This window comes from Occallatibacter sp. (assembly GCF_035317045.1).
GTDB lineage: Bacteria > Acidobacteriota > Terriglobia > Terriglobales > Acidobacteriaceae > Telmatobacter.
Window position 1 is genome coordinate 57,672 of the sequence record NZ_DATHHT010000012.1, and the last position, 115,343, is coordinate 173,014.

Consider the following 115,343-nt stretch of genomic DNA (forward strand, 5'->3'; position numbering starts at 1 on the left):
TGCCAGGTCGACGTCGTGGCGATCATAGCTTCGATGTCGAATTCGTTCGAGTACAGCAGGAATCGCACAAACGACATCTGGTCATCCGGCTCATTGCCGATGTCGCTGATAACCACGACGCGAGGCTCGCCTCTGAAGTCGTCGACATGCGTTGGCGGCAGACTCTGTGCGGATACTATGCTTGGCACTGTAAGAAGCGCTCCCGTCCAAAGCGCCATGATCGTGCGATTCACCATCGGGAATACCTCTTTCCGTACCCGGACCGAGCTTCGCAAAGCCCATACTCATCCCGCACAATAATATCCGTGAAGCTTTCGGCAACCTTTCCGGAATTCCCGTGTCTCTGCATGCAGTGGGTCGGCAACAAACGAACCTCAACAAAAACCCTGACAATATCCGGAGGTGATGCGCGCAATGATCTGCCTTCGAACTCGGCTGATCCCAGCCATTTTGCTCTCCTCATGCATCTGCACAGCTCAAACCAAGACTTCCGCAACCCAGCACCTGCCGTCTGCCGAGTCGGTGATGAATCGCGTCGCGATTAACCAGGACACCGCCGAGGCTGAACGCGCACACTACGTCTACGTGCAACACGCAAAGATGACCTCGCGCCGCGGCAGCACCGTGATGTGCGAAGAGATCACCGACTACCGCTTCACCCCGTCAACCGAGGGAACGGACGAGCAGTTGCTCAGCGTCGATGGCCGATTCCTGAAGAACCACAAGTTGGTCTCGTACGACAAACTGTTGCCCCGCGATGAAGACAAACCCAAAGACGCCGGCAAGGACACTGACAAGGATCAATCCGAGAAAAAGAAAGACAAGAAGAAGGACAAGGATAAAGATAAAGATCCCGTCTTCGATCCCAACAGCAACGAAACCCTCGATCGCGATCTCGTCGAAAACATGCGCTGGAATCTCATCCACGACAAATCAAAGGACGGCGTCGACGCGCACCTCTTCCCCCTCACCTCAAAGGATCAGCTCAACTACACGTTTCGCATGGTCGGCCGCGAACGCCTGAATGGCCGCGACGTTTATCACATCGCGTTTCGCCCGAAAGAAAAGAACGACTTTGGATGGAGCGGCGATGCCTTCATCGATACCACCGCCCATCAGCCCGTTCTGGTCACGACAGCAATGGCACGAAAGATTCCATTTGCCGTTCGCACGCTTCTCGGAACCGACGTGCCCGGGCTTGGCTTCACCATCCGCTACGCCCCGCAGACCAACGGCGTCTGGTTTCCCGTCAACTTCTCCACCGAATTCAAGATCCACGTGCTCTACTTCTTCCATCGCCAAGTCATCCTCGACGCTCAGAATCGCGACTTCGAAGAGACGCATGTGACCTCGCGCATCGTCGGCGACGCGACTCCGGTCGATCCGAACCAGCCCTGATCGGATTCACGTTCCTGCAGGATACCGCAGACGCACGAAGGCCCTGCTCCCTGGAGCAGGGCCTTCGTCATTTACCGCTTCGCGGGTCGGAATCCTTAATGCTTCTCCTGCGCCGTAGCCAGCTTAGCCTCGGCCTCGGCAATCACGTGGAGCGCTTCGGCATATTTCTCTTCACTGTCGCCAGCCTCGTTCCATTCCTTATGGCCACGCTCCAGTTGCTCCTCGGCACGCGGCACATCGATCTCCTCGGGCTTCAATGCGTCGTTCGCCAGGATCGTCACGCGATCGGGCAGCACTTCGACGAACCCCCACGACACGTTGTAAATCTGCTCGCCGCCCTCTGCGCCGCCATGCAGCCGCACGTCTCCTGCGCCCAGTTCGGCCAGTAGTGGAGCGTGCCCGTACAGCACTTCCATGTAGCCGTTCTTTGCCGGCAGTTCCACCGCGTCCGCCGTCGTATCAAACAGAATGCGCTCCGGCGATACCAGCCGGACCCGCAGCGAATTGGATTGGTCAGCCATTGGGCTCCCTTTGGTCGCAGTGAACAGTGATCAGTAGTCAGTGATCAGTTGAAGAACCCGCCAGTGTTCAGGACTTGCTGACCACTGTTCACTGAACACTGACCACTGCTCTTTACGCCGTTGCCTTCAGCTTCTCTGCCGTCTCCAGCACTTCTTCAATCGCGCCCTTCATGTAGAAGGCCTGCTCCGGGATATCGTCGTACTTGCCTTCGATGATTTCCTTGAAGCTGCGCACCGTGTCCGCGATCTTCACATACGCGCCCGGAATGCCGGTAAACTGCTCGGCCACGTGGAACGGCTGCGACAGGAACTTCTGCACCTTGCGCGCGCGCGCCACCGTGAGCTTGTCCTCTTCCGAGAGCTCGTCGATCCCCAGAATCGCAATGATGTCCTGCAGATCCTTGTAGCGCTGCAGAATCTTCTTCACGCCCTGCGCCACGTTGTAATGCTCGTCGCCCACAATGCGCGCCGACAAAATACGCGAGGTCGAAGCCAACGGATCGACCGCAGGGTAAATACCAAGCTCAGATAACGGACGGCTCAATACCGTGGTCGCGTCGAGGTGAGCAAACGTCGTTGCCGGCGCCGGATCGGTCAAGTCATCCGCGGGCACGTACACCGCCTGCACCGACGTCACCGAGCCCTTGCTCGTCGACGTAATACGCTCCTGCAATTCGCCCATTTCGGTCGCGAGATTCGGCTGGTATCCCACCGCTGAAGGCATACGTCCGAGCAGTGTGGAAACCTCGGAACCTGCCTGCGTAAACCGGAAAATATTGTCGATAAACAGCAGCGTGTCGGACCCTTCCACGTCGCGGAAGTATTCGGCAACCGTCAGTGCACTCAAGGCCACGCGCAGGCGCGCTCCGGGCGGCTCGGTCATCTGGCCGTACACCAGAGCGCACTTCGACTCCTGCCAGTTGCCCGGCTTGATAACGCCCGACTCCGTCATTTCCGTCCACAGATCGTTGCCCTCGCGCGTACGCTCGCCCACCCCGGCAAACACCGAGAAACCGCCGTGGTTCTTGGCCACGTTGTTGATCAGTTCCATGATGACGACGGTTTTGCCTACGCCCGCGCCGCCAAACAGGCCGATCTTGCCGCCCTTCAAGAATGGCTGGATCAAATCGATAACCTTGATGCCGGTCTCGAACATCTCCTCGTGCGTCGACTGCTCGTCAAACAGCGGCGCCGGCCGGTGAATCGGCATGCGCGTTTTTGCGCCGATCGGGCCCAGTTCGTCCACCGGCTCGCCGATCACGTTGAGAACGCGTCCCAGCGTCTCCTTGCCCACCGGCATGCTGATGGGACCGCCAAGATCGATGGCTTTCATGCCGCGGACCATGCCTTCGGTGCCTTCCATTGCCACCGTTCGCACGCGTCCCTCGCCCAGGTGTTGCTGGACTTCAAGGATGACCGAAATCGGTGTGGGCACGTTGAAGCCGTCGCTGGTCACGCGCAGCGCCTGGTATATCGGCGGCATCGTCGCTTCTTCAAACTGCACGTCCACCGCAGGACCGGAAATCTGAATTACCTTGCCAATGTTCTCTGCCATTCTCTTTGCCTTCTCAATTCCAAACTTGGATGGGACTCGAAGTTGGGTGCGCCAGGTCTCGCTTTTCAGACCTGGGATACGAACAACTCGGAAAACTTACACAGCTGCCGCTCCCGAAACGATCTCGATGATTTCCTTTGTGATCGCCGCCTGCCGCGCGCGGTTCATCTGCAGCGTGTACGCGTCGATCATGTCCGATGCATTGTTGGTCGCCGAATCCATTGCCGTCATGCGCGCCGCATGCTCCGCCGCAACCGACTCGGCCATCGCGTGAAACAGCATCGCTGAAATGTATTGCCGCAGCAGCCCGTCAAACAGTTCGTTGGGCGGCTGCTCATAGATGTAGTCGACGTTGGCTGTTCCGAACTTCTTTGCCTCTTCGTCGGCCTCTTCGGTATCCGCCTCTTCGAGCGCGATGCCCGCGCTCAACGCAGCATGTGCCGCGCGCTCCCGCTCCTCGGCGGTCGGCTCCACGGCTCCTTCAATCTGCCGAACGCCAATCTTAAGAATGGGCAGCAGCCGCTCCACCACAAGGCGTTGCGCAATCACCGACTTGAATTCGTTGTAGACGATGTAGGCGGCATCAATCTCCTCGTGCACGTAGCGCGAAATGATGTTCTGGGCCAGTTCAAACACGCGGTCCGCTTCAAGCTTCAGCAACATCCCCGGATGGTCGCCCGTAATTTCGACCTTGCCCCGGCGATCGTTGCGCACCTCGCGCTTCACGCCGTTTTCATCGGTCTCTTCGCGATACTCGGCAATGGGAAATCTCCGCCGCATCAGATCGCGGCCCTTGCGGCCGATCGCCTCGACGTCGATTTCGCGGTCCGGATTGCCGCCGATGAACTGGAGCGCCGTCTTGGTGATATTCGCGTTGAATGCGCCGGCAAATCCCTTGTCGCCGCTGATCACCACGATCAGCACGCGCTTCTCCGGCCGAACGGCAAACAGCGGGTGCCGCAGGTTGCCGGTCTGTTCGTCAAAAATATCCACGCGCCGCGACAGCGATTCCAACACGCTCGTGATCATCTTCGCGTAAGGCCGCGCCGCCAGCGCCCGCTCCTGCGCACGGCGCAGTTTTGCCGCCGAAACCATCTTCATGGCCTTGGTGATCTGCCGCGTGTTTTTCACGCTGCGTATGCGCCGCCGTAGATCCAGTACGTTTGCCATTGGTCTTCTCAGTGAACAGCGGTCAGTGAACAGTGATCAGTGGATGATGTGATCGGTCTTACTGACCACTGTGCACTGTTCACTGTCCACTCGTTTTCACGCTTTTGCCGTCTGCATCTCTGCCACAAAATTCGCCTTGTACTCTTTGAGGGCCGCATGCAGCCTGTTGCGAACATCATCGTCCAGTTGCTTCTTATTGGTCAGCTCTTCCATCAGCGCCGTCTGCGCGCTATCGAAGTATTTATAGATGCCGTCTTCAAATGCACGAATGTCGGTAACGGCGATGTCGTCCAGGTATCCTTGCGTTCCCGAGAACAGAATCACCACCATTTGCTGCCAGGTCAGCGGCTGGAACTGCGGCTGCTTCAACAACTCCGTCAGCCGCTGGCCGCGATTCAGCTGCTTCAGCGTCAGCGGATCGAGGTCCGACCCGAACTGCGCGAACGCCGCCAGTTCACGATACTGCGCCAGATCCAGTTTCAGTGTCGACCCAACCTGCTTGACCGCTTTGATCGCCGCCGAGAATCCTACGCGTGAAACCGAAAGTCCCACGTTCACGGCTGGACGCACGCCGGAGTTGAACAGATCGGTTTCCAAAAATATCTGCCCATCCGTAATCGAAATCACGTTGGTTGGAATATAGGCCGAAACGTCGCCGGCCTGTGTCTCAATCACGGGCAGTGCCGTCAGCGAACCGCCGCCCTTCTCTTTGCTCAGCTTCGACGAGCGCTCCAGCAAACGCGAGTGGAGATAGAACACGTCGCCTGGATATGCCTCGCGGCCCGGCGGACGGCGCAGCAGCAGCGAAATTTCGCGATACGCCATCGCATGCTTCGAAAGATCGTCGTACATCACCAGCGCATGCTTGCCGTTGTCGCGGAAGTATTCGCCGAGAGCGGTAGCTGCGTATGGTGCGAGATAGAGCATCGGCGCAGGCTCTGAAGCGGACGCGGCCACGATGATTGTGTGCCCCATTGCGCCGGCCTCGGTCAGTGTCTGCACAACCTGTGCGATCGAAGAGCGCTTCTGGCCGATGGCGCAGTAAATGCAGATCAGGTCGTTCTTGGCGTTGTTGATGATGGTGTCGAGCAGGACGGCAGTTTTGCCGGTCTGGCGGTCGCCGATGATCAGTTCGCGCTGGCCGCGGCCGATAGGAATCATGGCGTCGATAGCCTTGAGTCCGGTGGCCATAGGCTCGCGCACTCCCTGACGGTCGATGATGCCCGGCGCCAGGCGTTCCACCGGATTGGTCTGCGTGGAAGCGATCGGCCCCTTGTCGTCAATCGGGGCACCGAGCGCGTTGACCACGCGCCCGATCATCGCATCGCCTACAGGCACGCTCAGAATCTTCCCCGTACGCTTGACCTCATCGCCTTCGCGCAACTCGGTGTAATCGCCGAGGACCACAGAGCCCACTTGATCCTCTTCCAGCGAGAGAGCCAGGCCGGCAATGCCGTGCGGGAAGGCAAGCAGTTCGCCCGCCATCACCTTGTCAAGTCCATGGATGCGTGCAATGCCGTCACCCAGCGAGGTGATAGTGCCGACCTCGTCGACCTGCACCTTCGAATCGTAGTTCGCGATCTGCTCGCGAAGTATCTGCGTAATCTCGTCTGCCTTGATTTGAGCCATTTGGAAGTTCCTTGCAGTTCTCAGTTTTCAGCTCACAGATCTCAGTTACCGATCGCCGGATGCGGTATCGAAAGCTGAAGACCTTTCTTACTGACCACTAAAAACTGATTCCTGAGTTCCGTTCGTTTATCTACTTGTGACAACCAAAACCAATCACCAAAAACTGACAACTGAAAACTGATCACTGACAACTGCGGGCTTAGCCCGCAATCAACGCTTCCTTCAATCTCTCCAGCCGCCCGCGTACCGATCCGTCGTACACCGTCGATCCGATACGCACCACGGTCCCGCCGATGATCGACTCATCCAGCTTGAACGTCGGTTCAATAAGCGCCCCGGCAAGTTTGCCAACCCCCACCAGCAGCTCCGAGCGCTCCTGCGGATTCAACTCACGCGCTGTCACAATCTCCGCCTGGCGAATGCCGAGCCGCGCCTGCATCTCCGCACGCCATGCTGTGGCCACTTCGTGCACATCGCCGATACGATCGTTTTGGATCAGCACCGCCAGCAGGTTGCGCATCTCCTTCTGCAGGCCCATCCGGGCATTCAGCTTGTCGAGGATCGCAATCTTCTGCACCGCTGGAATCGCCGGATTCAGGAAAACCTCGCGCAGATCCGCACTGCCATCCCAGCTGCCAAGAAAATCGTTGAACTGCAGGTCCAGCGCGGTCGCGTCCAGCTTGGCCGACGACACCACGTCGGCAAACGCGCGTGCATACCGTGAAGCAAATGCGGCGGCCATCAGTTTTTCCCTCCGCCGTGCATTATGTCGCGGCCGGTCTCGTTGACAAACTCGGCGATCAGCGCCCGGTCCGTCTCCGGCGTCAGCACCAGCTTCTTGACTGCCTGATCAATAGCAAGGTCCGCCGCAAAGTGGCGCAATGAGCGCTTGGCCTGCGCTGCCGCCATGCCGATCTCCTGCGCGGCCGAGTCAACAATCCGTGCGCTCTCTTCTTCGAGGGCCGTCTTGCCGCGCTGTTCGTCCAACGCGATCTGCTGCTCCACTTCTGCGCGGAATTTCGCAATCTCCTGGTCCAGGCTCGCGAGCTTGGCCTCGACAGCGCTCAAACGTGTATTGGCATCCTCGGTTGTCTTGCGCGCGGTTTCCAGGTCTCCACGGATCTTTTCTGACCGCTTGCGCAAAAGCTTCGGCAAAAACCGGCCGAGCGGAATGCCGATTCCCAGCACCACGACCAGTACATTGAAGAGCTCAAACAGCCGCGCTGTTGTCTCCACTCCCAAATGCAACATGCGCGCAAGATACTGAATCACGGCGGAATGCCGATAAAGATCGTTTTCCTTTTCCTCGGTTTTCGCCGCTTGTGTCTGGGGCGGATTCTGCGCCTCTTGCTGGGTAGATTGAACCTTGGGCTGTTCCGGGACCTCTGAAACCTGCGCCGCATAGGCACGAACAGGCGTGAGCGTCGGCGCGAATGCCATCAACCCCAGCAGCAGCACAAGCCCATAAATCCGAATGGATGAATGCGAATTTCTCAAAACTTGTCTCAACGGGAACTCCCGGCGGCCAGCGGCAGCACTGCTCGAACCACCTGATTTGCCAGTTCCCCCGCCGATCCCTGGATTGCCTGCCTGGCGTTCTCCGCCTCGACATCCATCTCAGCCTGTGCCTGACTCACCGTGGATCCGGCGGCCTTCCGCGCTGCATCAAGCGCGGCTTCACGCTCGGCGCTCCGCTGCTTGTCCCTCGCCTCGCGCATCTTGAAGATCTCCGCACGTGCCTGGCGAAGCTTCTCGGCATACTCGGCTGCCCTGGCTTCAGCCTGGCTGATTGCCTTGTGCGCGTTTTCAATGGCGCCCTCGGTGCGGGCGCGACGCTCTGCAAGTGCCCGGCTCAATGGGCCTTGCACCAGAAACTGGTAAGCCAGAACCAAAGCCACAAAGAGCAGTATTGTGGGTGTGGCGCCAAGTAGCAGCGCACCGATTTGTTGAAAGATCTCTTCCATGCTTGTATTCGGTTAACTCAGGCAGACAGGGTTTTCCGTCGCGGGTTTCGCCTTTTCTGATGGAGTCTCACAACCGGTTATCGCGGAGTTGACGCGACCACGAGGGAGCGACAACCTTCCAGATTTTTAGTTACGCAACACCATCGGCAAAAAGCTTTGGAACACCTTTTTGTATCAGGGGCAAACCCCCAAGTCAACGCTGCGGAGCGCTATGCGGGAGGGTTGTGTGACTGCTGTCACGAATTGGGAATTTAGACCAAAAAAGAACTTGCTTTCCGGTACAACAGGCCTAAACTAAACATACCACCTAGACCCGGTTCAGGGTCCAGCGGGCAGCCGGTTTCGGGAATCCTTCCACTCCCGAGATCGGTTGGCCCGCCTCTTAGTTTCAGGGCGGTTTTTGGCCTTCCTCCCCTCAATTTTCCGACGATTTCTGCCCAAGGCCTCATCCGATTGCCGAGGTTCCCCGTCTACCCTCCTGTACGGCATCCTGGGCGCAACCTTTGGCCTGGGAACGATCGAGGAACCCCGTCCGTGGCACAGCCATTTGCGGCTGGTTTCCCGGGCAAAGAATCGGAGGATTCACCCAATATGCAACGTAGTCTCCTCTCCCTCACAATCATCGGCATACTCGCCTTTGGCTTAACCGGCGCAGCGCTCGCTCAAGATACCCCTCCCCCACCCCCCGACCAGAATCAGGCCGGCCCCCCTCCCGATGGCCGCGGCCGTGGCATGCGGATGGACCCAAGCCGTCAGCTTGAGCGCATGACCCGCGAACTCAACCTGACATCCGATCAGCAGGAAAAGATCAAGCCCCTGCTTCTCGATCGCCAGCAGAAGATGCAGGCTCTCATGCAGAATGAGTCGCTTTCGCAGGAAGACCGCCGCGCCCAGATGCGCACCATCATGGAAGGCTCCAACAACAGCATCAAGGCAACCCTGAACGACGATCAGAAGCAGAAATTCGACGCCATGCAGCAGCAACGGATGCGGCGAGGCGGCCCCGGCGGCCCACCTCCTGAAGGTGGAACACCGCAACCGCAACCCTAAGTTCGCCGACCGGGCCGAAAGTGAGTCGGTTTCTCTCCCCCAGACGCACGGGGACCGCAGATTTTCATTCTGCGGTCCCCGTTCTTTTTTCCAGCTACTTTGACGCCTTATCGATAAACGCCGCGAGATCTTCCTTCAACTTGTGCAGCGCTTCCGTGTTCAGGTAGATCATGTGTCCGGACGGGTAATACCCGAACTGCACGTTCCCGCGCAGTTCCGGCTCCAGGTTCATATGTTCCAGGTCAAATTCCGTTCCGAAAAACGGTGTCGCCAGATCGAAGTACCCATTCGCAGAAAAAACCCTCAAGTGCGGATTCTTCCGCATCGCAGAGGCCAGATCGCCCGCCACATACGGCTGCACCTGCTGATTCCCGGGGCCGCCCGGCCCACCGCCGCCCGGTGGCCGGTGATGGAAGTCCCACTGACCACCCGTCATGTTGTATGCGGTGGGTCTATACATATCCGTACTCTCAAACTTCAACTCGCGTGACATGTAATCGTGAATCGCGGCCACAAACGCGCCCGAAATCCCGCTGTCCGAAGCGTCGTAGCTCGGATTCTCGCCGGCCGCATCAACGTCCTCGCCTTCAAACCGCATGTCATACCGGCCAAGGGTCTTCCGGTCGCTGCGCAACACTTCTTTCCGGAAACGCGTGGGCGAAACGCGCAGATTCGCTTCCTTGATGTAGTCCACGCTGAGCCCGGTCAGCCGATTCATCTCTTTCGCGACGGAATCCAGTTGCTCGCCGGACAGTTTGTCGCCTTGGAACAATGCCTGCGCATAGGCACCTGAAGCAAACTCCCGCGCCTGCTGTACCCATGCGGCGATATCCGGCGTCTTGTTCTGCACCTTGTTGAAATACCACGCCGCCGCGGCATAGCTCGGCAGGTTGATGATGTACTGGGTGTCGTATCCCGGCGAACGAACTCCATAATTCAGAATCGACGAGATCAGCACGATTCCGTTCAGCTGAATTCCATCCTCCGCCAGCAGGTCCGACAAACCCGCCGACCGCGTCGTTCCATACGACTCGCCAATCAAGAACTTCGGCGAATTCCACCGCTGGTTCACCGAGATATATCGGGAGATGAACCGGTCGAACGCTTTCAGATCCTGGTCTACGCCAAAAAAGTCTTTCGCAGTTCCCTTACCCACCGCGCGCGAATAGCCCGTCAGGGGCGCATCGATAAACACAAGATCCGACTTGTCGAGCAACGAGTCTTGGTTCGGAACCAGCTTGAAAGGGGGTCCCGCCGTAGCCTTGGGGCTATCCGTTTCAATCCGCACCGGCGAGAACGAACCCATATGCAACCAGAGGGTTGCCGAGCCGGGACCCCCGTTATAGAGGAAACTCACCGGCCTTGTCCCGGGATCCGCGCCGTCGAGCGTGTAGGCCACGTAGAACATACTGCCGTATGGCTTGTCTTCTTCATCGCGGATCAGCAGTGTACCCGCGGTCGCCGTGTACTTCAGCGACTTGCCGCCCAGACTCAGTTCATGATGCGTCACCGAGCTCTTCTCCGGCGGAATCGGCGTTTCCTTGGGAGCGTCTTTGGAGGGAGCATCTTTTTGATCGTCCCCCCCGGGCGGTCGATTTTGTTGCCGCGCCTGCTGCTGGTCGGTAGGCCGCTCCTGCGCGTAGAGGCTGGATTGAAATGGTGTAAGACATGAGAGACACAGCGAGGCTGCAGCCGCAACCCCGCTCCATGCGAAGCGACGCACTGATGTCATGAGCGGAAATTCCTCCAGAAAGAATTGAACAACCAGCCAGCAGCCATCGGGGAAAACGGATGCGGCATTGATTCGCGGATTTTGGATACGCGGATTTTAAAGCGACGTTCAACCAAGCCGAGAAGTCGCAATCATTTTTCGCGACCTCCTCTCAACATGACGATATCTTCAGGTTGCGCCATGCAACCACCTTTCCTTCCCGCCATTCTCAATCAGGGAGAGAGAGCCCTCCACCCCTATGCGTTACCGCGGTACGAAGAAAAGAGCGACAGTGATTCGCCTCCTGATCACTTCCTGTGCGCTGGTATCGCTTGCATTTTCCGCTTGCGGCGGCAGTTCTAAGACCGCGAGCACGACGGCACCGGCACCGACCCCGACGCCCCCTCCTCCCCCAATGCCGCAGATGCCTACCAGCCACCACGTTGTGATGGTGATGGAGGAAAACCAGAGCTATTCCACGGTTGCCGCCAATACCACGGCATGGCCCCACTTCAATATGCTGCTCAAACAGGGCGGTCAGGCCACGAACTACTACGCCGACGCGCACCCGTCCATTCCCAACTACTTCATGCTGACCACGGGTCAGACGCTTACCAGCGACGATAGTTCAGTCACCATCTGGACCGTCGACAACATCGCGCGCCGCATGCTCTCTTCGAAGGTCACATTCAAGGTGTACGCCGAAGGCATCACGCAGGGCTATCTCGGAGGCAACACGGGCCTTTACGTCATTCGCCACAATCCCTTCGCCATGCTGTCCGATGTGGCCGGAAGCGCGCAGGTCGCGAATCAGGTGATCCAGCCCTTCTCTCAATTCCTCACAGACGCCGCGAACAAGACCCTGCCTGACTTTTCCTTTATCGTTCCGGATTTGAACGATGACGCGCACAATGGCACACCCCTGGCCGCGGATGCCTGGCTGCAGTCGAACGTCCTCAGCCCACTGGCCGCGAATCCCGCCTTTCAAACCGGCGGCGATGGCCTGCTCATTGTCGACTTCGACGAAGCTGCGACCACCGACACCACTCACGGAGGCGGTCACGTCGTGCCCGCGTTCTGGGGTCCAATCGTGAAATCCGGCTACGTCCAAACCTCCGCCACCGTCTACCAGCACGAAAGCATGCTGCGCACGGTGATGGAAGTCCTCGGCCTCACCAACCCGCCCGGCGCAGCGACAGCCGCTCCCGATATGTCTGAATTCTTCATCCTGAAATAACGCCGTTCACTTCGCCTGGACCGGCTTCGGCTCCGCACTCAGCCCGTCCCGCGTCAGCAACCCCTGCGCCCTTATCCACGTTTCAAGCAGGCCGGGCCACTGATCCATCGACCCATCGCCTTTGCCCAGTCCCGACCCATGCGGGCCATGCGCGAAGACGTGCGCTTCTGCCGGAACACCTGCCTTGATCAGGGCTTGATAGAACCGGAGCCCCTGCTCAATCGGAACCGTCTGATCGTCGGCCGTGTGGTACCAGAACGTCGGCGGGGTTTTCGCAGTAACGAACAGGTCGGGGGAGTAGGAGGTGCGGAGTGTCTCGCACTGATCCATGACGTTGAACAGCTTGCAATAGCTCAAGTGCGAGGTGTCGCTGGAGATCGCTCCAATCCACGGATATCCGAGGACCAGGAAATCCGGCCGGCTCGACTCCCGCTCAATCGGATCGGTCGCATCCGGTTTTCCATCTACCGGCTGTGTCGCCGCCAATGCCGCGAGGTGTCCGCCCGCTGAGAACCCGATCATCACAATCCGGTTGGGGATGATGTGATAGTCGCTGGCCCGAGCCCGCACTGTCTGCACGGCGCGCCGGGCATCGAGCAGCGGCACCGGCAGCAAGTATCCGTTTGAGCTCAACCGATAACTCAAAATGAAGGCTCGAAATCCCCGCGCGGTAAACCAGTCAGCCACCTGGCGGCCTTCCAGATTACCCGCAAGGTGCTGATAGGACCCGCCCGGCAGAATCACCACTGCCGATCCGTTTTCATGCCCAGGCTGCGGATCGAAAATGGTCAGGGTCGGCGTATCTTCGCACCTGGTCCCCTTGGCTTGCGGCACCTCGCCCGGCCAGAGACGAAAGGTCCGGATTCCCAGAAACGAGCTGTTTTCTCCCGGAAGGGCACAGGGCTCTTTCTGCGCGAACCCCACCGTGCATCCCAGCAAGATACCGACACTTACCGCCAGCAGGTGCTTCATATTCCAACCCCACGAGTTTCGCGAGGATTATACAAACTTGCTATCCCACTCGCAGGCCTGCCTCCCGTTCCCCGACATCCGGCTAGCCCATCAGCAGTCTCCGCCGAGTTTCAGCCGGAGCATTGCCGGGATTGTCTTCAAATCACGGTACCGTGTCTTTAGGCCAGCATTACCGATGCACCATCGGCATGGCTCCGGACCATCGGGGAAGGTGGCACACTCAAACAATGGCGGCATGCACCCAGTGCGACGGGCTCATGGAGAGCCTCAGCTTCGACAAGCCTCGCGAATATCTCGAACTCGCCCGCCGGCTCATGGGACTCGTGAACGACGGCATCCTCATTCTGACCGACGGCACCTGTCCACTGAACGACCTTTTCAAGCCGAACTGGCCCGCCAACACAGCCGAACACAATTTCGAGTGCAAGGCCTGCGGCAGGACGTTTCAGTTGTTCGCGGACACCTATCTCGGCCATGCCGGCTGGGGCTTGACTGGCCCGCCGCGCCCCGATCCCACGCCTGTGCCCGAAAATCCTCCGTCGGCAACGATTGAGCTCGCGTTTTGGGATACGAGTCCAACCCACGCCAAATAATCCACCCGGAATCGATCTTGCGCGATAGTGAATCTCGACGGCACTCCTGGCGTCTGATCGCTCGCTGGCGTCTAGAGCCACACAGCCTTGTGCCCGGGACAAGGATCTCCAGCCAGCTCGGTAAGCGTCTCCGCCAGCTCAAATCCGTAGCGCGCAAAATAAAACGCCGCTCCATGCACGCGCTCCTGCAACACGCCGCCCGGATTCAGTGCCCGCTCGATCGCCTCCGCATGCCGCCGCAGTGAGCCCTCGCGCTGCATCTCGAAGTTCGCCGCCAGCCTCCGCAGCCGATTCATCTGGTAGCGCATCTTGCTTGCCGACGTATCCGCCGACCGGCCCAGCCCCGCGTCCATCGCTTTCATGTACTCGAGCAACGGACTGAGTTCCGCATCCAGCGCTGTTCCCGCCGCAGCCAGCTTGCGCTTGCCTTCCAGCGGCATGGCCCGCGCCGCCAGCAGTTGCGCCAGCGAGTCTGCCGACTCCTTGAAAACCCGCTCCAGACCCAGCTCGTGCTTGCGCAGCAGTTCCCCGATCCCTGGCTCAATCAATGTCGCCGAAAGCCTTGGCTCGGCGGCCGTGACGCGCCCCAAAATGCGCTCATACAACACCGCCGATTGCGCAAAGTAGGCAATCTCCGCCGGTCCGCCCACCACCAGCGATGTCCCCAGCAGAAAATCCTGTAACACGGGCCGCAGCAGCGCTCCGGGTGAGATTCGTTCCGGCTCAGCGGCCAGAACGCCCACCAGATCCGCCGTCGTGAACGTCTCGCGCCCCGCCTGCCAAACTCCATTTGGCTCAGCCGCACTCGGCTGCATACGCTTCAGCGCCATGCGCGAGCCGTTTCGCTCATCGATCAAAAACAGCAAGCTCGATTGTGGCGCCACCGCGACCTGCGCGTGATATCCCGCCGCCTCCAGCGCCTTGTTTCGCTCCAAAAGCGCAGCATGCATTTCATCGGCGCGTTCGATCGCCGCCCGCAGCACGGGCTCACCCAGCCGGTGCACCTCGCGCCCAGCCGCATCCAGCACCAGCAGTCCCTGCGCTGCAAACGCCTTTCGATAAAACACTCCAAATGCCTCTCCGAATGTTCGCCCCGGCCTGTAAGCAGCCGCCAACGCATCCGTCGCGTCGGAAGCGCCCAGCAGTTCCCAGGCCTGCTCCATCAGCGGCTCGATCGTCTCATCCAGAACGACGCCGCCCACCCGCACAGGGTTCGCCGGAGTCTTCGGGTACAGCAGTTTCTTCGATTCTTTGCGGGAGGGAAAGGTGACGTGATTGATCTCGGCGAAATCATGGTCTTCCGTCGCCAACCAGAAAATAGCCACATGCGGCTCGCAGGCCGCTGTAGCCTGTCGCGCCCGCGCAACGGCGGTGGCAGCTTTGAGGGGAGTGTAAAGGGGACCACCCAGCAGGCCAACCTGTTGCCCCGTCAGAATGGTTCCTGCCCCGGCTCTGAGTGCTTCGAGTGCTGGAGCCGCTTCGGCCGAAGCATTTTGTCCGGCCAGCACCGCAACCATTTCATTCCAATGACCTGGCCGCGGACATCGCTTCTGCCATCCCGTATCGCGCGGCAATGACGGATAGAAACGCCGCACTCCCGGATCACCGGCACAGAAGCCCAGCACCAGCCGGCTCAGTCCAGGAACCACGTCGATGGGATAACAGTCTGAGCTCGGCAACGCGTACCTTCCGGGGATTCCACTTGGCTGATCCCGGCTTTTCGGGCTCGGGCAGAAATTCGGTTGACTTAAGGATGCCACGCCACCCTCATACGATGCACTACTGCATGACACCCCATTGCATATACTTCTTTAGACTGTAAGAAGGAGATTTCATCCCCGCATGCCCAAAAAGACAAAGCCGGCCAAGCCGGTCAAGCTCAAAAAAAACAAGACACCCAAGCCAGACAAGAAAGCCGCAAAGGCCGTCGCTGCGGAGACAGAAACCCTCATCAGTTCCAAAGTCGTCTACCAGGGCCCGCTCTTTCGTGTCCTGCACGACAAGCTCCTCGAGCCGGGCGGCAAACCCAGTGAGCGCGACGTGATCCGCCACAACGGCAGCGTCGTCATCCTGGCCGTCGATAAGTCGAAAAGCAAGAAGGATCCGTGGATTGTCATGGAGCACCAGTATCGTCACGCCGCAAAGCAGTACCTGTGGGAACTGCCCGCCGGCAAGCTGGAACCCAACGAAGACCCCCTGATCGGCGCCCAGCGTGAACTCGAAGAGGAAACCGGCTACCGCGCCAAAAAGTGGAAACCCCTCCTCGAGTACTACGGAAGTCCCGGATTTCTCGGTGAATCCATGAAGGTGTTTCTTGCCGAAGGCCTGATGGCCGGCGACGCCCATCCGGAAGACGACGAGGATATCGAATTCCGCCTCGTCAAGCTTTCTGAGATTGTCGAGATGATCGAAAAGGGCGCCATCAAGGACGGCAAAACCTTATGCAGCGTTCTGCTCTACGCTCGTCGCGTCGCAAAGAAACGAAAGTAGTAAAGATTCCATAAGCACATTCGTTCAATCGATTCAATGTCTTCCATGCAGGCCGGCGCGATTTCGTCCGGCCTGTCCCATTTTGTGGGTCTCTTTGGCCAAATTCAATAAACCTTTGTCAGCGAATATGCGTCATAAGCCACAGGTGGGCGATTCCCCAAACCTTTCGCTCATCAACCCCATCAAGTGGCAAGAAAGGCAAATCCCTGTGGCTCAGTACAAAGGCAAGGTGAAGTGGTTCAATAACGCCAAGGGCTACGGATTCATCGGACGTGATGACGGGCCGGATGTTTTCGTTCACTACTCGGCAATCCAGTTGGATGGTTACAAGACTCTGAAAGAGGGCGATGACGTCGAGTTCGACATCGTTCAAGGGCAGAAAGGCCCTCAGGCGGATGCAGTTATCCGGTTGAGAGATACAGCAGCCACCCACAACGCAGCCTAGTAGACCGGATACTCTGTAGCGTTCCCTTGCCGTCTTTTGGGCGGCACAGGAAAACATTGCTCCGATCCAGGCTCCTGATCGATCAACTTTACTAACCGGACGTTCTCGTCTGCGCATTCGCTTTAGCTTCATCACTTCTCACTATCGTTGGATCTCCGTTTGACTCAGTTTGCGCCAGGGCCTCATGACCGAGGCCCGCGGCCTTGGGATTTGTGTGCCGCGCGTATCCCAGGCACTGTCATCGCCTCGCGTGACCACTCAACGGCCGATTCAATCGCCATCGAACGCCTGCCTGCACAATCTCCCTTACATCCGTGTCCATTCCCCACGAAACAACAACTTTGCTGGACACTTCCGCGGCGGTCGATGGAAACTTGAACAAGGCCAGTGAAGTCGGACAGCCAGACCCCTGGCCTGCCGGCCAAATCCAGCTCGCTCTTCCCGGAGATCGCTTCCATGGACAACGTCACCATGGCCGGCCTGCTCAACGAGACGGCCGATCTGATGGAGATCAGCGGCGCCGACAGCTTCCGTGTGCGCAGCTATCGCAACGCTGCCGACGCCATTGCGCAGACGACTGTCGACTTGGTGGCCGCTTCGTCCGATACGGCACAGTTGCTCGCCATTGCGGGCATCGGCAAGAGCATGGCCGCAAATATCCAGGCCATCGTCTCAACCGGCTCCCTGCCCCTGCGCGATGAACTCCTGGCCAAATACGGCGCCGGCCTGCTCGAGTTACTCAAACTTCCCAGCATGGGTCCGAAGACCGTCGCCCTGCTCTGGGATGCAGGCCGCATCGGCAGCATTGATCAACTCGCCGAAGCCATCGACGCCGGACGCCTCAAGGGCCTCCCCCGCATGGGCGAAAAGCAAATCGAAAAGATTCGCAAGGGAATCGAAGACTATCGCCGCTCCGCTGGCCGCTTCCGCATCGACGAAGCTGAAGATGCCGCCGATCGTCTCACCGCTTACCTGCTGGCCTTCAACGGCATCGAACGCGTTACTCCCGCTGGCTCACTGCGCCGCGGCCGCGAAACCGCCGGCGACCTCGATCTGCTCGTCACCGGCGCCGCCTGCGCTCCGCAACACACTGAAGCTGCCGTCGAATATGTCGCCGCTTATCCCGGTATCAAGGACATCATCGCCAAGGGCGAAAACAAGGTCAGCTTCCACATCTCCACCGGCCTCCAGGTTGATGTTCGCCTGCTTCCCTCCCAGAGCTACGGCGCGGCGCTGCAGTACTTTACCGGCTCCAAGGCCCACAACGTCTCCCTCCGCCAGCGCGCACTGAAAATGGGCTACACCCTGAGCGAATGGGCACTCGCCCGCCTCGACGATGAATCCACAGTCGCCGCAGCAACCGAGGAAGAGATTTACGCCGCGCTGCAGATGGACTGGATGCCTCCCGAGATGCGCGAAAACCTGGGCGAGATCGAAGCTGCTGCAAAACACGCCTTGCCGCGCCTCATCGAGGCCTCCGACATCAAGGGCGACGTGCACATGCACACCACCGCCAGCGACGGCCGCAACTCCATCGCCGAGATGGCCCAAGCCGCGATCGAGCGAGGGCTCGAGTACATCGCCATCACCGACCACTCCAAAAACCTCGCCATGATCCAAGGCCTCGACGAGAAAGGCGCCATCGAACACATCGCGAACATCCGCGAAGTCGACAAGCAGATGGAGGGCCGCATCCGGATCTTCACAGGAATCGAGGTCGACATCCTCGCAGACGGCGCCCTCGACCTCGACGACGAAGTTCTCGCCCAGATGGACGTCGTGATCGCCAGCGTTCACACGCGCCTCGAGCAGTCGCGCGACGAAATGACTGCACGAATCCTGCGCGCCGTCGAGAACCCCAACACGCGCATCCTCGGCCATCCCACCGGCCGTCAAATCTTGCGGCGGGAGCCTTACCAACTGGACACCGGCGCCGTCCTTCGCCGCTGCGCCGAACTTGGCGTCGCGGTCGAACACAACGCCAATCCAGAACGCCTCGACCTCAGCGATCGCGACCTGCGCCTCGCCAAGGAGACCGGCTGCAAGATCGTCATCAACACCGATGCCCACGTAACCCGCGTCGTCGGCGAATGGAAGTACGGCATTCGCCAGCTCCGCCGCGCCTGGCTCACCCCATCGGACATCCTCAACACCCTGCCGCCCGCGGAGTTTTTGGCCTCGTTGCGCGCGCGTTCCTGATCTCTGCAATCCGCACCATCAAATTGGCTGTGTCATTCTGAGGGAACGGGGGCCCCGAACGTCATTCAGTTCGGGGGTGGTGAGTGAAGAATCTGCTTTTAAGCTCTCTCCATGCCTGCTTGAGATTTCAGATTCACCGCACTGGATTGTTGTGATCGGGAGGGGCTAAGATGAGGTCGCTATGAGTTTGCTGCAGCAAGATTCGAAGGATCAGGCACCCGGCGAGGCCTACACGCGAGGCACCAGCCACGTCGTCGTCGCCACGGTCGTCGCCACCGTGCTGGTCTCAATTGCCATAGCCCTCTACATCTACATGGGCCAGAAGCCGCCTGCTTCGGTGGGTGAGATCATCGATGTCTGGGCGCACCCGATGCACACTGAAAGCTCGGGCTTCGACGCCAATGGCGCAGAGATTCCCAAGGAGGAGATCGACCAGGTGCTGCTGTTTACGCACGTGCGGCTGCACAACCAGAGCAAGCAGCCAATCTTTCTACATCGGATCATGGCTAACGCCACGCTAGCCGACGGCGTCCACTCCAGCTACGCCGCCAGTCCTACCGACTATGAGCGCATCTTCAAGGCTTATCCGCAGCTCGCGCAGTGGCATGCGACTCCCATCTCGCCCGATCTTACAATTGAACCGGGCGAGACCAAAGAAGGCACATTTGCCTGCTCATTCCGCATGCCCAAGACCGACTGGGAGGCTCGTAAGAACCTGGACTATTCCTTCAACTTCCAGTACATGCCATCCCTGACCCTGGCTCCCAAAGGCTCCATTACTGAACACTAGGCGGAGCGGGCGCGCCCTTCGGCGTCGACAGGTATCCGGATACGGTGTTCTTTGAACCGATAGTGTTGACCACGATCTCGTACAGCCCCGGGTCTTTCCCGCTGTAAAACTGCAGCGGCTCGTCCACGTTCCGGTCCTTCTTTTCATAGCTCCGGTCGTCGGCAAGTACAACCAGCGTAAAGCGGCTCTTCTTCTGGTCGGCTTTCTTCAACTCCAGGCTCACCGTCCCCACAGGCTTTTTCTGCCCCTTGGTCAGTGTGAACTCGTAGTAGTTCCGGTCGCCCTTGTGCTTTAGCACTTCCAACTCGCTCCCGTTGCGCGCAATCAGGCTCGAATGGTTATCGAGGTCACCCTTCATCGACGTCAGCTGGCTCACCGCTGTCGCCAGATCTCCTTGCGTCTTCGTCAGATCGGTCTTCACGCCGCCTACATCGGTCTTTACGCTCGAAACGTCGCTTTGTACCGCGGTCACCTGCTGCGCTGTTTGTTTCTGCGCGGTCTCCAGACGCTTGCTGTCGGCCTGCTCGCGGCGAAGGATGTCCTGCGCGCGTTCATCCATCTGCTTCTGGGTCATTCCCACGCTCTTGCCCAGTTCGTCGGTCGCCACCCGCAGCCGCGCATTGGTTTCGCGTAACTGCGCGTCGAGCTTGGCGCTCTGCTGGTTCGCCTCAGACAATGCCGTCTCCTGCCGGGCGATGCGACTGCTCAGCGTATAGGTCCATATCAGCCCGCCCAGTGCGGCCAGTACGGCCACCGCAATTGCGCCCAACAATGCACCGCTGTAGGCAGGCGCGGTCTCCGTGTTTCTCTCGTCGCTCATGCTTCCCTTCTCCTCTGGAGCGGTTCTCCTGGAATCCGCTCACGATCCATTGGCTCCAGCCCCATGTATGCAGGACTGGGTTCGCCGAACAGGTGCAACCCTGATGGAAACGCTCGAATCTCCCCACACCCGCATCCAAAAGCACGGTCAGCAGGTTTAACGGGGGACTAAACAGACTATAGAAGAATCCAGCCGGGAATGGGGAAATAGCTGCAACACGCAGGCTTCCGCCTCCCGTGAGTCCACAGTGCAGAACGCCGCCTCAGTCCGCGGAACACTCAATCGGAGACACTGTTGTGACAGGGCACGACTCGGGGAACCCTCTGGGTCGCGTGCCGATAGACGGAGATACCCTTGTGAAAGGGCACGACTTCAGTCGTGCCGATAGAGCCAATCAAGTCTGCTCGGCTTTAGCCGCTGAGGGATGCTTCCAGGAAAGCGTACCCTAATCCGGCTTTTCTCCGAAGGCTGTCTATCCGCTCGTCTCACAATTCCCCATACAGCAGGTGGGCGCACGGCACAAATCCCGCCTTCTGCAGCGTCCGGCGGGACGCAACGTTGTCAGTATTGCATCGCGCGCATGGCACATTCCCGCCCTCGCGGCAGATCCGCTTTAACTCCTGCACCAGGTAGGTCCCGAACCCGCGCCCCCGGAACGCTTCGGCCACCTCCATCCAGATATCCCCATAGGGCCGGTTGTAGTGGTGCAAAACGCCGCCCGTTGCCGCCACCTCGCCACCCACCTCCAGCAGCATCCAGTCGCCATCGGGCTCCCGCTTGCGCAAGACAGCACCGGGCGCCCGGTAGGCCGTGGTCAGCCTGTCTTCAAAAATGATCTTCTCGCTCGCCACGTCATGCGCCCACGTGTGCAGCATCGCCGTCAGCATCACATCATTGGTCTGCGTTTCGATCGCGTCCGCAAGGCTTGCGGCTCTCAGCGCATCAAATGCTTCAAAGAACCGCGATCGCTGTTTCGCTACCACGTAGAACTCAAAGAGGGTGCGCGAGCCCGCCCAGGGGCCACCGACCGCAATCGAGCCATATCCGGCGGCGTCACCGTCCGATTCAATCAGGTAAGGCTGCGTCCAGCCTTCACGCCCATGCAGTGAATCGTGAATGATCTGGCAATTCATCTCCTGCCGGTAAAGCTCGCGCCAGGGCAGAATCTCCCTCACCTCGACCGGCCTCACTGCAAATTCCATCGTATTCAAACCAGCGCCATCATAACGCGATGCGGCACGAAGCTGGGGCTCATCCGTGACAACCCTCGAATCCCTCATTTATAAAGGGCAGTACCGCACTTTTTGCCGGGCCCGGTTTAGAGCCCGCACGAACACCAGAAGCGCATCGAAAGCACAACCGCCCAGAGAGGGGAGTCTTAAAGGCTATGTCCACTGCTGTCGCTGGTAAGGGTCTTGAAGGAATTGTTGCCGCCAACTCCGGCATTTGTTTTATCGACGGCGAAGCGGGCGTGCTGGCCTACCGCGGCATCGACATCCACGAACTCGCCGAGCGCTCCTGCTTTGAAGAGACCACCTACCTGCTGTGGAACGGCCGCCTGCCTAGCGAACTTGAACTGCGCGAATTTTCATCGCAACTCGCCCTCGCCCGCTCCCTCGACCAGCGCATCGTCGACCTGCTCCGCACATTTCCCGTCTCCGCCACCCCCATGGAAGCGCTGCGAACTACCGTGTCGGCACTCAGCTTCTACGACGCCGACGAAAAAGACAATTCGCACGACGCCAATGTCCGCAAGGCCTACAACCTCACCGCCCAGATCGCTATGATCGTCGCGATCTACGACAGGATTCGCAAGGGCCTCGAAGTCGTTCCTCCCGACCGCTCCCTCTCGCACGCCGGCAACTTCCTCTGGATGCTTAATGGCGTCAAGCCATCCGACACAGCGATCCACACCCTCGACATCGCCCTCATCCTTCATGCCGACCACGAACTGAACGCCTCCACCTTTGCAGCCCGCGTCATCGCCGCCACGCTTTCTGACATTCACTCTGCCGTGACAGGAGCGATCGGCGCCCTGAAAGGCCCACTGCATGGCGGCGCCAACGAAGCCGTGATGCGGCTGCTCTACACCATCGACAAGGCCGGCGCCGATCCGGTCGACTACGTGAAAAACATGCTTGCCGCCCGCCAGAAGATCTCCGGTTTCGGCCACCGCGTTTACAAAACCGAGGACCCGCGCGCCACCCACCTGCGCCGCATGTCAGAGCAACTCGGCAATGACTCCGGCCACCCCAAGTGGTTCGAAATGTCCCGCGCCATCGAGCTTTACATCAACAAGGACAAGAAGCTCAACGCCAACGTTGACTTCTACTCGGCCTCAACCTACGCGACGCTGGGTATCGACATCGATCTCTATACGCCAATCTTTGCCATCAGCCGCATGGCCGGCTGGGCCGCGCACGTCATCGAACAGCTCGACGACAACCGCCTCATCCGTCCCCGCGCCGACTACATCGGTCCCGTGTATCCGTCGCCGTACATCGCCGTCGCTGACCGGCCGTAGAATCGGGATCTCATGCCGGGTGCCCCAGGTCTGGATTTTCAGACCTGGGAAAGCATCGGCCCATTCAAAACTTCCTGCGCCTCTTCGAATCGGCTCGACATCGAACGCATATGTCGAACCTGAGCGTCACAGTCGAGCGCCGTGTCGTCGTTACTTCTCGCAGATTTGAAGACGTCATCGCAGCCATCGATGCCGCCATCGGCCATCCCGATATGCGTGCATTCTGGAAAGAGATCGCTGCTACTTCCACGTATCCCGAAATGGAAGCGGTCGTCCAGCACGCCATTGGTCCCTCAGGCCTGATGGAGTTCTTGCGCTTCGATCACGGTCAGTTCCTGCGCAAGGCGCAAAGCCCCGCCGCCCCCGTCGCCACACCGAGGATCGTCCGCCTCGTCATGGGCAATCCGCTCATCATGATGGCCATGGCAAAGCATGTCCACGACGCCGGCTCCTACGCTCCCGTCACGCTCCTCATCGACGAACGTGAAGATGGAGTGCATCTCTCCTACGACACAATGGCAAGCTATCTCGGCAGCTACGACCAGCCGGATGCATTGAAGGTTGCCCGTGAACTCGACACCAGGGTCGAAGCGCTCATGAACGCCGTCGCAGGATAAGCTTTCGCCTAACCAGCAAGCACGGCCCAGTTATTCGTTTCCCTTCTGTGCCGATTCCCCGGCGGGCGGCGGGTTTGAGCCGGCACCGTACTGGTCCGGCTTCCAGTTGCGCATGCCCGAGTGCACGTAGTGGGTCCAATGCCGCAGCATGTCGTACTCATTCACCGGGCGATCATCCTGCAACGGAGGTGTGTCGGGAGAACGGTTGATCAGCTTCTGCGTGGTGAGGTCGGTCCGCATCATGCGATCGAATTGTTCCGTGGGGGTCGCCGCCGGTCCCCATGCCATCATGTCGCTGACGGCTTCGGCCGGCATGCGCCTCACAAGGTCGTCCGCGCTGCGTTCGGTAATGGGCTGCATGCTGGCCAGAAAGTGCCAGCCGTTTTCCTCTACCGGCCTGAAGACTCGAACGTAGGTGAACGACTGTTCGAGAGCCCGGGCCACCGATGACTGCACCGCCTCATCGCCAAATGGCAACCATTGAGCCAGAATCCCACCCGGCTGCAGCCGTTCCTTCGCCACCGCGTAAAACTCCTTCGAGTACAGCAGGCTCGATCCCGCAGCCCGCACAGGCGGCGGCGGATCGATGATGATCGCGTCATATTTCTCAGGCATCCGCTCCATGTAACGGCGACCATCGTCAATCACAAGGTGCGAAAGCGGCGATGCCAGCAACGTTGCACCATCCGGATGATAGAAGGTGAACAGCCGCGGCACGCTCGGAATCAGTTCGACCACGGTCGCGGGAATTCCCCACGACATCACCGATTTGTACGTCGTCCCCATGCCAAAGCAGATTACGAGAGCGTTGCGCGGAGGTTGCGGCAGCGACGCCAGCGTCAGGTGCGCCATCATCTTCGTAATTGGCGTCAATTGCGTGATCCCGATGCCGTTGGTGAGCAATCGCTTGTGCATCCCATTTCCAGTCGCGATCACTGTCGCTGTGCTGTCACGCAGAACTTCGCGATCCGGAAAGAGCGTCTCGAAATTCTTCGTTGTGAAAAACAGCGCCAGCGCCGCAACCACACTGGCATAGGCGGCAATGCGCGTGCCCATCCGCGTGCCCGGGAGCGCCTCCTGTCTGCGCGAAGGAAGAAACGCCATTCCCATCCACGGCACCACAAACAGCAGCATCGCCGCGCGCTCGCCCACCAGGGGCAGCAGGACAAACCCCGAAAGCAGCGGACCGAGGATGCAGCCCAGCACGTTGACTGCATAAGCGCGGCCCGCACGATCAGGATCCCCAGCCGCCCAGCGGTCCACCAGCATCGGCGTGAGATAGCCGATCCAACCCGCAAACGGCCCCACCCCCAGCAGAACGCGCAGCGGCGTGTTCAGCGGGAAGCGAGGATCGGAGGTAAGCAGCGACAACAACCCCAAAAACGCCAGCAACACCCACGAGAGATAAGGATCGACTTCGCCGCCCGTGTTAAATCGCCGGTATACGAACGATCCGACAAACGTGGCCGCCAAATACGAAATCAGAATGAACGCAAACGAGTACACCACCGGGCCCGCATACGGGGTGAACAGCCTGATCCAGATAACCTCCATGCCCATCGTTACAAGTCCCGTCATGAAGAGCAGGACCAGCAAGACTTTGGGCTGCGCAGTCACGGCGCGTCGCTCCCCCGGGGTCAACACAGGAGCCGATGACCGTGCAGACGCGCGCCCGCCAAGCGTCAAGGCGAACGCAGACACGGCGATGATGACATTGCAGACGGTGCCAACGCGCATCGTGCCGCTAAACCCGTACAGCTCGATAAGAAATAGAGGCGCAATCGCTCCAGCCACGGCTCCAATCACGTTTGCCAGGTACAGGAAACTGAACGACCGCTTCGATTCCAGCCGCTGACGGCTGCGAATCGCCGCCATGGCCAGCGGAAACGTCGCCCCCATGCACGTACACCATGGCAGCAGGATGATCGCCACCAGTAGTCCGGAGGCAAGATAGTAAGAACCCGACGAGTATGCATTCTGCGCTGTCATGGACTGCAGCAGCCGGTGACCCCAGGCCAACTCAGCCGGCACAGCCAGCGAAGAGCATCCGATCAGAAACTCTGCAAGTGCATAAAGGCGAAGCGAAGGGAATCCAACCCGCTGGCCGTAACGTCGCGTCAGGACTCCTGCTCCCCACGAACCCAGGCCAAGTCCCGTCATGAACATCGAAAGCACGATGGAAGTGAGGGCGGTCGTCACCCCAAACTGCGCCATCGTCAGCCGCAGCCAAACCAGTTCATAGAGGATGCTGCAAAAGCCGGACAGGAAGAAGAAGGCGAAAAACCATCCCATCGCACGCTCCTTTTTTGACGATCTTCTTCGGAAAGACTGAGTCTGTCGGGCCAGGGGAAACGCATGTCAGACCCAGAAGGATAGAGCCGGACTAGGATGCTATAAGTTGGCTGAGAGGCAAACAAATCCACCGCGGCTTAGTCTGCGTGGGGCTAACCAGGGCACTTACCCGTTGCGTGCCTTCCAAGTTAGGTAGAGACCCCAGGCAGCGAGGGTTGAGGCGTCTCGGATGGCTCCGTCGACGATCATCTGCTCGAATACTTCAAGCGAGCGCGTGTGGATGACGAGATCGTGCTCCTCGTCGTCGGGGTCGCGCTCCTGCATGGTAAGGCCGGTTGCCAGAAACACGTGCTGTTTCTGGTTAGAGAATCCGTAGGCGACCCAGAGGAAGCCGAGGTAGTTCATCTCCGCAGCATGGAGGCCGGTCTCTTCCTTCAACTCACCGCGCGCCAGGGCTTCAGGGTCATCGATCTCCATCTCCCAGCCGCCCTGCGGCAGCTCAAGCGCGCGCTGCTGTATGGTGTAACGAAACTGCTCGACGAGCCATATGTGGCCATCCTGGATGGGTAGGATGATAGCGCAGTCGTCCTTGTCGACCACGCTGTAGATGCCTTCTTTGCCGTTGGAGCGCAGGATTTTGTCTTCGCGCAAGCGCAGCCACTGGTTGCGATAGACCTCGCGGCTCGCCAGCGTGACGATCGATTTGTTCTGCTCACTTTCGGGCGCTTGCAAGGTGCCTCCCCGCGTCCGGCTTGTCTCCGGGAGGGTCTTCGGCGCGCGTACGATACTTCCGCAACCGTCCCACAAGCGATGCCGGCCCGCTGACCGTAAGGCGCACCACGTTATCCTCGTAGGCTCGCGTATGTATCACCATTCCGCCCTCGATCGCAGCCAGCGCGGCGCCGTCGCTCTGCGGCACGCGCAGCTCCGTTTCGATCACCGGATCGGAGAAGAGGGCCTTGTCTATCGCTGCCAGCAGCGCGTCGACGCCTTCTCCTGTTTGCGCGGAGACCAGTACCTCCTGGTGCAGCTGATGCCGCGGCTGTTTACGCGCTGCGAGGCCTTCGCTCTCGTGTGCATCGAGGAGATCGATCTTGTTGAGGACTTCGATGCGCGGCTTCGAGAGCGCCTCGAGTTCGCCGAGCACCTTTTCGACCTGCGCCTTCTGCTCTTCACCATAGGTTGACGCGGCGTCGCGGACATGGAGCAGAATCTCGGCTTGTTCCACTTCTTCGAGCGTGGCACGAAAGCTGGTAACCAGCGTGTGCGGAAGATTGCGGATGAAGCCGACTGTGTCAGACAGCAGCACGCGACGGCGGCTGGGCAATTCGATCCCGCGCAACTTGGGATCGAGCGTGGCAAACATGCGTGCCGACTGCAGCACATGTGCACCTGTGAGGCGATTGAAGAGAGTGCTTTTGCCGGCGTTGGTGTAGCCCACCAGCGCGACCGTCGGCACCGGCACAGCCTCGCGGCGCTGGCGCTGCTGGCGGCGCACGCGCTTGACGGCATCGAGATCGAGCTTGACCTGGTCGATGCGCCGCTGAATCTTGCGGCGATCGGTTTCGAGCTGCGTTTCACCGGGTCCGCGTGTGCCGATGCCGCCGCCGAGTTGCGACATGGCTTTGCCGCGGCCGGCGAGGCGGGGCAGCATGTACTGGAGCTGCGCGAGCTCGACTTGCAGTTGCCCCTCGCGGGTTCGCGCGTGACGGGCGAAGATGTCGAGGATAAGCTGGGTGCGATCGAGGACACGACACGGAAGCGCAGCCTCAAGGTTGCGCAATTGTGTCGGGCTCAGGTCGTGATCGAAAAGGACGAGGTCGGCATTGGTGGATGCGGCGACGCCGGCAATCTCCTCGACTTTGCCCGCACCAATCAGCGTGGCTGGATCGGGCCGGGCGCGGCGCTGCATGAGTTCGGCAGCGACCTCGCCGCCGGCACTGCGCACCAGTTCGCGAAACTCTGCGAGGGATTCATCGGCATCGAGGCCGGGGCCGTCCACGACCGGTGCGGGAGAGTTCTCCGCTTCGGTTGAGTCGTCGCCGGCAGGGCGCGACGCCGCGCGGCGTGCTCCGTCAAGACCAGCGCGCGTAACGCGCAGGCGAGTCGAGAATTCCACGCCAACCAGAACCGCACGCTCCGGCGTGTCGCTCCAACGGCCCGTATAGGTCGTCGAAGCAACTCGGCCCTGATGCCGGCCTCTGGCACCGCCGTCAACTGCCAATTGAGGGCGCTCCCTGTCTTATCTCTGTTCCGCGGTGGTCGCTGGAGGCGCAGGCGCAGGCACGGCGGCCGGTCCCATCCCTGCCAAAGCAGGGCGATGCTCCGCGTGCATCACGCTCCGGTTGCTCACCACGGTGGAAATGGCGTGTTTAAAGATGAGCTGCTCCTGACTGTTGTTCTCCAGCAGAACAGAGTACTTGTCGAAGGAGCGGATCTTTCCCGTCAGCTTGACGCCGCTGACCAGATAAATCGTTATGGGGGTCTTGTCTTTGCGAACTGTATTCAGGAAAGTGTCCTGAATGTTCTGTGCCGGCTTGTTCTCCATATGCCGATCTCCTGCTTCTATTCTTAGAATGGTTGGATGCCAACGTGCTGCGTCCGTGTGATAAGACAAATCAGCGAGGACGGCGCCGGAAGCCCCGGAGCCGCCAAATCCCGCAATGTGACAACAATATAGCGGTTTACAAACCTTTTCAACTCTCCTGGCCCGAATTTACACTGCCGCAACTCCGGCGGAACGCCCTCGTATAACCGTGGATTCGGGCTGGCTGCTACCATGTTTTCGTGCCAAAAGCCCCTGATTCCGCCGCAATCCAAGTGCCGATGCTGGACCTTAAGCGCCAGTACGAGCCGCTGCAGCAGGAATTGCTCGAGGCGCTCCGGCATGTCCTAGAGACGCAGCAATTCATTCTAGGCGAGCAGGTTGCACTTTTCGAAAATGCCGCAGCTGAGCATTTGGGCGTAAAGCACGCTATCGGCTGCTCTTCCGGGACAGACGCCCTCTGGCTGGCGATGGCTGCGGCGGGCATCGGTGAGGGCGATGCGGTTATAACAACCCCCTTCAGTTTCTTCGCTTCGGTAAGCGCAATTCTGCGGACGGGCGCGAAGCCGTTGCTGGCCGACATCGATCCCGTGACCTTCAACCTGGAGCCGACGGCGGTGGAGGCGGTTCTGAAGGATCCGCAGGCGGTGCCGGTGCGCGCAGTGCTGCCGGTGCACCTCTACGGCCAGTGCGCGGACTGGGACGGATTCTCGCGCCTGAATCAGAAATATGGGCTGAAGCTAATCGAGGACGCCGCCCAGGCGTGGGGAGCCGAGTGGAAAGGCACGAAGGCGGGCGGGTTGGGGGATGCCGCCGCATTCAGCTTTTATCCCACCAAGAACTTGAGTGCAGCCGGCGACGCTGGGATGGTGACGACCAACTCCGACGACGTGGCTGAACTGGCCCGCACGCTGCGCCAGCACGGCATGCGCCGCCGCTATTACCACGACGAACTGGGCTGGAATACGCGGCTGGATGGCTTCCAGGGCGCGGTGCTGCGGGTGAAGCTGAAGTACATTGCGGGATGGAACGAAGCGCGGCGGACCATTGCAGAGCGCTATCGTGCTCTGTTTCACGCGGCAGGCGTCACCGAGGCAGGAACCCGACCGGCACAGGGCATTATCCTGCCGCAGGAAGTTCCCGGCGCACACCACGTGTGGCATCAGTTCGTGATTCGGACGGCGCGCCGCGATGCATTGCGCGAGTTTCTGGCGGCACGCAGGATCGGTTCGGAGATTTACTATCCGGTGCCGCTGCACATGCAGGCGGCGCTCAAGGGCCTCGGTTACCGCCAAGGAGACTTTCCCGAATCGGAGCGCGCCGCGCGCGAGGTTCTCGCGCTGCCGATCTTCCCCGAGTTGCGCGAAGACGAACAGCAAACCGTGGTCGATGCGATCGCTGCATTTCTGAGCTGACGAATTCGCTGCTTCGGAAACTTGTTCTCGCATACCGTAGAATCGACTCAGAATGAAGTGCCCCTACTGCGGATTTCTGCAAGATCGAGTCGTCGATTCGCGAGAGAGCAAAGAGGCCGACTCGATTCGGCGCCGGCGCGAGTGCGAGAAGTGCGTTCGACGTTTTACCACGTACGAGCGCATCGACGAGATTCCCTACATGGTGGTGAAGAAAGACGGCCGTCGCGAACGCTTCGACCGGCAGAAGATTCTGAGCGGCCTGCTGCGCGCGTGCGAGAAACGGCCCGTCTCCTCGACTCAGCTGGAAAAGGTAGTCGACGCGACGGAGAGCTATCTGATGGATGCGCCGGAGCGGGAGCGCACTACCAGCGAGATCGGCGAGTTGATCATGCAGCACCTCAAGGGCCTCGACACCGTCGCTTACATCCGCTTTGCTTCGGTGTATCGGGATTTCAAGGACGTGCGCGAGTTCAAGGAAGAGCTGGAAGACCTGCTGGAGAGTCATCGGACTGGGAAGAGCAAGAAGTAGGAATCCAGTTCGTAGTCTCAGAGCTGATTTCACAAATGTCGCAGGCGTCCTGGTTGAAATTCCTCAGGGGTTAAAACCCCTAATCGTTTCGATTCTTTTCGGCACGACCGATGTCGGGCCTGACACAAGGCCACGTATTCTTTCGGGCACGACTGAGGTCGGGCCGACACGAAGTCGATTTATGAAACACGCTTTAGCTCCGATCTTTAGTCTTCAACTGCCTGATACAGATCGATTCGATTGAGATGCGGAGTGCAGGATAAGCTAGAAGCTATGATCCAGAGGACTGGAAGCTAATCATGTCTGAAACGAAAACACACAAAGTTACGTTGATTCCCGGAGACGGCATTGGGCCTGAGGTCACGCAGGCCGTCGTGCGCATCCTCGAGGCAACCGGAATCAAGTGGGAGTGGGAGCGCTTTGCCGCTGGAGCCGAGGCCTTTGAGATCTTTGGCGAGTACATTCCTGCCGATCTTAGCGACTCGATTACGCGCAACAGGGTGGCCTTGAAGGGGCCAGTGACGACGCCGATCGGCGGCGGGTTCAAGAGCATCAACGTGACGCTGCGCAAGCAGTTTGACCTGTTCGTCAACTTCCGGCCAATCAAGAACCTGCCTGGGCTTGAGTCGAAGTGGCCGGGCGTGGACCTCATCATTGTGCGTGAAAATACCGAGGGCGAATATGTCGGGCTCGAGCACGAGGTCGTTCCCGGCGTGGTCGAGAGCATCAAGGTGATCACGGAAAAAGGCTCGACGCGCATCGCGAAGTTTGCGTTTGAATACGCGCGCAAACATGGGCGCAAGAAGATTCACTCCATCCACAAGGCCAACATCATGAAGATGTCGGATGGGCTGTTTCTGCGCTGCGCGCGCAAGGTCTCCGAGGGATTTCCTGAGATTTTTTACGGCGAGCACATCATCGACAACACCTGCATGCAGCTGGTGATGAATCCTTACCAGTACGACACGCTGCTACTCGAGAATCTCTACGGCGATATCGTCAGCGACCTCTGCGCGGCGTTCGTCGGCGGCCTGGGGCTTGTGCCCGGGGCTAACCTCGGCCATGAATGCGCGATCTTTGAAGCTGTGCATGGGTCAGCGCCCGACATAGCCGGCAAGGACCTCGCCAATCCGACGGCACTGATGCAATCGGCGGTGCTGATGCTCCACCACCTGGATGAGGAGACGGCCGCCAACAAGGTGCAGAAGGCTCTCGAAGCTGTTTATACGGAGCGCAAGAGCTTGACCCGCGATGTCGGTGGCTCTTGCGGCACGACACAGTTTGCCGACGCGGTCCTTGCGGCGATGGAAGCCAACTGACGGATCGTCGTGGAACGATGCAACGATCTGAAGCGCGTCTCAAAGGAGTTTTGATTCCCATGCAAAGAAGGCTCCTTCCTAGTCTCCTAATCAGTGTGGTCTCGTTTTTCGCCCTCGGATCAGTAGCACAGACAGGTGCTCCCGTCACCGGCGTGATTCACTCTCCCGACGTCGATCTGGGCTATGAAGTTTACGGCCAACCCACGGGCGAAACTCCCGTAATCGCTGTGAACGGAGGTCCCGGGCTCTCGCACAAATACATGATCCAGAACAATGTCTGGGAGAAGCTCGCCGAAAGGCGTCAAGTCGTCTTCTACGATCAGCGCGGAACGGGGGCCTCGAAGCACCTGCAGCCGGGCGCCTCGCAGACCATGGATGCACAGGTCGGCGACCTGGAGGCAGTGCGGACGCATTTTGGCTTCGAGAAGGTTGACCTTGTCGGCGACTCGTATGGCGGATTTCTCGCCATGGCCTATGCGTCGACGCATCCTGAGCGCGTGCACAAATTGATTCTGAGCGATTCTCCTCCGCCAGCTTTCAAGGATATGGTGCACTTACTTCCGCAGGTTTTTCCTGACATCGAAGAAGAAGACGCCGCAATCCAGAAGCAGTCAGGGGACACCGACGAAGCCGCTCAGAAACAGTTGCTAAATCACTTCCGCATGATTTTTTATAGCGAAGACTTACTGCACGCCTACCTCGCGCACATCGGAGACCTCGGCTATGTTCCCAGCGTGGGTGCGGCAGTAAGTCAGTCCGCCGCGAAGATCGACATGACAGCGCAGTTGCCGAAATTCAATCTCCCCGTGCTGGTGATTACTGGCCGCCATGACATGAATGTCGCTCCGCTCAATGCCTGGAGAATGTACAAAGCCATACCCGGTGCGAAGCTGGAGGTCTTCGCCAAAAGCGGGCACCTGCCCTCGTATGAAGAGCCGGATAAGTACGTGAAGGTGGTGGAAGATTTTTTGAGTGCTAAATAGGGTTGCGAGGGCTGGAAGGACCGGAGCCAGCGCTTAGAAGGGGGCGAATCTCCGGCGAAGAAGGATCGCCCTTTTCACACCGGGTGTTGACTTCAGTGGCATCCCGCCGGCCTCTGATGTCATGTTAGTTACCCTGGCGTCTCCAAGCTATCAGCTTGATTGGCAATAGTTTGTATTCCGGCCGGTGCGAATGTTGCCGTGAATTGCGCGCAGTGTTGCAGAATTGCCACACTGCGTTTTTCTATTTAGCGTCTAATCTTACGGTTGCGACCCCCGTACGTGGAATTCTTATTGCTTCGGAGTCATAAATTTGGGACAGACTGCGCACCTGGAACAGACAATTGCAGGGCCCTTGGAATTCACAGGAGTGGGGTTGCACTCTGGCGCCCCTGTGACCATGCGCCTGCTGTCTGCGCCGGCCGGTTCGGGCATCGTCTTCCGGCGAACCGACCTCGACAATTTTGAAATTCCCGCAACAGGCCGCAACGTGGCGAAGGTGAGCTACGCGACGAGCTTGATGCGGCAGGGCGTGCTGATTTCGACAACCGAGCACCTTCTGAGCGCGTTGATCGGCATGGGCGTCGACAACGTGATTGTGGAGATCGACAACCTGGAGCTGCCAATTCTGGACGGAAGTGCGATGCCATATGTCGAAGCGTTCCGCGAGGCGGGCATCAAGACGCAGCGCAGAAAGCGCGAGTCGATCAAGGTGCTGCGGCCGCTCGAAGTACGCGAGGGAGACAAGTTTATCGGCGTGTATCCGGGTTCGGGGTATCGCATCCAGTATCGAATCGACTTCCCCTCCCCAATAGGACGGCAGGAGACGAGCATCGATCTGGCCGCGGAGACCTATGGCACATTCATCGCACCGGCACGGACATTCGGCTACAAGGCAGATGAGAAGAAACTGCGCGATATGGGATTGATTCGCGGTGCCAGTTCGGAGAATGCCATTGTGCTCGGCCCGAATGGGCCGGAGAATGGACCGCTCCGCTTCAGCGATGAATATGTGCGGCACAAGGTGCTGGACCTGATCGGCGATCTGGCCCTCGCGGGACGGCGGATCGAAGGTCTAGTCGTGGCCGAGCGCGCAGGACACGCGATGCATACCGCGCTGGTAGCCCGGTTGATGAAGGATCGCTCTGCATGGGAGCTGGCGCATGTGCCGGCTGAGGCGGCAGAGGCCGAGGATGAATCACTGACGGTTGCGGCGATGCGGCGGCCGGCTTTGATCGGCGCTTAGTTTCAGCACCTCGCTCCAATCGCATCGTGCTTCGAACCCTAAATACAAAGGCGGAATTTTCTAGTCAGTCGTCGGTGCCTCGGTGCGGCCGCCGGGAAACATGATTGCAGCACGATCACAGTGATGGCAGTGCGGCAGAAAAAGCAACTGCAGGTTCCTCCACTCCCGTTGGTCGGTCGGAATGACAGAGCTAGGAGGAAAGTGCGGCGGAATGACAGAGCGGGTGACATCAGTGATTCGGTGCCGGGCGCGCGAATCTTCAGGTAAACAGGATGCACATGGGGGTGGGGCAGGCTACGGTTTTGCCCTCATTGGCAAGCTTGCCGGTGGCCGGGTCGCGCGCGAAGACGGCAAGATTGCTTGAGTTCTGATCGGCGACAAGCATCCAGCGCTCACTGGGATCGAGCGTGAAGTTGCGCGGGGTTTTTCCACCTGTTCCCGTGCGCTCCATCGGCGAGAGCGCACCCGTCGCCCGATCGGCCTTGAAGCTATAGAGAAAATCAGTTCCCCTATTCGCGAAGTAGGCAAAACGTCCGTCTTTCGCGATGACAGTGTCGCATCCCGTGTTTCCCTGGGGCGCATCCTTCGGATCCGGTAGCGGCGCATTCGGCGGAAGAAGGTGCACGGTGTCGACGCGCGTGAGGCTGCCATCTGCCTGGTTCCACTTCAAAACATCGACCGACGAGGTCATCTCGTTCATCGAGTAGGCCGTTGTGCCGTTGGGATGGAAGTGAAGCGTGCGCGGGCCTGCACCGGGTTCCGACTTGTATGCACCCGCATTCTTGAGTGTGGCGGTCTCGGGACTAAACGTATAGATGTGGATCATGTCGCCGCCGAGATCGTTGACGTAGGCGAAGCGATTGTCCGGCGAGAACGACGCGAAATGCGCGTGCGCGGCCTCCTGTCGATCGGGATTGGGACCGTGCACGGTGTAGTGCTCGCTCCACACCAGTGGACTGAGCTTGCCGTCGGTGACTTTGAAGCTGGCGACGCTGCCACCGCCGTAGTCGGCCGCAATGAGAACGCTGCCGGTGTGGTCGATGGCGCAGTGGCATGTGCCCTTGCTGGCTGAATTCTGCCCCGAAATCTGCTCGAGTTTGCCGCCCACAACGCGAAAGCTGGCGAGTTCGCCGGTGGGCTTGCCGTTGAAGCTGTCGACTTCGCAGGCGGCGAAAAGAAATTTGCGATCGGGAGAGAAGCAGATCCAGTCGACGGTGGAGACGTTAGCGGCAACGCCGGCGGCGGCGAGTTCGCCCCTGAAGGGATTCCAATCGAAAGAGAGGATTCCGGTGGGCGTCCCGGAGGCAACGAAGACGCGTCGCATGTGCGGTGCAGAGAAGCTTTTTGTTGCAGCGGCGGCAAGAGCGGCGGCGGAGGCAGACATCACGAAATCACGACGGGAAACGATTCGCATGGCAAGACTGATTTTCGCCGATGAGCCTGCAGTTGCGCCAATGCAGTGTGACCGGGCGGTGCATGCGCATCTGGTATTGGATGCGCATGCATGACGGAGGGGCGGCGGACGAACGCATCGATTCAGCGCTCGAGTTTGAAGATCACGCTCACCGTCGTTTCCACTTCGATGGGCTGATCGTTGAGCAGGTAGGGGCGATAGCGCCAGGTCTTAACGGCATCGAGTGCGGCCTGCTGCAGCGTCGGCGGTCCACTGACGACCTGAAGATGCTCGATGGTGCCGGACTTCGAGATCACAGCCTGCAAGACTACGATCCCCTCTTGACGCGCCGCTTTGGCGATGGCCGGATATTGCGGAATGGTTTTGTAGATGATTGTGCTTTCAACCAGCCTCGAGGGCAGGCGCAGGCTCGCCGGGGCAGGGGGATGGACAACTGTGACGGGCTGCCGCGGGCCGAACGGACTCTCTCCGTTGCCACCGGGGCCGTTGCTCCCTATCTCCGCCGCGATGTTGTGGTCGAAGCCGGGCTCGGGTCCGTCGGTGTACTTGATGTGTGGCGGGATGGTCGGCGGCGCCGTGATGCGGCCGTTGTCGAGTTCTGAAAAGTCGTGCGACGAAGCGGGGCGAACGTGCACAGGCGGCGGTGTTTCAGGTTGCGGCGCGGCCGGCGCTACGAGCAGCGGAGCGATGAAGTGGCTCGGCAGCGCGTCAGGGTAGATGAGAGGAATGAGGACCAGCGCAACAAGGATGGAACCATTAAGGACGAGCGCAGCGAACATCCAGCGGCGGCTGCGGGTTTTGATTCTTCCGGTGGATTCGAATGTCGAGTCTTCAAACATGGCCTGCCTCCCAAGGGTGATTTCAGCCGCGCCGTGGGAGGCGGAGAGCCTTTTGAGCGCAGGCGGCCTCAGCCGCCTCGAACGCGCGGGTTGGCGCGGCGTGCGGTTTTAAGGCCCTCCGTTCATCCCCATCGGAGCCACTGTGCTGATGTAGACACCGCGGGTTTGAGGAATGTTCCTGAATGTTGTTGTGAGTGGGGTTCGTGGGCGGGAAGCGCATCGTGAGGAACAAAAGCAGATCCTTCGCGACGCTACCCCATCGCGCATGACTGCGCGACGGGGCCCCAGGCGTGCGTCGCTCTGGGTGACACAGATTTTTGAGGTGGTGGCTGATTCTCTCTCTGTACGCGGGTGGGGTAAACTCCAAGGCATTCACGAATAGAGAATCGGAGCTCGTATGAAACTGCTTCGCTTGTTGTTGCTTGCATTCGCCGCAATCGGGATTTCATGCGCATGGGCGCAGGAGACGCCGCAGGACTCAGGGGCTGTCGCGGCCAACAAGGCCCCGGACGCGGCAGCGACGCTTGCCTACATTCACGATGCATGGACCACATTGACGCGGTCGATGACAGACTGCCACTCGCTGGTGGACATCAAGGTGACGGCGAATCCGATTCTCTACATGCCGGCAGAGGTGCCGGCGCCGCCCGAGGTTTCGGCGCTGAGCGAAAAGTGCAACGTGAAGGTGGTGTCGCTGCCGAGGCGCATCGAGAAGCTGGGCGATGTTCGGCCGGAGGAGTTGCCTGCGGCGGGGCTGCTTTATCTACCCAATCCCTACGTGGTGCCGGGCGGGCGCTTCAACGAGATGTATGGATGGGACAGCTACTTCATCCTGCTGGGACTCGAGGCCGATCATCACGAAGCCCTGGCGAAGGGGATGGTGGACAACTTCCTCTTCGAGATCGAGCATTACGGCGTGGTGCTGAATGCAAATCGCACCTACTATCTGACGCGGTCGCAGCCGCCGTTTCTCACCTCGATGATTCGTGCGGTGTATGAGAATCCCGCAAGCTTTGCCGCAACACCGGCAGGCCGCACCGAGGCGCGTGCATGGCTGGAGCACGCGTACACGCTGGCGGAAAAGGACTACTCGACGTGGACGCGGCCGGAACACAAGGCGGGCGTTACGGGGCTGGCGCGCTATTTCGATTACGGCACGGGGCCGGTGCCGGAGATGGCGGACGACAGCACTTACTACTCGGATGTGATTCGCTGGCTTGAGGCACATCCCAAGGCGGTGAGCGCTGAAGAAGCAGGCGCGCCTTACCTGGTGAAGGGTGCAGAGAGCCCCAATGAGACAGAGGCTGCGCGGCTGAAACTGACGAGTTGCGATGTGAAGGCGAGCGTGGTGTGCATGCGCGCGTATGCCGATGGATACAGGCTGAGCAAGGATTTCTACCTGGGCGATCGTGCCATGCGCGAGTCGGGATTCGATCCGAGCTTTCGCTTCGGGCCGTTCGATGGATCGACGCATCACTATGCGCCGGTGTGCCTGAACAGCCTGCTCTACCGCTATGAGCGCGACTTGGAACATATCGCACTGCTACTGGGAAATGGGACGGAGGCGTCGCGCTGGGGCAAACGGGCGCAAATGCGCAACGCGGCGATTCATCGCTATCTGTGGAAGCCGCAACAGGGCGTGTTTGCGGATTACGATTTCGAAAAGCACAAATCGTCGGACTACGCATACATCTCTTCGCTCTATCCTCTGTGGGCGGGTGTGGCTTCGCGCGAGGAAGCAGTGAAGGTGGTGGCGAAACTGAGTCTATTTGAACGGCCGGGCGGATTGTCGATGAGCCATACCGACTCGGGGATGCAGTGGGATGAGCCCTTCGGATGGGCGCCGACAAACTGGGTAGGCGTCGCAGGGCTTGATGCAGCGGGTTTCCGAGATGATTCACGCCGGCTGGCTGCGAAGTGGGATGCGACGGTCGACCAGGGGTTTGCGAATGACGGCACGATTCGCGAGAAATACAACGTAGTGTCAGGCAATGCGAATGTGCAGGTGAGCGCTGGATACAAAACCAACGTGATCGGGTTCGGGTGGACGAACGCGGTGTATCTGAAGATGAAGCAGATCGCGGAGACGCAGAGAGCCAAGGCGGCTGATTGAGGCAGCAGGATGTCCCACATGGACCCGGCTCCTATATCGCCCCCCCTATTATCCACCCTCTTAGGGTAAGTCTCCTGAATTCATTGGAATGCAGAAGCGGGGTGGCACTAGAGATCTGTGTGAATTGGGGTTAGCTGTAGAGGTTCGAAAAGACAGGGGTTAGCGAACAAAATCTGAAATCAGGAACAGAGATCAGAGGCCTCTTCATCATTCGTGGACTCGTAGAGTGAAGGATCTGCATTTCAAGTACATTGTGCGCCACGCGAAGGAAATTACCTGCAAAACGGCAGAAAGTTTTTGGCGAGTGGAATGAAGCAGTTAGCGGGAATAATGGGAATGGGGGTCTTGACAAGTTTTCGGAGCTGGGCGGAGTTAGTGTTTCGGTCTCAGAAGAGAGATGGACACTTGGCATCGCAACTCAGGTCATTTCTCGACAAACTTCCGGAATGCCCACGATCCGACCCAAATCTCGAAGATCGCCAAAGAACCTTATCCGCTGCACTCAAACTCATGGGGCCTCGGAAGAAGGATCGGCAGTCGAGCATTCAGTGGCAGACCCAGATTCCCGGCGTTCGTAGCGCCATTCTTCCGTCCAAAACGAATCGACCGAACCTGCAAATCACCACCCGTACCGTCTTTGCAACGATCTTCGCTCCGGGATTGATCTGTGCGCTGATTCGGAATAGTGGCACAATTCTCTGGATTCGAAAATTGGATTCATGTGCTTCGTCAGGATTGATCCTGCACAGGAACGTTTTGTTGGCCGCCAGTTGACACTGACTGCCTCAGATCACGTAAGCGTGTGATGAAGCTGCGCAGTTAGTCTAGAACTGTGATAACGATCCGAAGTGCTATGGGGCGACGAGCGGATTTGTCCAGACTGCGTTGACACAGTCGGTGATCGATGTGGTTCAGCCGGTTCATTCTTCGAAATCGATTTCTCGATGCGGTTCGCCAGGCTGCGCGCGAAGGGCGCAGTAATGTGATTCGTGTCTATATAGGCTGGAATGCCACCGATCACCGAGTGGCAGAGCGCACCATCGCAGAATACATCTTTGAAGTTCAAATAATCGACCTCTCCTGCGGGCATCAGCGCCACTGCGCGTCCAAGCGGCGTGCTAGCCGAAAGCTCGCTTTCATCGAAAGTGCACGGATCGTTGTCCGTTCTTGCCCGAGCAAGGCAATCGGGAAGCGCGAACGGTAGATTCGGAACGTCGTCGATCACAACCACTCGCTTTCCCGCGGTGCGAAAACGCTCCAGGACTTCAGCTACCCCGCGACCGTCGTCTTCGCTCCAGTTGCCCGTTTCGTTGAGAATCTTCTGCTTGTAGGCATTATCCGATATGACAACCGTGCCAATCTGCTTGTCGGCAATGATCGCTGCTGTAGCCGCGCGCCGCCAGGCCCGGCAAGCGTCGCGATACTCCGGAAGCAGATAGGAATCAAGTGAGCGGTCATCGGTTGTGATGGCACAGGATGAGGCGAGATAGGATCGAACACGTATACCTCGCGGCGCCACAAAAGTAGCTAGAGCCTGTTCCCACATGCCTGCGTGAGAATCGCCAAAAATAGCGATGCGTTCTTTAGTCGCTTTTTCCGCCGCGCCGAACTCGCAAGGAGCGAGAGCGGAATCGCCCAGTACATTCTGGCAATCGACGAAATCGCGGAACCTCACTACTGAAGGTCCATTAGGGAACTCGTTGATCTGTGTCTTCCGGCTTTGCATGGCGAAAACCCTGTCGGCCAAGAGATGAGAATTCGGACAATTCGCGCCGGGTTCGGTCGCGCGGGCGCCAAAGCATGGATCTGGATCCATCGAAAGGCGGTAGAGTCTTTCCCCGGCTTTGATTGACTCGCCCTCAAGGAATCGGGCGCCTAGAAAAGCAAACGTTGCCAAACAAGCCGATAATGACAGATAAGTGACAAGAGCGTGCGAGTTGCGCAACGATCGGGTCGCGTCTTTTTGGATAGGCGAGACAAAACGGAAGCGATCTTCAACATGCCGCTTGGTGATGTCAGACAGGGCGAACGAAAATCCGAGCAGGACTATCCGACCAGCGACTCCCAGTTTGATGACTCCCAGAGCGAGAGGCGCGAGTATCAAGAGCGGCCAATGCCAGAGGTAGAGCGAATAGGAGATATCGCCGATCCACTGAACCGGTGGAAAACCTATGATTCGGCTCGCGAGAGGTGAACCGTGATCGTCTCCGATGACGAGGACGATCGACGCAGCGAGAACCGCCGGTGCCGCGAAAAGACCCGGAACGCCTGACTCCGGCCTGAGAAACCAACCCGAAGCGATCAGGGCCAGCCATGCGACAGCGAAAAGCGGCTTAATCCAACCCGCCTGCAGCCGATTCTTCAGGTTGGTAAGCATCAGGCCGGCCAAACCGCCGGCAGCGAATTCCCACGCGCGTGCATAGGTCAGGAAGTAGGCGCTTGTCGGATTACGGTGCACCGCCAGGATCGCCGATACCAGCGAAAACAGCGCGATAGTAACAATCAGAACCCCGATGACAACAGGGATCAGGCTCTCGGCGGTTCGCCGGGTTCTGGCGATAGCGAGACGAAGAGAGAAAAACATGAGCGCCGGCCAGACCAGATAGAATTGCTCCTCCACCGACAACGACCAGTAATGATTGACTGGAGAAGAAACATTGCTTTCGGCGAAGTAGTCGACAGCATTTGCCGCAAACCGCCAGTTCACGCCATAGATAGCGGCGGCGGCGGCGTCTTTCAAATTGGTCACTTGCCAAGCCGAGGGCATCGACAGAGAGATTGCTAAACAAGTTAAACCCAGCACGAGCAGAGAAGCGGGCAATAAACGACGGGCTCTGCGCAGATAGAAGCGGCTGAAGTTCAAGCTTCCGCCCTTTAGTTCCCTGAGAAGATGAGAACTGATCAGGAAGCCCGAAACCACGAAGAATACATCTACGCCGATATAGCCACCCGGAAGGTGGGCGGGAAAAAAGTGGTTTAGGACCACGAAAACAACAGCGATGGCGCGTAGCGCCTGTATGGAGGAGACAATTTCCCGGTCTCTGTGCAGCATTCAAACCTTCCAAAAGCGACCTATATGCTGCAACTGCATTCAGAAAGATCGGAAACGACCTCTGACATGGGTAAAGCCGATCTTGTTTGAAGACGGCTTTTGGGAAGACACCTGGAAAGTACTACGCAACATTTCGCATTGATATGACCCATCAGTTGTATCGCTGCAGGGGTTGTTTTATGCCTTTCACGCCAGCGGCCGCACATTCACAGAAACAGACGATGCCGCAAAAACCCCGACGCGCAGTCATATCTGAAGATACTACGAAGAGGATTGTCCGGACGGACCCGAGGAACATAACTCGGACGAGGAAACATTTCAAGTGGTCATGGCGCGTGGGCGCCAGACGATCTCTCTGGGGCCCGCCAGGCTTCGGTTGTCCGAGGCGATTTCTGGCGCCGAAGAGGTGATAAGCACCAAGATCAATTGGACAATCACGTTCAGCAGAAATTGTTTGGCGGAAGGTCGTACTCGTTCGATCCGGTTGAGTGAGCGACTACCCGTGAAGTAACCCACTTCCGGTCATTGAGGACATTGGTGGCTCCGGGAGGTTGACCGCCGATGCGGAAGTTTCGGTAAGAACACGTCCTCCCAAGGGCTGAAGCCCGCGATGCTTTGGCGGCTTTTCGCACGCGATCCAGCTGGTATCCCCGAGTCGCGCCCTTTCACCAAAGCGGCTCGAAGCGCGCGGGTCACTACGCCTTATTCGGGTAGCGTTTTTGTTCCGTTGATGTGGAACTTCGCGGTCAGCGCTTGCGCCGACGTGTCTGGCTGGCCGCCGCCGATGGAGAGTGCATAGTCCCCTTCGGCGATCACGGGTTCACCGGCTTCCGTCACCATGCTGAGATCGCGGTTCTTCAGTTCGAAGTGGACCTTCTGCGATGCGCCTGCTGCAAGGTGAACGCGCTCGAATCCGCGGAGTGCGCGAAGTGGCGCGCCGGGGACGTTGGGGAACTTGATGTAGAGCTGCACGACCTCGTCGCCGTCACGGCTGCCGCTGTTGGTCACCGTGACGTCGACGGAGACGGGGTCGCCGGCGGTGACTGTTTGTGTGGGAATACTGGGATCGCTGTAGGAGAACTTCGTGTAGCTGAGTCCGTAGCCGAAGGGATAGAGCGGCGTGCCGGTGAAGTAGCGATAGGTGCGGCCCTTCATCGCGTAGTCTTCAAACGGTGGGATCTGATCGACGCTCTTGTAGAAGGTGACGGGCAAGCGTCCGGCGGGGTCGTTTCTGCCCGACAACGTCTCGGCCACTGCAGTGCCGCCCTCTTCGCCGGGATAGAAGGCGTCGACAATAGCATTGGCGTGTTCATTGGCCCAGTTAACGGCGAGCGCACTGCCGTTGGTGAGAACAAGGATGACAGGCTTGCCGGTGGCGGCCACGGCTTCAAGCAGATCCTCTTCAGGCTTTGGGAGATCGATGCTCGTGCGGTCGCCGCCTTTGAAGCCGGAGATGCTTACCTGCATCTCTTCACCTTCAAGCTCGCTGGTGATACCGAGAACCGCGATGACGACATCGGCATTTTTGGCTGCTTCCGCGGCCTCTGGCTTCGCGCTGAGATCAATCTTCGACCAGACAAGCTCTGCAACGGGTTTGCCGTTTTCATTGGGCGAGTAATCAACTTTGAGCAGAGCAGGTTTGCCTGCCTCGAGGTGAACGCTGCCAAGCCGGGGATCATAGGGATCGCCGCCGTAGGACGAAGTCACGCTTTTGCCGTCGAGATGCACGCGGAAGAATCCGCTGGCCTTCATTCCAAGGCTGTAGTCGCCGGTTTCTGGCGCAGTGATGGTGCCCTCATAGCGAATCACGAGCGGGTGCACACTGGCGGCCTCGGGCGGAATTGGCTGCGCCCCGGCGTCCACAGTTGATTCAATGCGTGTGGCCACGGGCTTCATCGCTTCGGGGTTGTTGATGTTGCTCATGTCGAGCTTCGCAAAACTTACCTTGATACCTGGCTTGCCATCCACAGTGAGAGCCGACGCGGGTACCGGCGTTGCATCATGGCCAAGGAACTGCGTTCCTGAAACGTAGGTGATGGTGTCGCCGGAGAACTCCTTCAGCAGCCCATCGAGGATGGAAACGGTGTACGACGGGGAGCCGTTGTAGTTGCCGAGAAGAACCTTGGTCTGGTTGGCAAGCGGACCGATGACAGCGATTTTCACACCGCTGGTTTTGAGGGGAAGGATGCCGTCGTTCTTCAACAGGACCATCGATTCGTTGGCAATCTCGTGGGCCAGTTGGCGATTCGCCGGACTGTTCAGCTCATTCTCACTGATCTTTGAGTAGGGAACGAGTTCCGGCGGATCAAACATGCCGAGACGCATGCGCGCGGTGTAGAGACGCACCAGCGTTGTGTCGATTTCGCTCTCTTTGAGGAAGCCCTGCTTCACGGCATCGACGTAGGCTTTGTAGTCGCTGTCGTCCTTGACCAGAAAACCGCCGTCGGCGCATTCATTGTCCATGCCGCGCTGGAGGCTGATGGCGGAAGCTGCTGGTTGCGAAGGCTTGAAATGATGGTTGCGGTAGATGTCGACAACGGCGCCGCAGTCGGAGACGACGTAGCCCTGAAAGTTCCATTTGCCACGAAGCTGATCCTGCAACAGGAACTGGCTGGCGCAGGCGGGCTCGCCGTTGATGTCGTTGTAAGCGCACATGACGGAGCCGGCTTTGCCTTCTGTGACCGCAGCGCGGAATGCGGGCAGGTAGGTATCGAGTTCATCGTGCTTGCTGACGGCCACATCGGCAGTGTGCCGCGTAGACTCAGGACCGCTGTGCACGGCATAGTGCTTCGGCGTGGAGATCGTTTTGTAGTATTTGGGATCGGTGCCCTGCATTCCGGTGACAAAGGCTACGCCCATGCGCGCGGTGAGAAACGGATCTTCACCGTAGGTTTCCTGGCCGCGGCCCCAGCGCGGATCGCGGAAGATGTTGATGTTGGGGGACCAGAAATCGAGGCCCTGGAAGAACATGTTGGCGCGATGTTCGCGCACGGCCTGCGCATTCTTGATGCGGCCCTCAGTGCTGATGACTTCAGCCATTTTGTGGATGGCGGGGACATCGAATGTGGCCGCCAGCCCTATCGGCTCGGGAAACTCCGTGGTGCCGCTGTTGATGACGCCGTGCAGTGCTTCGCTCCACCAGTCGTAGGCAGGAACATTGAGGCGTGGAATGGCGCGAGACTGGTTGACGAGCTGCGAGGCCTTTTCCTCGAGCGTCATGCGGCGAACAATATCGGCGGCGCGCTGCTCTGGCGCCAAGCTCGGATCGAGATAGGCAGGCTTTGTGTTGTCCTGCGCGAAGGCGGTGAAAGCGATGGCGCAGAGCGCGAGACCTGGAGCGACTGATCGGATGCGGAAGGTGTTCATGGAAATCCTCGTGATGGAACGGTACACAGCAGGGTGTTTGAGAGCCGGAAAATCGTGATCCGCCCACCGGAAGCCAACGGTAATGCGCCGGACGGGGCTCGGTCAAGCGCCGGGGACGCAGAAAATCTGCGAAGAAAATCGGTTTTCTATGACTGTCTCTCGCGGTTGTAACCTTTCACCTGCGTACTGCGTAATAGAAAGCGAGAAAGGGAAAATGCAGATGCGGGACGAGGCAGGCAGCGTCCTCGACAAGTTTCGTCAAGGCGACGTGGACGCCTTCGAGACGCTCTTCCGCACGCATCAGCGGGCTGTGTTCGGTTGGGTGCTGCGTATTGTGCGGGAACCGGGCGCGGCAGAAGACGTCACGATCGAGGCCTTCTGGCGGATACATCGCGCGCATGCTCGCTTCGATCCGGAGCGCGGCTTTGAACCCTGGGCGCGGCGGATCGCCACACATGCGGCGCTCGACTGGCTGCGGCGGAAGAAGCCGGAGAGCAGCGTGCCCGCGCAGATGTGGGAGAACTTGCCGGCGCCTCATGCAAGCGATGCAGCCGTGGCAGCGGAAATCCGGCAAAAGACCGTCTCGGCGTTTGGACGTTTGCCTGCCAAGCTGCGCGTTGCCGCGCTGCTGGCAGTGGTGGAAGAACGGCCGCACAAGGAAGTGGCCGAGGCGCTGGGAATCACGGTGGCGGCGGTGAAACTGCGAGTGTTTCGCGCCCTGCGGCTGCTACGAAAAGATTTGAACAGAATGGGGATCACGCCATGACGAAAAGCAGGGATCAGGGAACAGGGATCAGGGATCAGGAGGCCGACCGGATGACGCTATTGTTGAAAAGCGCGATCCCGCGCATGGATGACGACGCTGATTTGCCGCGCGATTTGTGGCCGGCAATGCTGCGGCGGATGGATGAGGAAACCTCGCGTGGCGCCGCTTCGGTTCCATGGTTTGACTGGGCGCTGGCGGGCGGTCTGGTGGCTTTTGCGGCCATTGTTCCGCGCACCATTCCGGTGATCCTCTACTACCTGTGAAACATGCGGGCGCGGGCCCACGGAAAGTGAGAATTCCAATGAACACGCATCCCTATTTGAGAGCATTCATGGCGGGGATCCTGGTGCCGACGCTGGTGCTTCCGCTGCTGCTGATCGCGTTTATCGTGCTGCGGTTCGGAATGCAGATTACGTTTCCCATTGAAAGGGGCCTGGTGTTTCCGATGGCGCTCGTGCCGGGCCTGTGGGGGCTTTGGAACATCCTGTGGCAGTGGTCGCGCGAGCGGACTCATCTGCCCCTGGGATTACACGGCGCACTTTTGCCGCTTCTGTTGGCGCCCGCAGGCGCGTTGATCGGCACGCAAGCGGGCGTGGTGGTGCTGTCCGCTTCGTCGGTCACCTGGTTCAACGCCATCACGGTTCCCTATTTGTTGATCGCTTGCTTTCTGGCGGCCGCAATCGCTGCATATTACCTAGCCTGGAAGTACATTGTGGGATTTGCGAACCGGGTGCTGGGGATTGCGTGAGGAAGTTGTCAGTCTTCAGTTGTCAGTTGTCACCTGTGGCTGGCGCGAAGAAATCCTGCAGGCCGGCGCGGTGGGCGTGGGCGACCATGGCGGACTGAATTTCGAGCGCGAGAGCGAGGGCGTTGCGGCCTTGGCGCGCAGTGACGGCCGGCTCGCGGCGGGTGCGCACGGATTCGAGAAACGACTCGATCTCGAGGCGCAGAGGTTCACCGGGAGCGACAGGCGGCTTGAGAAACGACAGGCCGGGATTAGGGCTGGACTCAAGTCCTGATGCCCCGGCAGCGGCTGCCAACTGCGCCATCAGGGCGGGATCGACGCGACCGCCGGCGATGGCTGCGGCGATCTCCGGGGTGATGCTGGCGTCGAGGCGAATGGCCAGCAGGTCCTGGCGCGCGTAGTCAATCGAAACGTAACTGCGCGGCTGAAAGAAACGCAGCTTGCGAACGCGCTCCGTGGAGACACGCGAGGCGGTGAAGTTGGCCACGCAGCCGGATTCGAATTCGACGCGCACATTGGCGATATCGACCCTGGGCGAAAGGATGGGCAGACCGACGGCGCGGACTTCGCGGACCGGCGAGTTGGCCATGGTCAATACGATGTCGAGATCGTGAATCATCAGATCGAGTACGACGTCGACGTCGAGAGCGCGGGGCGTGAAGACCGAGAGGCGATGCGCCTCAAAGAACATGGGACGACGCAATTGCGGCTGCACGGCCAGCACGGCGGGGTTGAAGCGCTCGAGATGGCCAGGCTGCAGGATTTGGCTGTTCTTTTCGGCAAGGGCTACAAGTTCGTCGGCCTGCGCCAGCGTTGCAGCGAGTGGTTTTTCGACCAGCAGATCGAGCCCGGCATCCAGGAGCACAGAGGCTACCGCGTGGTGGTGGACAGTCGGAACGGCGACTGTGGCCGCGTCAAGATGAAGGTCCGCCGCTAGCAGTTCTTCGATTGAGGAGAAGACAGGCACGGCGAATTTTGATTTAGCTTCCGCTGCGCGCGAGGCGTCAGGTTCGACGGCCGCGACCAGCGCGACTGCCTGTCCGGCGGTTTCAAGTTCGCGGTAGACACGGAGATGATTGCGGCCGAATGCGCCGGCGCCCACCACTGCAGCGCGAACCTTGCCGTTGCTTGTGAAAACCGGTCTCATAAACGATCTTTCTCAACCCGCCGGACTCTTGGGACCCGCCGTAGTGTTGGGTCCCATACTTGCTCCAAACGCGTTCGAGACATTTTATGAGACCGGTTGGATTGCTATGCCCCTTTGCCTTCAACCGCTTTCAGGCAGCGGCCGTAGAGCTGCAGCAATTGGGCAACGTGCTCTTCAGGCTTGAGCGCCGAGGCGCCGCTGAAGCCCGTGGCCCCCGCTGCGGGACGGCCTACACCCGCGGTTCCGGCAACAAACTTGAGCAGATCGAGAGCGATATCTTCATTGCGGCGGGCGCCGAGGCCTGCATTATTGAGGGCTTCCATGCTGATAAGTCTCCGAAAAAAGATGCTACCAGATGAGGGCGCTCTCGCTCCCAAGGCTGGGCACGTGCAACGAACGCGATACCCTAAGAAGATGCGCGGGTTGCACGCAAGCATCCTAATTTCATGAGCCTTCGAGTTCGCCTCTGGTTTCAGAATCCGGTGTTTCTGCTGGCTCTGGCAGCGGCGCTGATTGCCCTCATAGTCCAGTCGGGAGAATTGGGCAGCGCCGACACCATGCACAGGCTGCAATCGACGCACTCTTTCTGGACCGCGCAGCCGCCGGTCTTCCCCAGCGAGTATCCCGAATTTGGCGTGCATGGGCGCAACGGCTCGCTACAGAGCTGGTATGGGATCGGGCAGTCGCTGCTGATGCTGCCACCGGACATTCTCGGCACCTATATCGAAGAGCTGCATATCTTCGATCGCTACGGCGATACCGATCCTACCGTGCGCGACATTGTGGTGACGTACCTGACGCAGATCTTTGTAACGGTGCTGACAGCGCTGGTGTGCTTCAAGCTGCTGCGGCAGTTTGCATTCAGCGTAAATCAGTCGGTGGCAGGGGTATTGACGTTTCTGCTGGCGACAACACACCTGCACTACACGCAGAACATGATGGAGAACAACTACATCTGCCTGCTCACCATGGCTGGATTTTCGTTCGAGTACGAGTGGCTGCGAACGGGGAGCAAGCGCGCGCTGCTGATCGGAACGGCCGCGTTCGGGTTGAATCTGCTGACGCGGCTTACGACTGGCATCGATCTGCTGGCCGGCGTGCTCTTTGTGTTTCTTGTTTTGCGGTTCGACGGAAAACGTGGGCGCGCGCTGCTCGATCAATGCCGCGCATATGCAATCGTTGCGATTCCGGTCTTCTGCCTGTTTGGCTTGCTTGACCGGTTGTACCAGTTCTATCGTTTCGGATCGTTCACTAACACCTATGCAGGTCTGATCGCGAGAGAGACCATCACGAGGGACCCGAGCCTTCCGAGGAACTGGCCCTGGACGACGCCCTGGCATCAAGGTTTTTTGGGCGCGCTATTCCTGCCTGAAAAATCCATCTTCCTTTTCGATCCGTTGATCCTTCTCGCGCTGGTTCTGCTGGTCATGCATTGGCGCAGGCTCACGCCCGCGGTTCGCGCATACAGCATTGCCGCATGCGTCATGCTGCCGGCCTATCTCAGCTTCTACGCGCGGTATTTCGCGTGGGCTGGGGACTTCTCATGGGGAGACCGCTACGTCTCAACCACGGTCGAACTGATTGCGCTCCTGGCGATTCCACTACTGATGAAGTATCGCCACGAGGCGAGCCGAGGAGTCTGGGTGACGGGCGTGGTGCTGCTGGTGGCGAGCCTGCTGATCCAGATTGAATCGTTGATGTTCTGGTTGCCGCTTGAGATCTACCAGGAGGAGACGCTCGGGCATCCGACCTTTGTCATTCTGCTGCGCGCAAAGAATGTTGTCGCCTTCGCACTGGGAAAGATGGACGCGTGGGGGCTGAACAACGTTTCAATGACGCAGGACCCGTGGGATTACGTGCACATCACGTGCTGGAATTTTCTGCCGTTCGTGCTGCGGCACGTTGGCGAAGCTCCGGCCTGGGTCGTGTATACGACATTGGCATTGTGGTGCGTGGGGCTGGCCGCGCTGGCGGCAACGCTGATTCGGATTCGGCAGGTGGCGCGGCAATGGCGCGAGAGCTAGCCCGCGCAACGGGGAATTAACCGCGGCACCGCGCGTTAGTCTTAACCCATGAGCACCGCTTACATCGCGCTTGGATCGAACCTGGCCAGCGTGGCGGGGCCTCCGGATGCCACATTGGCTGCGGCGGCGAGGCGGTTGGGCAAGCTCGGCACCTTGATCAGCCGATCTTCGCTTTATTCCACTAAGCCGGTTGGATATGCCGCGCAACCCAGGTTTGTGAATGCGGTGGTGGCACTGGATACGCCGCTCGAGCCGCGCTCGCTGCTCGATCAATTGCTGGCGATCGAAAAGGAATTCGGCCGGGACCGTTCGAAATCGATTCCCAATGGCCCTCGGACGCTGGATTTGGATATCCTGCTCATAGACGATATCGAGACCAGAGAGGCTGGGCTCGAGCTTCCTCATCCCAGGCTGGATCAACGGGCTTTTGTACTGGTTCCTCTCCATGAGATTGCTCCGCAGTTGAGAATTGCCGGTCGCGGAAAGACCGTAGAGCATTTGCTCGAAAAATTGCATCAAACTCAAGCAGGTGATACGGATGCCGTGGTGCGAATGGAAAGCAATCATTGGCGTGCTGCGGCGGAAGTCTAGGATCGCGGCGGCGTTCGCTGCATTTTTCGCGGTCTCGACTGCCTGGGCACAAAGGCCTGTTTCCATTACGATTTCGGTCGTGGATAAATCCGGCGCTGTCATCGCCGGAGCAAGTGTTCAGGAGGCCGGTGGACGCCTGCTGGGCCGTACCGACACCAATGGACAGCTCACCATCTTCTGCCGCATTCCCTGCCGGCTTCGCATCGAAGCGCAGGGATTTGCCGGGAAGTTTGTCGAAGTTAGCGCCAACACAACCGTCGAACTGGATCCGGCAAGCGCCAGCCAGCAGGTGACGGTGACCGCTTATCGCGCGCCGCTGGGTGCGCTGGAGAGCCCCGCAACAACAAGACTGCTGCCGGAGTTTGCTCTCAGCACAACCGCGACCCCGACCATGGATGGACAGGTCCGGCAATTGCCAGGCGTGGAGTTGTTCCGGAGATCGAGTTCGCTGGTGGCCAATCCCACATCGCAGGGTATTAGCCTGCGCGGATTGGGCTCGACCTCGGCCAGTCGCACCTTGATTACCGAGGACGATGTTCCGCTGAACGATGCGATAGGAGGCTGGATCCACTGGGAAGAGCAGCCGGAACTCGCGATCAATCGCATCGAAGTGGTGCGTGGCGGCGCCAGCGATCTGTACGGCTCAAGCGCGATCGGCGGCGTAGTCAACGTGGTACCGGCGCGGCCCACCACGATGCTCGGCGAGTTTCGTTCGAGCTACGGAGGGCTGGGGACGTATGACACGAGCGCGCTGTTCGAGACCACGATCAAGGATTGGGGCGTGCTTGCATCGGGCGGCGCAATCGGCACCGACGGCTTTATCCAGGAAGCTCCATTCCAGCGCGGTCCGGTGGATGCACCCTCGAACACGCATGGGCAAAACGGAATCTTCGACGCGGAGCGCAATCGCGGCCCATTGCGCTTGTTTATGCGAGGCAGCGGCTTCAATGAGGCGCGCGCGAACGGGACGCCGTTTCAGCAGAACGGCACGCGGCTTTGGCGGTATGCGACAGGTGCGGACTGGCAGGGTGCTCGCAATGCTTCGGCGACGCTGCGGCTCTACGGTTCAACGGAGCATTACCGGCAGACCTTCTCCAGCATCTCCAATGCGCCGACATCCGCCGATCCAACGTGCACCTTCCGCTGCGGTGAGACTCCGACGCGCTTCACCCTCGTGCCAGACGATGAACTCGGCGCGGCCGCGCACTGGAACCAGCCGGTCGGCGCAGAGTTGCTGGTGATTGCCGGAGCCGACGTGCACGATGTGCGCGTATGGGATCGCGAACAGACATTCGGCGCAACCGCAGCGCTGACCAACCTGCACGATCATCAGCGTGATTCGGCAGGCTACGCCGAGGCCATGTGGACGCACCGCGCATGGACGTTGACCGCATCGGGCCGCGTGGACTGGTTTCAGAATTTCGATGCGCACCAGGTGGTTTGGAACGGATCGACGTGGGTGCCCGCGGCAACGCAGCCGCCCTCGCGCAACGAGACCATCTTCGATCCAAGGATGGGTGTGTCGCGCAAACTGGGAGGTCACTGGGCGCTGTCGGCATCGGGGTTTCGCGCATTTCGCGCGCCGACGCCGAGCGAACTCTATCGCTCAACGCAGGTCGGCAGCAAGCTCACGTTGCCCAATTCGTCACTGCTGAGCGAGCGCGCTACGGGATGGGAGACGGGCGTCGCAAGCGAATGGCACTGGGGCACGATCCGCACCAGCTACTTCGACACTCAGGTCAATAGGCCCATCGTTGCGGTGACCACAAATCCGAATTCATCGCCGATCTTGCTGCTGCGCGAGAACCTTGGGCAGATTGAAAGCCGCGGTGTGGGAATCGATTTTGAAGCAGCTCCGCGACGATGGCTCGCCGTAGATGGTGGCTATCAGTATGCGCATGCGGTTGTGTCGCGCGGCACGCAGGACCTTGGCAACTGGATTCCCGAGGTGGCGCGGAATATGGCGTCGCTCAATCTGCGCGCGTTTCGTCCGCGCGTAGGCACGCTCAGTCTGCAGAGCCGATTGAGCGGACACCAGTATGACGACGATGCCAACCTGTTTTTGTTGCACAGCTACTTTCGAGTCGATGCGTTTGCATCGCACGACTTCGGATCGCACCTTGAATTCTTCGCTGCCGGCGAGAACCTCTTCGACCGCAGCATCGAGGTTTCCAAGACGCCGACAACCACGCTGGCTACTCCGCGCATAGCGCGCGCCGGAGTGCAGGTGAAGCTGGGCGGAGGAAAATAGCAGCAGCAATCACGTTCAGCAAATCTTAAGGAATCAACCACTTCTCAACAAATCTTTACACAACGATTTTGCGGACTCCGTGTTTCTTGAAGTGTGAGTGGCCAGGAACGATTCAAAGTCACCGCCGTCACAGAAGGAGAAACACCATGAGACTCGTGAAACTTGCACTTGTGGCGGCTCTGTTTGTAGCGCCCGCCATCACATTCGCCCAAACCAGCGCGCCCGAGCAACCGAAGAATCCGATTGTGAAGCGCGAGTTCAACCAGCAACGACGCATTGGAAACGGAATCCGGAATGGGCGCTTCGCTCCACGGCAGGGAGCCCGCCTCGAACGGCAGCAGGTGCGCATTCATCGCCAGGTACGTGGGATGCGCGCACGCCACAATGGACGCTTGACCATGAAGCAGCGCAACATGATCCATCGCCGGCAGAACGTCGCCTCGCGCAGGATCTTCCGTGCAAAACACATGCATCGCCACATTGGGTGATGTGCAACCAGGCGGGGAGTCGGAAGGGACTCCCCGCGCGGTTTTGCGCGATGCTCACACGCTAGAATGACGAGGTGAGCCTCGCATTCAACCTGCTGAACACAACCGAGAGCGGCGGACGACGCGCGCAGATGCATCTGCCGCATCAGACCGTGGAGACGCCCGTGTTCATGCCGGTGGGAACGGCCGGGAGCGTGAAGGCCGTACCCCAGGACATCCTCGAGACACTCGGCGCACAAATCATCCTCGGCAATACGTATCATCTTTATCTTCGGCCCGGCCACGATGCGATTCGCCGCATGGGCGGATTGCATCGCTTCATCAGTTGGCCACGCGCCATGCTGACCGACTCCGGCGGATTCCAGGTTTACAGCCTCGCGCACCTGCGCAAGGTCACAGATGAGGGCGTGCGCTTCCGATCCCATCTCGACGGGAGTTCACACTTTTTCACTCCGGAACATTCCATGGATGTACAGATCGCGCTCGGCGCGGACATCTGCATGGCCTTCGACGAGTGCACCGAATATCCCGCGGATCGGACACGTGCCGAAGAGAGCCTGCGACTGACGATGGCGTGGGCGCGTCGGTCGCTCGATCATTTTCGCGCACATCAGAACGAAGTCGCCTGGTTCAAAGATCCCTGGTCTCAGGATCGAGACCAGGGGCACCCAATCGAAGGGCAGACACAGAAGCTTTTTGGCATCGTGCAGGGCGGGATGTATCACGACTTGCGGCGCGGGAGCGCGGAGCGGCTGGTGGAGATGGACTTCGATGGCTATGCGATCGGGGGACTCAGCGTGGGCGAGCCGCGCGAACTTACGCTCGAGGTTATCCGTGAGGTCCTTCCGTTTCTTCCGAAAGACAAGCCGCGCTACGTAATGGGCGTCGGCTTCCCCGACGAAATCGAACTCTACGCGCGCATGGGCGTGGACATGATGGATTGCGTCATCCCAACCCGAGCGGCGCGCCACGGATTACTGTTCACCAGCCAGGGACGCGTGAACATCAAGAACAAGCAATACGCCGAAGATCAGGGCCCGGCCGATCCGGCGTGCAGTTGCATGGTGTGCCGCCGATACTCGCGCGCCTATCTCCGCCACTTGATGAAATGCAGCGAGCCGCTCGGCGGCACGCTGAATACGATTCACAACCTTGCCTACTATCTTGGAACCATGCAGCGCGTCCGCGAAGATCTCGCCGCGACGTCGGCCGCCGCTGCAACTACGCCGTCTCCGGCCTGACGTGCTCCGATATCCGCGAAGGCCGGCGCACGACGAACAGCGACATTGCGAGAGTAATCGATACGCTGCCCCAGAGAATCACGCCGGCGCCCATCGCCGCATCTCCCTGCATCTTTTCCAGTGGAGCCCAGAGCGCAGTTCCGGCAGCCCATAACACCATGGCCGAACCCGTCACATAGTGCATGCGGTTCCTGAAGAGCTTTGCCAGCGGGAAGAAGTGCAACCCCACAATGCCGGCGATTGCAGAAACGGTATATGCATCGAGATGGAGCCTGGTGAGGATCTGTACGACGATGAAGATCGCGATCCACTGGAGAGCGTTGATCCAGCCAAATGCGCGATTATGCGAAGGATTTCTCGGCTCGCGCGACCAGCGACCGGAGGCCCTCATCAGCTTTGCTGAGCCGGCCAGCAGCGTCAGCAGCCCCGCCACGATGTACAGAATCATCGCGGCGTTGAGCATTTCCTTCGCGTAAAAGGCAAGCCCCAACCAGATTCCACCAAAGCCTGCGAGGATCATCGATCCCATTGCGCGGCCGCGAAGCTGGTTGGCATTCTCGATACTCATCATGACCTTTACCTCCAACAAAACGCTGAGCGCACAATTCAGTTCTCGATAGCCGAACCCAGCAGTTGTTTTAGCGCTTGGACATATTCAGCAAGCGCCTGGCGGCCTTTCTCGGTGATGCGATAGAGCGTCTGGGGCTTGCGCAGCACGAATTTCTTCTCGACAGCGACGTAGCCGGCTTCTTCGAGCTTGAGCAACTGCGCTCCAAGGTTGCCGTCGGTGGACCCGGTCTTCGTGCGCAGCCATGTGAACTCCGCTTCTTCCACGCCGACCAGCAGCGACAGCAGAGCCAGTCGCAGTTTGCCGTGAATCACAGGATTGAGTTCGGGCAGCTCAGGCATGGGAAGGACCGCGCATCTTGCGGACGCGCGCCTCCGCGATCATGCCGTAGATGCCGAAGACGATCTGGCAAAAAAAGATTGCTGCGAAACCAACGATTCCAACCTGTTTGTCGCTGCCGAAGCAGGACGCCACCGATGCGGCCCACCACACCACGGCGCACGCAAACTGCATCTTCCAGCGCAGAATCAGCGCGGAGGTTCCATTGGCCATGCCAAGCATGCCGCATGCTATTGCGATGAAGACATGCCAATCGGTCAGCCTTCCGCTGACGCCGAGCGAAAAGAACAACAGAAACATTGAAATGCCGAGCGCCATCCATACTGATCCGACGGCCCGGCCCATGGTCGTCTCCGGCCGCTTGCCTGCCTTCATTGAAACCAGTACCACGGTGACGACCGAAGCCGCGATCATGGTGACCGGCCAGGCGAGGTTGCTGCGTCCCAGCATGGCCCAGGCGATGGCAACGTAATAGGCGATGCCCCAGAGCAGAAAGGTCCAGCCCCAGCTTTCGGTAGTGCGGCGCCCTTCCCTCATCATGCTCTCGATGAGCGCGAGCCTGTCTTTCAGGTCTTTGGTGCTCGTTTCTTCCTGCATGGCAATCTCCTTTTTGTGCGTTGAGGTGGGCGATTTACTTCTCCGAGCGATCTCGATCAAAGTCGTCACGGCTGATGCTGAAGCAGCATGTCCACACTGCGGTGCGGAGGATTGTTGCCGAAGGTGACGTCGGTGGTTTCCTGCCATTCGCCTTTGGCGGTGAGGTGCATGGTGTTTTCGATCTTCGCCGGACCCGCGGTGAATCCCCATACAAATCCGTCGGGCTGCACGCTAAGTTCGGTGTCGAGGTAATGCCCTTCGTTGTAGGCGCGGAAGCGATATGTGTGCGTGGAGTCGTCGTAGGCAATGCTAGCGAGTGCCTGGAACTGCGCCTTGCCATCAGGCCCGGTACTCTGGCCTTCGACGAGCATCACAAGTCCGTCGAGTTTGAATTGCACTATTTCAGCCTGTGCGAGGTGGAGCGGCTCCCCAGGTCCGCGTGAGATCGATACCGGTCCAGACCACTTGCCGGCAAGGAAGGCGAGCTTCTTCATGGCTTCGCGTTGGGCGTCCGCGTTCGGCATTGGCGGTTGCTGGGCGGCGAACGTAAGGCCGCATCCGATCAGCGCTGAAGCAACTAACAATGTCCTGGATGAGGAGAATTCGGGGAATTTGCGGTTCATGATGTGCCTCCGTTGCAGCGACTCAATCCGATCAGCTACTGTTCAACAAGGAGTACTCTATACAATAGAGTTCTCTATGTCAATCAGTTTCTTCAGGGGGTTGAATGCTTTGCAGAAGCAATTTGGTATCAACTATTTGCCGAGATGTTTCACAAAGAAGTCGGCCATGATGTGGTTGGCTTCGATGGCTTCAGGCAGGCGCGGGTCGTACCAGAAGGCGTGCGGCAGAGCGTCGTAGACCACGAGGTGCGCGTCATCCCCGGCCAGCACATAGGCTCGTTCCAGGTTGACCGTACCGCTGAGCAGCAGGTCGCGGCCGCTGGTGATAAAAAGCGCGGGCGGCAGGCCGTGCAGATCGCCGTAGATGGGCGACAGGATCGGATCCTTGGGGTCGGTTTCGGCGACATAAAACGGGTCGTGTGCTCCCGGTTCGGGTGGATCGAGATGGCCGGCGAGTCCGCGCAGCGCATACATGGCAAGCGAATCTCCAGAGCGGGCAAAGTCGCCCATGCCGCTGAAGATGCCAAGGGCGGCCGGCATGGGCAGGTCGAGCTGCTTGATTTTCGCGGCCACTTCGGCCGTGAGGATGGCTCCTGCGGATGTGCCGTAGATGACGATGTGGCTCGGTTTGTAGGTCTTCAGCAACTCCTTGTAAACAGCGATGGAGTCATCCACGGCGGCTGGAAATTTGACTTCAGGCGAGAGGCGGTAAAGGACGGCGACCACCTTGATCCCGGTATAGCTTGCGATGGGGATCGACTCGGTGTAAGAACCGGAATCGGAGTTGAACCCGCCTCCGTGGAGATTCAACAGCACCTTGTCCTTGTTCTTGTCGAGCATGCCTTCAGGCGTCACGATGCGGACCGGAACGCCGGCGATTTTGTCTTCGATGATCGTGTTGGGGCAGAGCTTCGTCCATTCAACACGCGCGCGGGCGGTGTAGGCGTCGGTTCCTTTGCGGCGGGCTTCGAGGGGTTGTGGCGGACCCTGGTCAGGCTCAGGGCGGCTGATCGATTTCTGCGCCTCGGGGCTGATGGTCTGCGGCACGGGAACAACGCGGGTGACGTGAGCGGCTCCGTTGGCGTCGATGTAGCTGGTGTCGCGGTTGGGAGCCTCCGCAGCCGTGGTGGGAGCCGGGGTGGACTGCTGGGCCAGCAGCAGCGGCGGGACAAACATAAATGCGCAGGCAACGGAGCGCGCGATCGAGAGCATGGTGGCGTAGCCTCCAGGAATTTTCGGGTGAACCGCCGCGGAAGAGCGGCCGAACCGTTCACGATAGCAGACGGACAGGCGTATCCTTGAACGTCAAAGCATTCTGTACTGGACAAGCTGGCAACGGGTCACACTCAAAATGAGGAGGAAACTCCGATGATTGCGAGAATCTGGCACGGATATACGAAGCCCGAACAGGCCGACGCATACGAGGCGAAGATCAAGCCGGAACTGTTGCCCGGAATGAGCAAGATTCCCGGATACCGAGGCGGCATTGTGTTGCGCCGGCCCTTGGATGACGAGATCGAATTCATCACCATCATGGTGTGGGAGTCGCTTGAAGCACTGCGGGCGGTGGCTGGAGCGCACTACGAGGCCGCCATCATCCCCGAGGACCGGCTCCAATATCTCTCCCGGTACGACAAGGAATCCGCGCACTACGAGATCCGTTCGCTGCAGGGACTGGCCGGATTGACGGGATGAAATCGGGCCGGGAACTGATCCGGGAAAGACGCTCTTCGAAATCGACCAGAATTTGTGCAGCACCCATTGCGAATGACTTTGAATGCACCGCGTTGCGCGGGTCTCGAAAGATGAGAGATGAACATGAAAGATGTCGCATGGACGATCGAACATTCCGTCGAGACGACGGCTACTCTCGAGTTCTCATGGATGTATATGACGGATGTGAAGAACTGGGACGATCCTCCGGCGGAGTTTAAATTGCACGGGCCGTTCGCAAGCGGATCGCCCGGCACCACGGAAATGCCTGGGCAACCGCCGCGGCAATGGCGGCTGAAAGATGTCAAGGCAGGTGAGTCGTACACGATAGAAATCGCCCTGGCGGGGGCAGTCATTTCATGCAAGTGGGTCTTCAGCGGGCTTCCCGATAGCCGAACTCAATTCACGCAGCAAATTACCCTGGAGGGCGAAAACGCCGCTTCCTACACGGAGGACGTGCGACGAGCATTCGCTCCCGGTCTGGCGCCGGGAATGAGCAGAATTGCGGCCGGCATCAGCGAAGCTTACGCGCGCGTTCAGACGAATCGCGGACAACGCTGAGCTCTTCAGCGAGACGGGATGCCTTTTGCCAAGTTTGGGTGTATGGCCGCTTTTTTGATTCGGCAAAAATTCCTGCTGCCCTCTTTACGCTGGGTGCGATACATTGAATTCCCATGAGTGCTATTGCATCCCCCGCAATCCACAACCTTGTCGGCGGCAAGTGGGTCACCTCCACGAGCCCGGCCGGAATTGAACTTCTGAACCCTGCTACCGGCGAGCCGCTGGGCAGTTCCCCTTCCGGATCACCTGCCGAGGTAGACGCGGCGGTGCAGGCGGCGCATACCGCATTCGCGTCGTGGCGCACAGTGCCCGCGGGCGATCGCGTGCAATACCTGTTCAAGCTGAAGGCGCTGCTCGAGGAGCATCTGGATGAACTCGCGAGCTTGATCACTATCGAGAATGGCAAAACCCTGGCCGAATCGAAAGGCGAACTGCGGCGCGGTATTGAAAACGTTGAGGTCGCGTGCGGCATTCCCGTGCTGATGCAGGGCTATTCGCTCGAAGATGTTGCGCCCGGCATTGACGAGATCATGGTGCGGCAGCCGCTCGGCGTTTGCGCGGTGATTACGCCGTTCAATTTTCCTCTGATGATTCCGTTGTGGTTTCTGCCCTACGCGATTGCCACAGGCAACACGGTGGTGCTGAAACCGAGCGATCGGGTTCCCTTCTCGGCGGCGCGTCTTGTCGAACTTATCCAGGAGACAGGGCTTCCCGATGGCGTCGTGAACCTGGTCAACGGCGGAAAGCCTGCAGTGGATGCGCTGCTCGATCATCCGCTGGTGCGGGCGGTGAGCTTTGTGGGCTCGACGCCGGTGGCCAAACATGTGTATGCACGAGGCTCGGCGAGCGGCAAGCGCGTGCAGTGCCAGGGTGGCGCGAAAAATCACGTGGTGGTTCTGCCAGACGCCGACCGGGAGACCACCACAAAGATCATTGCCGATTCAGCCTTTGGCTGCGCGGGTCAGCGCTGTCTCGCTGTCAGCGTGACGGTCACGGTGGGCGATGCGAAAGACTGGTTCCGCGACTCGATTGCGGCGGCGGCCGGTTCGTTGAAAGTGGGCGACGGGCTCGATCCGGCGACGCAGATGGGCCCGGTGATCACGCAGGCCAGCCGCGAGCGCGTCGTGGGCCTCATCGGGCAGGGGGCGGAGCAGGGCGCGAAGACGATCGTAGATGGCAGACGGGCTAGTGGAAACGGCGCCGGCTCGTTCGTCGGCCCCACGGTCCTCGACGGGCTGCCGGCCGCGAGCCCGCTCATGGAGACTGAGATCTTCGGGCCGGTGCTTTCGGTGGTCCATGCAGACACAGTGGACGAGGCCGTGGCGATGATCGAGCGCTCGGCATATGGCAATGCCAGTTCCATCTTCACCTCGTCGGGTGCGGCAGCGCGCAAGTTTCGCACCTCCGTTTCGACAGGGAATGTGGGCATCAACATCGGCGTTCCGGCGCCCATGGCCTACTTCCCCTTCTCGGGATGGAAGGGCAGCTTCTTTGGCGTAATGCACGCGCAGGGTCGCGATGCCATTGAGTTCTTCACCGACAAAAAAGTGATCGTAGAACGCTGGCCGAAAGAGTGGTCGCGCAAGTTCTGATCACATCGCTATGTGCACGCAAAAAGGGGAGCGCGAACTGCGCTCCCCTTCTTTGCTGTTGCGAGGTCCCTTAAGTTATGAAGGCGGAAGAATGAGCAGCCCCGCTTGCAACAGCATTTCTGTGAGGCTGTCGAGCGCTTTTTTGTATTTGTAGGAGATGGCGCGAACGCTGACGCCGAGCATCGCGGCTGTTTCTTCCTGCGTGTATTCCTGGAGCGCCACCCGGCTGAGAATTGCCTGATCAAGATGCCCCAGTTTCTTCAGACAGTTCTCGATATCGAGCACGAAGATGACGGCATCTTCAAAGGTTTTGACTTTGCGGCTCGATACCCATCCGCGCCCGATTGGTTCGCCCAGAATGGCCGGCGCTCGGCCCACCAGCATGGACGCGTACAGATACCGCCGAAGCATTTTTTCAGTGTGCTTGCGATAAAAGGCCAGGCTGATGACCGGCGCGGATGCAGTGTCCTGGCCCGCGGAGTCAGTTTCCTCAATCGAGCCGGAATAGGGATCGACGCTATGCCCCGTCCGCCAGCGCTGAGTGATGGTTCCTGTGGCCCAGAGAGACGGCAGTTGGAGGGCTGCGCTCATAGCGCACCTCCGGCTTCTGCGGAGACTGCCGAGAGGTTCAAGAATCGCTTTGTGGTCGGGCGCCCGCGCCGCTTACGCGACCCAGGGTTTGGAAATTTCTCCAGTTCTGTTCTACAGCGAGAGCAATATACAGTTCCCAAGGCATGGGCGCGGTACCAAAGACACCCGCACCCCTCGCAAATCTTCAATTGCACGCACAATTCCATCATCGATTCCCCCAAAAATCGCTTTCTCCCGCTTATTCAGTTTCTTGTCTTCTGTCAGGCGAGGTGAAAGGAGCCAGGCAGTCGCGCCGGCGGTTCTGTTGCCGCCGTTTACGGTTGCCATCAGTGCTCGAGCTGTGGATGTCATCACGATGTTCGCGCAGAGTCTGGAATCAGCTCGGCAGGCGGTGCCAGGGCGCATAGATTAAGCGCCTGCGAAGGAGTTCGGCGGGAAGAGTGCGTAAGCACGCCCGAGTCCGACGAGGGCAACTACAACCCTCGTACGATTGCGCGGACCAATCCCATACCTGAAAATTTCCCACAACCTGTGCGAGCTGGAGTAAACCCAATCTAGAGAGATGTATCCTGTGCGTCAACGCTGCCAGGCATCATTCTTCATTCGTTCTGTTGGATGTGCAAGCGAGCCCAGAGAATGAAGCCGAATCGACGCAAATCAGTTTGCTTAAAGAAAACGGCAACTGATCGTCTGCATGACCGGTGGCGGACTATCCACAGATGAATTTCACCCAGATGCACGAACGACTTCGTGTGGAGTTGCTGCGCAGGATTGAGCGCGGAACTCTGAGCGTGTACCTTCTATCGCGGCAGACCGGATTCGGCAAGTCACATTTGTCAAACTTCCTGCATTCCCGTGGGCAGCTCTCGCTCGCGGGACTCGACCGGATGCTGGCTACCCAGCACATGGAATGCGACGACCTGATGGAACTCGGTGCCCATGCCGATCCCGCTAACAGCGCCGAAGCAGAGCCTCTTATCGTGCCTGTTGTCTCGCACAATTCCGCGCTCTTCGAGCCGTACATCCGGCCGAGCGCTGTGCAGATGATGCTGCATCTGCCCGCGGGTGCGTTGCGATCGCTCAAAGCCAAAGCCGTGGCGTCGCGCCGCTCGTGGCAGCGATTTGTCGCCATCCGCATCGCGCATTCCGATGCACTGCCCATGGATCCGCTGCTGTTTCCGGATGCCCTGGCGGTGATTGACCGGCACTACAACAAGCTGACCCCATACCGCGCCGGCAGGCCTAATTTGTATGCGGTTCGCGCCGGCGCGCACCTCATGCTGCGCTATGCCGACTTTGCGGAGGAGCGGCTGGTGCTGCGGCCTTTAAATATGAGCTTTCCGGTCGATCTGATCGAGATCGGTCCCGATGCTTCGCTGGGCGATTACATCGCGGGACGCGTGGCGTTGACGATCAACGAACTCTGATCACTCAACGGCCCTGAATAGTGATAACTTGAATTTGCCTCCGGATAGGATTCCGCGACGGTGAATCCAAGTCGCCGGGGATCCAGGCATGTATGAATCACGTCTATCGCCGACGTTTTTGAATGGGAGTGGATGGGATGGCTACGGGGATCCGCAAATCATCGGAGCGATCGGACCTTGCAGACTCCTGGGGTGAGTTTCACACGGAGGCGGGCCGATCCCTGCTCGACCTGGTGGATGAATCGCCGGTATTGCTCATCTTTCTTCGCCACTTTGCATGCGCTTTTTGTGCACAGGCTCTGGACCGCGTTTCGCAGGTGCGGCAGCAGATTGAGGCGAAGGGGGTGCGGCCTGTCTTTGTGCATCTCGGCTCTCCGCAACGGGCGAAACCGTACTTCGACTACTACAACCTCTCGGATGTGGAGAGGATCAGCAACCCGGAGGCTACGCTTTATCAGCTTCCCGCTTTTGCCTTGACGCGCACCAATCCCTTTTTGCATTTTTTGAATCTGACAGTCTGGAAGGGCTGGCTGAAGGGTGCGATGTTCAAGTACGGAATTGGCATGATTAAGGAAGATGCCGATCAGATGCCGGGCGTGTTCTTTCTGAAGGAGCGGAAGATTGTGCGCGCCTTTCGACATCGTACGATTGCCGATGAGCCGGATTATCTGAAACTGGCTGGCGCGGGGTAAGGTCCATCTGTCGTGGGTCGTGCCTTCGATCGGAAAACTGCCTGATTCCTCAGATCACACGTCGTGAGAACCATCGGCGTTGTCGAAGCGCGTAAACTTCGAGACGAAGTTCAGATGCACGACGCCTGTGGGCCCATTGCGCTGCTTGGCAATGATGATTTCCGATTTGGCCCTGTCGGATTCAGACATCTCCTCATCGCGGTTGTAATAGGATTCGCGATGGATGAAAGCAACGACGTCAGCGTCCTGCTCAATCGAGCCTGACTCGCGAAGATCGCTCAGCATGGGGCGCTTGTCATCACCGCGGCGTTCGCTGGCACGCGAAAGCTGCGACAGCGCGACAACCGGGACCTCGAGTTCCTTGGCCAACGCCTTCAGACCACGCGAAATCGCGGACACTTCCTGCGTGCGGTTCTCATAACGCTTGCCGCCTGCTGAGGGCAGCGTGGCCGACATCAGCTGCAGGTAGTCAACCACTATCAGATCAAGCTTGCCGGTCGTCTGTTTCAAACGCCGCGCCTTGGCGCGCATCTCCGCCAGCGAAATGCCGGCGCTGTCGTCGATAAACAGGTGCGACTCAATGAGCTGCTCCAGCGCCTTCTCAAGCTTGATCTGATCTTCTTTCCTGATGAATCCTGCCTGCATGCTGCGCTGGTCTACCCATGCCTGCGAGGCCAGCATGCGGCGCAGCAGTGAAGCCTTGCTCATTTCCAGGCTGAAGACTGCCACGGTGGCTTTGCTGTAGATGGCGGCATTCTCCGCAATATTGATGGCAAGCGCGGTCTTTCCCATGGAGGGGCGTGCGGCGATGATAATGAGCTCGTTCTGCTGCAGGCCCTTGGTCATCTCGTCGAAAACTCTGAATCCAGTCGCCAGCCCGGTGACGTCGCGGCTTTCCTTGTAAAGGTTATCGATAGAACCAAAGGAGTCCGCGACAATCTTGTCGAGCGGTTCGAGTCCGCGGGTAATTCCCTTCTCGCTGACTTCGAGCAGTTGCGATTCGGCTGCGTCGAGAACCTCAAGAGCGGTCTCGCTCTGGTCGGCTGCCCGCGCGATGGCCGCCGAGCAGATGAGCATGAGCTTCCGCAGCAGGCTCTTGTCCTTGACGATGCGGATGTAGTCCTCGATGACAGGGCGGATCGGCAGGCCCTCAGTCAACGACGCAAGATAGGCCACCCCTCCAACGGACTCGATTTCCTTGGAGCGTGCCAGTTCGTTCGCCAGGGTAACAATGTCGACGGCGCGCTGCTCGTTCATCAGCTCGCTCATGCGGATAAAGATCCGCTTGTGCGAGTCGAGCGAGAAGTCGTCTGGCTCCAGCCGCTCGGCGGCCTCGGAGTGTGCGGCGTTGTCGAGCAGGATGGCGCCGAGGATGGTCTTCTCGGCGTCGATATTCGCGGGCAGGCCGGCGTCGAGCGAAGTGATGTCAGGCAGGGTGGCCATACCCTAGAGTCTAGGGCGCGCGCGAGTTTCGGAAAAGGAAGGATAACTCGGAAATTTCGGAAAACAGGACAATGAGGACAACGTCAGTTATCGGGCACGGAAAAGCCCGCGCGATATTGATCGCGCGGGCTTTGTGCTGAAACTCGCCTCGGATGGAGTGGGGCTACTGCTGAACCACCATCTGCGCGACGCTGTTGACGTTGATGGTTTTCTTCGGAACAAATGGAATGGCCATCCCGAACGCGTAAGTTACCGCCACGTTCACCATATTTCCGGGCACATTGCATGTTCCCGAGGAACACGATGCCCAAGTGGTGGTAGTGGTGGTGGACGTCGTAACCGTCGTGCCGGTCAGATAGGTGACAGTGACGGTGAGATTTGCGGGATTGATGGCGGGGTAGTTTAAGCCCCTGACGTAGGAGGCAATCGTAGTTGTGTTTGCACCGCAGTTGGTCAAGTTTGGCGTGTTGCCGCATGAGGTGGAACCGCGAACAATGGCGTACCGGGCTCCTTCACGCGCCATATCGGAAACATAGTGAGACGAATAGGAAGCCAGGGCAATCTCAAAGACGCCAAAAAACATGGCGAAAAGGATCGTGGAGGAAATTGCCACCTCAACGAGGGCTCCTCCAGCATCGTTCACAATACAGCGACGAATCCTGCTCATAGTTACACCCATCTCCGTGCCTGCCAAAGGCAACATTCTGCTTAATTTCCGCTTACATCCTTGCATCGTCTTGCTCTCCTGCAATCTTTCGGCTACTTCTGGTACTCACTGGAGACATTTTTGAACTGCCATGCCATGAAGCGTGTAGGTTGTCGGCAGTCCCGGCAGATGAATGATGGGGGCGATGGACGCCTGGGTTTGGACAGTTACGGTCTCCTCGATGTTCGAGTTGGTGCAGTCAGTATTTAAGCCGGTTGAGGCTGTGCCATCTGAACAGATGTAACCGAGCGAGACGCTGGAAACAGTGAGCGCAACATTTGCCCCGTCGTGAGTCGCCGCCCAGGTAATGCCCGTGGTATCGGTAGCTGTTCCGCCGTTTTGCGCGCCATACGAGACCCCGGCGCGCGCGGCGCTGGACACCTCGATTGCCGTGTAGGCAACACGGGAGAATTCGACTGAACCCAAAACGAGCGTAAGAAGCAGCGGAGCCGTCAACGCGGTTTCCACGAGGGACCCGCCGACTTCGCTTTCTCGCCAGACCCTGCATAAATCCCGAAGCATCGTTCTTCCCATTCTCATTTCGATTTCCTCTTACTCAACCAACGCAAGGATTCTGTTCTTTGTTGTGGTGGGATGTGCCACGTCATAGCTGTGAATCGTAATCGTGGAAGCCTTGTCATACATGCTCTTCGCCACAATTCCGGTGGCCGTAATTCCACCACCGTGATCCTGCAGATACACCTCGGCCCCTGGCGCGTAGATATATCCGTCCAGCGTTTCATTGCCGCTGCCGAACTGCACCTGCAGATCATTTGTATTCGTTGCGGGCTGCATCAGGGCGATCCCGTTATAGGTTCCCGCGGTGGGCGCGAAGATGCTAAGCACCGAATTGGCCTGGTTGAATGTGCCGCTGTATACATCCAGTGTCGCCCCGTTTGCGGCACTCCCAATGGTCATGGTGCCGCCGATGGTCACGCTGTTTTCAGCGACATAGATTGCCCCACCGGGGAGAGTGATGCCGGCCGACAACGTCGGATTGTTCGCACTGAAGCAAACCACCCCACTGATCGGCGATGGCAGGTTGGCTGCAGTGATGGTGGACGCCGCCACCGTATTACCCCCAGTGCATGCGGTAGCCGGGTTCGGCCCGCTGAGATTACCCCAGGGACTCTTTCTAACTCCCGCATTCATTGTTGGCGCAGTCGGATTGGTGGTGTGCTGAAGGGAAGAATTGCCTACGACGTCGAGAAACGCGGCATTCACGGTGCCTGAGTTTCCCGTGACGCTCATTGCATCCGAAGTGTTGGAATTCACGTAAATTCCGCAATTCGGGGCCTCAATGTCATATTTTCCCTGAAGGTCAAAGGCGGGACCCGACGGTGCCATCAGCCAGATGCAGGCCGTGCCATTCATCGGTGCCGCTCCCACCGCACGGGCCGACACCATGACTGAATGGAAGCCGAGCGTTCCCATGAATACCCCCGAAACAGGTTGCGCGACGACCGCTTCCACAAATCCCGTGGAGCCTGTGTTTGGACCGCTGGTAGGGGGAACATTCATGGTGACCGTGACGTTGTTTGTGGCATCAGTAAAGCCATTCGCGGATGAGGCGCTTTTGCCTGCAGCCTGCGCCGTGGTCGTCGATCCGTTCCACATGTAATCTTGTGCCCCGGCGATGGCAGCCGAATCGGCTGCGGTCTGCAGATTTCGCTTTTCCCTGTATAAGACGCCCACATCGATGGCCATCGCCATGAAGCCGAACATCGCTGTCATACAAAGCGCAGTTAAAACAAGGGTTTGACCTTTTTCGCTCCGCAGTCTCTTCATATTCCTCTTTCTCAGGCGCACAGGGATGAAAAGCAAAAGAGCCATCGCTCCACGCCAGGCTCAATCTGAAAACAGGGCCCGGGAGCGACAGCTCGCCTGATGAAAACTGAAACGATTCTATGGAGGGGTTGTGTGCTCAGCAAGTCACAAAAGAGTACCTTATAGTTACTTAAGTCCCTCTAATTTGGCCTTAGTTATCGTCAATCGTAATATCAAGTACCCTCTATTCTCTAGTTTCGGAGATCGCGAGCTCAGAATCCCAGAGATGGCCACCGTTTTCGGCGCTTCTGCCGCCGCGCGTGCGGACACTGTGACTGAAGCGAAGCCGGGCGTCCCCACGAATAGGTCGAAGTTGAGCGACGACCGCTTCCACGAATCCAGTGAATCCTGTATTCGGACCTCTTCAAGGAGGAGTATTAATCGCGCGACTGTTACGTGACTGGTGCCGTCAGCAAAGCCATTCGCGAATGAAGCGATTTTGCCTCGCCGACGACGTCGGCTCGCGGCTTCTCCGCCGCAGCTACTGCGAAATCGCCATTTGCGACGTGCTGCCCATGTGAATTGTGCTTCCCGACTTGGGCCAAAATGGGATGGCCAATGGCAAGTTGTAGGTCACTGTCACTACCACGATCTGCCCCGGCGCCTTACCCCCCGCCCAACTCGCGGAAGCTGACAGGTTCGCTGAGTTGATGCCTGGATAGTGCAGGTTCTGCACGTAGGTATTCAACTGCGCGGAGGTGATTGAGCAATCAGCAAAGCCGGTGCAGGCGGAGCCCCTCACAATGGCGTACCGGCTTGCTTCGCGAGCCGCCTCCGCTACAAAAACGGAAGAGTAGAGAGCAGTGCAGACCGCCATTAGTCCGAACAGGGTCATGAAGAGCACCACTGAAGTGAGTGCAAACTCGACAAGGGCGGCTCCATCTTCACGCCAGATTCGATTCATTGAAGCACCTTCTGAATGGCATTTCCCCTCAAGGTGAAGGGGCCGGCGAGCCCAGGTATGTGAATCAATGGATTAAAACTTACCTGCGTCTGCACGGTGATGGTGACTTCCATTACGGAACCGGGGCAGGCTGGGGCTGTGACGCTGTTGGTTGAGCAAGTGACGGACGCACCCGAATCCGCACAGTTGCACGCATATCCGCTGGTCGCGGTTGGGGATGCCAGGGATAAAGCGGATGGGTTGAAGTATTCATTCTGGGCTGCGGTTAACATTCCGGGCCTGTCGCCGGCCGTAGTGCGGCTCTGGGCGCCGTACTGAGCCGCCGCCTTGGCAGCACTGTTTACCTGAATGGCGCCATAGCCCAATCGCCCGAACTCGACAGATCCCAGCAGCATGAGCACAAGAAAAGACATCGAGAGTGCGGTCTCTACCAGGGCGCCGCCTTCTTCGCTCATTCGATTCATCAGCATCGAGGTCTCCTGACTATTCCACAAGTGCCACGACCTTGAGCGCGGTCGTCGATGGCGTGTATCCGGTTACGTTGATCGGAGAAGGTCCACTGTCAATGCTGTCCACGATGAGACCGCCCACTGAAGTGCTGCCGCCATTGTCCTGGACTGTTACCTGAGCGCCTGGCGCATAGATGAAGCCGGTCAGGGTCATGTCAGTAGAACCTGCCTGGAGACTAAGAGTGTTTGTGTTGGCCGGCGGCATGTAAATGACAACTCCGTCGATCCCGGTCCCATTGGTGCCGTCTCCAGAGGTCGGAGCCGTGAGACTCAGGGTGCCATTGCCTGGTTGCATGGTGAGAGTTCCGGTGGTGATGTCCAGCGTTACCCCATTCCCGGTCACGGAGCTGTTTTTGAAGCTGACGTTTCCGGTAAAGACATACAGGCCTGGATTCAAAGTCGCGTTGCCGATACTTACGTTTCCGTTATAGCAGCCCGGATTCACTGTTCCAGACAGCGTTCCTCCCGCGGGAGTTACGCATCCGGTTGGCGTGGGGGTCGTGATCCAGCTGAACGGGAGTGTCGCCGGAGTGACGCCGCCCGTCACCTGGGTGCCAGCCGCAAAATTTACCGAATACCCGCTCGTCGGGCCCACAGCAGCAACTTCGGCAACATCCACCGTGCCGGCGTTCCCCTTGCCCGACATCGCCGTAGAACTGGTTGAGTTCACGTACAGTCCACACCCAGGAGCATTAATACGATACTTGCCATGAGCCGAATACGCTGACCCGGTGGCTTCGGTCAGATATATGCAAAAATCGCTGGCTCCAGGCGTGCCTGCCACAGCTCTCGCCTTCACTGTGAACGGACTGGCGCCCCGCCCTTGAAACATGCTGAAAAACGTACTGTAGAAGATGGTCGAGTTTTGTTGCGAAACGATCGCTTCGAAATAGCAGTTTGTCCCCACGCAACCAGTGTGCGCGGCCGGAGACGCCGGATTCGTATTCACAGCCACTGTGACAGTACTGCCAGACACATTCGATTGGCCGGCAGCACTCCCCGCCGTGTTTGCTGCCGCGATCTCCGCTGTCTGATTGTTGTTGTTTGCGTCGTACAGGCTCAGATAACGCAGAGCTGCAGCGGTCGCAGCCGCGTCTGCGGCGGTTTGCAGCTTTCGCCGCGTATTGAACAGAATCCCGACGTCCACGGCAAGCGCCATGAATCCCATAAAGCAAGTCATGCACAAGGCTGTGAGAACGAACGTTTGACCATTTTCTTGGCGGAGAATCTTCACCGGCACACCCTCCCGAACGCGCATTCCTTCGAATGCATGCAAACACGCCATGGGAATTTGAGCGGCCAGAGGGTGCCACTGGAATTCCCCAGCGTATCAGTCATCTTGAGAGGGAAGCAACTTAAAAGTATTACCGGGTCATTGGACCTGCGTCCCCGCCCAGACACCTGATGGAGTCACTTTCTGCTCATTTTGAGAAGGGGACAATGCCACTAATAGGTTAATTACTGAATAGGTTACGAGAATCACTCGAATTGCCTAGAATCAATAAGATACAAGTTACGGAGGACACGTTACCGCGCTCCATACTATTGCCCTGTCAGAAAGAGGGGATCGGGTAGTGCGAAGAAGTCCACCAGGTACTAAGCCCAAAGCAGACTTGAATACCAGGGCCCACAATCCTGCAATCTGGCCACTCTGCCAGACACCACAACTGCTTACTCTACTGGCATATGGCCATCTGCGATGTACTCGAGAGAGTAAACGTGTGGGAGGGTACCCCAGGGACACTGAGGGTGAATGGGTAATTGATTGTGACTTGGACGATGTCTCCGGGAACGTTGTTAGTGTTTGTAGTGGAAGCAGTGCATGTCGTGGTCGCGCTTCCCGGCGTAGAGACAAGATATTTCACGCAAACTTGTGCAGCGGTGAGGTGAAGTCCGGGAAAGTTCCGGCTGGCTACATAGTTCGCAACGTCGGTCGCATTAGCAACGCAACCCGAGGAGCCGAATCCGGAGCCGGTCGAGCCGCTACCATCACAGGAGCTACCCCAGCCCCCTCCGCGGACGATTGCATAACGAGTAGCCTCATGGGCGGCGTTAGCCAAAAAATGGTAAGAATACACCGCCAAAGCACCCTCAAACACACCGAATATGAGGGAGCTCAATAGCAGAAAGGAAAGTGCGGTCTCGACAAGAGACCCGCCCCGTTCGTCGCGCCACATAGGCTTCAAACCGCTCAATAGAAGCGCGTTTTTATGCAGTCGAATTGTGTCTGGAATCCTCAATTTGGGAGAACCCTCATTTCAGAATATCCGTGGAGAGTGTATGAACCCGGCAGAGCCTTCACAGTGAAAACGGGATTGATAGTTGCCTGGGTCGAGACGGTAACGTAGCTCACCACGCGATTCGTGACTGTACTGCTTGACCCAGTGCAGGCCACGATCGTTGGGTCGGTGCAGGCGATGGTCCCGCTGCTTGGGGAGTACGTCGGGGTGTTGCCGGTCGTGAGCGTTTCGCAAATGCAGGCGGTGCCTGGTGTCACCGTCAGACTGCCCAGGTCGGGTGCGTCGTTTGCCGCCGCCTGAGTTATCCCAGTCGACGTAGCGTTGCCCGGCTCACTTCCAAAGGACGCCCCGGCCCGCGCCGCGTTCTGCACTTCAATGGCGAAATGTGCGACTCTTCCCAGTTCAAATGCGCCGGTTACCATGAGCAGGAAAATCGGCGCCGCCAAAGCCACCTCTACCAGGGCCGACCCGCTATTGTCACTGAATCTGCGCTTCATCGCACTTCCTCCTCCAACGAACAATCTCACGAGCAGTTCGATCAATACACGAGCCCGATTCTTGCAAGGGGCGAAAGGGATGGGCTCAACCCATTTATGGTGACGGTCGCAGCCTGCGCGCAGAAATTGCCGATGATGACGTCATTGTTCATGGTCGTATTTGCACCCTGGTCCTGAACATACAGTTGCATGTAGGGGGCGTAGACGACCCCGGTCAAGGTCGTGTTGCTGCTTCCGAAATCGAAATACAATTCGCCCGGGTTGCCGTCGTTGTTGCCCTTTCCATGCGAACAGGAATAAGTGCCCCCGACGCTGCCGTCGCTTGGCGCGTCGATCAGGACTCCGCAAAACGGGTTCGCCGTATCCAGTTCGCATGGCGTGGATGAATTGGACGGCCTGGGCGCAGTGACTGTAAAGCTGCCGTTATGGTCGAACTCGAGCGGAAGGTTGTTCTTGAGAAAGATCGTGTCACCGGTCCCCGTTATCGTGCCGCTGAGTTCGACACAGGGTATCGCCGGTTTCCCGCAAGTATTGGTGATGTTATTGTCGAAAACATAAACAGTATTTGACTGCAGGGTGACGTTGCTGAGGTTCCCATTGTTGTAGTTGTAGATACAGCTCATACCATCGGCGACGGCCCCGGCAGGCAATGTGGAGCCACAGGATGAACCTGCCGTGGTCCCCACGCCGGGTTGATTCGCAGTTTGCTGAAGCTGCGGTAAAGGGTCGTTTGTGGGAGGAGCACCCTGAGTCTCCGTGCCGGTAACGCTGGAGCTGCCACCGTTCACAATGGTGCCCGAGGCGGCAACGTATTTCGCGTCTATGTTTGCATTTCCACCCATGTCCACGTTGCCATTGATTGTGACGCCGCAAGTCAACCCGAAAACTTCGGAACTTCCACCCATCGTTGCCGCAGGATCGGCCTGGTTGCCGCCATTCTGAATATCGAAGCATCCAGAGGCTTGAAGCTGATCCGAAGCGATCGCCACGGCGCTGACATTCATGGAGTGAAAATTGAACAGGGTCATGAAGAACGTGGGCGAGTTGAACGTCACATTCGCCTGAACGTAACCAGCACTGTTAAAACCTGAAACACCAACATTCGGGCTAACTGAAAGGGACAGAGTGACCCCGTTCGACGAATTGATTGAGCCGTTCGACGTCCCTGGAGCATAGCCATTCAAAGTGGCGTCTTTCGAGGCCGCATTCCATATCCCCGTGGTTACGGTCGAAGGAGTGCCTTCATACAATGCTTCAAACGCGCCAGCAATTGCTGCGCTGTCGGCGACTGACTGCGCGATTCTTTTCTGGCGCAGCATGACTCCGGCGTCCGTTGCGAGAGCCACAAAGCCGAGTAGCACGGTCAAGCTTAGGGCCGTTAAGACCATGGCTTGCCCTTCTTCGTTTCGTGCGGATCGCAGGCCTTTCTTGAAGGCGTCCATTACTGGGATCTTTTCTCTCTGATCACGGAACCATTTCATTGAAGACCTCCGCTACACAATTGTTACGCTGATTGCTGTCCTGGAGAATGGGGGCCCGAATGCATCAACTCTGGATATCACCCGGACCTCTTTGCGGCGCTCCGGCGGTATTCAACTTCGCCGATCGTGCACAACCATGTGGGAAAGATACGGGAGTATGACTCCGGCCCTTGGAAACCCATTTACACCTGGGCGGTACAGCGCTCTCGCTTCAGCGGACTCATGCGTTCTTTTTCCGCTCGCTGAACGTCCCCTGCGCTCACCTTGAGAGAATCGATTATCTGATTTTTGCGATCCGAAAAGCAATCGGAATGTGGCAGATAAGCCGGATTCTGCAGCCGCTTGCGGTAACCATAAATCACGAGAAAGTCACTTGCGCGAAAGTTACCTGTAAAGCCAAAAACTCCCCCAAATCCCCTATTAGCAGCCAGGCGGAGCACTTAGAGCAGTTTCGAAGTACGCGTGGACTTCATGGCGTCGTGAAGGATGCTCCGATTCCTTTCCTGATGAAAAGCCACGGAAGTGCGTACCTGCGGTTTTCACCAGGTCCGAACTACTAGATGAGGATTCCTTCTCGCCGACGCGGCGCGACCCCGAACCTGGGAGCTGGCACTCCTGAAAACTCCCCTCAATCACGGTCTCTCAGCTGCTTGTTACCTGGACGAGCTCACCGGCAATATTGCCGGCAATCCACCTTTGCAACTTCAGTAATTTCGAGAATTACTTTCGCTTGATCTGAACCGAAAAGCAGCATTCCATCCCCGGTTCGAACAGTGGGAGACTGCACAAACGACAGAGACTTCTCCTCACACCTTTTCTGTTCGATCGCAGTTAGATTTCTCCGTAAGACACAAGGCAGTTTCCGTTCTGATTTCGCTCGTCAACGCTGAAGCAGGTGTTCATGGTGAGTTCAACTGGAAGTCCATCGAAACGTCAACATATGCCGGCACTCGATGGAATCAGGGGCTATGGATTTCTGGCCATCTTTCTCGCGCACTACCTTTCGCCGGCAATCGACCGCTATCGATCAATTCCCTGGGTCAATGTCCTCTTCTATGTTGAACAGATCGCTTACATGGCCGTTCCGGCCTTTTTCGTCCTTTCGGGGTACCTCATCGGCGGCATCCTTTTCGATACGCGCGAACACGAAGGTTTCTTCAGGGTGTTTTATGGCCGCAGAATTCTGCGTATTTTGCCCGTGTATTACGTCACGCTCCTGGTCCTGGCTTGCCTGGGCATTGCGCATGGCGTCCCTCTCAAGACCTTGTTCTGGTCGCACTTCATCTATATCCAAAATCTTCTGCCAGGGTATACCGACTCGGGTTTTGTGCCGCATTTCACGATCATCCATCTCTGGTCGCTTGCGATCGAAGAGCAATTCTATCTGGCGTGGCCTGTCGTGGTGTGGCTCGCAAGGGACCGCGCAAAACTGCTGAAGATTATTGCGGTCCTCAGCGGTTTATGCTTCACCCTTCGATTCATCTCGCCATGGCTTCATCTGTCCGCCAGACGTTGCTACTATGGGACGCCTACGCGCGTCGACGCCATCTTGCTCGGGGTGGGACTCGCACTTGTAGCAGATTACAAAATCTTCAAACGGCTACAGCCTCTGGCGAAGTATGCAGTCTTGGTGGGAACCGCACTGTGGATCATCTCGTTTTCGACTCACCGCGATGATCCATACAACTACTATTGCGTGGTAGTCGAGACTCCGCTCGCCAATTTCACCGTCCTCGCCCTTGTAGCCGCGGTTATTGAGGAGGGAAGCGGATTCGCGCGGGCGTGCAGCGTTCGATCCGCGTGCTGGCTAGGAACCATGAGCTACGGGCTCTATGTTTTCCACTACACGTATCACGTGTGGTTTCTTCAATCCTTGCGGCCGAGGCTCTCGCACCACATGCCCGATCCATGGTCCTATCTGGCAACCGCAGCCATCGCCCTTGCACTCACGATCGGACTAGGGATACTCAGCTACCGATTCATCGAACGGCCCGCATTGAGCCTGACCCGATATCTGAAGTACGGACCCGGTCTCGCCGCAAAGCCGGTTCAGAAGAGTGCGCCGTTTCTCGGCCTTGCGGCAAAACGGGGTTGAGCTTATTGGGATGGCCGCCAGCGCAGAATTGGCTTGCGTGCAGCCTGGACTTCGTCGAGCCGCGAGACGCGCGTAGAGTGCGGTGCAGTCTTGACGAGGTCAGGAGACTCATCGACTTCCTTCGCAATCGAACGCATCGCATCGATGAATAGATCGAGTTCTTCGAGGGATTCGCTCTCCGTCGGCTCAATCATCAGCGCGCCATGCACGATGAGCGGGAAGCTGACCGTATAGGGATGGAAGCCGTAGTCGATCAGCCGCTTGGCGATGTCGCCGGTCTTCACACCCTTGGCCGCCTGCCGCTTGTCGCTGAAGACAACCTCGTGCATCGACGGCGTCTTGTACGGCAGTTCGTAGAGATCTTCGAGGTTTTTGCGGATGTAATTGGCGTTGAGCACAGCATCTTCGGTGGTCTGCCTCAAGCCATCTGGCCCATTGGCAAGAATGTAAGCCAGTGCGCGAATGAACATGCCGGTGTTGCCGTAGAAGGCGCGCACGCGACCCACGGATTGCGGACGGTTGTACTCCCAGTGCAACTTTCCGTCCTTCTCTTTGGTGAGCACTGGCGTGGGAAGAAACGGCTCAAGAAACTTCTTGCACGCCACCGGGCCGGAGCCTGGACCGCCACCACCGTGCGGCGTCGAAAAGGTTTTGTGCAGGTTCAGGTGCATTACGTCGACGCCGAAATCGCCGGGACGCACCTTGCCCACCAGCGCATTCATGTTGGCCCCATCCATATAGAGCAGCGCGCCCTTGGCGTGAAGGATATCGGCGATCTTGTGGATCTCGTTTTCAAAAACGCCGAGCGTGGAAGGATTGGTGAGCATGAGCGCGGCCGTATCTTCGTCCACCTGGCGCGTAAGAGCCTCGAGGTCGATGCCGCCCTCGGCATTCGACTTGAGGTTTTCCACCTGGTAGCCGCAGATGGCAGCGGTCGCAGGATTGGTGCCGTGCGCCGAGTCGGGAATGATGATCTTGCGGCGTGCGTTGCCCTTTGACTCATGCCATGCGCGCACCAGCAGGATTCCAGTGAACTCGCCGTGAGCGCCGGCAGCCGGCTGCAGCGTAATGGTATCCATGCCGGTGATATCGATGAGGCAGCGCTGCAGCAGATCGATAATTTCAAGCACGCCCTGCGCAAGCGACTCGGGGCGGTACGGGTGCGCTTCGGCCAGACCTTCGATGCGGGAGACGAATTCGTTGACGCGCGGGTTGTACTTCATCGTGCACGAGCCGAGCGGATACATGCCAAGATCGATGGCATAGTTCCAGGTGGAGAGGCGCGTGAAGTGGCGGATGATCTCGATTTCGCTCAGCTCGGGCAGCAGGCCGGACGCCTTGCGGTGCGCATCGCCGAGGAGGGCTGCGGCGTCGACTTCGGGGACGTCGAGCGGCGCCAGCTTGTAAGCCTTCTTGCCCGGCGACGATTTCTCAAAGACGAGACCTTCGTTCTGCGTCTGGTGGGGACGAACCTTACCGATGGTTTTAGAGATTGGGATTTCAGATGTCGCCATTGTTACGCCTCCACCGGTGCCGCGGCCAGCACTTTTGCCGCGCGATCAATCGTTTCGCGCGCTACAACTTCCGTCGCGCACCACAGCGTTGCGTTCTTCAACTCCGGATACCAGCGGCTCAGGTCAATGCCGCCAACAATCTTGTCATCCAGCAGACGCTGGCTCCACTGCGCCGGAGATTCCTGCGTTTGCAACACAAATTCGTGGAAGCGGGGAGCGCCTTTGAACAGCAGCTTTGCGCCGGGCTGTGCGCTCAGCGTTTTTGCCGCGTAGTCCGCCTTTGCCAAATTGTGCTCGGCAAGTTCGCGGATGCCCTCTTTGCCGTAGACAGTCAGAAAGATCGTCGCCATCAGCGCCACTAAAGCCTGATTTGTACAGATGTTCGAGGTGGCTTTCTCGCGGCGGATGTGCTGCTCACGCGTGGAGAGTGTCAGGACGAACCCCCGGTTTCCGTTTCCGTCGACGGTCTGTCCGGCAAGGCGGCCGGGCATCTGGCGCAGGTACTGCTCCTTCGCCGCAATGACACCGCAGAACGGACCGCCATAGCTGAGCGCGACGCCGAACGACTGCGCTTCCATGCTGACGATGTCGGCTTCTACGGGCGGACGGACAACGCCAAGCGATACCGCCTCGGCGATCGAAACGATCAGCAGCGCACCTTTTGTATGAGCGATCTCGGCGATGGCCGGAATGTCTTCAACAACGCCGAAGAAGTTCGGGCTCTGCACCAGCACGGCCGCTGTCTCTTCGGTCACTGCAGCAGCGAGCGCATCGAGATCCAGGCGGCCCGTCTCCGGGACATACCGGATCTCCGTCGTAGGCAGGTCGCGGAATTGCAGGTAGGTGTGCAGGACTTCGCGATACTCGGGATGCACGGTCGAAGCGACGACGGCCTTGTGCCTGCCGGTGACGCGCATCGCCATCAGCACGGCTTCTGCCGCCCCCGTTGAGCCGTCGTACATGCTGGCGTTAGCCACGTCCATGCCGGTCAGTTCGGCGATCATGGTCTGGAATTCAAAGATGGCCTGCAGCGTTCCCTGCGTGATCTCCGGCTGATAAGGCGTGTAGCTCGTCAGGAATTCGCCTCGCTGCACCAAAGCATCGATGATCACCGGGCGATAATGGCGATAGCAGCCGGCGCCCAGAAAGCTCGCGTAATCGGTAGCGTTCTTCTGCGCGGCAGCCTTGAAGTAGTCGATGATTTCGCTCTCGGCCTGCTGGCGCGGGACGTCGAGGTCGCGGGTAAGCCGGTACTCCGCCGGGATGATGGCGAAGAGATCGTCGATTGACTTGGCGCCGATCGCCTTAAGCATCTGCTCCCGCTCGGCAGGAGATTTCGGTAAATAGCGCATTTGATGCGTTCCTTTTCTAGAGGGACTAGGGACTAGGGACTAGGGACTTTGCTCGAAGTGTCTTCATCATCGCGCCCAGCATCCGGCCGACTTCGCTGCATAATTCTTCAGTCATTCGAAGTTGATCCGTCGATCCAAAGCCAAGCTCTTTCGCAATGACAATCTGGGTTTCAACTTCTGAACATGAGCCGCGTGCGTGTCCGAGAAACTGAAGGTACTCACCTCTCGTGGTCCGGCCATATCCCTCACAACGTTGCTGGCTATGGAAACGGCCGCTCGGCGCATCTGATTTGTAAGTCCGAACTTCTCGGTGTCTGGAAAAACAGATGTCAGTTTGTAAACGGCTACCGTGAGTGCAATGCTCCGTTGCCAAACAACCAAATTCCTGAACGATTGGCCCACTATCCCACCTCGTCTAGTCCCTAGTCCCTACGTCCCTCGTCTTTTAACTTCCCGTCTCTTCCGAGACAAACTTCTCGTACGATGCGGCGTCGAGGAGCTTTTCGTATTCCGAGGGATCAGACAATTCGATCTTGATAATCCAGGTTTCGTGCGGGGCTTCATTGATCTTGTCGGGTGAGGTCTTCAGTTCCTCGTTCACCGCAGTCACCGTCCCGCTCACAGGCGAGTACAGGTCGCTGACAGCCTTCACGCTCTCGACCGATCCGAAGGACGCGTTTGCGGTAATGGGATCGCCCACCTTCGGCACATCCACGTAGACGATGTCGCCCAGCGAGTTCTGGGCGTAGTCGGTAATGCCCACCGTCCCGATTTTGCCGTCGAGCGAGATCCATTCATGTTCGCGGGTATAGCGATAATTCGCGGGGTAAGCCATAGAAGAACATGCTCCTTTTCGGAAAGCAAATGAAGCTACAGTGTACGACCTTGGAACGGCGCGCGCGGACTGAGGAAAAGCGGGAATTGGCGCGTTAAAAAACCTCTCATCAACCACATTTGGGGCTACTTCGCAGGCCCGAATCCCGGATAGGGTTCGAGCGGAACAAGAGCTGCCACTTCGAGCATCCCGGCCTTGAAGATGGGCAGGCTGCCGAGAGCTTCGCGCACCTCGGCTTCGCTGGCCGCTTCCCAGAGAATGGTTGCGCCCGGCACGTCGCCCCTGCGCCAGACGTGGCGGAGGATGCCCGCGGCGTACAGTTCTTTTACGCGCTGGCCTTCCCGGGCATTGAGCTCCGGTGTGAAAGCCTCAGGCGGAAATGCATCGATGCGGCGTCGCGAAAGCGTCAGGAACTGCATATTGAAATTGTACGAAACGTGGCAAGCCCGCTCAGGCCACGCTGGCTTGGGGATCGGCCGTCAGCCGGCGGAAGTCCAACAACATCTTCGCTCTCCAGATCACAATCATGCCAAAGGCGAGGATAAAGAAGATGCCGGCCGTCTGTTGCGTGGTGAGAATGTTGTCGAAATATCCACGCGCGAAGATGCGGATGGCCGCGAGCACCAGGATGACCACAAGAAACGCACTCGAACGCTTCATCCTTACCGTCTGCCCCTGCAATTCAAGCCGCGTGGTCAACAGCAGCGGCCACGCAAGAATCACGGCGCCGATCAGGAATGCAATAGCCGCCCAGGTCCATGGAACGCGGAAAGCCGAATCTACAAACATCGAAAATCCAGTGGCCATGCCGAGCGGTGGGATGACGATCTTCTTCAGGGAAACCGCGCTCCGGGCCTCGCGCAGCCGCCACATGATGACCGCAACCGCCCCCGCTCCCGCCACGAGAAACGAACCGGCTGTTTTCGCAAGGAACGGCGGAAATAGGGCGAGTGCCACCATGGATCTATCTTATGAGATTCCAAAATTCCATGCGACCGCGCCAACCGCCAAGTTCAGTCGCCCACTAGCCTGATCCTATTTGTCAAAAAACTCCCCACGTCCGCCGTTCGCCCAAGGATTGTAGTGCGCGGCAAACTCCGCGCGCTCCTGCACCGAGGGATGGCTGTACGACCAGAACTCCACAAATGCATTCGGGTTGGGGTCGTCGAGCCAGGCCTCGCCCAGGTGATTGAAAGACGACACCGCCGTCTTTTGCGGATCGGGCACCAGGCCGTGAATCGCCTCCTGCCCGTATATATCGGACTCATGCTCGAAGTGGCGGCTCACCGCGTTGCCCACCGGCGTCATCACAAATCCGGCGATTGAAAACGCAAAGAACAGTGTCAGGAATCCCACCCGGCTGGCGACCGGGCCGATCTTCCAGCGCTCGCCGAAACGGCGCGCCATGCTCTCCGCCGCGTGCGCGCAGGCCCAGAAAACGAAGAATAATCCGGCCACCAACCCGGCAAGCATCTTGGGAATGTGGTTGAGCACGTAATGCCCGCTCTCATGGCCGAAGATGAACATGATTTCGTCGTCCGGCATGCGGTCCGTCGTCGTATCCCACATCACGAAGCGCTTGCTCGAACCGATGCCAGTGACATACGCGTTGATGCCGTTGGTCTTCGCGCTGGCCTTCATCAGAAACATGCGGTCGGGCGCGATCGCGGTCCCAGTGCGCGCCACGACCTGTTCGAGCTCGGCCACCAGCGCCGCATGCGATCCTTCGAGCGGTTCGAATTTGTTGAAGATCGGATCAAGCACCATAGGCGCCAGAAACACGGCAATCACGATCAGCGGCATCGAGATCATCCACAGCCACAACCAGTACCGGCGCGGCGAAACGCGCACGATCCAGTTAAAAAAGAGTGCGAGGGGCACCCCGATCAGCAATGAAACCGCGAGCCCCTTCCCCTGGTCGCCCAGCCACCCCGGCCAGCTTTGCACGCTGATCCCATAGCGCAGGCTCGCCGCGTGTCCCGTTGCGTCCAGCGGCAGATTGGCCAAAGTGAGAATCGCCAACAGTATTGCGAAAAACAAAACCCCCTGCAGCCAGCGCCTCCGTGTCGTTTCCCGCGCAAATGCGTCTAACCGCGCAGCCGTACCGAAAGCGAGCAACCCCCACAGCACGATCAGGCCCCACAGCGACCCCGCAATATCCAGTGACACGCGGATCTTGTTGAGCGCAATGGCCTGGGCAAGTTTCTCCGGCGGCAGCGAGTAGGCCTGTTCGGACTGCGGAGGAATATGGCTCGCCGCTGCTTTCGCCTGGCTCGGCACTGTACTGCCGGTCTGGGCTGTGACCGCAGCGGAAGTGACCAGAAGCAAAACAGCCAGGGTACTTGCGAGCCTCAGGCACCGGACAATTCCCATCAGATTTCCCTCACAGACGCTCGATTTTGAGACAATCAGGTTCACCGATGTTTTCAACTGATAAAGTACAAACCCTCCCGCCCATTGTCTCTCCAAAGAGCCATCGGAGCCCGCGCCGAAACAGTCTGCGTTGCACTGCCTCCGCAATTCTTGTCGCCGTTGGCTGCATCGCCGCATCCGCCCAGAACCCTCCAATGCGCCTCCATGCCGCCGCCAAGGGAGCCGCCGCTGGCTCCTCCGTCCTGCTTGACACCATGACCGGGGAGTTGCAACGCGCCTTCACTTCGCTGGGCAAGCCCGGGCCGAACCAGAAGGACGCCGACAAGCAGTTGCCGCCCTACTTCCTCAGTTACTCGGTTGCCGACGCCACGTCCGTCACCATTCGCGCCCAATACGGAGCCCTCGCCGACAGCACCAGCAATCATGTGCGCGTCGCCGACGTGCAGGTGCGCATCGGCGACCCCAAGCTCGACAACACCCATGGCAACCACCGCGCCTCCGCCGTCAACAGTCTGCAGTTGCCGCTGGGCGACGATCATGTAGCGCTGGCGCGGACACTGTGGCTGGCCACCAACGCGGGCTATGGCACCGCGCTCGAAAACTATCTCCGCGTGAAAACTGAAGCTCAGGTGCGCGCCAAGGAAGAAGACACCTCGCCCGATTTCAGCAAGGAATCTCCGGAGACGTCCGTCTCCCAACCCGCGCCGGCTGTGGTCGTCGACCGTACTGCCTGGGAGCAGCGCGTGAAAGCGTTGAGCCGCGTCTTCCGCGACTATCCCGATGTCTATCAGAATCTCGCCATGCTCACCGTGCAGAACGAGACCGACTACTACGCGTCGTCAGAAGGATCGCGCGTAGTTGACCCGCACAGGCAGGCGCGCGTGGTCGTCTTCGCCGTAACCCGCGCCGATGACGGCATGGACCTGTTCCGCGCCCAGACCTTCGAAGCCGAAAATGTCGACGGCCTGCCGTCGCAAGCGGAGATGGAAGCTGCAGTTCGCGAATTGGGCAAGAGCCTCGAAGCCCTCCGCAAAGCACCGGTGACCGAGCCGTTTGACGGCCCTGCCATTCTCTCCGGGCGCGCCTCCGCCGTCTTCTTCCATGAAGTGCTGGGTCACCGCCTCGAAGGCCAGCGCCAGCGCGGAGACGAAGAAGGCCAGACCTTTACCAAGGAGCTGAACAAGGAAGTCCTGCCGCCGTTTCTCTCTGTGGCCGACGACCCCACCATGACCACCTTCGGCAATACATGGCTCAGCGGCACCTACACCTACGACGATGAAGGCGAAAAAGCGCGTCGCGTCGAACTCATCCAGAATGGCGTGTTGAAGACATTCCTCATGTCCCGCCTGCCGATCGCGAGCTTCGCCGCTTCCAACGGTCACGGCCGCGCGCAGACGGGCCGCATGCCTACGGGCCGCCAGGGCAACCTGATCGTCACCTCCACCAAAACCGAGCCGGAAGCCGATCTCCGTAAACAGCTAATTGAAGAAGCGAAGAAGCAAGGCAAGCCCTACGGCCTCTACTTCGAAGACATCTCCTCTGGCTTCGCCGTCACCACGCGCAGCGCCCCGCAGGCCTTTCAGGTCATCCCGCTCGTTGTCTACCGCGTGTATGTCGATGGCCGGCCCGACGAGCTTGTCCGCGGTGTGAGCATAGTAGGTACGCCCCTCGCCGCCATGAAGCGCATCGTCGCCACCAGCGACAAGAGCGAAGTCTTCAACGGCGAGTGCGGCGCCGAATCCGGCACCGTCCCGGTCAGCGCCGTCGCCCCGGCCATGCTGGTAAGCGAGATCGAAACGCAACGCCAGCAGCAGGGCACGCAGCGACCGCCGATCCTGTCCATTCCCGGAGCGCCATCAACCGGATCGACGAAGGAGGCACAATGAAGCGCACTCGCCGCATCGGGAATCTCTTCGCAGCGGGACTTCTGGCTGCCGCCATCCTCATACCGCACAACGCCGCGGCTCAAACCACGCGTGCCGGTGCCGAAAAGGATCCGGTTTTGAAGGCCATGCTCGAGGAGCTCGACCGCAGCATGGCGCATCTGCAGTTGCCGGGCTTCGAGAAGCCGTACTTCATCGAATACCGCATTGAAGACGTGGACGACTTCGAGGCACGCGCGGCCTTCGGAGCCGGCGAAGGTACGCAGCACAGCCACGCACGCGTAGCGCGCATCAGCGTGCGCGTCGGCGACTACAAAACCGACAACTCCGGCCCCCGCGGCGACGGCGATCTGCAGCTCACCAGCATCGATGACGATCCCATTGCCCTGCGCTCCGCTCTGTGGACCGGCACCGACCAGGCCTATAAGGCCGCTCTCGCTGCCTACGCGCAGAAGCAGGCAGAGCTCAAGCAGGTGCAGACGCCTCCGCAGGCCGACGACTTCAGCAAGGCGAAGCCCATCATCTCGCTGGCCGAGCCGCTCAAGCTCTCGCTCGACGAGTCAGCTTGGACCGATCGCGTTGCCCGCGACAGCGGCATCTATCGCAGCGATCCAACCGTCAGTGCAACCGAGCACGATATCCAATACTCGACCGCCGCATTCCACGGGCGCGTTACCACCACATGGATCGTCTCCAGCGAAGGTGCCATCGTACGAAAGTCAGCGAGCAGCTACTCCGAGTCACTTGGCGTGGGCACGCAGGCCGACGATGGCATGCGTCTCGATCGCTCCTACGGAACCAGCGGAATCGCCCTCAGCGATCTCGACAGCCCGGATGAATTCAAGAAGCACGTCATCACGCTCATCTCATCGTTAGGCGATCTGCGCAAAGCTCCGCTGGTCGACGAGGAGTATCACGGCCCCGTACTGCTAAGCGCAGACTCGAGCGCAGACACGCTCCACGCTCTGCTCGCCGCAGGCATCACCGCCACGCGTCCCAAGCTGGGAACCGAAGCGCGTACCAACGGACCGTTTGCGTCGAGCTACCACGCGCGTATTCTGCCCGAGTTCCTCACCGTCGTCGACGATCCCGCAATCAAGACCTGGGACGGCAAGGACCTCGTCGGCGCCTACTCGGTGGATGATGAAGCGGTCCCGGCGCAATTGGTGAAGCTGGTTGCCGACGGACACCTCGAAAACTACCTCATAGGCCGCACTCCGGTACGCGACTTTCCGGAATCCAATGGCCACGCTCGCGCCGGCGTCACCGGCCCCCCGCACCCTGTCATCGGCGTCATGAAGGTAACCGCGCAGCAGGGACTCAGCGACGAAGAACTGAACCGCAAGCTCCTTGAACTCGGCAAGGATCGCGGCCTCAAGAGCGTCTATTTCGTTGAGACCCTCGGCGCCGAAGCGACACCGCGGCTGCTCTATCGGATTGACATGGATGGCAAACGCACCCTGGTCCGCGGAGCTGTGCTCGACGACCTCGACCAGCGCGCGCTGCGCTCGGGCGTCGAGGCGGCCGGCAAAAGTCTCTGGGTGGCCAATTACGCTGCCGATATTCCGGAAACCGTCCTCGCCCCCGCTCTGCTATTCGACGACGTAACCCTAAAGCGAGCCAACGAAACCAACGACAAGCTCCCCTACTACCCGCCACCGGACTGAGTAGTCCGCCTCCTACTCCGCGGTGTCATCCTGAACGCTGTGGGGCCCATGGACATTCCTGTCCATGGGGCATGCGGAGTGAAGGATCTGCTTCTGTGGTTGCGGATGCGGTTGCGCTTTTCGCCGACAACTGAAAACTGACAACTTGCTTCTCAAGCTTTCTTTTTCCACGCCCCCACGATCGCACCCATCAGCATCATGCCAAAGAGCCAGTAGCCGGCGTTGACGAGAAACAGGCTGATCGGCCGCACCTCGAAAATGTACTCGGTCGACCACGTGGTCATTTCGAACCCGGCCCATAGCAGCGCGCCAACCTTGATGCCACGCAGCGCCGTCTGCTTGCCGGTTAGCTGAATCACGCAGGAGAGCGCGGTCGCCATCAGAACAGCCATCACCAGCGCCGTAGCATACTGCAAATACGGATTCATGCCGCTGTTCACCAGCCACTGCATTGTGCGTCCGATTCCGTTGAGCCAGGTATTCATGAAGACCGTGTACCACCCGGCTTCAAGAAGGAAACAGGCAATCGCCGCCACCAAGATCGCCAGATAGTTCTGGCGCACCCGCGCCATCTGCATCACAGGGACACCGACCGCCATACCAACCTCCGATGAATGCTGTGGAACACACATTATGTCGGAACCTGCTCTGTCTGCAACGAGAAAGTGGAAACGATTCAGAATTCAACGAATTCTCGCCTTCTGGTTCCCGCGAAGATAACGAATGACTAGCCGCTCAGGATCGTGTAGAGAAAGCAACGGCGTCCAGAACCGAACCACGCCGAGATTGCGCGGATAACTGATCTACATTACCCTTTCTCGATACCACCAATCGGGAATGGAGCAGCCATATGAGGGAAGTAGCGCTCATTTTCTGCATGACTCTTTTGAGCTTTTTTGCCAGCGCATTGAATTCCAGTGCGGCGCCACTGCCATGTGTACAGCCGGGCAAGGTTAGATGGCCCGTTAAAATCAGCCTTCCGGCCGGCGCTCCCACGATTGGGATGACCTTGGCAGATGCGCTCAGCGATAGCAAACTACCCCCGCTCAAGGACGTAAAAACGAACGACCCGCGTTATCGGACCAGCCGCATCAACGATCAACCGGTGAAGGAAAATGAGCTCGTAACCATCTCGGGATGGCTGTACCTCGTGGCTTTTGAAGCGGATGATTGCGACTTTCACATTCAACTCAGTCCGCAGCCACGCACGACCTCAAATCCTCCAACCCCCGATGACAATTGCCTCATCGTCGAAGTTCCTTCAGGTGAGTACGCCACCGAGATATCGACCCAGGTGGAGGGAGTGCGGGATTGGGTAGTGCTCAAACTGCTTCACAATTCCGAACCCAAAATCGGCAGTATCCACGTAATGCAGCACCCTGTATATGTGACCGTAACGGGCGCGCTGTTTTACGACGATGATCACGAATACAAGCCTGATCACAGCACGGGCCGCGGAAAGAAAGGCATGGAATCGAAGACGCTCTGGGAGGTGCATCCAGTCATCTCTATCGCCTTCGCGCCAAAACCAGCCCAGTAATACGCTCCAGGGACCGCCTCGGGAGGAGCCTGTTCACCCCAGGGACCTTCACCGCTGCTCGAGTTAGCGAAGCCACCTTTAGAATGCTGCCGGGTCGGGTCGGTGACCTTGTTGGCTACAATTGCCGTCCACATGCAAGATGCATTTATTGCATCGTGTCGGCGATGAATCATGGGATACTGACGCTCGGATCCCGCGAACACTCAAACAGATGACAGGGAGGAAGGCATGCCGCGTCGAATCCGTGTCGGCGAAAGAGCGCAGATTGGCGGCGCCATTTGCACGCTCATCGGCATCCTGCTTCGTTGGCTTGGACCGCATCCGGTCCCGGAAGTGCCCATCGACCCGCACCAGTTTGCATACGTGATCATCGGCATGGGAATGTGCCTGCTTGTCGGCGGGACTTTGGCTCGATGGTTCGCTCGTAACTAACTGCCTGATCCCGGCACACCGTTCGGACTGATCACTGATGGCTAGTCTTCAATCCAGCCGCGTGAGATACGCCACACGATCATCGAACCACTCGATAAAGGTCCAATGGGTAAGGCAGATTCTGTCGGAGATCCTGAGGAAGATAAATGATCCAAATGTCATCTCCGCCTTATCGAGTTTCACTTTTCACTTGGAGGACGTGAGCGTCGAAGCAAACCGAAATTGACTAGACCAACCGTCAGCCTTACGATCCTGGGATTCACCGGTTTCGGTTCGTTCCTCTATTCCTTCGTTTTTTCGAAAGCTAGAGGCTCGGAACTCTGGTTGAACTTTCAGTCCAGCCTCGTCAGATATGCGACGCCCTCTTCCGGCTGCAAGCGTCGTGCCATCTCCTCGGCCTGCTCACGGTCATCTGCGGCGGGCCGTATGCGGACCCAGTAGCTGCGCTCTCCGGCAAACTCGATCACCTTCGACCCCGGATAATCGTTCAGCAATTTTGCCTTGAACTTGATCGCCTTGCGCTCGCTCAGGAACGGTCCGATCTGCACGCACCAGCGTCCGCCCACGTCCATCGGCTTAGGCGTCTCGTATACATCGACGCGAACCCGTCCCGACCCCGGCCAGATCCCGATCGACTGCGCCGATGCCTTCGTCAGATCGAGAATCGCAGTCGGAACAAACGGCCCGCGGTCGCTGATGCGCATGGCCGAGGTCTGCCGGGTCCTCAGATTCGTCACCACGATCAGCGATCCCATCGGCAATGTGCGATGCGCGGCCGTCAAAGCCTCATCGCTGAACACCTGGCCATTGGCGGATTTGCGTCCCTTATAGGGAGCGGTGTACCAGGTAGCCGAGCCCTCTTCGCTGTAGATCGGCCGATGACTGAGGATGAATTCCTTGTCCTCGGCGCTGATGCCTCCTTCAGGGACGGGCGTAACAGGAATGCCGCCCGTGCTTGGCCGTGGCGCCGGAGCTGGATACGAAGGCGGGTTATACACCGACGGAGCGGTTGCCGTTGGCGGCACAGGTTGCGGCTGCCGCTTGTGGCCGCATGCAACCATCCCCATTGCAGCCATCGACAGCACTGCGACGCTTGCGGCCCGATGCGCGCTTGCGCGATGCCAATCCGCCATCAGGCCCGAGGGCCTCGCTGCTGTTGCGCCTTGTCCATGCGATCCGCTAGATTGCGCAGCGTGTCCGAAACCTTGCGCATTGCTACGATCGATTCGGAGCGCACCTGCGGAATCACCGCGTCGTTCACATACTCAATCGCGTGGCGCAGTTCCATTTCGATCAGTTCCATGGCTTCTTCGATACGGTGGCCCACGCCAGGGCCCGGAGGAGGAGGAGGATAAGAACTCATTGCAGCAAACCTCACTTTCTAGTCTCGATGCCGCCCTGTCCCGCGTCAATGCCGCGGACAGCTTCGCGGATGCGTGCCGTGCCTGTCAAAACAACAGACACCGGGCCCAGATCAAACTCCAAACCCCAATTCTTTCCCGGTCCCAAAGTTACTTTTTCTGAGTATTTTGCGTCCGAGATACTAGTACGATCGCGGTCCTTGGGGCTAAGAAGAAGCTTGGAGCCGATTGGGTCTCTGTGGTCTACGAATCAGCACCAGAAAAGTTCCATCTCGCCATGCTCTGCTGTTTGAGGATCTGCTCTTTGAGGACCTGCTCTTTCAAGGCTGACGCCAATCGCCAGCCCGGGCACAACACGGACTGCCGCAGCCGCCGCACCTCCGCTGGTCGGCTCTGCTTCTCTCGTGCCGCCCTGTTTGCATCACTCCTCGTTCCGGCAATCGCCGTCTCGGCGCAGACACAGGCAGTCAACCCAGCCTTTCCCCTGCCCGACGCTCCGCTCCCCGTGATCAAGCACGCGAATGCAAAGAGCGGCCCATGCCGCGTGATCCCCAAAAGCGAGTCGGCCGGCAATGCCCTCAGTGAAACCGGCTCCAGCTTCATCGCCACGGTTGCCGGCTTTGCTCCGGCTGAACCGACCGCGCCAACCCCGGCAGCCGACACCCCGGCGCAGGCGGTTGCGCCCAACGACCTGCCTCCGTGCCCCCCGCAGCCACTCATCAACTTCTATCAGCGGTTCCTCAACGGGCCCGAGGTCAAGCCGCTAACTCCGAAAGAGAAGGCCCGGCTCGCCGTGAAGAACCTGCTCGACCCCTTCAACGCCGTCACCATCCTGGCCAACGCAGCCATCGCTGTCGGCTCCGACTCCCATTCTCCTTATGGGCCGGGAATGCCCGGCTTCGCCCGCGTCGTCGGTGTCAGCTACAGCGAAGATTTGACTGGCGAATTCTTCGGCACATTCCTGATCCCGTCTATCGTTCACCAGGACCCCCACTACCACCGCATGCCTAACGCCACCATCAGGCGCCGAATCTTTCATGCGATCGCGCAGGTCGGCTGGACGCAGGGCGACAACGGCAAGGGCATGGTGAACTACGCCAACCTCCTCGGCTTCCCCATCGACGCCGAAATCGCCAACCTCTACGTCCCCGGCGAAAAGACCAACCTGCCCTCGACGGCTACTCGTGTCGCCATCGGATGGGCTCTGGCCCCCACCGACAACTTCATCACCGAATTCCTGCCCGACCTCGCCCGCCGCATCCATGTCCGCGTCGTCCTCGTCCAGGAAATCATCAACCAGGTCGCCAAAACCGAACCCTAGCGCACACGATAGAGGGTGAATCAACTAGGTAAACCCTTGCAGACGCAAGCCTTTGCAGAGCCTAGAGGGATCCGCGCGGCACCCCCATTCACGCCCCCTGAATCGCCATTCGCCCCCTCATATCCCCATTCGCTGCACCCCGGTTGGATTGACTAGCTCTCCTTATTACTCTTGTACTGAGTTTTCAGGTTCCGGCGGTACCGTAGGCGGAACCTCTCGCAAGTGCCAGCTGACTGTTTTTTAAGGAGATCGCACCAATATGCCTAAAGCGATGAAGTACGCCGAGAAAGCCGCCGTTTACGCGGCCCAGGGCGCGTGGGTGGTTTACGAGCGGTTGAACCGCATCAGCCCCAACGCTTCGTTTACCCCGAAATGGAGCGACAAACCCCTCCTGAAGAGCTATCAGAAAGAGAAGCCGCCCCTTGGCTGGCCCCGCACGACAGACTCGCTCTGTCCCAAGTGCGTTCCCGAGATTCGCAAGCAGATTCTCGACGGCAAGCTGCCCCACGAAGTCCTGCTCAATGAGAAGGTCGGCGAAATCAAGGCGCAGATCATCGAGCGCGACGGCAAGATCCTGATGGTGAAGGATTGCCCCAAGCATGGCCACTTTGAAGACGTGATGTCCATTGACCCCGCCTTCTTCAAGCACCTTGAAGAGAGCTTCCCCGGCCGCGACATTCGCGCCCACGGCAAGGGCGACGAGAAACTGCACAACCACGGCACCTCGACCGTAACCCACGGCCGCGGCTCGGTGCTGACCATCGACCTCACAAACCGCTGCAACATGATGTGCGATCCCTGCTTCATGGACGCCAACCAGGTCGGCTTCGTCCACGAGCTCACGTGGGACGAGATCAAGACCATGCTCGACAACGCCATTACGATGAAGCCAAAGCGGCAGATGAGCGTTCAGTTCTCCGGTGGCGAGCCCACGTTGTCGCCTTACTTCCTTGACGCCGTCGCCTATTCGCGCAAGGTTGGCTATAACTCCGTACAGGCCGCTTCAAACGGCATCGAATTCGCCAAGAGCAAAGAACTCTGCCGCGCCGCTGCTGAAGCCGGTCTCCGCTACGTCTACCTTCAGTTCGACGGCATCGGCAACGCTGCCAACTCGCACCGCAAGGTCGGCAACCTCTTCGACGTAAAACTGCAGGCCATCAACAATCTGCACGAAGCCGGCGTCGACATCGTTCCTGTAACGACCATCATCAATGGCATTAACAACGAGCAGGTTGGCCGCATCATCGAGTTCGCACTCGACAACCCCAAGAAGATCAGCTTCCTGAGCTTCCAACCCGTTTCGTTCACCGGCCGCGACGAAGACATCAGCGAAGAGCGCCGCGTTGCACAGCGCTACACCCTCTCGCACATGGCGCACGACGTCAAGAACCAGGTTGGCCTCGGCGTTCCCGAGCGCGACTGGTTCCCGATTTCGTTCATGTCCACCTTCTCTGACTGGGCCGATCTCGTGCACGGGCCGACAGCCGAGTGGGGCCAGCTCTCCTGCGGATGCCACCCGAACTGCGGCATCGGCATGGCGCTGATGATCGACAAAGAAACCAAGGAAGCAGCTCCCGTCACTGCCTTCCTGCACATGGACCAGGTTGCCAAGGATCTTGCCAAGGTCAACGATGCGGCTCGCGGCAAGTGGCTATCGGTCATCGGATTCGGTCTCGCTCTGCTGCGCAACTACGATCCGTTCCAGGCGCCCACCCATTTCAAGATCACCGACATGCTCAAGAAGATGGACAAGACCTTCAACGCCACTGGCAAGGATTACGGCTCGGTCAAGGGCGACCGCACCATGAAGGACATCGAAAAGCGCCGCTCCGATCGCTGGAACTTCCTCTTCATCGCCGGCATGTGGTTCCAGGATCTGTTCAACTACGACTTCCGCCGCACCGAGCAATGCATCATTCCCTACGCCACGCAGGAAGGCGAAATCAGCTTCTGCGCGTACAACACCGGCGTGGGCTGGCGCAACATCATCGAGAAGATGCACATGACCGCGACTCTGACCAAGTGGTACGAAGAGCACGGCCGTCACGAAATCTTCGCCGGTGGCAAAAAGGTCGGCATGAACTACGTGGGCCACGAGCTCAAGCTCAACATGGAGCACGTGAACTCCGAAGCCAACCACACGCTCGACAACCTCGGCATCGCCAAGAACGCCCGCGAAGAAAAGATTCGTGCCCGCGATACCAAGATCAAGTCGGATGCGGAAAACGCCAAGATGGCCAAGCTCTATCGCGAGCACGTGCTCGGCGAAAAGCCCGTCGAAGGCCTCGTAAGCCTCGACGCTATCAGGCCCGCCTCAAACAACGCCGCCTCGCCCATCAACCGGCACTCGGAAAAAGAGCCCGTAGCCGGCGATTGACCAGTATCTTCCTGGGGTAGTCTGAACCTCTGAACCTTGGTTCTTTCACCAAAAAGGCCGTCCCCACCCGGGACGGCCTTTTTGCGTTTTTGCGCGGATCGATCCAGTGCACAGCCCTATACCGACGGACCGCCTCCGGCGATCGAAGGAATGATCGAGAGCGTGTCGTTTGCGGCCACTTCCGACCGTTCCTTCTCTGGCAGATAGCGGACATCTTCGTCGTTCAGATAGAGATTCACAAACGACCGCAGCTTGCCCTCGCCGGTGAAGAGATGCTTGCGCAGCTCGGGATAGGTATCGGTTAGCGCATCCAGCGCATCGGCGATTGTTCCTGCACTGATTTCAATTGCATCTTTGCCTTCCGCGTACGTTCGCAGCGGCGTGGGAATAAAAATCGTCATGCGATTCGGTCCTCGTTGGATAGTCACTTCTCCGTCTCCTCTAAATGTTGCGAAGTCATCGGCACGCTAATGTTCAACTTCGATCGCCTGGTCTTCAAACCGTTTCTCCTCTTCGTTCGCTCCGGCAAGGAGAAATGAATTCGTCGCTGTCGCCTTGCCTTTCGCAACCGAAGTAATCACATACGAACATCCCAGCCAATGCGCCTCGGCGAAATCTGTCGGCGACCACTGCGCAGGATGGTCGGGATGCGAGTGATAGAACCCCGCAATCTCCAGTCCCTTGTCCCGCGCGCTCCGTTGAATGCGAACCAGTTCGACTGGAGCGATGTGGTAGCGGTTATGCGCGGAATCGGTCCGCGTGTTCCCCGCCTGGATCGATTCCACCACGTGCCATCCCTTCGCATCGGGCCTTCCCAATAGCGCCCCGCAACATTCGTGTGGATAGGTCTCTTCTCCATGAGCGCGAAACGCATCGTACACGGCTTGCGGCACGATCAGCGTGCTCATGCCTCCTCCCAGAAGCGCTCGCTCATGTACTTCTCCGCCGAATCGGGCAACACAGTCACGATGGACGCCGCGTGGCCCGCCGCTGCTTCTTCCTCGGCAATGCGTTCGCAAGCCACCACCGCAGCCGCAGCGGAAATACCCACCAGCAATCCATCCTCACGTGCAAGCCGCTTGACCATGGCATACGCTGCCTCGGTCCCGACCTCCATGTTTCGGTCCGCCAGGGCGGGGTCGTAGATCGCGGGAACAAGCGCGGTGGCCATGTGCTTCAGCCCTTCGAGGCCGTTGAAAGGCGAATCCGGTTGAACACTCACCGATCGAATCTCCGGGTTCAGTTCCTTGAGGCGCCGCACCGTTCCCATGAACGTTCCGCTCGTGCCAAGACCCGCCACAAAGTGCGTGAGGGTTCCTCCACTCTGGCGCCAGATCTCCGGCGCGGTGGTGTCGTAATGTGCTCTCCAGTTCTCAGGATTCGAGTACTGATCCATGTAGCAAAATTTGTTGGGTTCGTTCGCGGCCAGTTCCCGCGCCCTGCGAATCGCTCCATCTGAGCCCTGATCCGGATCGGTCCAATCCACCTCGGCGCCGTAGGCCTTCAGAATCCGCTTGCGCTCCGGCGACACGTTCGACGGCATTGCAAGGAGCACCGGAATCCCAAGAGCGGCCCCGAGCATCGCAAAAGCAATCCCGGTATTGCCGCTCGTCGCATCCAGCAGAGTCTTGCCCTTGCGAAGTGAGCCTTCAGAAAGCGCTTTGCGCACCATGGCAGCCGCGGCCCTGTCCTTCACGCTTCCGCCGGGGTTCATCCACTCCGCTTTCGCCAGCAGCGTCACTTCAGGCAGTCGACGCACGACCGAGTCGAGTCGAATCAGCGGCGTGTTGCCAATGCGCTCCATCAGCACGGAGCCATGGCGCCGCTCCACCCGGCTCAGCCATTTTGTCTCTGCAATTGAAGTCACCACTGCGTCATCTCCCGCAACGAAAATCCCTTACTGTGGCTGCGCCGTAGTGCGAAGATACGGCTTCACTGTTTTGTAGCCGGGGAACTGTTTTTCAGCCTGTTCGTTCGAAACCGAGCCCGCGATAATCACGTCCTCGCCCTGCTTCCAGTTCGCAGGGGTTGAAACCGGGTGCTTCGCCGTGAGCTGGACCGAATCGAGAACGCGAATGATCTCGTCGAAATTGCGCCCCGTGGACATCGGGTAGGACAGCGTGAGCTTGACGCGCTTGTCGGGTCCGATCAGGAACACGGTGCGCACCGGTGCATTCAACGCGGGCGTCCTGCCCTCGCACGATTCGCCGGCATCTCCCGGCAGCATGTCATAGAGCTTCGAGATTTTCAGTTCGGGGTCGCCGATAATCGGATAATTCACGTCGTAACCACCAACATCCTTGATGTCTGACGCCCATTTGCTGTGACTCGCAACCGGGTCAACGCTCAGGCCAATCACCTTTGCTCCGCGCTGGGCAAACTGCTTCTCCAGTGCGGCCACCGCGCCCAACTCCGTTGTGCACACAGGGGTAAAGTCCTTGGGATGAGAAAAGAGCACAGCCCAGCCATCGCCGATCCATTCGTGGAAGTGAACGGGGCCGTGGGTCGTCTCTGCCGTGAAATCGGGCGCTACATCGTTGATGCGAATCGACATTTCCAAATCTTCTTTCGTTGAGGATTCTTAGCAGTTTGGGTCAACCGCAAAATCAAAAAACCCACTCGCAATCAATGCGGGTGGGTCATGAGATGCAGCTGAAAACTAGTTCAGTTCCCTCTGACACAAACCCGCCTGCTGCACCGACAACAGCAAGCAACGCGGGTTGGAGAGAATGTCTTCATAGTTCGGGGAGCGACGTCAAACCTTGCTAACTATCTGCAGCCTAGTGTGTTCCATCAGTCCATGTCAACAGCCGCGCGCATAATCGCTTTCATTTGAGCGCAAAGCAAACATACCCAATACTAAGACGATCCAGACCGGCCTTTCGATTCATAAGTCCGTTATTTTCAATTCTTCGATGCTATACTCGCCTCCGTTCCTTCCCTTCTTCGGAGACCGTTTCATGCGCGCCGTAGCCGCCTTCCTTGTAGTCGTCTGTTCGATAGCATCGTCCCTCGCTTTCGCGCAAACACCGTCCTCGCTTCCGTCGCTCGACCAGCAGCACACTCAAGCCATCGACACCTTCGTCGCCTCCGAAATGGCGCGTCAAAGAATCCCCGGCCTGGCCGTCGGCATCTACTCGCGCGGCAAGATTCTGCTCGCCAAAGGCTACGGCCTGGCCAACGTCGAACTCAACGTCCCGGTCAAGCCCGAGACCCTCTTTCAATCTGGCTCGGTCGGCAAACAGTTCGTCTCGGCCGCCGTCATGATGCTCGTGGAAGAAGGCAAGCTCTCACTCGACGACAGCATCACGAAGTATTTTCCCGACGCCCCCGCCACCTGGAGGCCGATCCTCATCAAGAACCTGCTTTCGCACACTTCGGGCCTCTCGGAATATGAATCCGACGATCGCACCGGCCCTAAGGGCCCCTTCTACCTCCGCATCGATTTCACCGAAGACGAACTCGTCACGAAAATCGAAGCGCTTCCTATCGAGTGGGCGCCCGGCGACAAGTGGGCCTATCGCAATACCAATTACGTTCTGCTCGGCGCCATCATTCACAAAGTCTCAGGCAAGCCTTACGCCGAATTTCTCGGCGAGCGCATCTTCAAGCCCCTCGGCATGACGTCCACGCGCCTCATCAGCGACAGCGACATTATTCCCGACCGCTCCGCAGGCTACGAAATCCACGACGGCCAGCTCAAGAATCAGAATTGGGTCTCGCCCACTTTCAACTCCACCGCCGACGGCGCGCTCTACTTCAACGTTCTCGACATCGCCAAATGGGACGCCACCCTTTACACTACGCGGCTTCTCAAGCAGTCGAGCCTCGACCGCATCTGGACCGTCTACTCGCTCAACGACGGCAAGCCCAATCCCGCGGGCTATGGCTTCGCGTGGTTCATCGGCGACCAGAATCATCACAAGCGGATCGAGCACGGCGGCGCATGGCAGGGATTCACCTGCGACATCTCGCGCTATCCCGATGACAGCCTCACCGTCGTCGTCCTCACCAACCTCGACGCCGGCCACGCCAATCCCGGCCTCATTGCCCACGTCATCGCAGGCATGTTTGTTCCGCCGTTGCTGCCCGCAAAGCTCGCTGCTATCCCGGACAATGATCCTTCGATCGCGACCAAGGTCGCCAAGCTACTCGATCAGATCGTCGCTGGCGAAGACATCCGCCCGCAGACCAGCGCGCAACTGTCTGCGCTGATCACTTCCGAAACCGCAGCTCGGGTTAGCAAGATGCTCTCCTCCATCTGGCCCGGCGGTACGATGACGCTTGTAAAGCGCGATGCCGGACCTAAAGGCCGGACTGTGTCCACGTTCCGGGTCAGCAAGGGAAGCGAAGCCAGGATGGTGATCTACGGTCTGGACCCCGACGGCAAAATTGGAACTCTCGGCTTCGCGCCCGACCGCGAGTATCAATGAGTATCCCTTGCGCCCTGATCCATGGTTGCCAATTGATATTAAAAACCTTAGGCACAGGCCTTTCCGATGCACCAGCGCTCAAGGCCTCACACTGCTGACAAACTGCCCGCTCATCGTCAATTCATCTGCCGTCCACAGCTTCCGGAGCTATGATGTGGCGGGAGTTGGATTATGTCTCAATACCTCTACCACTGCCAGGACTGCGACAAGGAGTTCACCCAGAGCCTCCACATCTCCGACGTCGAGAAAACCGAAATTGCGTGCCCATATTGCAGCGGCAAACGCGTGCACCAGTTGGTGGCCGCTTTCTCGGCGGTAACCGCAAAGAAGAGCTAGGCCAACAGACTATCGTGCTTCACGGCCAGTTTTGACGCCGTCGGGGATGTTGTGTCATCGCACCGGCGCATAGTACCCGGTCTGTAGGCGGATCGTTACCGGCCGCGACGGCGCATCGATCTCTACCCGGTGAAATGCGCCATCGTGCCGCACCTCCGGCGGCTTGAAAATCAGGCGATATCGTGCGCCCAGGTCGGTCTCAATCATCCGCACGTCGTCAGCAATTTGCGTATCTCCGTCGTCTCCATGAAAAACGCGGCCGCCCGTCTTCGTCGCCACCTCCGCCAGCGCGGCGGGCCCCGTCGACGCGGCTTCCGGCACATCAAATCGAAATGCGTAGATCGCAGTATTCGTTTTTTGACACTCATCGACGGCAAGCTTCAGGTCTCCACGGCTTGCATTATCCACACCGTCTGAAAACATCACGATGACATTTCTGCTCATTGGGCTTTCATCATGTCCAAATTCATTCAGGCAGGCGCGATACAGCGCGTCAAACAAAGCCGTGCCGCGCAAAGACCCTCCCGCATCAGAGGCAACCCGATGGTTGCGGATTGCTGCCTCCAGCTCCTTTACATCGCTCGTCCACTCCTTTGCGATCGGCGACAGCACGGCAAAGTCCATCGCAAAACCGCGATCGGCCGGTTGCCGGATGAGACTGCGCGCGACAGCTATCGCCGCGCGCTGACTCCGCTCCCGGCTAGATCCCATAGACTCGCTTGAATCGATCATGATTCCGACGTGGACAGGCGCGTCTTTGAAGGAATCAAGCGCAACAATGCGGCGCGCACGCACCCCGTTATCGAGAACCTTCAAGTCCTCGATCTTCAAATCGTCGACGGCTTGCCCGTCATAGTCCAGCGCCTGCAACGTCAGGCTAACCTCATCGACAGGCAACTTCAGGGTGTAAGTCGGCTGGTCCTGCTGCGAAGCCACAGATTGCCCGGCAATAACGGCAATCGCAGGCAGCGCCAGCACCAGCAACGACCCTCGACGCAGCTGCATCCGCAGAATCCTTTCGTGCCTTGCAAATGGGGTCGTGCAGAGAAACAGTCGCCTGATTGTAGCAGCGCACGAGCACAGCTCGTTCGAACTTCGCCAGCCTGCGATCGCCGCATTTTTCGCTCTTCGCCAGACCGCCTTCCGACTGCTATCCTCGGCGAGAAATGAAAATCCGTCGGTTCGCCTTCCCCTTACTAGCTGCTTCCTTCACCTCCGTCCTGTTCGCCCAAACCACACCAATCCTCTCTCCCAATGAGAAAACCATCGTCTCCTATATCGACGCCAACGAGCAGGCTTCAAATGCCCTGCTCGAGAAACTCGTCAACATCAATAGCGGCACGCACAATCTTGAGGGAGTCCGCGCCGTCGGTGAGATCATGCAGTCGGAACTGACCGGCCTCGACTTCAAGGTGCAGTGGATTCCAATGGAACAGGTGCAACGCGCCGGCGTGCTCGTCGCCCAGCATCCCTGCCCTGAACCGGGAAAATGCGGCAAGCGCATGCTGCTCATCGGCCACATGGACACGGTGTTTGAAAAATCCAGCCCTTTCCAGGCCTGGAGCTTGAACGGCAACATCGCCACCGGCCCCGGCGTCAACGACATGAAGGGCGGCCTCGTCGACATGCTCTACGCGCTCAAAGCCATGCAGGCCGCGGGCGTCCTGAAACAAGCCGAAATCACCGTGGTGCTCAGCGGCGATGAAGAAGCACACGGCGAGCCCGCCACCATCTCACGCCGCGACATGATCGCCGCCGCACACCATAGCGATTTGGCTCTCGAATTCGAAGGCACGCCACGCATGGACGGCGTTTTCTACGGAAGCATCAGCCGCCGCAGTTCCATCACCTGGCACATCAATACCACCGGCGAAACCGGCCACTCCTCCGGCATCTTCTCCGCGCGCATGGGCTTCGGCGCGATCTATGAGCTCACCCGCATTCTCGATGCATTTCGCATCCAGCTTCCGGAAGAAAATCTCACCTTCAACATCGGCATGATTGTCGGAGGTACCAGCGTCCACGTAGACGAGGCCGGCAACAACGCCACCGCCACTGGCAAAGACAACGTCGTCGCCCCCGTCGCCTACGCCAGCGGCGACATCCGCACCATCTCCAACCAGCAGACCGCGCGCGTTGAGATAAAGATGCAGGAAATCGTCGCGCATCATCTGCCGAAGACGACCGCAACCATCACCTTCGGCGAAGGCTACCCCGCCATGCCGCCCACTGCGCAAAGTCGCGCCCTGCTCGGCATTCTCAACCAGGCCAACGCCAGCCTTGGGTTCAAACCCATGCCGGAGCTGGACCCGATGAAACGTGGCGCCGGAGACATTTCGTTTGTCGCCGACTTCATTCCCGGCCTCGCCGGCATCGGAGCCACCGGCGAAGGCGCGCACGCACCCGGCGAAACCATCGACCTGTCGACCCAGCCCATTAACACAAAGCGCGATGCCCTGCTGATGTACCGCCTAAGCCAGATCGACCAGAACGCCGACCTCACCAAAGTCGCAGCAAAATAAAGTCGACAATGACTCTGCCATTCCGACCGACCCTGAGCACAGCGAACGGGGAGCGGAGGAACCTGCAGTTGCATTTTTCTTGTCAAACACGAATGCATCGCCCCAACACAAATGCGGCGCGTCCATTCAGGCGCGCCGCATTCCGCCCGACAAAGGGCTACTCCTTCGGTCCCCCGTTCGGATAGTCCACCCGCACCGTCAGAATTTCGTACGGATGAATCGGCGCCTTCACCACATCGCCGGTAACCGTCAGCGGACTTCCCTCCGGCGTCTCCATCATGTTCGTCACCGTCGCGCTTGTCGCGCCCGGCGGCACATGGAACTCAACCGTCGCGTCCTTCCCCGCCCACTCATACACCCGGAAGATCAAGCCCTTCGCATCTTCGGCCTTCTTCACTGCCGTCAGCACCACGTCCTCAGGCGTGACGGAAGCAAAGGAGTGGCTGGCGGAAAGTGAGCCGGCATGAGCCGTCGTCACCACCGCCGTCAGCGGGTAGTTGTATTCAAACCCGTGCCGCACCGTCATCGCATCCTTCCACGTTCCCGCATGCGGATAAAGCGCATAGTGGAAATGATGATGCCCCATGTCCGCATCCGGATCGGGCCACTTCGGCGAACGCAGCAGCGTCAACCGCAGCGTATTCCCCACAGCGTCATACCCGAACTTGGAATCATTGATCAGGCTGAAGCCGTGTTTCCCGTCACCCAGATCCGCCCATTGTTGCGCGGGGACTTCGAACTGCGCTTTTTCCCAACTGTTGTTGCGGGTGGTGGGACGATCGATGGTGCCGTACGGAATTTCGTAGGTGGCAAACGGGCCTGACGCAGCGAGCGGGAACGCGGCCTTGAGCAGCACATGCGATTCGTGCCAGTCGATTTCATTTTCGATGTCGACCACGTCGCCTTTCAAGCTGATCGTCTGCAGAAACTTCGACTCCTGCCAGTGAGAAGTAATCCGGATGACGGCATCCGGATATTTATGTGTGTCCTTGGCATTAAGCCTCACAATTCCCACGGAGTCAGCCCGAGCGATGGTCGCGGGAGCGTGGTCCAATGTGCCGGGGTCAATATTCCAAGCATCGTAGTCCTTCGGTGTGTCCTTGAAGAACTGGAGCTGGTTGGCGCAAGCGTTCCCGGCAATCGTCTCAAACTTCGTGGCTACGTCCTGCAGGCTCGTAATGCACCCCGTCGATTTGTCCACGGCCACATGCACGCGGCCATTGTCGAGGGCAATCGTGCTGTCCGTGTCGGAGACCACCGCCGCTGCACTGGGTTCGCTCTTCGAGCCGCCTACGTGCACCACCTTGTACCCCATCGCGGGTACATGCTCGACATGCACTTTTACCTCTTCGGATATGTTCGCAGCGCCTTGCACGCGCGCATACACATCACCGGACCGTTCCCATCCAAGCGGGTTGTAAACGATGAGCGGAACCCCGTCTCCCTCGGTGTTGATTTGTTCGTCCAAACGCGCGAGCGCACCGGCCGAAATCTCATTCGTCGACCAGCGCACCACGTCGTAATCTTTCTGCGCATCCTTGTAGATAATGCCGATGCCAGAGCCGGCCGCGAGATCGTGGAACTGGTTGAACAGCACCTTCTTCCAATCTTCCGTAAGTTCGGCGGCGGGATACTTCTGCCCGTCGAGCCACGCGAGCGATGCCCACTTTTCCGCATTCAGCGTTTCGATGGAGCTTTCACGCATGTTGCGTTTGTGGTTGGCCTGCGAGGTCATCACGCCGCGGTGGTATTCGAAGTAGAGCTCGCTCTTCCAGGTGGGAATGTCCACCTTGCCCGGAACGGCCGCAGGCGCGGTGTAGCCCTTGGCGATGGACTGGTAATTCCACTCAGGACTTTCCGGCGCAATCTGTTTCTCAACATCGGTAAAGTAGCTCTGCGCGATGCCGAATTGCATCTTCGGGATCACCTTGGCTGGCGTGGAGGGCGTCGCCCAATGCTCTCCCTGGTCGAGAACGGCCCGGGTCGGTCCACCGCCATGATCGCCGATGCCATAGAGGTCCATGATGTCGGTCAACCCCGTCGACCGCTGTCGCGCCTGCACCAGGTCGGTGGCGAGCCGTGTGGGGCTTAGATTGTCATTCCCATAGTCATGCGGAAAATACGCCAGCACCTTCGATCCATCCGGCGACTCCCACCAGAACAGCTTGAACGGCAGCTGATTGGTATCGTTCCAGGTCATCTTCTGCGTCACAAAATAATCGACGCCACTCTTCTTGTAGATCTGCGGAAGCTGCCACGTATATCCGAACGAATCCGGATTCCATCCGATGCGTACATCGACGCCATAGGCCTGCTTGTACCACCGCTTTCCCACCAGCAACTGGCGCACCAGTGATTCGCCGTCCGGCATATTCAGGTCCGGCTCAACCCACATGCCGCCCACGATCTCCCAGCGTCCTTCGCCGATGCGCTTCTTGATCTCCGCATTCATGTCGGGATACTTCTGCGCCATCCATTCGTTATAGGCCGCGGCCGACTGCGTGTAGGTGTATTGCGGGTATTCGTACATCAGTTGCAGCGCGGTGCCAAACGTCCGCTTCACAACGTCCACGGTCTCGGTCCAGGGCCATAGCCACGCCGCATCGATGTGCGAGTTGCCCGTTACGTGCCAGGTCGCCGTCTGCATCAACGGCAGCAGGCCTTCGAGTTTGGTGTGCGCAGCCTTCAGGCTTTCGTCAAAACCTTTTTGATCCTTTGCATCGAGCGCCTTGATGTCCACTGCGGCGATCGCGCCATTCAGCGTACCCATCTGCGACGGATCCTGCGGAGCAAGCGACGGAATCAGCAGTGCAGCCGAAAGAAGCTCCATACGCAGGTCATCCGGGTTCGGCCGCCCCTCCGGGAAATCGATCTTCAGCGTTGCTCCCCGGATCGACTTGGTGTCCACCGTGTGCAACAGCTTGACGGCCACCGTCACCTTGTCCCCGGGCTTCGCATTGTCAAACAGGACCACGGGCTCAAGGTCGTCGCCAAGCGCAACGCGCCGTCCGTTGAAGTAAAGAATCTCCGGCATCGGTCCGTTGGCGTCCGCGTGAAACTGGAACCAGATGCGCGACCCCGTAAGGTCATACCCATTGAGCGTCTCGGGAACAAGATAAGTTGTGCGAAACCAGACCGCATCGTTCGGCGCTCTGCCGGGCACAGGAAAAGTCTGCCAGCTCGACTCGTCAAGGCTTGCGTCTTCCCCATGCGCCAGGTCGCCCCCGTGCATCTTCCATGCGCCGCCCGGAAGCTCGCGCAGCATGGTCAGCCGCGTGATCACGTCGCGCGACTCAGGCGGCAAATTCGATGCAACCCGATTAATCTCGGCTGCGACTTTTGCGGCCTCCACGGCTGTTTGCGCAGCGGCTCGCGGAGCAAGCGGCATGACGGCGGATGCAACGGCAAGAACAGCAAAACCGCAAAAGAAAACGCGACGAGAACATGCAAAACCAGAAAACATGGCGATTAGCTCCCCGAGAAATCTTAAGCCATTCAGGTGGGACGGCTTCTGGTTTCAGCGTTGTTTCAAGCGAAACGCCGTAAGCTAGCACCTCTCCGTCGTCCGCCGGAGGCACTCGATATAGCCGACGCAGGGCACCCACTGTTCACTGTTCACTGCCCACTGTTCACTGGCTTTCACACCCACCCGCCATCAACCACGTAGCTCTGATTGGTAATCGCACTCGAATCATCCGCCGCCAGAAACAGCACCAGCCGCGCGACATCCTCTGGCAGAACGTCTCGTTTCAATGCTTGCGAAGCCATGATCTCCGCCTTGTACTCCGGCGTATAGACCAGCCGTCTCTGCTTCTCGGTTGCAATCGCCCCCGGCAGCACCGCGTTCACGCGAATGCCCTGCGGGCCGCATTCGTGCGCAAGTGTCCGCGTCAACCCCACAATCGCGGCCTTCGCCGCGATGTACACGGGCACCCCCGTCGATGGAATCATCCACGCGATCGACGACATATTGATGATGCTGCCCCGCCCCGCCGCCTTCATCGCCGGCAACACGGACTGGATCATAAAGAACTGTGGTCTCAGATTGATGGCGATCGATGCATCCCAATACTCCGGCGTGACCTCGTCGATCGTGTGCCGCTGGTCGTTGGCCGCATTGTTCACCAGCACATCGACTCCGCCGAGAGTCCCAATCGCACGGTTGACCGATGCTTTCAGCGCATTCACATCCGTCAAGTCGCAACGAAGATATTCGGGAACCGCATCCACCTCCGCCTTAAGCGACTCGATCAGTTCGCGGGCTGGATCATCCTGAACATCGAAGAAGGCCACTCGCGCACCCTGCAGTGCAAAATGGGATACGATCGACGCGCCAATTCCCGTGGCTCCGCCGGTCACCAGCACAGACCGGCCCTCAAGACTCGGGTAAGTCGCAAAATGCGAGGTCAAAGACCGATGTTCCTCTTCCATTCGATTCCTCAAAACGGTGGGTGTGAATCGGTCCAAGTATAGTGCCACCACAAAGATCGGCCGCGAAAGCGTTGCAAACCCATCGTTGCACCAATCCCACGCACTGGTACACGCTGGTACACCGTCTCGCATCGCGGGTGCATACTGATATACAGGCCGTTTCCACGGGCAGCTCCCCCTTGGGTTACTCGCGCAATACCGTTCTCGCTATTGGACTTAACAAGGGAATTGGATCGGAGCCGCAGGTCAATCGCGGTCAGCAGAACCAATGAAACCAGGTACTTGCAGTCGCTGACTTCAAGGGCAGCCAAACCTGGCCACGAATCAACCGCAGGTTGCGGGATCATTGCGGCCTTTCGATGGGCTCACCCCGAAAGCGTTTGCAGGCCGGCCCTCACCTCGCGGAGTACAGCAGAATCAAGACGCACGGAGGGACACTATGACGGAAGCCGCTCGCTATCCCGGCATTCGAGTTACAGCCAATGGAAACCAGCTCGTCTCGTATCACACCGAGACCCGCATCGCCGATGCCGGCGTTTTCTATCCCATTACGCCTTCCACCGAGGGCGGCGAGCTCTTCCAGCAGGCCTACGCTGAGGGCAACCTGAACGTATTCGGACACAACACTATCGCCATCGAGACGGAAGGCGAACACGCGGCGCAGGGTGGCGCCATTGCGCACTCTGTCTGCGGCAAGCGCGTGGTCAACTTTACCTCCGGCCAGGGCGTTGTCTACGGCGTCGAGCAGTACTACCATGCTCCCGGCAAGGGCTCCACGATGGTGCTTGAAGTCGGCGCCCGCGCGCTCACCAAGCACGCCCTCAACGTCCACTGCGGTCACGACGACATCTACGGCGCGCTCGACACCGGCTGGATCATGCTCTTTGGCAAAGATGCGCAGCAGGCCGCCGACCAGGCTCTCATTCTCCGCCGCGTCACCGAGCTCTCGCTGACCCCCGGCATGAACATCATGGACGGCTTCCTTACAAGCCACCTTGAGCGCACCTTCTACAAGCATGAATCGGAACTGATCCGCGAATACCTCGGCGCTCCTGAAGACATCATCGACTGCCCGACTGAAGCGCAGCGCGTCCTCTTTGGACCCACCCGCCGCCGCGTTCCCAAGATGATGGACCTCACCAACCCGGTCCTCCTCGGGCCCGTGCAGAACCAGGAACACTACATGAACGGCATCATCGCGCGACGCAACAACTTCGCCGAGCCGATTCTGCAGTTCCTTGAAGATGCTTACAAAGACTTCGGCCAGCTCACCGGCCGCCACTACGGCCTCATCTCCCAGTACAAGTGCGACGACACCGACACCGTCTTCGTCTCTCTCGGATCCGCCGCAGAAAACATCGAAGCCGCCGTCGACTACCTCCGCGACGTCAAAGGAGTCAAGGTCGGCTCCATCCACGTCAACGTCATCCGCCCGTTCCCCGAGGCGGCCATTGTTGCGGCGCTCAAGGGGAAGAAGAACGTCATCATCCTCGAGCGGACTGACGAAGCTCTCAGCGGCGACAACCCACTCGGTCGCGACATCCGCACCGCGCTCTCGAAGGCGATCCAAACCGCGGGACACGGCGCCTCCGAAGGCCTGCCCGCGATGACCATGGACGAGGTGCCGCACATCTACTCCGGCAGCTACGGCCTCGGATCGCGCGACTTCCGCCCCGAGCACATCATCGGCGCCTACGAATTCGCCACCAAGGGACGCGCCCGCAAAGACGGCAAGACCGCAGCCGACGGCGTCAGCTTCTTCGTCCTCGGCATCGACCATCCTTATGCGGTGATCGGCGACGAAATGCCATCCCTCCTGCCCGAAGGCGCGGTTGCCGTCCGCTTCCACTCCATCGGCGGATGGGGCGCCATCACCACCGGCAAGAATCTCGGCGCCATCCTTGGCGACTTGAACGACCTGCTCTACGAGCGCGACGGCCTGGTCGATGACAAGGGCAATCCCAAGGAAGTCATCCACGTCAGCGCCAACCCCAAGTACGGTTCAGAAAAGAAGGGCGCGCCCACCAGCTACTTCATGGTCGCCGCCAAAGACCGCATTCGCGTCAACTGCGATCTGCGCCACGTCACGGTCGTCCTCTGTTGCGACCCCAAGGCATTCACCCACACCAATCCGCTCGATGGCATCCAGCCCGGCGGCGCCCTCATCTGGGAGTCAGACGCGGAAGGCGAGCGCGCGTGGGAAAACCTCCCCCTCTGGGCCCGCAAGCAAATCATCGATAAAAATATTCGCGTCTACACGCTGCCCGGCTTTGAAATCGCCCGCAAGGCCACCGACCGCGCCGACCTGCAACTCCGCATGCAGGGCAATGCCTTCCTCGGTGCATTCTTCGCCGTCAGCCCCATGCTGCAGGAGTTCGGCATCACGCAGGAGCAGTACCGCGACGTGGTGATGAAGCAGTACGTCAAGAAGTTCGGCAAGCTCGGCGAAGCCGTCGTCAACTCCAACATGGAAGTCATGACCCAGGGCTTCGAGCTTGTGAAGGAAATCGCAATTGGCGAAATGGCCGCTGCCGACAAGTCCTCGTTGCGTGGTCAGCCGCTGCTCCCGATTCTCGAGATGGCGACCGTCGGCAGCGGCGACTGCACCACGGGCGGCTGCCGTTCCACACTTCCTCCCGCCGGACAAGGTGCCCGTCCGCCCATCGCAACCATCGACGCTTTTGACGCCGAGTTCCGCGCCAGCTTCGGTTACGACCAGCCCGCAACGCCTCTCGCAGCCATGGGCCTTATCGCCGCGGCAACAGGCGACACCGCTTCAAAATACGTAGCCCGCCGCGAGACCCCGCTCTATATCCCCGAGAACTGCACCCAGTGCATGGAGTGCATCTCGGTCTGCCCCGACACCGCGCTCCCCAACACCTCGCAGGATCTCGGCACTGTGCTCACGATGGCCGTCTCCCGCTACGTAGGCGACGCCGGCGAGCGCACAAAGATGATGGCCAAGCTTCCCGAAATCGAGAAGCAGACCCGGCAGCGCATGGTCGCCGAGATGAAGACCGGCACACCGCTGCCGAAGATCATCCGCGAAGTCACTGAAAGCGTTGACGGCTTCTCCGCCGATGCGAAAGCGCAGTTCTACTCGATCATCGACAAGGTGCCGATGGCCTATCAAAAGGTCAACGCCATCTTCTCTTCGCCCGAGCGCAAGGCCCCCGGTACCGGCGGCATCTTCTCCATCTTCGTCAGTGATCTGTGCAAGGGCTGCGCGGCCTGCGTCACGGCCTGCGGCGATCACATGGCGCTCAAGATGGTGCAGGAAACCACCGAAGTCAACGCCGAACACGAAACCGGCACCGCCTTCCTCAACCTGCTGCCGGACACATCGCAGAAGTACCTCGGCCTCTTCAATGCCGCCAATCCAGCAGATTCGAAAACCGCCACCCTGCGCAACATGCTCATGGTTCGCCGCAACTACGACGCACTGGTCTCCGGCGACGGCGCTTGCGCAGGCTGCGGCGAAAAGAGCGTGCTCCGCTCCATCGCGGCCGTGACCGAGGCGTACATGCGCCCCGTCTTCCATGCGAAGGCTGATCGCCTCGTAGCCAAGGCCGGCGATCTCGAAAAGACCGGCGTCGCCCGCCTCGAAGCGCTCAAGGCCGCCAATCCCGAAGAGTATGCAACCCTGCGCCTGGCCATCACCCACCTGATTCTCGGCCTCGGCGGCGAACAGACTGAAGACACCAGGTCCCGCATCGCCGCGCACGAGGAGGCCAACGGCCCCATCACCGACGCGCAGATGATCGAAGCACTCGCCGCTGTCCTGCTGACCGAAGCCTTCAACCACAAGAGCCTGCAGCCAGTCGATGGACGCCTGGCAAATGGAATGTCTGTAATGGCCATGGCCGCGCACACCGGTTGCAACACCGTGTACGGCTCAACCTCGCCAAACAATCCACATCCCTATCCGTGGATGAACTCACTCTTCCAGGACGGCATCACCATCGGCTGGCTCATGGGCGAAAGCTTCATCGTCGACCACGCGCGCCGCTCCGTCATCCCCGAGCGCCTCACCGACGTCATCCTCACTCGTGAGAACGGCATCACGCCGCGCGAGTTCTACGAGTTCACGCACTTCACCGACGCGCTGATGACCGATCAGGAAATCGTTGAGCTGCCCAAGGTCTGGGTAGTCGGCGGCGACGGCGGCATGGGCGACATCGGCTACCAGAACATGTCCAAGGTGATCCTGCAGAACCGGCCAAACATCAAGGCCCTCATGCTCGATACCCAGGTCTACTCCAACACCGGCGGACAGAACTCTGACTCCACCCCGATGCTGGGCGGCAACGACATGAACGTCTTCGGCTCAGCCACGCAAGGCAAGAACACTGAGAAGAAGACCGTCGCCGAAACCTTCCTTGCCGGACACGGATCGCCTTTCGTCGCGCAGGTTTCGATGGCCAACGCGCCGAAACTCTACCGCGCCATTCTTGATGGTCTTGAATATCGCGGCACCATGTTCCTGCAGTGCTTCACCACCTGCCAGCCTGAACACGGTGTTGCGGATGACATGGCGCTCTTCCAGGCGCAGCGCGTACGCGATTCGCGCGGCGTACCCGAGTTCGTCTTCAACCCGCGCCTCGGCGAGACCTATCAGGAAGCGCTCGACGTCACCGGCAACCCGAGCAAGGAACTCGACTGGTACGAGACCAAGCTCAAGTCCACCGGCGAAACCATGCGTTACACCGTGGCTCACTGGTGCACCACCGAAGCGCGCTTCCGCAACCACTTGAAGAAAATCAAGCCCGAGGCGGCGGAGAAGCTCCTTCACCTCGACAACATGCTGGTGCGCATCACGCAGCAGGATGTGGTTTACCGCCGCTACCTCGACCCGGCGCACCGCTCCTTCATTCCCGACTTCGGCGTCTACATCAAGTACGAGGAGAACGGAAAGATCGAGTATCGCGCGCTCTCCCGCCAACTGGTGATGTTCTGCGTAGAGCGCCGCAAATCATGGCGTATGCTCCAGTCCAAAGCCGGTGTAGTGAACAAGGAATACATCGCCCAGAAAGCGCTTCTCGCCGACGTAGACGCAGGCAAGATCGCGAAGGACGAGTTCTTCGCCCACGCCCACGAGATGCTCGCCGAGAAACTAGGCAATGCAACACCAGCGCTGGCCAAGGCGTAAGCGAAGCATTGATTCAGAAGCAGAACGCGGACCTTTGGGTCCGCGTTCTGCTTTATCGGAGGATTGTGCCGCCTTGGTATACTCCGAAACAAATCGGAGAAGCTACCTTATGTCACGATCCACGCGCCGATCCATTCTCGGCAGAGTCTTCGGCGGAGCGGCCGTTTTGGTTTGTGCGTGTGCTTGCTTCGAATCCAGCTCACATGCCCAGGCCATCAAGGTTTCGCCGCAACCTTCGGAGGCGGGTTCGTTTCGCACCGGTCGCGTTTCCATCTCCATACCGGCGCCCGCGCCCGAGTTGCTCGAAATGGGTCCTGACCTTAGAGTCCTGATGGAACCACTGGCTGCAGCCAAACTCCGTTTGATCGCCGCGTTCATCCTTTCCGACAATTTAGCCCAGCTCCCCGGTTCCACAACGCCGTTGACGAAATACGCGCTCGTGGAAGTTCCGCGCGCTGCCGAGTTCATGGATGTGGATGAAGCGACCTTCAAAACAGTGGTTGACGGCATGAATCAGCAATTCTCGAGCGGCAATCTGCAATCGACCATGCAAACCGAGATAGACCGCCATTTCGCCGATTTGGGTGCAGGCAAGCTCACGGTGGATAAACCGACGCAACTCGGCACGATGTTCTCCAAGCCCAACGTCTCGGGCTTCGCCATGCTGATGCCGATGGCGGTCAAAGACAAGAGTGTAACCTTGGTTGCTGCGACTCTCGTTGTGCGCGTTCGGAACCGTTTACTTTTCGCCTACCTCTACACCCAATACAAAGACAAGGCCAGCGTCGACTGGGTTACACAGACAAGCGAGTCATGGGCCGATGCAATCCTGAAATCGAACGAACCCTGACGGTCCCGATGGTGTTCTCAGGCCCCGATTCCGGGTGGCCCAATGTCGATTCGGAGATCTGCGCCTGCGGCCGTTGCCTCTGATCACGGTGACAAATGCGGATCCTGAGAAGTTGACGATAGACAACCTTCGCGGGAGCACTCGTCTCAAACGATGAGATAGCATTCCCCGTGCTTTCGCAGTCGGCGATTCCCGACAAAATTAATCTAAATAGGGAGGAAGACAATGTTTCTAGTAATAGGAATTGTATTGGTTCTGCTGTGGTTGGGTGGATTCGTAATGTTCCACACCGCGGGATTTCTGATCCATATCTTGCTTGTGTTGGCGTTGGTTTCCTTTGTGTTTCACCTTTTGCGCGGCAGAACTTCGACCGTATAGCAACCTCTATTCCGCGCCCTGGAGAGGCACCCGGCAAACCATTCGCCGGGTGCCCCACAGCCTTGAGCGAAGTCGAAGGGTCTCGCTCCTGAGACCTGGAAAGAAACGCAGCGACCGAATCTCGCTACGAAGCAATCTCTTCTGCCAGCTCCGGCACTGGGAAACTCACCACGCCCTTGCGGTCGAGTTCCGGCTCTCCCTGCTCCTCGCGGGCTTCAGCTTTCTCCTTCTTTGTGGGCTTGTGCACATCGATGGAACCGCTCAGGACCGCTCCCTCTTCAATGAAGATACGCGTCGTGGAGAGGTCTCCCATCAACGAACCGTCGCAGCGAATCTCCACCCGCTCGCCGGCATTGAGATTGCCGAACACGTCGCCCATGATCACGACTTCCCGCGCGCTAATGTCAGCCTTCACCCGGCCCTCTTTGCCGATGGTTACCCGGTGCGACGGCGCGTTGATGCGGCCCTCGATGGTCCCGTACACATACACCGGATCGGAGGCGGTGATTTCGCCCTTGATCGCGATCGATTTCCCGATCATGGAGTATTGATTCGATCCGGAATTCAGATTTGCTGGCATCTCCACGGGTGATGCGGCGGGCGGTTGAGCAGGGTTGCCATTCTGCATAGGCGTTGCCATCGGTTTCTGGTCCTTTCGTCTCTTGTCTGTTGCGGCGCACGTGGCGGGATTTTGGTAAATCTGCGCGTGTCCGAAAAGTTCCACGATTGTACCTACGAAACATCTCCCCTCGAACCATTACGTCGGTATCGTCACGTGACCAGACCTTCGCGAGCCCTCCAGCCGAATGTCTCCACTATCGATCCAGAACTGGTCTCGCCTCTCCGAAAGCTGGGCACCGTTCATTGCGGCTTCATCGCGATGAACAGTCTGACGCAGGCTCATGCGCGATCTCAACGCTGTACCTCCGCGAAATTCGAAGGCGTCAAGCCCCCTCCGCTTCAAACTCACTCCAACCCCTTCAATCCAAACAGAAAAAACTTTCAAGGAATTTGCAGGTAATTTCCATCTCCCGGCGCACAATAAAGAAGGTCAGAAAAAAACGACGAAGGTTGAACCGGTAAAGACCCGTTTCTCGTTCACTACTTCACTCGTTCACTTCCTCACCTTATTTATTCACTAGTTCCTAATTCCCTGCCCCTAAGTCCTTTCCTGAGAATACTCTGCGTGTCAACTTCAATTGGCAGACGACTTTAGAGCTGCCCTCCATTCTGTAAGTTGCGAAAAAAAGAAAACTTGCCCACAGAGATGGGGGGAGGGGGGGGCCCCTTGGAGTGTTCCGCAGCACACAAACGCAAAAACGCGGACCCGGAGGTCCGCGTTCACCCGCTGCCGAAGCCCGCGCTACCGCGCGAACTTCACAAATTTCCGGCCTGCATACAGGCGAAAACCGCCCGACGGATCGGCCATGATCTGCAGCGGCATGGGCCGCTTCAGAGCGTCATCGGAACCGGTTTCCACTGAGAAAACATCGTGCGCACCCACATCGGTGACAACGAATTTCCCGCCGACAAATCCCGCTCCATACACACCTGCCGGCAGGTTCTCGCCGCCGAATTTCAACGGTACTTCGGTGATGAAGTACGCCTGGTACTTCGCCGCCACGTCGCTCGAGTAGCCGCTGGTATCGACCATCGTGGACAGCACGTAGTAGCCGTCAGCAAACTTGATGCCTGCCGAGTTTCGCAGTTGCGTTGGCGCCGACTGGGCCTTGTAGTAGACGCTTGCCGGCAGCAACTTTTGCGCGTCGGCGGGCTTCAGAATCGTGTCGCCGCCCTGGGCCAGCAATTGCATCGGCGCAGCCATCATGGCCGCTGCCAGCGCAACTGCGCCTGTAAATTTCATCATTGCCTGAAAACGCATAGTCGTTCTCTCCTGAAACTGCAATCGTCCCGGAGTATACAGCATGCTTGCGCACTCGGCCATCCACCCTCGGATTGAAGCTGCTCAATGAGTTCTGAAGGGCAGAACGCCCGCGCCCCGACGTCGCTGCATCCAACCCCGCAGGTATAATCGCACTGTGTTGACAACGCCCGAAACCGCGCTCGACTCCGCACAGACGGCGGCGAAGCATAACGCGCTCGAAGATCGGCTTCGCGCTCTTGGCAGCGTGATGGTGGCCTACTCCGGCGGCGTCGATTCGGCTTTTCTCGCGGCAGCGGCCCATCGCGTTCTGGGCGAACACATGCTGGCGGTGCTCGCCGACTCGCCAAGCCTGGCGCGCCGCGATATGGAGCAAGCCAAGGCTTTCGCCGCAACTCATGGGATTCCCTTGCGCGTCATCCAGACCGAAGAACTGGATAAGCCTGAGTACCAGCGCAACGACGCCAACCGTTGCTTCCACTGCAAAACGGAACTATTTGAAGGCATGAAGAAGCTCGGCGCGGAGCTCGGCTTTGCACAAATCGCTTACGGTATGAACGCCGACGACCGGCGCGACTATCGCCCCGGCCAGCGCGCTGCCGAGGAGCACGAAGTGCTGGCGCCGCTCGCCGAGGTCGGACTGACCAAGCAGGAGATTCGGACACTGGCAAAGGAAGCGGGCTACACGCTCTGGGATCGCCCGGCCGCGCCGTGCCTCTCGTCGCGGGTGGAATACGGACGCACCGTAACTCGCGAAGTGCTGGAGCAGGTGGAGCGGGGCGAGGAGAGCCTCCGCCAGCTGGGATTCCGCGAGTTCCGCGTCCGCCACCACGGAGAATTGGCACGCGTGGAAATCTCACGCGCAGAGATGGAACGGGCGCTTACGCTCGACATGATGGACAGGATTTCAGCCGAGTTGCGCAAGGCCGGCTTCCAATACGTGACACTCGATTGCACAGGGTTTCGCTCAGGGTCATTGAACGCCGTGCTGCCCGCAGAAGTGCTCATGCGACGCGGCGCATAGGTACAATCTCATTTCCATGCGAATCGGATATTTGGAGTGCTTCTCCGGCATCAGCGGCGACATGCTGCTTGGCGCGCTTGTGGATGCAGGCGTGCCCTTTGCCCTGCTCGAAGAAACAACGGCCGCGCTGAACCTCGGTGCGCATCTCGAAATGCGCAAGGTTAGCCGCGGCGGCCTCGCCGGAACCAAGATCGATGTGGTCGTCGATGATGCGGCCGTGCACGATCATGAAACGCATTCCCATGCGCACACCCATGACCAGGACCACGGCCACTCGCACGAACACACCCATGCGGATGGCACGGTCCACACGCACGACCATGCTCACGAACACGATCATCAGCCGCATCGATCTCTTTCCGCAATCCACGCTATCATCGAACGCGCGCCGATCGCCGATGCGGTTAGAGTCCGCGCCTCTCTGGCGTTTCAATTGCTTGGTGAAGCCGAAGCAAAGATTCATTCGATGCCCATTGAGAAGGTTCACTTCCACGAAGTCGGCGCAGTTGACACGATTTTGGACATCGTCTGCTCGGCCGTGGGCTGCGCGCATCTTGGTGTCGATCGCTGGCTGGCCTCTCCACTGAATGTCGGCAGCGGCACCGTCGAGTGCGCGCATGGAACGCTTCCTGTGCCCGCGCCCGCTACGCTTACGCTGCTTGGCGATGCGCCGGTGTATTCTTCCGGTCCTCCGATGGAACGCGTGACGCCCACGGGCGCTGCGGTCCTACGCATGTTGAATGTGGAGTACGCGTCGCTGCCCGCCATGCGCATATCGAGATCCGGCTACGGCGCGGGTGGACGCGACACGCCGGGTCAGCCCAACCTGCTGCGCCTGCTTGTTGGCGAAGAGACTGCCGGGCATTCCGCTGCCGAGCAAATCGCCATCATGGAGACCGTGATCGACGACTCCAGCCCGCAGCTGATTGCCTACGTCAGCGAAGTGTTGCTGGAAGCGGGCGCCTGGGACGTGTATCGCATTCCCATCCAAATGAAAAAGGGCCGCACCGGCGTGCAGTTAACAGTGTTGTGCCATCCAGATAAGGTTCCTGCCTTACGCGATCTGCTGTTTCGAGAAACCACCACCATCGGCATGCATTGGCGCATCGAGAACAAGGTTTCACTGGCTCGTGAATTCAAGGAAGTGCAAACGGAATGGGGCCCGGTACGTATCAAGATCGCACGCTGGCCTTCCGGCGATATTGCAAACGCAGCGCCGGAGTATGAAGATTGCCGGCGCATCGCCGCGGCGCATTCTGTTCCGCTGAAACAAGTCACGGAACAGGCAAGACGGGTGTTTGCCGCAATACACGAGGAGGAGCGCTGATGGATCGCTCGCAGATTGAAGCGCTGCTCAAGGACGTACAGGCAAACCGCACGGCTGTGCCGGAAGCGCTGGAGCGGCTGAAGGATCTTCCCTTTGAAGATCTTGGCTTCGCCAAGCTCGATCACCACCGCGCACTGCGTACCGGCATGCCCGAGGTGATCTTTGCTGCCGGAAAGACCAACGACCAGGTCTCCCGGATCTTCGCGCATATGGCCAAAGCGGGAGGCAACGTACTGGCCACGCGCGCATCGCGCGAGAACTTCGATGCCGTTAGCAGCGCCGAGCCGCGTGCGACTTACCATGAGACAGCCCGCGCCATCACGCTGGAGCAAAGCAAAGCTCCCGCGGGAAGAGGCAGCATCTGCGTAGTCTGCGCGGGAACCAGCGACCTGCCCGTTGCCGAGGAAGCCGCCGTGACTTCGCGGTTGATGGGGAACGAAACGGAGTTGATCGCCGACGTGGGCGTCGCCGGAATTCATCGCCTCCTGGCGCAAAAGCAGTCGCTGCAATCCGCGCGCGTCCTCATCGTCTGTGCCGGCATGGAAGGCGCGTTGCCGACCGTGGTGGCGGGCCTCGTGAATGCACCGGTACTAGCTGTGCCGACCAGCGTGGGATACGGTGCCTCGTTTGGTGGCGTCGCTGCCCTGCTCGGCATGCTGAATACCTGCTCTCCCAACGTGTCCGTCGTGAACATTGACAACGGATTCGGCGCAGCCTGCATTGCTTCCCTCATCAATCACATGGATTGAGCAGGCCACAACTACCCGCCAAATTCCAGGTGTGGATGCCGGGCGTTAAAATCCATCCCGGGGGCACTCATGTCGATCACCCGGACCCAATCCCGCCGCACGTTCCTCAAAACTGGCGCGGCCGTTGCCGCAGCGGCGCTCGTTCATCCGCGCGCTGGACTCGCGAATGAGAACGAATCCTTGCAGATCACGCCGCCGCTCAGACAATTCGGTTACGGCGAGGTCGAACTCCTGGAAGGGCCACTGCGTGAGCAGTTCGATCGCAATCATGCGTTCTATCGCGCGCTCGACGAAGATTCGCTCTTAAAGCCTTTTCGCCAGCGCGCAGGTCTACCCGCTCCGGGCGAGGAGATGGGCGGCTGGTACAGTTGGGCGCCGCTGAGTGACATTGACAAGCCCGGCAACAACGGCTTCGCTCCCGGACACAGCTTCGGACAATATCTCTCCGGCCTGGCGCGCGATTATGCAGCCACCGGCGACAAGGCAACACAGGCGAAGGTTCACCGACTCGTCAGCGGCTTTGGACCTGCAATCACATCGCATTTCTGGGACGACCACCGCTTCCCCGCCTACACCTACGACAAGATCTCCATCGGCATGATCGACGCACACGAGTTTGCCGGCGACCCTAATGCTTTCAAAGCCCTGGATGCAGCGCTCGATTCTGTGACGAAGCTTCTGCCTCCTGGGGGAATCTCGCGTGCCGAGGAGTTTGCGCGTCCGCATCGAGATGAATCGTTTTGCTGGGATGAGCCGTACACGCTGCCGGAAAACTTCTTCCTGTCCTGGCAACGCGGCGCCGGCAGCCGCTACAAAGTCATGGGCCACCACTTCCTCGCCGACAGTTGGTATTGGGATCCGCTTGCAGCTGGCGAAAACGTGCTTCCCGGCAAACACGCTTACAGCCACGTCAACGCCATGAGCAGCGCCATGCAGGCTTACTTCGTGCTGGGTGACGAAAAGTATTTGCGTGGCGCGCGCAATGGGTTCGATTTTGTGCGTGCGCAGAGTTTTGCCACGGGCGGTTGGGGACCCAATGAAGAATTCCGCAAGCCTGGCAGCGGCGATATCGGCGAGAGCCTGACCAGGACGCACTCGAGTTTTGAGACACCATGCGGTTCCTACGCGCATTTCAAAATCACGCGTTACCTGCT

The 115,343-nt window shown here is 59.0% G+C and carries 104 protein-coding genes and 1 pseudogene (2 of these 105 cut by a window edge); 46 read left to right on the top strand and 59 right to left on the bottom strand.

Going from position 1 to position 115,343, the window contains the following annotated elements; all coding sequences use genetic code 11:
- On the bottom strand, window positions 1-236 hold the 5' end (the start) of the coding sequence (locus VK574_RS05530) for a DUF1593 domain-containing protein (protein WP_472798819.1). The gene continues 1,273 nt to the left of window position 1, outside the view; 236 of the gene's 1,509 nt are visible here — the first part of the coding sequence; its start codon is at window positions 234-236; the stop codon falls past the left edge of the window.
- Window positions 237-525: 289 nt separating this feature from the next.
- Between VK574_RS05530 and VK574_RS05535 the strand changes: the two genes are divergently transcribed.
- Window positions 526-1,398 (top strand): hypothetical protein, encoded by an 873-nt coding sequence (locus tag VK574_RS05535; protein ID WP_472798820.1) that lies wholly within the window; start codon window positions 526-528, stop codon window positions 1,396-1,398.
- A gap of 95 nt (window positions 1,399-1,493) precedes the next feature.
- Here VK574_RS05535 and atpC read toward each other — a convergent pair whose 3' ends face one another.
- From atpC to VK574_RS05570, 7 genes are all read right to left on the bottom strand, one after another.
- Window positions 1,494-1,919 carry an ATP synthase F1 subunit epsilon gene (atpC, locus tag VK574_RS05540; protein WP_472798821.1) on the bottom strand — a complete coding sequence of 142 codons (426 nt, stop codon included), beginning with the start codon at window positions 1,917-1,919 and terminating at the stop codon, window positions 1,494-1,496.
- 112 nt (window positions 1,920-2,031) lie between these two features.
- Window positions 2,032-3,474: a F0F1 ATP synthase subunit beta gene (gene atpD / locus VK574_RS05545; RefSeq protein WP_472798822.1), complete on the bottom strand. Its 1,443-nt coding sequence runs from the start codon at window positions 3,472-3,474 to the stop codon at window positions 2,032-2,034.
- A 96-nt stretch (window positions 3,475-3,570) separates the two neighbouring features.
- On the bottom strand, window positions 3,571-4,644 hold the full coding sequence (locus VK574_RS05550; RefSeq protein ID WP_472798823.1) for a F0F1 ATP synthase subunit gamma: 1,074 nt from the start codon (window positions 4,642-4,644) through the stop codon (window positions 3,571-3,573).
- 96 nt (window positions 4,645-4,740) lie between these two features.
- Complete coding sequence (gene atpA, locus VK574_RS05555) at window positions 4,741-6,273, bottom strand: F0F1 ATP synthase subunit alpha (RefSeq protein ID WP_472798824.1); 1,533 nt, start codon at window positions 6,271-6,273, stop codon at window positions 4,741-4,743.
- Window positions 6,274-6,472: 199 nt separating this feature from the next.
- Window positions 6,473-7,015 (bottom strand): ATP synthase F1 subunit delta, encoded by a 543-nt coding sequence (gene atpH, locus VK574_RS05560; RefSeq protein WP_472798825.1) that lies wholly within the window; start codon window positions 7,013-7,015, stop codon window positions 6,473-6,475.
- The gene (locus tag VK574_RS05565; protein ID WP_472798826.1) at window positions 7,015-7,770 is read right to left on the bottom strand and encodes a F0F1 ATP synthase subunit B family protein; all 756 of its coding nucleotides are present in this window, start codon (window positions 7,768-7,770) and stop codon (window positions 7,015-7,017) included. The genes atpH and VK574_RS05565 overlap by 1 nt, the downstream gene beginning before the upstream one ends.
- An 8-nt stretch (window positions 7,771-7,778) precedes the next feature.
- Window positions 7,779-8,237: a F0F1 ATP synthase subunit B family protein gene (locus tag VK574_RS05570; protein WP_472798827.1), complete on the bottom strand. Its 459-nt coding sequence runs from the start codon at window positions 8,235-8,237 to the stop codon at window positions 7,779-7,781.
- Window positions 8,238-8,828: 591 nt separating this feature from the next.
- Here VK574_RS05570 and VK574_RS05575 point away from each other — a divergent pair.
- A complete protein-coding gene (locus tag VK574_RS05575) occupies window positions 8,829-9,287 on the top strand; it encodes a hypothetical protein (protein ID WP_472798828.1) in 459 nt (152 codons plus the stop codon).
- A gap of 94 nt (window positions 9,288-9,381) precedes the next feature.
- Here VK574_RS05575 and VK574_RS05580 read toward each other — a convergent pair whose 3' ends face one another.
- Entirely contained in the window at window positions 9,382-11,019 is a 1,638-nt protein-coding gene (locus tag VK574_RS05580) for a S10 family peptidase (protein ID WP_472798829.1), read from the bottom strand.
- A 403-nt stretch (window positions 11,020-11,422) separates the two neighbouring features.
- Between VK574_RS05580 and VK574_RS05585 the strand changes: the two genes are divergently transcribed.
- The gene (locus tag VK574_RS05585; protein ID WP_472798830.1) at window positions 11,423-12,235 is read left to right on the top strand and encodes an alkaline phosphatase family protein; all 813 of its coding nucleotides are present in this window, start codon (window positions 11,423-11,425) and stop codon (window positions 12,233-12,235) included.
- Window positions 12,236-12,241: 6 nt separating this feature from the next.
- Here VK574_RS05585 and VK574_RS05590 read toward each other — a convergent pair whose 3' ends face one another.
- On the bottom strand, window positions 12,242-13,207 hold the full coding sequence (locus VK574_RS05590) for an alpha/beta hydrolase (RefSeq protein WP_472798831.1): 966 nt from the start codon (window positions 13,205-13,207) through the stop codon (window positions 12,242-12,244).
- Between the two features lie 227 nt (window positions 13,208-13,434).
- Here VK574_RS05590 and VK574_RS05595 point away from each other — a divergent pair, with 227 nt between their 5' ends.
- The gene (locus tag VK574_RS05595) at window positions 13,435-13,800 is read left to right on the top strand and encodes a hypothetical protein (RefSeq protein ID WP_472798832.1); all 366 of its coding nucleotides are present in this window, start codon (window positions 13,435-13,437) and stop codon (window positions 13,798-13,800) included.
- A gap of 71 nt (window positions 13,801-13,871) precedes the next feature.
- On the opposite strand, the gene bshC is transcribed toward VK574_RS05595, so the two are convergent.
- Window positions 13,872-15,479 (bottom strand): bacillithiol biosynthesis cysteine-adding enzyme BshC, encoded by a 1,608-nt coding sequence (bshC, locus tag VK574_RS05600; RefSeq protein WP_472798833.1) that lies wholly within the window; start codon window positions 15,477-15,479, stop codon window positions 13,872-13,874.
- A gap of 163 nt (window positions 15,480-15,642) precedes the next feature.
- Between bshC and VK574_RS05605 the strand changes: the two genes are divergently transcribed.
- From VK574_RS05605 to VK574_RS05620, 4 genes are all read left to right on the top strand, one after another.
- Window positions 15,643-16,290: an NUDIX hydrolase gene (locus tag VK574_RS05605; RefSeq protein WP_472798834.1), complete on the top strand. Its 648-nt coding sequence runs from the start codon at window positions 15,643-15,645 to the stop codon at window positions 16,288-16,290.
- 208 nt (window positions 16,291-16,498) lie between these two features.
- Window positions 16,499-16,735 (top strand): cold shock domain-containing protein, encoded by a 237-nt coding sequence (locus VK574_RS05610; RefSeq protein ID WP_472798929.1) that lies wholly within the window; start codon window positions 16,499-16,501, stop codon window positions 16,733-16,735.
- Window positions 16,736-17,191: 456 nt separating this feature from the next.
- Complete coding sequence (gene polX, locus VK574_RS05615; protein ID WP_472798835.1) at window positions 17,192-18,934, top strand: DNA polymerase/3'-5' exonuclease PolX; 1,743 nt, start codon at window positions 17,192-17,194, stop codon at window positions 18,932-18,934.
- Window positions 18,935-19,115: 181 nt separating this feature from the next.
- A complete protein-coding gene (locus VK574_RS05620; protein WP_472798836.1) occupies window positions 19,116-19,724 on the top strand; it encodes a hypothetical protein in 609 nt (202 codons plus the stop codon).
- On the opposite strand, the gene VK574_RS05625 is transcribed toward VK574_RS05620, so the two are convergent.
- On the bottom strand, window positions 19,711-20,544 hold the full coding sequence (locus VK574_RS05625) for a hypothetical protein (RefSeq protein ID WP_472798837.1): 834 nt from the start codon (window positions 20,542-20,544) through the stop codon (window positions 19,711-19,713). The two genes, VK574_RS05620 and VK574_RS05625, sit on opposite strands and share 14 nt — an antisense overlap.
- Before the next feature lie 485 nt (window positions 20,545-21,029).
- Complete coding sequence (locus VK574_RS05630; RefSeq protein ID WP_472798838.1) at window positions 21,030-21,746, bottom strand: GNAT family N-acetyltransferase; 717 nt, start codon at window positions 21,744-21,746, stop codon at window positions 21,030-21,032.
- Window positions 21,747-21,931: 185 nt separating this feature from the next.
- On the opposite strand from VK574_RS05630, the gene VK574_RS05635 reads away from it, so the two are divergent.
- Both VK574_RS05635 and VK574_RS05640 read left to right on the top strand, forming a co-directional pair.
- On the top strand, window positions 21,932-23,068 hold the full coding sequence (locus tag VK574_RS05635; protein WP_472798839.1) for a citrate synthase: 1,137 nt from the start codon (window positions 21,932-21,934) through the stop codon (window positions 23,066-23,068).
- Between the two features lie 110 nt (window positions 23,069-23,178).
- Entirely contained in the window at window positions 23,179-23,685 is a 507-nt protein-coding gene (locus VK574_RS05640; protein WP_472798840.1) for a DUF302 domain-containing protein, read from the top strand.
- Between the two features lie 30 nt (window positions 23,686-23,715).
- Here the strand turns inward: VK574_RS05640 and VK574_RS05645 are convergent, their stop codons facing one another.
- The 4 genes from VK574_RS05645 to hfq form a co-directional block, all read right to left on the bottom strand.
- Window positions 23,716-25,977 (bottom strand): spermine/spermidine synthase domain-containing protein, encoded by a 2,262-nt coding sequence (locus tag VK574_RS05645; RefSeq protein WP_472798841.1) that lies wholly within the window; start codon window positions 25,975-25,977, stop codon window positions 23,716-23,718.
- A 165-nt stretch (window positions 25,978-26,142) separates the two neighbouring features.
- Entirely contained in the window at window positions 26,143-26,709 is a 567-nt protein-coding gene (locus VK574_RS05650; RefSeq protein WP_472798842.1) for an NUDIX domain-containing protein, read from the bottom strand.
- Window positions 26,690-28,096 carry a GTPase HflX gene (gene hflX / locus VK574_RS05655; RefSeq protein ID WP_472798930.1) on the bottom strand — a complete coding sequence of 469 codons (1,407 nt, stop codon included), beginning with the start codon at window positions 28,094-28,096 and terminating at the stop codon, window positions 26,690-26,692. The genes VK574_RS05650 and hflX overlap by 20 nt, the downstream gene beginning before the upstream one ends.
- Before the next feature lie 123 nt (window positions 28,097-28,219).
- Window positions 28,220-28,525: an RNA chaperone Hfq gene (gene hfq / locus VK574_RS05660; protein ID WP_472798843.1), complete on the bottom strand. Its 306-nt coding sequence runs from the start codon at window positions 28,523-28,525 to the stop codon at window positions 28,220-28,222.
- 278 nt (window positions 28,526-28,803) lie between these two features.
- On the opposite strand from hfq, the gene VK574_RS05665 reads away from it, so the two are divergent.
- From VK574_RS05665 to lpxC, 5 genes are all read left to right on the top strand, one after another.
- The gene (locus VK574_RS05665) at window positions 28,804-29,937 is read left to right on the top strand and encodes a DegT/DnrJ/EryC1/StrS family aminotransferase (RefSeq protein ID WP_472798844.1); all 1,134 of its coding nucleotides are present in this window, start codon (window positions 28,804-28,806) and stop codon (window positions 29,935-29,937) included.
- Between the two features lie 52 nt (window positions 29,938-29,989).
- On the top strand, window positions 29,990-30,466 hold the full coding sequence (nrdR, locus tag VK574_RS05670) for a transcriptional regulator NrdR (RefSeq protein WP_472798845.1): 477 nt from the start codon (window positions 29,990-29,992) through the stop codon (window positions 30,464-30,466).
- Window positions 30,467-30,765: 299 nt separating this feature from the next.
- Window positions 30,766-31,785, top strand: coding sequence for an isocitrate/isopropylmalate dehydrogenase family protein (locus tag VK574_RS05675; RefSeq protein WP_472798846.1), 1,020 nt, complete (start codon window positions 30,766-30,768; stop codon window positions 31,783-31,785).
- 59 nt (window positions 31,786-31,844) lie between these two features.
- A complete protein-coding gene (locus tag VK574_RS05680; protein ID WP_472798847.1) occupies window positions 31,845-32,768 on the top strand; it encodes an alpha/beta fold hydrolase in 924 nt (307 codons plus the stop codon).
- A 304-nt stretch (window positions 32,769-33,072) separates the two neighbouring features.
- Window positions 33,073-34,011: a UDP-3-O-acyl-N-acetylglucosamine deacetylase gene (gene lpxC, locus VK574_RS05685; protein ID WP_472798931.1), complete on the top strand. Its 939-nt coding sequence runs from the start codon at window positions 33,073-33,075 to the stop codon at window positions 34,009-34,011.
- Between the two features lie 259 nt (window positions 34,012-34,270).
- Here lpxC and VK574_RS05690 read toward each other — a convergent pair whose 3' ends face one another.
- On the bottom strand, window positions 34,271-35,425 hold the full coding sequence (locus VK574_RS05690; RefSeq protein WP_472798848.1) for a lactonase family protein: 1,155 nt from the start codon (window positions 35,423-35,425) through the stop codon (window positions 34,271-34,273).
- A 122-nt stretch (window positions 35,426-35,547) separates the two neighbouring features.
- On the bottom strand, window positions 35,548-36,264 hold the full coding sequence (locus VK574_RS05695; RefSeq protein ID WP_472798849.1) for an energy transducer TonB: 717 nt from the start codon (window positions 36,262-36,264) through the stop codon (window positions 35,548-35,550).
- A 397-nt stretch (window positions 36,265-36,661) separates the two neighbouring features.
- Between VK574_RS05695 and VK574_RS05700 the strand changes: the two genes are divergently transcribed.
- Window positions 36,662-38,377 carry a trehalase family glycosidase gene (locus VK574_RS05700; protein WP_472798850.1) on the top strand — a complete coding sequence of 572 codons (1,716 nt, stop codon included), beginning with the start codon at window positions 36,662-36,664 and terminating at the stop codon, window positions 38,375-38,377.
- A gap of 790 nt (window positions 38,378-39,167) precedes the next feature.
- Here the strand turns inward: VK574_RS05700 and VK574_RS05705 are convergent.
- Window positions 39,168-41,429: an acyltransferase family protein gene (locus tag VK574_RS05705; protein WP_472798851.1), complete on the bottom strand. Its 2,262-nt coding sequence runs from the start codon at window positions 41,427-41,429 to the stop codon at window positions 39,168-39,170.
- Window positions 41,430-42,131: 702 nt separating this feature from the next.
- On the bottom strand, window positions 42,132-44,795 hold the full coding sequence (locus VK574_RS05710) for a glycoside hydrolase family 3 C-terminal domain-containing protein (RefSeq protein ID WP_472798852.1): 2,664 nt from the start codon (window positions 44,793-44,795) through the stop codon (window positions 42,132-42,134).
- Between the two features lie 220 nt (window positions 44,796-45,015).
- Between VK574_RS05710 and VK574_RS05715 the strand changes: the two genes are divergently transcribed.
- Genes VK574_RS05715 through VK574_RS05725 form a run of 3 tightly spaced genes read left to right on the top strand, consistent with a single transcriptional unit; the run spans window position 45,016 to window position 46,309 of the window.
- A complete protein-coding gene (locus VK574_RS05715; RefSeq protein WP_472798853.1) occupies window positions 45,016-45,561 on the top strand; it encodes an RNA polymerase sigma factor in 546 nt (181 codons plus the stop codon).
- The gene (locus VK574_RS05720; RefSeq protein WP_472798854.1) at window positions 45,558-45,824 is read left to right on the top strand and encodes a hypothetical protein; all 267 of its coding nucleotides are present in this window, start codon (window positions 45,558-45,560) and stop codon (window positions 45,822-45,824) included. Before VK574_RS05715 ends, VK574_RS05720 begins: the two co-directional genes overlap by 4 nt.
- Before the next feature lie 38 nt (window positions 45,825-45,862).
- Window positions 45,863-46,309 carry a hypothetical protein gene (locus VK574_RS05725; protein WP_472798855.1) on the top strand — a complete coding sequence of 149 codons (447 nt, stop codon included), beginning with the start codon at window positions 45,863-45,865 and terminating at the stop codon, window positions 46,307-46,309.
- A gap of 22 nt (window positions 46,310-46,331) precedes the next feature.
- On the opposite strand, the gene VK574_RS05730 is transcribed toward VK574_RS05725, so the two are convergent.
- Complete coding sequence (locus tag VK574_RS05730; protein ID WP_472798856.1) at window positions 46,332-47,453, bottom strand: Gfo/Idh/MocA family protein; 1,122 nt, start codon at window positions 47,451-47,453, stop codon at window positions 46,332-46,334.
- A 104-nt stretch (window positions 47,454-47,557) separates the two neighbouring features.
- On the bottom strand, window positions 47,558-47,776 hold the full coding sequence (locus VK574_RS05735; RefSeq protein WP_472798857.1) for a hypothetical protein: 219 nt from the start codon (window positions 47,774-47,776) through the stop codon (window positions 47,558-47,560).
- 123 nt (window positions 47,777-47,899) lie between these two features.
- On the opposite strand from VK574_RS05735, the gene VK574_RS05740 reads away from it, so the two are divergent.
- The 5 genes from VK574_RS05740 to VK574_RS05760 all read left to right on the top strand — a co-directional run bounded on the left by VK574_RS05740 (window position 47,900) and on the right by VK574_RS05760 (window position 54,048).
- Entirely contained in the window at window positions 47,900-49,477 is a 1,578-nt protein-coding gene (locus tag VK574_RS05740) for a hypothetical protein (RefSeq protein WP_472798858.1), read from the top strand.
- 48 nt (window positions 49,478-49,525) lie between these two features.
- Window positions 49,526-50,068, top strand: coding sequence for a 2-amino-4-hydroxy-6-hydroxymethyldihydropteridine diphosphokinase (gene folK / locus VK574_RS05745; protein ID WP_472798859.1), 543 nt, complete (start codon window positions 49,526-49,528; stop codon window positions 50,066-50,068).
- A complete protein-coding gene (locus tag VK574_RS05750) occupies window positions 50,016-52,319 on the top strand; it encodes a TonB-dependent receptor (RefSeq protein WP_472798860.1) in 2,304 nt (767 codons plus the stop codon). The genes folK and VK574_RS05750 overlap by 53 nt, the downstream gene beginning before the upstream one ends.
- A 146-nt stretch (window positions 52,320-52,465) precedes the next feature.
- The gene (locus VK574_RS05755; RefSeq protein ID WP_472798861.1) at window positions 52,466-52,807 is read left to right on the top strand and encodes a hypothetical protein; all 342 of its coding nucleotides are present in this window, start codon (window positions 52,466-52,468) and stop codon (window positions 52,805-52,807) included.
- 74 nt (window positions 52,808-52,881) lie between these two features.
- Window positions 52,882-54,048 (top strand): tRNA guanosine(34) transglycosylase Tgt, encoded by a 1,167-nt coding sequence (locus tag VK574_RS05760; protein ID WP_472798862.1) that lies wholly within the window; start codon window positions 52,882-52,884, stop codon window positions 54,046-54,048.
- Here the strand turns inward: VK574_RS05760 and VK574_RS05765 are convergent.
- The 5 genes from VK574_RS05765 to VK574_RS05785 form a co-directional block, all read right to left on the bottom strand.
- On the bottom strand, window positions 54,029-54,619 hold the full coding sequence (locus VK574_RS05765) for a hypothetical protein (protein WP_472798863.1): 591 nt from the start codon (window positions 54,617-54,619) through the stop codon (window positions 54,029-54,031). The genes VK574_RS05760 and VK574_RS05765 overlap by 20 nt on opposite strands.
- 35 nt (window positions 54,620-54,654) lie before the next feature.
- Entirely contained in the window at window positions 54,655-54,957 is a 303-nt protein-coding gene (locus VK574_RS05770) for a winged helix-turn-helix domain-containing protein (protein ID WP_472798864.1), read from the bottom strand.
- A complete protein-coding gene (locus VK574_RS05775) occupies window positions 54,950-55,552 on the bottom strand; it encodes a hypothetical protein (RefSeq protein WP_472798865.1) in 603 nt (200 codons plus the stop codon). The genes VK574_RS05770 and VK574_RS05775 overlap by 8 nt, the downstream gene beginning before the upstream one ends.
- A gap of 65 nt (window positions 55,553-55,617) precedes the next feature.
- The gene (locus VK574_RS05780; protein ID WP_472798866.1) at window positions 55,618-56,175 is read right to left on the bottom strand and encodes a hypothetical protein; all 558 of its coding nucleotides are present in this window, start codon (window positions 56,173-56,175) and stop codon (window positions 55,618-55,620) included.
- A 132-nt stretch (window positions 56,176-56,307) separates the two neighbouring features.
- On the bottom strand, window positions 56,308-57,387 hold the full coding sequence (locus tag VK574_RS05785) for an alpha/beta hydrolase (RefSeq protein ID WP_472798867.1): 1,080 nt from the start codon (window positions 57,385-57,387) through the stop codon (window positions 56,308-56,310).
- A gap of 156 nt (window positions 57,388-57,543) precedes the next feature.
- Here VK574_RS05785 and VK574_RS05790 point away from each other — a divergent pair, with 156 nt between their 5' ends.
- From VK574_RS05790 to VK574_RS05800, 3 genes are all read left to right on the top strand, one after another.
- Entirely contained in the window at window positions 57,544-57,870 is a 327-nt protein-coding gene (locus VK574_RS05790; RefSeq protein WP_472798868.1) for an antibiotic biosynthesis monooxygenase family protein, read from the top strand.
- Between the two features lie 123 nt (window positions 57,871-57,993).
- Window positions 57,994-58,449, top strand: coding sequence for an SRPBCC family protein (locus VK574_RS05795; protein WP_472798869.1), 456 nt, complete (start codon window positions 57,994-57,996; stop codon window positions 58,447-58,449).
- Window positions 58,450-58,562: 113 nt separating this feature from the next.
- Window positions 58,563-60,041 (top strand): CoA-acylating methylmalonate-semialdehyde dehydrogenase, encoded by a 1,479-nt coding sequence (locus VK574_RS05800; protein WP_472798870.1) that lies wholly within the window; start codon window positions 58,563-58,565, stop codon window positions 60,039-60,041.
- A gap of 75 nt (window positions 60,042-60,116) precedes the next feature.
- On the opposite strand, the gene VK574_RS05805 is transcribed toward VK574_RS05800, so the two are convergent.
- Window positions 60,117-60,632 (bottom strand): sigma factor-like helix-turn-helix DNA-binding protein, encoded by a 516-nt coding sequence (locus VK574_RS05805; protein WP_472798871.1) that lies wholly within the window; start codon window positions 60,630-60,632, stop codon window positions 60,117-60,119.
- A 734-nt stretch (window positions 60,633-61,366) separates the two neighbouring features.
- On the opposite strand from VK574_RS05805, the gene VK574_RS05810 reads away from it, so the two are divergent.
- Window positions 61,367-62,059 (top strand): hypothetical protein, encoded by a 693-nt coding sequence (locus VK574_RS05810; RefSeq protein WP_472798872.1) that lies wholly within the window; start codon window positions 61,367-61,369, stop codon window positions 62,057-62,059.
- 137 nt (window positions 62,060-62,196) lie between these two features.
- Window positions 62,197-62,751, top strand: coding sequence for a hypothetical protein (locus tag VK574_RS05815; RefSeq protein WP_472798873.1), 555 nt, complete (start codon window positions 62,197-62,199; stop codon window positions 62,749-62,751).
- Between the two features lie 54 nt (window positions 62,752-62,805).
- Here VK574_RS05815 and dnaB read toward each other — a convergent pair whose 3' ends face one another.
- The 10 genes from dnaB to VK574_RS05865 all read right to left on the bottom strand — a co-directional run bounded on the left by dnaB (window position 62,806) and on the right by VK574_RS05865 (window position 72,358).
- Entirely contained in the window at window positions 62,806-64,194 is a 1,389-nt protein-coding gene (gene dnaB, locus VK574_RS05820; protein WP_472798874.1) for a replicative DNA helicase, read from the bottom strand.
- A 163-nt stretch (window positions 64,195-64,357) separates the two neighbouring features.
- Entirely contained in the window at window positions 64,358-64,861 is a 504-nt protein-coding gene (locus VK574_RS05825; RefSeq protein ID WP_472798875.1) for a TadE family protein, read from the bottom strand.
- Window positions 64,862-64,966: 105 nt separating this feature from the next.
- On the bottom strand, window positions 64,967-65,422 hold the full coding sequence (locus VK574_RS05830; protein ID WP_472798876.1) for a TadE/TadG family type IV pilus assembly protein: 456 nt from the start codon (window positions 65,420-65,422) through the stop codon (window positions 64,967-64,969).
- Window positions 65,423-65,452: 30 nt separating this feature from the next.
- Window positions 65,453-66,688 carry a pilus assembly protein TadG-related protein gene (locus VK574_RS05835; RefSeq protein ID WP_472798877.1) on the bottom strand — a complete coding sequence of 412 codons (1,236 nt, stop codon included), beginning with the start codon at window positions 66,686-66,688 and terminating at the stop codon, window positions 65,453-65,455.
- A gap of 520 nt (window positions 66,689-67,208) precedes the next feature.
- The gene (locus tag VK574_RS05840) at window positions 67,209-67,631 is read right to left on the bottom strand and encodes a TadE/TadG family type IV pilus assembly protein (RefSeq protein ID WP_472798878.1); all 423 of its coding nucleotides are present in this window, start codon (window positions 67,629-67,631) and stop codon (window positions 67,209-67,211) included.
- Window positions 67,628-68,101, bottom strand: a complete 474-nt coding sequence (locus VK574_RS05845) for a TadE family protein (protein ID WP_472798879.1) — start codon at window positions 68,099-68,101, stop codon at window positions 67,628-67,630. Before VK574_RS05845 ends, VK574_RS05840 begins: the two co-directional genes overlap by 4 nt.
- Window positions 68,102-68,114: 13 nt before the next feature.
- On the bottom strand, window positions 68,115-69,425 hold the full coding sequence (locus VK574_RS05850; protein ID WP_472798880.1) for a pilus assembly protein TadG-related protein: 1,311 nt from the start codon (window positions 69,423-69,425) through the stop codon (window positions 68,115-68,117).
- A gap of 391 nt (window positions 69,426-69,816) precedes the next feature.
- Window positions 69,817-70,317 carry a TadE/TadG family type IV pilus assembly protein gene (locus tag VK574_RS05855; RefSeq protein ID WP_472798881.1) on the bottom strand — a complete coding sequence of 167 codons (501 nt, stop codon included), beginning with the start codon at window positions 70,315-70,317 and terminating at the stop codon, window positions 69,817-69,819.
- Between the two features lie 59 nt (window positions 70,318-70,376).
- Window positions 70,377-70,877 carry a TadE/TadG family type IV pilus assembly protein gene (locus tag VK574_RS05860; protein WP_472798882.1) on the bottom strand — a complete coding sequence of 167 codons (501 nt, stop codon included), beginning with the start codon at window positions 70,875-70,877 and terminating at the stop codon, window positions 70,377-70,379.
- 41 nt (window positions 70,878-70,918) lie between these two features.
- The gene (locus tag VK574_RS05865) at window positions 70,919-72,358 is read right to left on the bottom strand and encodes a pilus assembly protein TadG-related protein (RefSeq protein WP_472798883.1); all 1,440 of its coding nucleotides are present in this window, start codon (window positions 72,356-72,358) and stop codon (window positions 70,919-70,921) included.
- A gap of 901 nt (window positions 72,359-73,259) precedes the next feature.
- Here VK574_RS05865 and VK574_RS05870 point away from each other — a divergent pair.
- Window positions 73,260-74,453, top strand: coding sequence for an acyltransferase family protein (locus tag VK574_RS05870; protein WP_472798884.1), 1,194 nt, complete (start codon window positions 73,260-73,262; stop codon window positions 74,451-74,453).
- Between the two features lie 2 nt (window positions 74,454-74,455).
- On the opposite strand, the gene gcvPB is transcribed toward VK574_RS05870, so the two are convergent.
- The 7 genes and pseudogenes from gcvPB to VK574_RS05905 all read right to left on the bottom strand — a co-directional run bounded on the left by gcvPB (window position 74,456) and on the right by VK574_RS05905 (window position 80,527).
- Entirely contained in the window at window positions 74,456-75,967 is a 1,512-nt protein-coding gene (gene gcvPB, locus VK574_RS05875; protein WP_472798885.1) for an aminomethyl-transferring glycine dehydrogenase subunit GcvPB, read from the bottom strand.
- 2 nt (window positions 75,968-75,969) lie between these two features.
- Complete coding sequence (gcvPA, locus tag VK574_RS05880) at window positions 75,970-77,319, bottom strand: aminomethyl-transferring glycine dehydrogenase subunit GcvPA (RefSeq protein WP_472798886.1); 1,350 nt, start codon at window positions 77,317-77,319, stop codon at window positions 75,970-75,972.
- Between the two features lie 25 nt (window positions 77,320-77,344).
- Window positions 77,345-77,721: pseudogene (locus tag VK574_RS05885) on the bottom strand (four helix bundle protein).
- 43 nt (window positions 77,722-77,764) lie between these two features.
- Window positions 77,765-78,154 (bottom strand): glycine cleavage system protein GcvH, encoded by a 390-nt coding sequence (gene gcvH, locus VK574_RS05890; protein WP_472798887.1) that lies wholly within the window; start codon window positions 78,152-78,154, stop codon window positions 77,765-77,767.
- A 125-nt stretch (window positions 78,155-78,279) separates the two neighbouring features.
- Window positions 78,280-78,573, bottom strand: a complete 294-nt coding sequence (locus VK574_RS05895; RefSeq protein WP_472798888.1) for a muconolactone Delta-isomerase family protein — start codon at window positions 78,571-78,573, stop codon at window positions 78,280-78,282.
- Between the two features lie 31 nt (window positions 78,574-78,604).
- Window positions 78,605-79,114, bottom strand: a complete 510-nt coding sequence (locus VK574_RS05900) for a CcdC family protein (protein WP_472798889.1) — start codon at window positions 79,112-79,114, stop codon at window positions 78,605-78,607.
- Between the two features lie 75 nt (window positions 79,115-79,189).
- Window positions 79,190-80,527, bottom strand: a complete 1,338-nt coding sequence (locus VK574_RS05905) for a M48 family metallopeptidase (RefSeq protein WP_472798890.1) — start codon at window positions 80,525-80,527, stop codon at window positions 79,190-79,192.
- Between the two features lie 194 nt (window positions 80,528-80,721).
- Here VK574_RS05905 and VK574_RS05910 point away from each other — a divergent pair, with 194 nt between their 5' ends.
- Entirely contained in the window at window positions 80,722-82,413 is a 1,692-nt protein-coding gene (locus tag VK574_RS05910) for a TldD/PmbA family protein (RefSeq protein WP_472798891.1), read from the top strand.
- Window positions 82,410-84,077, top strand: coding sequence for a metallopeptidase TldD-related protein (locus VK574_RS05915; protein WP_472798892.1), 1,668 nt, complete (start codon window positions 82,410-82,412; stop codon window positions 84,075-84,077). The genes VK574_RS05910 and VK574_RS05915 overlap by 4 nt, the downstream gene beginning before the upstream one ends.
- Before the next feature lie 152 nt (window positions 84,078-84,229).
- On the opposite strand, the gene VK574_RS05920 is transcribed toward VK574_RS05915, so the two are convergent.
- On the bottom strand, window positions 84,230-84,676 hold the full coding sequence (locus VK574_RS05920) for a DUF1761 domain-containing protein (protein WP_472798893.1): 447 nt from the start codon (window positions 84,674-84,676) through the stop codon (window positions 84,230-84,232).
- A 251-nt stretch (window positions 84,677-84,927) separates the two neighbouring features.
- Between VK574_RS05920 and VK574_RS05925 the strand changes: the two genes are divergently transcribed.
- Window positions 84,928-85,617, top strand: coding sequence for a hypothetical protein (locus VK574_RS05925; RefSeq protein WP_472798894.1), 690 nt, complete (start codon window positions 84,928-84,930; stop codon window positions 85,615-85,617).
- Window positions 85,618-85,845: 228 nt separating this feature from the next.
- Window positions 85,846-86,049, top strand: a complete 204-nt coding sequence (locus VK574_RS05930) for a hypothetical protein (RefSeq protein ID WP_472798895.1) — start codon at window positions 85,846-85,848, stop codon at window positions 86,047-86,049.
- Window positions 86,050-86,381: 332 nt separating this feature from the next.
- Here the strand turns inward: VK574_RS05930 and VK574_RS05935 are convergent, their stop codons facing one another.
- On the bottom strand, window positions 86,382-87,182 hold the full coding sequence (locus VK574_RS05935) for a septal ring lytic transglycosylase RlpA family protein (RefSeq protein ID WP_472798896.1): 801 nt from the start codon (window positions 87,180-87,182) through the stop codon (window positions 86,382-86,384).
- A complete protein-coding gene (locus VK574_RS05940; protein ID WP_472798897.1) occupies window positions 87,182-87,412 on the bottom strand; it encodes a hypothetical protein in 231 nt (76 codons plus the stop codon). Before VK574_RS05940 ends, VK574_RS05935 begins: the two co-directional genes overlap by 1 nt.
- Before the next feature lie 302 nt (window positions 87,413-87,714).
- Between VK574_RS05940 and VK574_RS05945 the strand changes: the two genes are divergently transcribed.
- Entirely contained in the window at window positions 87,715-88,731 is a 1,017-nt protein-coding gene (locus VK574_RS05945; protein WP_472798898.1) for a hypothetical protein, read from the top strand.
- Between the two features lie 259 nt (window positions 88,732-88,990).
- Entirely contained in the window at window positions 88,991-91,108 is a 2,118-nt protein-coding gene (locus VK574_RS05950; RefSeq protein WP_472798899.1) for a radical SAM protein, read from the top strand.
- 116 nt (window positions 91,109-91,224) lie between these two features.
- Here VK574_RS05950 and VK574_RS05955 read toward each other — a convergent pair whose 3' ends face one another.
- Genes VK574_RS05955 through VK574_RS05970 form a run of 4 tightly spaced genes read right to left on the bottom strand, consistent with a single transcriptional unit; the run spans window position 91,225 to window position 93,662 of the window.
- Window positions 91,225-91,536, bottom strand: a complete 312-nt coding sequence (locus VK574_RS05955) for a MoaD/ThiS family protein (protein ID WP_472798900.1) — start codon at window positions 91,534-91,536, stop codon at window positions 91,225-91,227.
- Between the two features lie 39 nt (window positions 91,537-91,575).
- Window positions 91,576-92,016, bottom strand: a complete 441-nt coding sequence (locus VK574_RS05960) for a M67 family metallopeptidase (protein WP_472798901.1) — start codon at window positions 92,014-92,016, stop codon at window positions 91,576-91,578.
- Window positions 92,013-92,975 (bottom strand): PLP-dependent cysteine synthase family protein, encoded by a 963-nt coding sequence (locus VK574_RS05965; protein WP_472798902.1) that lies wholly within the window; start codon window positions 92,973-92,975, stop codon window positions 92,013-92,015. Before VK574_RS05965 ends, VK574_RS05960 begins: the two co-directional genes overlap by 4 nt.
- Window positions 92,976-93,005: 30 nt before the next feature.
- On the bottom strand, window positions 93,006-93,662 hold the full coding sequence (locus VK574_RS05970; protein ID WP_472798903.1) for a peroxiredoxin: 657 nt from the start codon (window positions 93,660-93,662) through the stop codon (window positions 93,006-93,008).
- 406 nt (window positions 93,663-94,068) lie between these two features.
- Between VK574_RS05970 and VK574_RS05975 the strand changes: the two genes are divergently transcribed.
- Both VK574_RS05975 and VK574_RS05980 read left to right on the top strand, forming a co-directional pair.
- Window positions 94,069-95,541, top strand: a complete 1,473-nt coding sequence (locus VK574_RS05975) for a serine hydrolase domain-containing protein (protein ID WP_472798904.1) — start codon at window positions 94,069-94,071, stop codon at window positions 95,539-95,541.
- A 171-nt stretch (window positions 95,542-95,712) separates the two neighbouring features.
- The gene (locus VK574_RS05980) at window positions 95,713-95,877 is read left to right on the top strand and encodes an FmdB family zinc ribbon protein (RefSeq protein ID WP_472798905.1); all 165 of its coding nucleotides are present in this window, start codon (window positions 95,713-95,715) and stop codon (window positions 95,875-95,877) included.
- Between the two features lie 54 nt (window positions 95,878-95,931).
- Here VK574_RS05980 and VK574_RS05985 read toward each other — a convergent pair whose 3' ends face one another.
- Entirely contained in the window at window positions 95,932-96,882 is a 951-nt protein-coding gene (locus VK574_RS05985; protein WP_472798906.1) for a VWA domain-containing protein, read from the bottom strand.
- Between the two features lie 161 nt (window positions 96,883-97,043).
- On the opposite strand from VK574_RS05985, the gene VK574_RS05990 reads away from it, so the two are divergent.
- A complete protein-coding gene (locus VK574_RS05990) occupies window positions 97,044-98,399 on the top strand; it encodes a M20/M25/M40 family metallo-hydrolase (RefSeq protein WP_472798907.1) in 1,356 nt (451 codons plus the stop codon).
- A 157-nt stretch (window positions 98,400-98,556) separates the two neighbouring features.
- Here the strand turns inward: VK574_RS05990 and VK574_RS05995 are convergent, their stop codons facing one another.
- Both VK574_RS05995 and VK574_RS06000 read right to left on the bottom strand, forming a co-directional pair.
- Window positions 98,557-101,862: an alpha-mannosidase gene (locus VK574_RS05995; RefSeq protein WP_472798908.1), complete on the bottom strand. Its 3,306-nt coding sequence runs from the start codon at window positions 101,860-101,862 to the stop codon at window positions 98,557-98,559.
- A 176-nt stretch (window positions 101,863-102,038) separates the two neighbouring features.
- Window positions 102,039-102,830 (bottom strand): SDR family NAD(P)-dependent oxidoreductase, encoded by a 792-nt coding sequence (locus VK574_RS06000; RefSeq protein ID WP_472798909.1) that lies wholly within the window; start codon window positions 102,828-102,830, stop codon window positions 102,039-102,041.
- A gap of 439 nt (window positions 102,831-103,269) precedes the next feature.
- On the opposite strand from VK574_RS06000, the gene VK574_RS06005 reads away from it, so the two are divergent.
- The 3 genes from VK574_RS06005 (at window position 103,270) to VK574_RS06015 (ending at window position 109,207) form a co-directional block, all read left to right on the top strand.
- Complete coding sequence (locus VK574_RS06005) at window positions 103,270-107,979, top strand: 2-oxoacid:acceptor oxidoreductase family protein (protein WP_472798910.1); 4,710 nt, start codon at window positions 103,270-103,272, stop codon at window positions 107,977-107,979.
- Between the two features lie 109 nt (window positions 107,980-108,088).
- Window positions 108,089-108,829 (top strand): hypothetical protein, encoded by a 741-nt coding sequence (locus VK574_RS06010; protein WP_472798911.1) that lies wholly within the window; start codon window positions 108,089-108,091, stop codon window positions 108,827-108,829.
- Between the two features lie 225 nt (window positions 108,830-109,054).
- Window positions 109,055-109,207 (top strand): lmo0937 family membrane protein, encoded by a 153-nt coding sequence (locus VK574_RS06015; RefSeq protein WP_472798912.1) that lies wholly within the window; start codon window positions 109,055-109,057, stop codon window positions 109,205-109,207.
- A 124-nt stretch (window positions 109,208-109,331) separates the two neighbouring features.
- Here VK574_RS06015 and VK574_RS06020 read toward each other — a convergent pair whose 3' ends face one another.
- The 3 genes from VK574_RS06020 to VK574_RS06030 all read right to left on the bottom strand — a co-directional run bounded on the left by VK574_RS06020 (window position 109,332) and on the right by VK574_RS06030 (window position 111,089).
- Window positions 109,332-109,847, bottom strand: a complete 516-nt coding sequence (locus tag VK574_RS06020; protein WP_472798913.1) for a bactofilin family protein — start codon at window positions 109,845-109,847, stop codon at window positions 109,332-109,334.
- Window positions 109,848-109,964: 117 nt separating this feature from the next.
- Complete coding sequence (locus VK574_RS06025) at window positions 109,965-110,111, bottom strand: hypothetical protein (protein ID WP_472798914.1); 147 nt, start codon at window positions 110,109-110,111, stop codon at window positions 109,965-109,967.
- A gap of 459 nt (window positions 110,112-110,570) precedes the next feature.
- Window positions 110,571-111,089: a hypothetical protein gene (locus VK574_RS06030; protein ID WP_472798915.1), complete on the bottom strand. Its 519-nt coding sequence runs from the start codon at window positions 111,087-111,089 to the stop codon at window positions 110,571-110,573.
- Between the two features lie 157 nt (window positions 111,090-111,246).
- Between VK574_RS06030 and larE the strand changes: the two genes are divergently transcribed.
- The 4 genes from larE to VK574_RS06050 form a co-directional block, all read left to right on the top strand.
- Window positions 111,247-112,113: an ATP-dependent sacrificial sulfur transferase LarE gene (gene larE / locus VK574_RS06035; protein WP_472798916.1), complete on the top strand. Its 867-nt coding sequence runs from the start codon at window positions 111,247-111,249 to the stop codon at window positions 112,111-112,113.
- A gap of 16 nt (window positions 112,114-112,129) precedes the next feature.
- Window positions 112,130-113,440, top strand: coding sequence for a nickel pincer cofactor biosynthesis protein LarC (gene larC / locus VK574_RS06040; RefSeq protein WP_472798917.1), 1,311 nt, complete (start codon window positions 112,130-112,132; stop codon window positions 113,438-113,440).
- Window positions 113,440-114,189, top strand: coding sequence for a nickel pincer cofactor biosynthesis protein LarB (gene larB / locus VK574_RS06045; RefSeq protein WP_472798918.1), 750 nt, complete (start codon window positions 113,440-113,442; stop codon window positions 114,187-114,189). The genes larC and larB overlap by 1 nt, the downstream gene beginning before the upstream one ends.
- 69 nt (window positions 114,190-114,258) lie before the next feature.
- Window positions 114,259-115,343 carry the 5' portion of a beta-L-arabinofuranosidase domain-containing protein gene (locus tag VK574_RS06050; RefSeq protein ID WP_472798919.1) on the top strand. 769 nt of this gene lie beyond the right edge of the window, so the window shows 1,085 of its 1,854 coding nt (coding positions 1-1,085); the start codon lies at window positions 114,259-114,261; its stop codon lies beyond the right edge, outside the window.

Bases quoted from the DNA above. Each gene is read 5' to 3' on its own strand.
- VK574_RS05535 (WP_472798820.1), top strand. From the start codon at position 526: ATGAATCGCGTCGCGATTAACCAGGACACCGCCGAGGCTGAACGCGCA.
- atpC (WP_472798821.1), bottom strand. From the start codon at position 1,919: ATGGCTGACCAATCCAATTCGCTGCGGGTCCGGCTGGTATCGCCGGAG.
- atpD (WP_472798822.1), bottom strand. From the start codon at position 3,474: ATGGCAGAGAACATTGGCAAGGTAATTCAGATTTCCGGTCCTGCGGTG.
- VK574_RS05550 (WP_472798823.1), bottom strand. From the start codon at position 4,644: ATGGCAAACGTACTGGATCTACGGCGGCGCATACGCAGCGTGAAAAAC.
- atpA (WP_472798824.1), bottom strand. From the start codon at position 6,273: ATGGCTCAAATCAAGGCAGACGAGATTACGCAGATACTTCGCGAGCAG.
- atpH (WP_472798825.1), bottom strand. From the start codon at position 7,015: ATGGCCGCCGCATTTGCTTCACGGTATGCACGCGCGTTTGCCGACGTG.
- VK574_RS05570 (WP_472798827.1), bottom strand. From the start codon at position 8,237: ATGGAAGAGATCTTTCAACAAATCGGTGCGCTGCTACTTGGCGCCACA.
- VK574_RS05575 (WP_472798828.1), top strand. From the start codon at position 8,829: ATGCAACGTAGTCTCCTCTCCCTCACAATCATCGGCATACTCGCCTTT.
- VK574_RS05580 (WP_472798829.1), bottom strand. From the start codon at position 11,019: ATGACATCAGTGCGTCGCTTCGCATGGAGCGGGGTTGCGGCTGCAGCC.
- VK574_RS05585 (WP_472798830.1), top strand. From the start codon at position 11,423: ATGCCTACCAGCCACCACGTTGTGATGGTGATGGAGGAAAACCAGAGC.
- VK574_RS05590 (WP_472798831.1), bottom strand. From the start codon at position 13,207: ATGAAGCACCTGCTGGCGGTAAGTGTCGGTATCTTGCTGGGATGCACG.
- VK574_RS05595 (WP_472798832.1), top strand. From the start codon at position 13,435: ATGGCGGCATGCACCCAGTGCGACGGGCTCATGGAGAGCCTCAGCTTC.
- VK574_RS05605 (WP_472798834.1), top strand. From the start codon at position 15,643: ATGCCCAAAAAGACAAAGCCGGCCAAGCCGGTCAAGCTCAAAAAAAAC.
- polX (WP_472798835.1), top strand. From the start codon at position 17,192: ATGGACAACGTCACCATGGCCGGCCTGCTCAACGAGACGGCCGATCTG.
- VK574_RS05620 (WP_472798836.1), top strand. From the start codon at position 19,116: ATGAGTTTGCTGCAGCAAGATTCGAAGGATCAGGCACCCGGCGAGGCC.
- VK574_RS05625 (WP_472798837.1), bottom strand. From the start codon at position 20,544: ATGAGCGACGAGAGAAACACGGAGACCGCGCCTGCCTACAGCGGTGCA.
- VK574_RS05630 (WP_472798838.1), bottom strand. From the start codon at position 21,746: ATGGAATTTGCAGTGAGGCCGGTCGAGGTGAGGGAGATTCTGCCCTGG.
- VK574_RS05635 (WP_472798839.1), top strand. From the start codon at position 21,932: ATGTCCACTGCTGTCGCTGGTAAGGGTCTTGAAGGAATTGTTGCCGCC.
- VK574_RS05640 (WP_472798840.1), top strand. From the start codon at position 23,179: ATGTCGAACCTGAGCGTCACAGTCGAGCGCCGTGTCGTCGTTACTTCT.
- VK574_RS05645 (WP_472798841.1), bottom strand. From the start codon at position 25,977: ATGGGATGGTTTTTCGCCTTCTTCTTCCTGTCCGGCTTTTGCAGCATC.
- hfq (WP_472798843.1), bottom strand. From the start codon at position 28,525: ATGGAGAACAAGCCGGCACAGAACATTCAGGACACTTTCCTGAATACA.
- VK574_RS05665 (WP_472798844.1), top strand. From the start codon at position 28,804: ATGCTGGACCTTAAGCGCCAGTACGAGCCGCTGCAGCAGGAATTGCTC.
- nrdR (WP_472798845.1), top strand. From the start codon at position 29,990: ATGAAGTGCCCCTACTGCGGATTTCTGCAAGATCGAGTCGTCGATTCG.
- VK574_RS05675 (WP_472798846.1), top strand. From the start codon at position 30,766: ATGTCTGAAACGAAAACACACAAAGTTACGTTGATTCCCGGAGACGGC.
- VK574_RS05680 (WP_472798847.1), top strand. From the start codon at position 31,845: ATGCAAAGAAGGCTCCTTCCTAGTCTCCTAATCAGTGTGGTCTCGTTT.
- VK574_RS05690 (WP_472798848.1), bottom strand. From the start codon at position 35,425: ATGCGAATCGTTTCCCGTCGTGATTTCGTGATGTCTGCCTCCGCCGCC.
- VK574_RS05695 (WP_472798849.1), bottom strand. From the start codon at position 36,264: ATGTTTGAAGACTCGACATTCGAATCCACCGGAAGAATCAAAACCCGC.
- VK574_RS05700 (WP_472798850.1), top strand. From the start codon at position 36,662: ATGAAACTGCTTCGCTTGTTGTTGCTTGCATTCGCCGCAATCGGGATT.
- VK574_RS05705 (WP_472798851.1), bottom strand. From the start codon at position 41,429: ATGCTGCACAGAGACCGGGAAATTGTCTCCTCCATACAGGCGCTACGC.
- VK574_RS05710 (WP_472798852.1), bottom strand. From the start codon at position 44,795: ATGAACACCTTCCGCATCCGATCAGTCGCTCCAGGTCTCGCGCTCTGC.
- VK574_RS05715 (WP_472798853.1), top strand. From the start codon at position 45,016: ATGCGGGACGAGGCAGGCAGCGTCCTCGACAAGTTTCGTCAAGGCGAC.
- VK574_RS05720 (WP_472798854.1), top strand. From the start codon at position 45,558: ATGACGAAAAGCAGGGATCAGGGAACAGGGATCAGGGATCAGGAGGCC.
- VK574_RS05725 (WP_472798855.1), top strand. From the start codon at position 45,863: ATGAACACGCATCCCTATTTGAGAGCATTCATGGCGGGGATCCTGGTG.
- VK574_RS05730 (WP_472798856.1), bottom strand. From the start codon at position 47,453: ATGAGACCGGTTTTCACAAGCAACGGCAAGGTTCGCGCTGCAGTGGTG.
- VK574_RS05735 (WP_472798857.1), bottom strand. From the start codon at position 47,776: ATGGAAGCCCTCAATAATGCAGGCCTCGGCGCCCGCCGCAATGAAGAT.
- VK574_RS05740 (WP_472798858.1), top strand. From the start codon at position 47,900: ATGAGCCTTCGAGTTCGCCTCTGGTTTCAGAATCCGGTGTTTCTGCTG.
- folK (WP_472798859.1), top strand. From the start codon at position 49,526: ATGAGCACCGCTTACATCGCGCTTGGATCGAACCTGGCCAGCGTGGCG.
- VK574_RS05750 (WP_472798860.1), top strand. From the start codon at position 50,016: ATGCCGTGGTGCGAATGGAAAGCAATCATTGGCGTGCTGCGGCGGAAG.
- VK574_RS05755 (WP_472798861.1), top strand. From the start codon at position 52,466: ATGAGACTCGTGAAACTTGCACTTGTGGCGGCTCTGTTTGTAGCGCCC.
- VK574_RS05765 (WP_472798863.1), bottom strand. From the start codon at position 54,619: ATGATGAGTATCGAGAATGCCAACCAGCTTCGCGGCCGCGCAATGGGA.
- VK574_RS05770 (WP_472798864.1), bottom strand. From the start codon at position 54,957: ATGCCTGAGCTGCCCGAACTCAATCCTGTGATTCACGGCAAACTGCGA.
- VK574_RS05775 (WP_472798865.1), bottom strand. From the start codon at position 55,552: ATGCAGGAAGAAACGAGCACCAAAGACCTGAAAGACAGGCTCGCGCTC.
- VK574_RS05780 (WP_472798866.1), bottom strand. From the start codon at position 56,175: ATGAACCGCAAATTCCCCGAATTCTCCTCATCCAGGACATTGTTAGTT.
- VK574_RS05785 (WP_472798867.1), bottom strand. From the start codon at position 57,387: ATGCTCTCGATCGCGCGCTCCGTTGCCTGCGCATTTATGTTTGTCCCG.
- VK574_RS05790 (WP_472798868.1), top strand. From the start codon at position 57,544: ATGATTGCGAGAATCTGGCACGGATATACGAAGCCCGAACAGGCCGAC.
- VK574_RS05795 (WP_472798869.1), top strand. From the start codon at position 57,994: ATGAAAGATGTCGCATGGACGATCGAACATTCCGTCGAGACGACGGCT.
- VK574_RS05800 (WP_472798870.1), top strand. From the start codon at position 58,563: ATGAGTGCTATTGCATCCCCCGCAATCCACAACCTTGTCGGCGGCAAG.
- VK574_RS05805 (WP_472798871.1), bottom strand. From the start codon at position 60,632: ATGAGCGCAGCCCTCCAACTGCCGTCTCTCTGGGCCACAGGAACCATC.
- VK574_RS05810 (WP_472798872.1), top strand. From the start codon at position 61,367: ATGCACGAACGACTTCGTGTGGAGTTGCTGCGCAGGATTGAGCGCGGA.
- VK574_RS05815 (WP_472798873.1), top strand. From the start codon at position 62,197: ATGGCTACGGGGATCCGCAAATCATCGGAGCGATCGGACCTTGCAGAC.
- dnaB (WP_472798874.1), bottom strand. From the start codon at position 64,194: ATGGCCACCCTGCCTGACATCACTTCGCTCGACGCCGGCCTGCCCGCG.
- VK574_RS05825 (WP_472798875.1), bottom strand. From the start codon at position 64,861: ATGAGCAGGATTCGTCGCTGTATTGTGAACGATGCTGGAGGAGCCCTC.
- VK574_RS05830 (WP_472798876.1), bottom strand. From the start codon at position 65,422: ATGCTTCGGGATTTATGCAGGGTCTGGCGAGAAAGCGAAGTCGGCGGG.
- VK574_RS05835 (WP_472798877.1), bottom strand. From the start codon at position 66,688: ATGAAGAGACTGCGGAGCGAAAAAGGTCAAACCCTTGTTTTAACTGCG.
- VK574_RS05840 (WP_472798878.1), bottom strand. From the start codon at position 67,631: ATGAATCGAATCTGGCGTGAAGATGGAGCCGCCCTTGTCGAGTTTGCA.
- VK574_RS05845 (WP_472798879.1), bottom strand. From the start codon at position 68,101: ATGCTGATGAATCGAATGAGCGAAGAAGGCGGCGCCCTGGTAGAGACC.
- VK574_RS05850 (WP_472798880.1), bottom strand. From the start codon at position 69,425: ATGGCGTGTTTGCATGCATTCGAAGGAATGCGCGTTCGGGAGGGTGTG.
- VK574_RS05855 (WP_472798881.1), bottom strand. From the start codon at position 70,317: ATGTGGCGCGACGAACGGGGCGGGTCTCTTGTCGAGACCGCACTTTCC.
- VK574_RS05860 (WP_472798882.1), bottom strand. From the start codon at position 70,877: ATGAAGCGCAGATTCAGTGACAATAGCGGGTCGGCCCTGGTAGAGGTG.
- VK574_RS05865 (WP_472798883.1), bottom strand. From the start codon at position 72,358: ATGAAATGGTTCCGTGATCAGAGAGAAAAGATCCCAGTAATGGACGCC.
- VK574_RS05870 (WP_472798884.1), top strand. From the start codon at position 73,260: ATGGTGAGTTCAACTGGAAGTCCATCGAAACGTCAACATATGCCGGCA.
- gcvPB (WP_472798885.1), bottom strand. From the start codon at position 75,967: ATGGCGACATCTGAAATCCCAATCTCTAAAACCATCGGTAAGGTTCGT.
- gcvPA (WP_472798886.1), bottom strand. From the start codon at position 77,319: ATGCGCTATTTACCGAAATCTCCTGCCGAGCGGGAGCAGATGCTTAAG.
- gcvH (WP_472798887.1), bottom strand. From the start codon at position 78,154: ATGGCTTACCCCGCGAATTATCGCTATACCCGCGAACATGAATGGATC.
- VK574_RS05895 (WP_472798888.1), bottom strand. From the start codon at position 78,573: ATGCAGTTCCTGACGCTTTCGCGACGCCGCATCGATGCATTTCCGCCT.
- VK574_RS05900 (WP_472798889.1), bottom strand. From the start codon at position 79,114: ATGGTGGCACTCGCCCTATTTCCGCCGTTCCTTGCGAAAACAGCCGGT.
- VK574_RS05905 (WP_472798890.1), bottom strand. From the start codon at position 80,527: ATGGGAATTGTCCGGTGCCTGAGGCTCGCAAGTACCCTGGCTGTTTTG.
- VK574_RS05910 (WP_472798891.1), top strand. From the start codon at position 80,722: ATGCGCCTCCATGCCGCCGCCAAGGGAGCCGCCGCTGGCTCCTCCGTC.
- VK574_RS05915 (WP_472798892.1), top strand. From the start codon at position 82,410: ATGAAGCGCACTCGCCGCATCGGGAATCTCTTCGCAGCGGGACTTCTG.
- VK574_RS05920 (WP_472798893.1), bottom strand. From the start codon at position 84,676: ATGGCGGTCGGTGTCCCTGTGATGCAGATGGCGCGGGTGCGCCAGAAC.
- VK574_RS05925 (WP_472798894.1), top strand. From the start codon at position 84,928: ATGAGGGAAGTAGCGCTCATTTTCTGCATGACTCTTTTGAGCTTTTTT.
- VK574_RS05930 (WP_472798895.1), top strand. From the start codon at position 85,846: ATGCCGCGTCGAATCCGTGTCGGCGAAAGAGCGCAGATTGGCGGCGCC.
- VK574_RS05935 (WP_472798896.1), bottom strand. From the start codon at position 87,182: ATGGCGGATTGGCATCGCGCAAGCGCGCATCGGGCCGCAAGCGTCGCA.
- VK574_RS05940 (WP_472798897.1), bottom strand. From the start codon at position 87,412: ATGAGTTCTTATCCTCCTCCTCCTCCGGGCCCTGGCGTGGGCCACCGT.
- VK574_RS05950 (WP_472798899.1), top strand. From the start codon at position 88,991: ATGCCTAAAGCGATGAAGTACGCCGAGAAAGCCGCCGTTTACGCGGCC.
- VK574_RS05960 (WP_472798901.1), bottom strand. From the start codon at position 92,016: ATGAGCACGCTGATCGTGCCGCAAGCCGTGTACGATGCGTTTCGCGCT.
- VK574_RS05970 (WP_472798903.1), bottom strand. From the start codon at position 93,662: ATGTCGATTCGCATCAACGATGTAGCGCCCGATTTCACGGCAGAGACG.
- VK574_RS05975 (WP_472798904.1), top strand. From the start codon at position 94,069: ATGCGCGCCGTAGCCGCCTTCCTTGTAGTCGTCTGTTCGATAGCATCG.
- VK574_RS05980 (WP_472798905.1), top strand. From the start codon at position 95,713: ATGTCTCAATACCTCTACCACTGCCAGGACTGCGACAAGGAGTTCACC.
- VK574_RS05985 (WP_472798906.1), bottom strand. From the start codon at position 96,882: ATGCAGCTGCGTCGAGGGTCGTTGCTGGTGCTGGCGCTGCCTGCGATT.
- VK574_RS05990 (WP_472798907.1), top strand. From the start codon at position 97,044: ATGAAAATCCGTCGGTTCGCCTTCCCCTTACTAGCTGCTTCCTTCACC.
- VK574_RS05995 (WP_472798908.1), bottom strand. From the start codon at position 101,862: ATGTTTTCTGGTTTTGCATGTTCTCGTCGCGTTTTCTTTTGCGGTTTT.
- VK574_RS06000 (WP_472798909.1), bottom strand. From the start codon at position 102,830: ATGGAAGAGGAACATCGGTCTTTGACCTCGCATTTTGCGACTTACCCG.
- VK574_RS06005 (WP_472798910.1), top strand. From the start codon at position 103,270: ATGACGGAAGCCGCTCGCTATCCCGGCATTCGAGTTACAGCCAATGGA.
- VK574_RS06010 (WP_472798911.1), top strand. From the start codon at position 108,089: ATGTCACGATCCACGCGCCGATCCATTCTCGGCAGAGTCTTCGGCGGA.
- VK574_RS06015 (WP_472798912.1), top strand. From the start codon at position 109,055: ATGTTTCTAGTAATAGGAATTGTATTGGTTCTGCTGTGGTTGGGTGGA.
- VK574_RS06020 (WP_472798913.1), bottom strand. From the start codon at position 109,847: ATGGCAACGCCTATGCAGAATGGCAACCCTGCTCAACCGCCCGCCGCA.
- VK574_RS06025 (WP_472798914.1), bottom strand. From the start codon at position 110,111: ATGAGCCTGCGTCAGACTGTTCATCGCGATGAAGCCGCAATGAACGGT.
- VK574_RS06030 (WP_472798915.1), bottom strand. From the start codon at position 111,089: ATGCGTTTTCAGGCAATGATGAAATTTACAGGCGCAGTTGCGCTGGCA.
- larC (WP_472798917.1), top strand. From the start codon at position 112,130: ATGCGAATCGGATATTTGGAGTGCTTCTCCGGCATCAGCGGCGACATG.
- larB (WP_472798918.1), top strand. From the start codon at position 113,440: ATGGATCGCTCGCAGATTGAAGCGCTGCTCAAGGACGTACAGGCAAAC.